Below are 115,343 nucleotides of genomic sequence, written 5' to 3'. Positions count from 1 at the left end.
AAATTTTGCTTTAAATTCTTCAAAAGTTCCGAAAGAAGACTCAATTGCAGCTAACAAATCACCTGTTGGTAATCCGCCACCATCCGGGCTCATTACAGTCCAGAATAAATTGTGGTTGTAAAAACCTCCACCATTGTTACGAACTGCAGCGTTTGATTTATCTAAGTTGATTAAGATGTTTTCGATTGTTTTTCCTTCTAAATCTGTTCCTGCAATTGCAGCGTTAAGATTTGTTGTGTATGCATTATGATGTTTTGAATGGTGAATTTCCATTGTACGGGCATCAATATGTGGTTCTAATGCATCATATGCATAAGGTAATTGTGGTAATTCAAAAGCCATGATATTATGATTTTATGGTTTATAATAATTTATCCCAAATTTAAACATTTAACTTTGGAATAGAAAATACTATTTCGTTATAATTTGATTTAATTAATTGATAATCTGACTTTTTAAGCCTTAAATAGCTGTAAATCTTTATTTTCCATTAAAAGTGGTCATTGTATTTTCTAATCCGGCGGTTCCGAATGACCTGATAATTTCTGAAGCAACTTCTAAACGTTCCGGGAGTTTTGCTTTTTCTTCTTCGTCCCAATCCCCCAAAACGTAATCTACCTGCTGTCCTTTTTTAAACTGATCGCTGATCCCAAATCTAAAACGGGTGTATTGCTGTGTGTTTAAAACGAGATTGATGTTCTTCAATCCGTTATGGCCTCCGTCACTTCCCTTTGGTTTGATTCTGATGGTTCCGAAAGACAGGTTTAAATCGTCTGTAATGACAAGAATATTCTCCAGAGGAATGTTTTCCTTATCCATCCAGTATTTAACCGCTTTACCGCTTAAATTCATGTAGGTGTTTGGTTTAAGCAGTAAAAAGGTTCTTCCTTTAAATTTATATTCGGCCAAAGCACCCAATTTTACGGTGTCAAAAGAAAGGCTTTCTTTTCTGGCTAAAAAATCCAGGACTTTAAATCCTATGTTATGTCTTGTATTTACGTATTCGGATCCTATGTTTCCTAGTCCTACGATTAAATATTTTTTCATATAATCTGTGTTCTCTTCTTTTTGTATTGATGAAAACAGTTTTGTTATCCATTTTATCATGTTTGCAAAAATAGGACTAATTAGATAATATGGCAATTAGATGATTGGATAATTATTTGCTGATCTTCATTTAACCGCAAAGTATGCCGGAGTTTTATGAAAGTTCGAAAAGGTTTCATGCAGATTTGGCTGATGGAGCAGATTTTTTTTTTACATTTTGTCAGGCTGAGCGAACTTAAAAGGCCTGTAATTAGAAAATATGGCAATTAGAAAATTTTTGTCATTAACCGCGAAGAGCGCAAAGGTTTACGCAAGGCTCTCAAAGAAAAAAGGTTTCTCGCAGATCTGGCTGATTGAGCAGATTTTTTTTTTGCTCCATTTTTGTATGACTGAGCTTAGTCGAAGTTCCGTAAGTGACCCGAAAATCTACAGTGGAAATACTGTGCTGAACTTCGACTACGCTCAGTCGGACATATTGTAGACTTGCCCTCCTTTGTCCCTTTGAACCTTTGCAACTTTGATCCTCTTTTACTTATAAAAACAAAATTTCTTGCTAGCCCTGACAGCAGCGGTATCCTTTTGCTGGCTTCTTTAGTCAGGAAAAGATATAGAGGATGGCAGGATCGTCAGGTCTTGAAAAACCTTGAAGTTTCTGCTTCTAAAATTTAATAATTAAAAATGTGCCCACTATATAATTTGTTTGAACCTGTAAGATTGATAAAAAATACTCTCGCAGATTTGGCTGATTGAGCAGATTTTTATTGCTCCATTTTGTCTCAGCCTGAAATACTGCAGACTTATCCTTCTTTGTCACTTTGAACCTTTGCAACTTTTAACCTCTTCTATTTAAAACAAAAAAAAAGCACCAATCTTTCGATTGATGCTTTTTGTATAGATTTGAAAAAAATTATTTTTTCTTTCCTTTTGCAGGCGCTTTTGCAGCTTTTGCAGCCTCCTGAGCAGCTTTCATAGCAGCACGAGAGATTCTTACCTGAGCTACAACAGTATTTTCCGGGTGCATTACTTTGTATTCCGGAGAACCAACTTTAGTAACGTATAATTTGTTACCCATTTCAAGTGGAGTAATATCAGCTTCAACAAAATCAGGAAGATCTTTAGGTAAAGCTTTTACTTTTAATTTACGAGTGTTCAAACGTAAAACACCACCTGCAAGAACACCTTTAGATGTACCCACAACTTTTACAGGAACTTCCATAGTGATTTCTTTGTCATCAAATAACTGAAAGAAGTCAATGTGTAAAATTTTGTCAGACACCGGGTGAACCTGAATATCCTGTAAAATTGCATTGAATGATTTTCCTTTTCCAAGCTCAATCACAACTGTGTGTGCATTTGGAGTGTAAACCAAGTTTTTGAATGCCGCAGCCTCCGCTGAGAAATGTACTGCCTGATTTCCTCCGTATAACACGCAAGGAACCGCTCCAGCATTACGTAAGGCTTTAGTTGACACTTTGCCCACGCTTTCTCTTTCTGATCCTTTAATTGTAATCGATTTCATTGTAAAAAAAATATAGTTATTAATAAATATTCTTGTTGCTTTAAGCTTTAGGCTTTCTTTCGTAATAAATTTATTGACATTTTTTAATGCTTAAAGCTTAAAGCCTATAGCATATTGCCATTTATTACATTATAAATTTTCCACTAATGGAATTGTTGTGGTGTACCATGTGCATAACTTCAGCAAAAAGAGGTGCACAACTCACTACTCTTATTTTCTTTGACTCTCTTTTTAACGGAATAGAATCGGTAACGATCAATTCGCTTAATTTTGAATTTTCAATTTTATCGTAGGCATCACCGGATAAAATAGCGTGTGTACAGATTGCTCTAACGCTTAATGCTCCTTTTTCGATCATCAAATCGGCTGCTTTTGCTAATGTTCCACCCGTATCGATCATGTCGTCTACTAATATTACGTTGCGGCCTTTTACTTCACCAATCAGCTCCATAGTATCGATAACGTTGGCTGCTTTTCTTTGTTTGTAACAGATTACTACATCTGATTCCAGGAACTTAGAGTAAGCATATGCTCTTTTTGAACCTCCCATATCCGGAGATGCAATTGTCAGATTTTCTAATCCTAAACTTTCTACGTAAGGCAAAAAGATGGTAGAGGCAAATAAATGATCTACCGGTTTTTCGAAAAACCCCTGAATTTGATCTGCGTGCAAATCCATTGTCATTACTCTTGTTGCTCCTGCAGCATCTAATAAATTAGCTACTAATTTTGCTCCAATCGGAACTCTAGGTTTGTCTTTTCTGTCCTGTCTTGCCCAACCGAAGTATGGCATAACAGCTGTAATATGTCTTGCTGATGCACGTTTTGCGGCATCAATCATTAATAACAATTCCATCAAATTATCGGCTGTTGGAAATGTGGAGCACACGATAAAAACACGTAATCCTCTGATTGACTCTTCGTAAGACGGTTGAAATTCACCATCACTGTACGTTGACATCGTTACTTTTCCTAACGGAATCCCGTATTGTTCTGCAATTTTTTCTGCAAGATAAACACTTTGTGAACAAGCAAAAATTTTAGCTTCTGGTTCTAGGTGCGACATTATAATTTGTTGTTTTATTCCGCTGCGCTCCATCCATTGGGCTAGATTGTTTAGCCTAACCAGATGATTTGTATTTGCCTCGGATGTAGTTAGTTGTGTGTGCGTCGTTTTAACGAGGTGCAAATTTATAAAATTTATTGGACACTGAAAGGAAAATTTTAAGTATTTTTAGTAGCACATTTAATTTTATTTTTTACATTTGCACCGTGTTAAAGGAATGACGCCATTTATGACTTCATTCTATTGCGTTAAAATAATCAATTTTGATTGTTTTTTCGTCTGCTAAGCCCGGATGGCGGAATTGGTAGACGCGCTGGTCTCAAACACCTGTGGGAAACCGTGCCGGTTCGACTCCGGCTCCGGGTACAAAAACCTCTTCTTAACGGAAGAGGTTTTTTTGGTTTTATACTATTCCGCTATAGCCCAATGTTTCAACCTTGGGGTTCAGATTGTGCAAATTTGAAATGTTAGATATTATTCCTGGCATTGCTTCCAACGGTTGAAACCGTTGGCTATGTCTATAAACCTCGCTTTTTAGCAAAAACATGCTTCAGACCTCACAACACGCCTCATGCAAAACAGGGAAATTGCACGAGTTAGAAATAAAACACAATTGATTTGCTTTTTCATGTAAACTTAAAGCCAGCTGAATCTGGTCAGAATTTGAAATTTTTACTTTAGGCTTAAGCCGAACTTCAACAAAACGTCCGCTTCGGTCAGGAGAAACTTCGAGCGTGGCTTCGGCGTTGTCTGCATATTCGAGAACTTCTATTCCGTTTTGGGAGCAGACATATAAATACGACATCATATGGCAGGAAGCCAAACTGCTCAAAAGCAAATCTTCGGGATTATATAAAGCGGGATCCCCTTTGAAGGCTTTTGCTGCCGAAACATTTAAAACAGGTTTTCCTTCTATTTTAATCTGATGGCTTTTACTGTACAATTTTAAAACTGATTCCTCTTGTTTTTTTGAAGTCCAAATGAGTTCTGCTTTGAATAAATGTTTGAATTTCATGTTTATTTCAATTTTCTGCCATAATTCGATTTATTAATAAAGAAATAAAGCTGTTTATTATGCGTAATCAGGTCTGTTGTATCTTATCGCTTTAATGCAAAATGTCCTGAAAATACAACCTTATTATTTAAGTTGGCTTTAAACCAATAATCATCAGACGGCATTTCTTTTCCGTTATAAAAACCATTCCATCCAAAATCATTTTCAGACAGCTCCGTCAGTAATTTACCATATCGGTCAAATATTGTTATTTTAGAATTTGGAAATTTATGGATGCTTTTTATTTGCCAAAGATCATTATGCCCATCGTTATTTGGCGTAAAGAATTTCGGGTAATCAATCACGGTAACCTCTTTTGAATCACTTCCACAGCCTTCTTTGTCTCTTACATAGGCAACGTAGGTACCGCCGGGAACATTAGAAAAATAATTGCTGTCCTGATAATTGGTCCCGTCTATAGAATATTCAAAATCACCATACCCTTCTGCTATAATTTCAATAAAATTGTCTTCTGACAATTCCTTATATTTTACTTCTTTAATAGTTGGAAGTACTGACCGTATTAATTCAAATTCAAAAGTATTATCACAATAAATGTTGTTTTTAATTGTACCCACCACCAGCTTATACTTTCCTGCGATTACTAAATCAGCTTCATTAGCATTTGAAATAACATTCCCGTCAGGAGATTTCCACACATAGCTATCTAAATCAGCAGCAACACTTATATGCAGCGAAGGTTCCAAATTACATAAAAAGTACGTTTTTTCGATTTTTACAGTTGGTAAATCATTTACAATTAGGTCGAAACTTGTTTCAGCACTACAAAGACTGTTTATTTCGTTGTCTACCCTGACTTTTATAGTTTGGGATTTTGCCTGGGTATTTTGAAATAATGCCGGAAAAGGAGTCGGCAACTGATTTCCGTTACTGTCAAAATACATTATTTTCAGACCGGATTGGTTCCCTGTAATTTCAGTTTCTAAACCGGACATATCAAAAGTGGAAAAACCATTACCTTCATCACAAGCATACTTAGCAGCTGGTTTAGTAATGAGGGTTTGTGAAGTTGTTTTCAAAACTAATGGTGTTTCTTTATAACAGTTAGTCAGACTATTCGTTACCCTAACCGTTATGGTCTCCGTATTAACAGTTGTATTTCTGTAGGGATTGGGCAAAGGAGCCGGTAATGGATTTCCAAGAGCATCAAAGTAAGAAACTTTCATTCCGGTTTGATTTCCTAAAACAGCAGCTTCAACATTTGAAGTATCAAAATATTCTGAAATACCATCCTTGTTGTCATCACAGCCTATTATGTCTTGCAAAAGGTTTGCTTTTGGCAAAGGATTGACAATTAATTTAAAGGTTGTTTCGCCAGAGCAATTTGTATCAGTATTAGTTAGTTTTACTGTAATTATTTCTTCGTTGGCAATTAAATTGGTAATTGCATTTAGCGGAGATTGTATTTGCTCCCCATTTGAACGATAAAATTCAACCTTTTTATTCGTTGCCGTTCCTATAATTGCAGCCACTGTTTGTTGTAAATTAAACACAGTAAAACCATCTGTATCATTATCACATTCTTTTACGTCAGCAACAGCTAACTGCGGTAATGGGTTTATGATTAAATCGAAAGTAGTTTCAGAATAACAGCAAGGATTATCATCATGAGCAACTCTTACCGTTATTGTTTCCCTGTCTTTAACTGTATTTGTAAACGGATTTGGCAATGTGCCATATTTGTTGCCTTTACCGTCGATAAAAGTAACTGTTTTTCCTGTTTGTCCTCCTAACACCTGCTTTGTAGTCGTTGAAGTATCAAAAGAGGTCGAAAATCCGGTGTTCAAATTATTTTCACAAGCATAAATATTATTAATTCCATATGCTTTTGGCGGCTCACTGGATTCAATTTTTTCCGTTAAAACTTCGCGTGTTCCGTCTTTTGCAATAACCGAAGCCGTCACCGCGTATTGGCCATCTGCCGAAAAATCATGAAAAGGCGATAAGTCTGTAGAAGTATTCTTTGCTCCTGAATCCGGATCTCCAAAATTCCATGAAATCGAGGCAACTTTCGACTGATCACTAACACTAAATTCTTTTAAAAATTCAGAACAAATATTGGAAATGTTCATTTCAAAAATATTATTTCTGACCTGATTTACATTTCCTGTTACATTGATATAAAAATTAGCTTGTGGTTTTCCAAAATCAGCAGTCGAAACATATCCGCTTCCAAGATCAGGATATCCTCCTATAGCAGTACAACCCCGTTGCCATGATACATCATCATTTTGTGTTGTACCCGCTATAAAAGCAACGCCGTCTCCGTAAACAATCCCTTTATGAACTTCTACCAAAATTTTTTTCACACCAGCCGGAATTTTGATTGGTTTATCAAAATCTAACTGTACAATCTGGGAATTCTCATCAATATTGGCTCTAAGCTCTTGCTCCTGACTGCTTCCTATTAATTTTTTCTCAGAAAAAGAACAAGGAAAATTATCATCTATCTCATAGATATTAAAACCAACTTTAGCCGAATAACCCGTTTTATTTATTCCAACCTGCCCCGAATTAATTACAAATTCTTCATTGCCTGATATGCCAAAGTCTTTTAAGTTAAAAGCTCTTGCCCAATAAATATCATTCCATTTGCATGAATGTATACCGGTATCAATTAATTCATCATTGAGGTTATGCGATAATCTGGTAACAGGTCCTAAACTTTTTGTATTGAATACTTCACCTGTAACATTGATGTAAAAATTTGCATTTGGAACAGGAATAGTTAAATCTGTGGTAAGCGACAGACCATGCTCTAAATCGCAACCTAAATACCAGGATTCTCCATTGTCTTGTGCAGTACCTGCTATATAAATTTCTCCTGACTTCGGATTATAAATATCCCTGATCTTATGTACTGTAACCATAATTCTTTTAGTTCCGGCCGGAACAATTATTGGTTCATCAAAATCAAACTGAAAAATTTGCGGAGTACCATTAATAACTGTTGTTGGGTTAAAACTGCGACTTCCAAGTACTGTTCTTGGAAATGAAGAATAAAAGAAAACAGGAAAGTTGTCATCGATACTATAAACCGAAAAATATAAATTTGAACCTTCGTCAGATTTGCTAATTCCGATCTGTCCTGATTTAATCAAAAATTGTTCATTTGGCGCTATGCCAAAATCTGATAATGTAAATATCCGTGACCAGGCTTCATCTCTGTCACAAGTATACATATCCGTCTTAACAAGTGTTGTTCCAACGTTATGAGTTAAAGTTATTTGGGCATTTATGTAGTGAAAAGAGAGAAAAATAAGAAGTAAAACTGCTTTTTTAAATCTGTTTTTTTGAGTTATGACCATTCTTATTTATGTGTTTTTCAGCTGCGTTTATTTTTAAATTTTCGGATATTATCAAAATCAAACTTTCCGGTAATCAGCGTCAAATATAAGAATGAAACAGTACAAATCCAGTTTAAAATAAAAAAACCTCGCAAGCATAACTTACGAGGTTTTTCAGAGAATTGAACTAGTAAACAAATCCTAAAACTATTTTTGTACAGAAAATTTAAAAGTAGTTTTAGTTTTATAATTTTCCCCGGGATTTAAAACCGTTGTCGGGAAGTTTTTCTGGTTTGGGGAATCCGGGTAATGTTCTGTTTCCAGACAAAGTCCGGTTCGGTGTGCGTATGTACCACCGTTACGTGTTGGTAACGTTCCGTCAAGAAAGTTCCCGGAGTAAAACTGAATTCCGGGTTCGTCGGTTGTCATTTCCAGCACTCTTCCGCTTGCGGCATGATATACTTTTGCAATAATGGTTTTTCCTTTTTCAGGATTATTCAGTACCCAGCAATGATCGTATCCTTTGCCTCTTTCTAATTGCTCGTTTTTAGCTGCGATGTCTTTTCCAATTAATTTTGGTGTTCTGAAATCGAAAGGCGTATTGGCAACATCTTCTAATTTTCCTGTCGGAATAAGTGTTGCATCCACCGGAACTAATTTATCTGCATTCAAAGTCAATTCGTGATCTAAGATTGTTTTCGAAAAATCTCCCGATAAATTGAAATACGAATGCTGCGTCAGATTCACCACTGTTTTCTTGTCTGTTGTTGCTTCATAAAGCACTTCTAACTGATTGTCACTGGTCAAAGTATACGTTACAAAAACCTGTAAGTTTCCGGGATACCCTTCTTCTTTATCTTTACTCAGGTAGGATAATTTTAAAGAAGCCGTTTCGCCGGATTTTACCTCATCGGCTTTCCAGACAACGTTGAAGAATCCCTGCGGTCCACCGTGCAAAGCATTTGATGCATTGTTTATTGCTAACTGATATTCTTTTTCATCTAAAGTGAATTTCCCTTTCGCAATTCGGTTTCCGTATCTTCCAATCAAAGCTCCAAAAAACGGATTTTCTTTTTCGTATTGTGCCAAAGAACTGAATCCTGTTACTACATTTTCAGAAACACCGTCTTTATCAGGCACTTTTAAATCTGTAATCCTGCCGCCAAAAGTGATGATATCAACTTCCATCCCATTTTGGTTTTTCAATTTATAGCTGTCAACTTTTTCTCCTTTTGCAGTTGTTCCGTAAGCCGATTTTTCTATAGTAACGGCATCCTTTTTATCAGAAGCAACCGTTTCAGTATCTGCTTTTTTATCGCTTTTGCACTGAACTGAAACTGCAGCCAAACTCAAAAGGCTTATACCCAAAATGCAACGTTTTAATACATTCATAAATGATATTTTTTAATTGGTGTAAAATGTTAGATGTTAAAAGTTAAAAGTACAAAAAACTCTGAACCTTTGTCACTTTGAACCTTTGCCGCTTAAAAATTACAATCCATGCTGAAACAAATGATAATAAGCCTCATTGGCATTAATCTTATCTTTAAAGTCTCTTACGGTAGTTCTTTCATCAATAACCAACAATTCGATTCCGGCAATATCCGCAAAATCTTCCATGTATTCTGTGGTGATCGCCTGGCTGTAAACGGTATGATGTGCTCCTCCGGCTAAAATCCAGGCTGTTGCCGCGATGTCAAGGTTTGGTTTACAATCCCATAAAACTCTGGCCACCGGTAATTTTGGCAATTCTGCCATTGGTTTAACCGCTACGACTTCGTTAACAATCAGACGGAAACGATTTCCCATATCTACTAGAGAAACATTGATGGCTTCCCCGGCAGGTGAATTAAATACCAGACGCGCCGGATCTTCTTTTCCGCCAATGCCTAATGGGTGCACCTCACAAGAAGGTTTTGCATCAGCAATTGACGGACAAATTTCCAGCATATGAGATCCTAAAACATAGGATTTTTGTGGTGTAAAATGATACGTATAATCTTCCATGAAAGAAGTTCCGCCTTCCAACCCCACATTCATGACTTTCAAAGCTCTGACCATTGCGGCGGTTTTCCAGTCGCCTTCGCCACCAAAACCGTATCCGTCTGCCATTAATCTTTGTGTGGCAATTCCGGGTAATTGTTTCCAGGCACCCAGATTTTCGAAGGTATCGGTAAAGGCTCCAAAACCTCCTTCTTTAAGGAAAGCTCTTAGCCCTAATTCTATTTTTGCGGCTTCAGCCAAAGAGCTTCTTTGTGCACCGCCTTGCTTTAAAGAATCCGTTAAAGCATAAGAGGATTCGTAAACGGCTAACAAATCGTTCAATTGCTGCTCCGTAACTTTGTCAATATATTTCGTAACATCTGAAGAATCATATCCGTTAACCGACATTCCAAAACGAATCTGGGCTTCGACTTTATCGCCTTCCGTAACGGCAACTTCACGCATATTGTCTCCAATACGGGCTACTTTTAGGTTCTGAAGTTCATCCCATCCTAAAGCTACTCTTGTCCAAACCCCTAATTTGTTTAAAACTCGGTCGTCTTCCCAGTGTCCCACAACCACTTTACGTTTTTTACGCATTCTGGACATGATGAATCCAAATTCACGATCTCCGTGTGCCGACTGGTTCAGGTTCATGAAATCCATGTCGATACTTCCCCACGGAATTTCTGCGTTGTATTGTGTGTGTAAATGGCATAATGGTTTTTTAAGGATATTCAACCCGCCAATCCACATTTTTGCCGGAGAAAAAGTGTGCATCCAGGCAATAATACCGATACAGTTTTTAGCCGAATTTGCCGCCAAACAAACATTTAAAATTTGCGCAGGGGATTTTACTACCTCTTTATAAACTATCTTTACCGGAATATGAGACGATCCGTCTAATCCTTTTGCGATTAGCTGCGAATGCTCCGCCACTTTTCTCAGTGTTTCTTCACCGTATAACTCCTGGCTTCCTACTACAAACCATACTTCTTTTTGAGAGATATCAATCATGTCTTTTATTTTGTTTCAAGTTTTCTTTGTTTCAAGTTTCAAGTTTTGAATCGTGGAAAATCTTTGTTATCTATTGTTTTGTTATTTTTCGTTTCAGGTTTCAGGTTTCAGGTTTCAGGTTTTCTTTGCGGTTCCAATAACCTGAAACAAAAAAAACCTGAAACCTGAAACAACTTTACTGTCCGTAATACGAATCTTTTCCGTGTTTACGGTTGTAATGTTTCTTTATGAGCGAATCCTTCAGTCTTGGTGCGTTTGGATTTATTTGTAAAGTAAGGTAGGCCATTTCGGCTACGACTTCCAGAACCTTACTGTTGTAGACTGCTTTTGCTGCACTTTTTCCCCAGGCGAATGGACCGTGATTGCCGATCAGAATCATTTCTACTTCTTCGTACGAAAGATTTTTTTCCTTGAAACAATCCAGAATCTGGATTCCGGTATTGTGTTCGTAGTTTCCTTCAATCAGGGAATCGGCCATTGGAGGAGCGCACGGAATATCAGCCGTTAAATAGTCAGCATGGGTCGTTCCGAAAATCGGAATATCCTGTTGTGCCTGCGCCCAGGCCACCGAATAGGTTGCATGCGTATGAGCCACGCCACCAATATTTGGCCAGTTTTTGTATAAATACGCATGGGTTTTAGTGTCAGAGGACGGACGCATTGTTCCTTCAATAATGTTATTGTCAAAATCGACAATCACAATATCTTCCGGTTTTAAATCTTCGTAAGGAACGCCGCTCGGTTTAATGGCAAAAACGCCATTTTCCCTATCCACAGCGCTTACATTTCCAAAGGTATACACCACCAGATTCAATGCATTTAACTGCATGTTGGCTTCGTAACATTCCTGTTTTAAATCTTTATATCGTGAACTCATGTTGGGATAATTTAATCGTTGGATCTTCAAAAGCACTTAATTGATCGTAACCAATCAGTAATTTGTGATACGCTGCGACCTGGTCTAACTGAGGGAAATATTCCCCGTCAAAATCGCTTCCTATTTTTTGACTGGCTTCAATTACGTTTGGATAAATTCCGGCTGCTACTGCTGCATAAATCGCTGCTCCTAAAGCCGGAGTCTGGTCTGAGGCTGCAATTTTGATTGGCTTGTTTAAAACATTGGCCAAAGTCTGCATGATAAAAGGAGATTTTCTGGCAACGCCTCCAATTCCGATAACGCTGTCGATTTTTACGCCTTCTTCTTCAAAACGATCTACAATTTTCTTCGCTCCAAAACAAATGGCGTTGACCAGTGCTTTGAAAATATGCGGTGCTTTTGTTCCTAATGATAAATTTGAAATGGCGCTTTTTAGTTCCTGATTGGCATCCGGGGTTCTTCTTCCATTGATCCAGTCTAAGGCGATTGGAAGAGTTTCGGAAACCGGGATTTTCTCTGCCTCTCTGGTCAGTTCAACAATTAATTTATCGCTGAATTCTTCTCTTAATTGTTCTTTTTGTTCGTCATTTAAAACTGTCGAAGCCGTCAGTAAATGATCGGTCGGCCAAAGCAACAATTCTTTGTACCAGGCCAGTAAATCGCCAAAAGCAGATTGCCCCGCCTCTAAACCGATAAAGCCCGGAATTACAGATCCGTCTACCTGTCCGCAGATGCCGCGAACGGTTTTGGTTCCTACTTCATCATAAGAACCCACCAGAATATCGCAGGTGGAAGTTCCCATAACGCGGACTAAAGTGTTTTCTCCAATTTTTGCGCCAACTGCTCCGGAATGTGCATCGAATGTTCCCACAGCTACCACTGTATCCGTCGAAAGTCCTAAACGATCTGCCCATTCTTTGCTCAATTTTCCGGCAACCAGATCAGAAGTATAGGTTTCATCATATAAATTGCCGCGAAGTGTGGCCAGATACGGATGTAATTTTTCTAAAAATTCTACCGGAGGCAAGCCATTCCAGTCGGCGTGCCACATGGCTTTATGACCTGCTGCACAACGGCTTCTTTTGAAGGATTTTAAATCTTTATCCTCAATTAATAAATAGGTCATTAGATCACAGTGTTCCATCCAGGTATGTGCCGCATTTTTTACCGCTTCATCTTCCCTTGCAATGTGCAGGATTTTTGCCCAGAACCATTCTGATGAATAAATTCCTCCCACATATTTCGTAACATCTTCTCCCCCCCAGCTTACGGCCAGTTCGTTGATTTCATTGGCTTCATTTATGGCTGTGTGATCTTTCCACAACACCATCATCGCATTCGGATTTTCTTCAAAACCTTTTGTCAGCGCCAACGGAATTCCTTCTTTGGTAACCGGTACAGGAGAAGAACCTGTCGTATCAATACAGATGCCGCGCACTAACGAAGGATCTACTTTACTTTCTTTCACAACCGTCTGAATTGTATTTTCCAAACCTTCAATATGATCCAGAGGATGCTGACGAAACTGATTGACAGCTGCGTCGCAATATTGTTTGTTTTTCCATCTTTTATAATGAGAAACACTGGATGCCAGCTCCTGTCCATTTTCAGTGTCAATCAGCACCGCCCGAACAGAATCTGTTCCGTAGTCCAATCCTATTACGTAATTTTTCATTCGAACTTTATTTTTAAGATTGACAAATATAAAAATAATTAATTTATAAGTGTATAAAAAACACTTAATAAAAACAAGCCGCTTGATTTTTACAAATAATGCATCAAAACAGGCATTTAAACTCCAAACAAAAAATAAACGTTGGTTTTAAATTTATTCCGTTGCGATTATTTCACGTTTATTTTCCTTCGACGACTATTACGGAGAATGGCGGAATCGTAATTTCGAGTTTACCTTTCTTGTTTTCAAAGTCTTTAAAGGCAACCGGGACAATTTTACCGGGATTTTCGAATGAATTATAGTCCTGTATTTTTTTAGATGTTATGATTTTTCCTGAAAAGTTTTTAACGCCCAGCTCTGTTGTGTCTATCTCCACTTTATTGCTGTTTTTTGAATCGATGTTGACCAGTGAAATATGAACCAGGCCGTTTTTATCTTTAGAAGCTGAAGCCGAAATCGCAGGAAGTGTTTCCCCGTTATAGGAATACAGCGGTGACTGGAAATTTATTGGCAATAATTTCGCATCCTGATGTACGCTGTACAATTGCATGACATGGTAGGTGGGTGTTAAAATCATTTTTGCTTTATCGGTCAGGATTACAGCCTGCAATACATTGACACATTGGGCTAAATTGGCCATACGGACCCTGTCGGCATGGTTGTTAAAAATATTCAGTGTGGCACCGGCCAGCACTGCATCTCTCAGGGTGTTTTGCTGATACAAAAAGCCCGGGTTTGTTCCTTTTTCAACATCATACCAGCCTCCCCATTCATCCACAATCATGGCCACTTTTTTCTTCGGATCGTATTTATCCATTATGGCGGAATGTTTGGTAACGAGTTCTTCCATCTTCAGCGCTTCTTTCATTGTTTTGAAATACTGTTCTTCGGTATAGTCGACAGCATCTCCTTTTTTATCCCAGTTGATTACGGAATAATGATGCACGCCAATTCCGCCCAGAAGATTCAGGGGAATATTTTTCATTAACGTTTCTGTCCAGTTATAATCGGAGCTATTCGATCCTGATGCAATACGGATCAGCCCTTCTTTATTGCCCCAATCTGACATAAAAGTGGCATATTTTCGATATTCTCCGGCATAATAATCCGCTGTCATATTTCCTCCGCAGCCCCAGGCTTCATTTCCAATTCCCCAATAGGTAACTTTCCACGGTTCTGTTCTTCCGTTTTTTTTACGCAAATCACTCATCGGACTTTTACCTGCAAAGTTGGTATACTGAATCCAGTCTGATAATTCCTGAACCGTTCCGCTTCCCACATTTCCGGATAGATAAGGTTCTGCTCCCAGTAATTCACACATGTTTAAAAAATCATGGGTCCCAAAACTGTTATCCTCGGTTACGCCACCCCACCACTGGTTGACAATTGTGGTTCTTTGCTCTTTTGGACCAATGCCGTCCTTCCAGTGATACGTATCGGCAAAACAGCCTCCGGGCCATCGCAGATTTGGGATTTTCAGGTCTTTTAAGGCTTTAATAATATCGTTTCTGACTCCTTTTGTGTTTGGGATTTTCGAAGTATCGCCTACAAAAAATCCACCATAAACAGAACGTCCCAGATGTTCTGCAAAGTGACCGTAAATGTTTCTATTGATCGTTGGCGCATCCGAAGCGCTTTTTACGGAAATTATTGTCGTTTCTTTTTGAGCAAAAGTAGCCTGACTGCAGAAAGTAAAAATACAGGAGATTAAAAAAGAGTTTTTCATAGTATTTATTTTAAGAATTGGTGGTTTTCTATTTTGATAATCTGCTTATGCTTTCAATCCGGAAAACGAATTTTACACAACATTAGATCGAATTTTTTCCCTTTAAAAAGCTGGAAAAAAGCACTTCAAAACAACAATTAAGTGTTGATTTGACATTTGTAAATATAGTTAAAATAATAACTAATGGTCAGTTTAACCATTAATAAAAACATATTTCGCAAAATATTTGGTTAAAATTTTAAAAATGGTTTTAACTTAAATTATCATCAAATAGATAACTTTGCACTAAATTTGACCGCGGGAAGAGAAAAGCAACATCTGATTTTCATCCTGAACAATTAAAAAAGCAAAGCATCTATTTTTGAGTATATTTATTAAGTGTAAAATCAACATTAATAAATTATGAAACATAGGTGGAAGTTTATATATTTACCAATAAATAACAGAATATGCTAAACAGTTATAGCTCTGCTGACAAAGCTTTATTAGCAGTAGATTGTATCATTTTTGGATTCGACCATGAGGGGTTGAAAATACTTTTAATCAAAAGGGACTTTGAGCCCGAGAAAGGAAAATGGTCTCTGATGGGCGGTTTTTTAAAACGCGATGAAATATTGGACCGTGCGGCTATCCGAATATTAAATACCTACACCGGTCTTCATGATATTTATATGGAACAGCTTTATGCGTATAGCGAAATAGACCGTGATCCTGTGGAGCGTACGATCTCTGTTTCGTATTATGCCCTGATTAATATTGAAAATCATAATGCAGAACTGATCCAGAATTATCATGCAAAATGGTTTAGTATCAATGAGATGCCAAAATTAATTTTTGACCACGACGAAATGGTTCAACATGCCATAAGAAGACTGCGATACAGAACTTCCATCAAACCAATTGGATTTGAATTGCTGCCTGAAAAGTTTACCATGCGTCAGCTACTGGAACTTTATGAAGCTATTCTGAGCAAGGAACTGGATAAAAGAAATTTTATCAGTAAAATTAACTCTCTTGAAATCTTAAATAAGTTAGAAGAAAAAGATATGGGTTCTTCCCGTAAAGGTTCGTATTTGTATACTTTCAATAAAGAAAAATACGAAGAAAAACTATTGAATGACTTTGTGCTGAATTTGTAAATTCTACCAAATAAAAGCCGAAAACAAACCCTGAAAGCCCGAAACTTTCAGGGTTTGTTTTTTAAATAATGAGGCTGCTGCAGCGTTACAAAGAATTCCGCATAATCAAGGATGATTTATTCTCGATTTGTTCTTTGTTTCCTTTCAGAACCATTTCGGCCAAAATTTTTCCCATGGCTTCAAAATGGGTTGAAATTGTAGTAATTCCGTTTGCGACAATTTTTTTCAGCGGTGTTTCATTATAGGAAATAATACCAAAATCGCTGCCCAATTTTAAGCTTTGTTTTCCCGCACTTTCGATTACTTTTACCAGATCCCGGTCATTCGGAATAATATAAAGGTCTCCGGTTGTGATTTCTCTTCCGGTAAATTCGGTGATGATTTCGTATTCAAAATGATAGGCGGTACAAAAATCCTCAAAGCCCAGTTTCATGCCCAGAGGTTCCCTGAATCCCGGGAAAATCAAAATCAGTTTTTTGTATTTATTCAATCTTGATTTCGCTTTATACAATCCTTCAAAGATATCTTTTTGGTGATTTTGATAAATGGCCGGGTACAATTTCAGGTTTTGATTGGTCTGATCCAGTATGATTACCTCATTTACTGGTAGGGTTTTTACAGAATCTACTATATCGTTTAAGTTCGTCGGCATAATAATGTATTTGGTGTAATTTCCGTTGCTGTCATTTATTAGTTTTTGAAATACTCTGACATTAAAATGATGAAAGAAAATATCGACCTGGACATTCTTTCCAATGTTTTTCAGGAACGAATTGTAAATGTCTTCCTTAAAAATATTCAATTCGTCAAAAAGCAAAAAAATCCTGTGTTTTAGGGTAGTCTCGACGCTTTTTACATAATAGCCTTTGCCCGGAATAGCATAAATAATCCCTCTTTTTTTGAGTTCATCATAAGCCTGTAAAACCGTATCGCGCGATAATGAAAAAGCCAGGCAAACTTTATTGACGGAGGGCAGCCTGTCTCCTTTTTTTAATTTTTCCTCTTCAATAGCTTTCTCAATTGAAAGAATTATCTGTTTATATTTTGGAAGCCCCAAATTGTTTTGTACAGAAATTACGTTCATAAAAATAGTTTTTGGGCACAAGATACAAAAAACTGGTAGGTACTGGTATGTGTTTTTTTGAAATGTTTCTATTTTTGGATTTCATTATTGGTAAAAATAATATGAAAATAAAACATATATCTCATTTTCAGAATCTATCCGATTACAAATTGTTTGGTTTAATGCCTGACAACGAAGAAATCTATTCTTTTGAATTGACCAACAAAAACGGAATGAAAGCGCGGCTTATCAATTATGGAGCAACGGTAACTTCTTTGCTGGTTCCGCTTTCAAATGGTACGCTGAAGGATGTTGTTTTAGGTTTTGACGATCTGAAGTCTTATCTGGAATCCTATAGTTTACCAAGCGCTCCTTATTTTGGTACCACTGTTGGCCGTTATGCCGGAAGGATCCACAATGCTTCTTTTGTGATCAATGGAAGTACATTTCAACTACCGGCCAATAATAATGGCAACGCGCTGCATGGCGGTAATTTTGGTTTTGGAAGAAAAGTATGGAATGTCGCTAATGTAACTTCCGGTGAGAATCCTTCGATTACTTTTGGTCTTCTAAGTGACGATTCCGACGAAAATTTCCCCGGAGAAATGCATGTCTACCTGACATATACCTTAACGGAAGAAAACGAATTAAAACTGGAATATAAAGCAACCACAACCGAAGACACCGTTATAAACCTGACGCATCATAGTTATTTCAACCTCAACGGTCATGATTCGAATGTTTTAGATCAGGAAATGTTTATCAAATCGGTCAAAATGCTGGAAACGGATGAGAATAATATTCCAACAGGCAATTTAACGGATCTCACAGGCCATGCCTTTGACTTCAGAACATCCAAAAAATGCCCTTTCCCGATTGATCATTCTTTTGTAGTGAATTCGAAAACTGAAGTTATTGCCAAATTAATCAGCTTAAAAAACAATTTACAAATGAGCGTTTACACCGATCAGCCGAGTGTTCATATCTATGTGGGCGGGAATTGTTTTGGCCAGCTGAAAGGAAAACAAAATGCAGCCTATCATACGTCAAGCGGAATCTGTTTTGAAACACAAAATTTTCCGGACGCACCGAATCATAAAAATTTCCCGAATTCAATCCTCAAGAAAGGACAAGAATACCGTCAGAAAACGGTTTACCGATTTGAAAATATAAACTAAGTTTTTAAAATATAACTACACAACAACACTTTACAATTACAAGATAATGAATGACATTTTAATACAGGATACAACGGCATTTTTTGAGAAATCATTTGGTTCTTCTCCTCAAAAAACTGTGCTTTCTCCCGGAAGAATAAACATTATTGGAGAACATATCGATTATAATGACGGCTATGTGTTACCGGCAGCCATTGACAAAGTAATCTGCTTTGCTTTTGAGAAAAACAACTCTAAAAAATCTAAAATAATCGCCATTGATTTAAATGAAGAATTCGAGGTCGACCTGACGCAGGAAGTTCAATTAAGTGATGTGGTCTGGACGAATTATATTCTTGGTGTAATAAAACAACTCCAAGATAATGGTTTTTCTTTTGAAGGCTTTAATTGTGTTTTCAGCAGTAATATTCCGGTTGGTTCGGGATTGTCTTCTTCTGCGGCTTTAGAATGCGGGATGCTTTTTGGTATTGCAGCACTTTTCGACCTTACGATCGCAAAAAAGGATATTGCCCTGATGGGGCAAAAAGCCGAGCACTGGGTAGGCATTAATTGCGGCATTATGGACCAGTTTTCAAGCGTTCACGGAATTGAAGACAAAGTGATTAAATTAGATTGTAATACGTTAGAATTTGAATATCATGATGCTAATTTCAAGGATTATTCGCTGATCTTAATGGACAGCAATGTAAAACATTCGCTTTTCACTTCTGAATACAATACCAGAAGATTGGAGTGTGAAGAAGGTTTGTTGATTATAAAAAATCATTTTCCGGAAATAAAAAGTTTTAGGGATTGTACGGAAGAACAGCTATTGAGCATCGAGGATAAAATGAATCCGACGGTCTTTAAAAGGGTTCATTATGTTGTAAAAGAAATTAATCGTGTCATAAAAGCTTGTGAGGCCTTAGACAACGGGAATATTGAACTTCTGGGAGCGTTACTTTTTGAGACGCATTACGGCTTATCACAGGAATATGCCGTAAGTTGTGCGGAACTGGATATGCTTGTTGATACGGCAAAAGAAGACGATTCTGTAATTGGTTCCCGGCTGATGGGAGGTGGTTTTGGTGGCTGTACCATAAATTTAATTAAAAAAGGTTGCGAAAATGAGGTTAAACGTAAGTTTTCAAATCTTTATTTAGATACATTTGGGATTGAATTAAAATTTTATGATGTAAAAATCTCAAACGGAACAACACTACTTTAATACCACTAGCAGTACAATGAAAAATTTTGACATTACCGAAGATCCGCACAGACGTTTCAATCCGCTAATCAACGAATGGGTTTTAGTATCACCTCATCGTGCAAAACGTCCATGGCAGGGACAAAACGAAACAATTTCAACCGAAGCTTTGCCTCAATATGACCCCACTTGCTACCTCTGTCCGGGGAATGTTCGTGCCAATGGAGTCAGCAATCCCAAATACGATGGCAGTTTTGTATTTGAGAATGATTTTGCCGCAATGAAGCAGGATGAAATCATGTTTGAAGAAGATATCAAACATACTTTTTTTAAAGCACAACCCGAACGCGGAATCTCGCGGGTGGTTTGTTTTTCACCTAACCATGATCTTACCTTACCGGAAATGACTATTGACGGAATTGAAAATATCATTAAGACCTGGCAAAAAGAATATACTGATTTAGGAAATATCAAATACATCAATCACGTTCAGATTTTCGAAAATAAAGGAAGTGTAATGGGCTGCAGCAACCCGCATCCACACGGGCAAATCTGGGCACAGTCCTCCTTACCGACGCAGGTAGAAAAAACGCAAAAAAACCTAAAGGCTTATTTTGACAAAAATGGCAGGACGATGCTGGCCGATTACTTGCAGGCAGAGCTAAGATCAGGGGAACGCGTTGTAATCGAAAATGATCATTTTGTAGCACTGGTTCCTTTTTGGGCAACCTGGCCTTATGAGACAATGATTATCAGCAAACGAACTTTTGGAAAAATCAACGATTTTACTGCTGATGAAACTACTTCTTTTGCTACAATCCTAAAACAGCTGACTTCTAAGTACGATAACTTGTTCAATACTTCTTTCCCCTATTCATCAGGAATTCACCAGGCTCCGACAGATGGCCTGGAACATGCGGAATGGCATTTTCACATGCATTTTTATCCCCCTTTATTGCGATCTGCAACGGTTAAGAAATTTATGGTTGGATATGAAATGCTGGGAGAATCACAAAGGGATATTACTCCCGAAAAAAGTGCAGAAGCTTTAAGGCAATTGTCAGAGGTGCATTATAAAAGCAAAGCTTAAGTGAACTAAAAATTACATTTAATGAAATAATGCAGTTATAAATGTTAAAAACACATTTGTGTTTGGTGTGGAACTGGATTTTTATCCTATTTTTGACTTTGGCTTCATTTTTCATAAAAAAAAACAGAATAAAAACATATATTTTATTTTAAGACGGATTAAACAATAAACAAACAATCACCTTTACTAATTTTAAACTATTACTAACAATGAACCAGAACCTCGCTTTCGCAGATTATGCGGTTTTTATTATTTATTTCATCGTAGTTTCGGTCTACGGTTATACTGTTTACCGTAAACGTAAACAAGACGAACAGGATGCCAAAGCTTACTTTTTGGCTGAAGGGAATTTAACCTGGTGGGCTATTGGAGCTTCTTTAATTGCTTCCAATATTTCTGCTGAGCAATTCATCGGAATGAGTGGGGAAGGTTTCTTTTTAGGAATTGCAGTTGCTGCCTACGAATGGCTGGCTGCTGTTGCTTTAATTATTGTAGCGGTTTGGTTTATTCCGGTCTATCTTAAGAATAAGATTTACACAATGCCTCAGTTCTTAAAAACGCGTTACAACGAATCGACCGCCTTAATTATGGCCGTTTTCTGGTTGTTTTTATACGTTTTTGTAAACTTAACTTCTATTTTATATTTAGGGGCGGTTGCGATTAACGGACTTGCGGGCGGAGAGTATCTGCATGTAATTATGATTGGATTGGCTGTGTTTGCGCTGTTCATCTCTTTAGGAGGGATGAAGGTTGTAGCGTACACAGACGTTATTCAGGTAGCTGTTTTAATTATTGGTGGTTTGGTAACCTCTTATATTGCATTAACAACGGTTGGACAATATTTTGGTGTTGGCGAAAATGCTATTGCCGGTTTCAAAGTTTTAATGAGAGAAGCTCCGGAGCATTTCAAAATGATTATTCCAAAACCAACAGCAACTTCTTCCCAGCTTGATATTGATAAATATTTGACGTTCCCGGGGCTGATGTCTTACCTTGCCGGTATCTGGATCATCAACTTAAACTATTGGGGATGTAACCAATACATTACACAAAGAGCTTTGGGTGCCGATTTACAAACAGCGCGTACCGGTATTTTATTCGCAGGGATGCTAAAATTATTAATGCCTTTAATCGTAATGTTGCCTGGTATTGCTGCTTATGTTTTATATCAAAACGGACATTTACCACAATTAGTGGGAGGAAAAGACGGTGCTTATTCTGCCGTATTAACATTCTTACCAACAGGTTTAAAAGGACTTTCTGTAGCGGCGCTGACTGCTGCAATTGTAGCTTCTTTGGCCGGAAAAGTAAACAGTATCTCGACAATCTATACTTTAGATATTCATAAAAAATACATCCAGAAACAAGCCGGCGAAAAACAACAGGTAAACATTGGTAGAATTGCCGTTTTTGCTGCCATGCTTTTAGCTGTTTTATTTACGTGGAATGATATTTTAGGAATTGGCGGAGTGGGTGGATTCACCTACATTCAAAAATATACCGGATTTATCAGCCCGGGAGTTTTTGCCATGTTCTTCCTTGGGATGTTCTGGAAAAGAACTACCGGAACTGCAGCGATTGTGGGTGTAATTTTAGGATTTGTATTATCGGTATTATTCAACGAATATGCTCCTATGCTGTTCGGAAACGAAACGTTATTATACACGGCTTATCCTAACGGAAAAGGTGCTTTCGAAATTCCTTTCCACATCTGTATGGGATTATCATTCTTCTTTACGATGCTGGCCATGATCGGAATCAGTTTTGCAGGACCAAAAGTAAATCCTAAAGCGTTTGAAATAGACTCTGAAATGTTTAAAGTGAAACCACAAACTACGGTTTTAATCGTAATTACATTATTGATTATTGTGGCTTTATATGTTAAATTCTGGTAGTATAATTTATTACTATATTTTTTGAAGAATTAAAAGACTGTCTGCAAACGACAGTCTTTTTTTTATAAATTAATCCTTTGACAAAAAAGTAACAATCTAACTTTCTTTCTATACCATATGACTACACAAAAATTCTGTCTCGCCTTAGACCTGAAAGAGGATGCAAATCTGATTGAGGAATACAAAGAACTTCATAAAAACGTCTGGCCGGAAATTATCGATAGTATTAAAGGTTCCGGGATTTCCGTGCTGGATATTTATTGTACGGGAAACCGGTTGTTTATGATTATTGAAGCCAGTGAAGATTTTACGTTTGAAAAGAAAGCTGCATTGGATGCCGAAAACCCAAAAGTACAGGAATGGGAAGCGTTGATGTGGAAATTCCAGCAAGCCCTGCCCTGGGCAAAACCGGGAGAAAAATGGATTCTGACGGAAAAAATATTTGAACTAAAATAATCACTTTTTTCCTGATAAATTAATGGCAGATAAAATAGCTTTTCATAAAAAAAAATCTAAATTTGAACCCTAATATTTTAACCAATTTTATGAAAAAACTAGTAATTGCATTGTTATTTATCTCTGGCGCAGCATTTGCACAGGACATGGAAGTTGTAAAAGGCGATTTTGCTTTTTTGAAAGATCAGAAAGAAATTAATGTGGTGTTTGATTATAGTAATTTTACTATGATGAAAGAAAAAAAATCTGAAGCTCAGTATGTTGAAGAAAGAACGGCAGATTTAAATACAAAGATCAAAGGAAATGGTGATGCCTGGAAAAAAAGATGGAAGTCTTCCCCGGAATTAATCTGGAGTCCTAAATTTCTTGAATTAGCTAATGTCGTTATGACAAAAGAAAAGAAAGATGTAAATTTTCAGGAAAATCTAACGAGTGCCCGTTATAATTTAATTGTACAGACCGTGTGGATTTATCCGGGCTGGGATGCTGGTATTATGAAACAACCGGCAAAAGTAAGCACAAACCTAAAGTTTGTGGAAACTGCCAATAAATCAAATGTTCTGTTGGAAATTACAAGTGAGGAAGCTCCCGGAGATCAATGGGGAAATAATTACAGTAATGAATCCAGAATTGGGGAAGGATATGCTAAAACCGCAAAATCACTTTCGAAAATGATTCTGAAGAAAGCGTACAAATAAAACCATAAAAAAACCCTAGTTTACACTAGGGTTTTCTTTTTCTTCTTTTTGCATATTTAGTAAATAGGCCATATTTGCGATCACGTGATCATGTTTTTTTACAAACGGATTTTCTTCATTCCATACATACCCTGCCAGAACCGAGCAGATTTTTTCTTTCACATCCGGGTTTTCCGGCTGGTGGAAAAATAACGTCTGAAGGTTTCCGGTGTACCATTCTTTCACGTAAGTGGTAAAAACAGCAATGCCGCGTTTCATGTATCCTGTAAATTCAGTTTCCCAGTCTACTTCAATTCCTTGTGCTTCTTTCAGGTATAATTTTGCTGCGAGCATTCCGGATTCGGTCGCAAAAGCAACTCCTGATGAAAAAACAGGATCTAAGAATTCAGAACTGTTTCCCGTTAAGGCAAAACCATCGCCGTACATTCTTTTTACGGCTCTCGAATAATTCTCCAGCTTCACCGGCTCGAATAAAAACTCGGTTCCTTTGAATCTCTTAATATAATAATCCGATTTCTGAATGGCATTTCGCAAAGCCTCGGCATTGTCTTTATTTTCTGAAAGCGAATTGATAAAATCCGTCGGCCCGACAACACCCAAACTTGTATTTCCATTCGAAAACGGAATCACCCATAACCAGACTTCGGTTTCCAGAATATCAAATGAAATCTGGGTCCCTTCCTCTCCTTCCGGTCTGTTAATGTCTTTTACGTGCGTAAATATCGAAGAATGCGGATCAAGCTTTGACGGCGTATCCAGATCTAAAAGCCTTGGCAAAACACGTCCGTACCCGCTGGAATCGATAATAAAATCGGCGTGAATTTCTTTTAAATTTCCATCCTTATCTTTTACAAGGGTCTTCGATTTTTTTCCTTCAAAAGAAACTTCGAGCACTTCCGATTCAAATTCCAGGTCAATTCCTTTTCTTATGACTTCCTGCGCCATTGTATTGTCAAAATCGGCTCTTGGCACCTGCCAGGTCCAATCCCAGCCTTCACCAAATTTTTTACTGAAATCAAAAACACAAATCTCTTCTCCCCGGATAAAACGGGCACCTAATTTCTTTTCAAAATTCATGGCGTCAAGACTCTCAAAAAGCTCGGCCTCCGCAAAATGGTCCATAACTCTTGGGATGAGGCTTTCGCCGACCACAAGTCTTGGGAATTTTGTTTTTTCCACCACTTTTATCTTAACGTTATTTTTATGAAGATACGATGCCGAAACGCATCCAGAAGGTCCTGCGCCTATGATTAAAACATCTACAAACTCCTTTGTCATATTAGAAATGTTATGATTTATTTAACTTACATTTGCCATCATCAAAATAACTACATTTATTTTGATAAATAAAATTAAATTAGCACAACCAAAAACGATTTAATGAATACAATTAATGAATATTTAAGTTTAGCAGAATTCGAGTCTATTATCTTTGGAAATAACAAAGTTGTTGTTAGCGATATTGTTTTAAACAGAGTAAATGAAAGCTTTAATTTTTTAAAGGAATTTTCAGGAAATAAAGTAATATACGGCGTAAATACGGGCTTTGGACCAATGGCGCAATACCGGATTAAAGAATCTGACCAGATTCAGCTGCAATATAATTTAATCAGAAGCCACTCCTCAGGAACAGGAAAACCTTTGAGCCCTGTCTGTGCCAAAGCAGCCATCCTCGCGCGACTAAATACGCTTTCTTTAGGAAATTCAGGCGTTCACCCGTCAGTAATTCATTTAATGGCCGAGCTGATCAACAGAGATATTACCCCTTTAATTTTCGAACACGGTGGTGTGGGGGCCAGCGGAGACTTAGTACAATTGTCACATCTTGCTTTAGTTTTAATCGGCGAAGGTGAAGTTTTTTATAAAGGAGACCGAAGACCAACTCCGGAAGTTTTTGAAATTGAAGGCTTAAAACCTATTCAGGTAGAAATCAGGGAAGGACTTGCATTAATCAACGGAACTTCGGTTATGACTGGAATTGGAGTGGTAAATGTACATCATGCCAATAAATTATTAGACTGGTCGTTAAAGTGTTCCTGTGCCATAAACGAATTGGTTCAGGCGTATGACGATCACTTTTCTGAAGAACTAAACCAAACCAAACGTCATAAAGGACAACAGGAAGTTGCTGCCAGAATGAGACAAAATCTTTCGGACAGTACTTTGATCCGTAAAAGAGAAGATCACTTATATTCAGGAGAAAATACCGAAGAAATTTTTAAGGAAAAAGTTCAGGAATATTATTCACTGCGTTGCGTACCTCAGATTTTAGGTCCGGTTTTAGAAACCATCAATAATGTGGCTTCGATTCTGGAGGATGAATTTAACTCCGCAAACGACAATCCGATTATCGACGTCAAAAACAGACATGTCTATCACGGAGGTAACTTTCATGGCGATTATATTTCGCTTGAAATGGATAAATTAAAAATCGTTATCACCAAATTAACGATGCTGGCAGAACGTCAGTTGAATTATTTATTAAATTCAAAAATCAACGAAATCCTTCCTCCATTCGTAAATTTGGGAACATTAGGATTTAATTTCGGAATGCAGGGTGTTCAGTTTACTGCTACCTCAACTACTGCCGAAAGCCAGATGTTGTCTAACCCAATGTATGTGCACAGTATTCCAAACAACAATGACAATCAGGATATTGTAAGTATGGGAACAAATGCTGCCGTGATTACCTCAAAAGTAATCGAAAATGCATTTGAAGTACTGGCAATCGAAATGATTACAATCGTTCAGGCCATTGATTATTTAGATCAGAAAGATAAAATTTCATCTGTCACCAAAAAATGGTACGATGATGTTCGAAATATAATTCCAATATTTAAGCAGGATCAGGTGATGTATCCTTTTGTTCAAAACGTAAAAGACTACCTCATAAACAGTTAAACCACATATTTCTATTATTAATCTTGAATCTTAAACCCATGAAAAAAACTTTTCTTTTTTTATTGTTATTATTTATTCAGTTTGTTAATAGCCAGGAATTGGCTTTGGTGAAAAAAAATGGTAAAATTGGATATCTCTCCAAGGATGGAAGCTTTAAAATCGAGCCTCAGTACAAAGCTGCCAAAAGTTTTTCCGAAGGTCTGGCGGCTGTAGAAGACAATGGAAAATGGGGGTTTATTGACACCAAGGGAAGCTGGGTAATTCCTGCAGCTTTTGATGATACCAAAGATTTTAACAGCGGAATTGCAATTGTAAAAAAAGGTAAGGATTGGGTCTATATCAACAAAAAAGGTGAAATTCAAAAAGCACCTGCAACAGAAAAACTATTTGATTTTAATAATGGGCTTGCTTTTATCAGACAAGCAGATAAAGTGGGATTAATCAATTCCGGAATGACCGTTGTTTTAGAACCCAAATACGACCAGATCAAACCTTTTGAAAATGGTTTTGCAAGAGTGGAACTGAATAAAAAATGGGGAATTATAAGTGCTAATGGCAAAGAAGCTGTTGAACCTGCTTATGACGAAATAGGCAATTATTTTAAAAATACAACCTGGGCCCGAAAAGATAAAACGTTTGGAATCGTAAGTGGCGGAAAGTTTATTGCGGTAGAAGGTGCTGAAAAAATCTGGGATTTTGAAACACAGGATTTAACCTATGCGAAAAAGAACGGGAAAATCGGATTCATTGACTTAAAAGGAAACTGGGTAATTCTGCCTATTTATGATAAAGCAAAAGCGTTCTCAAAAAATTTAGCTCCTGTTTGTGTGGGGTCAAAATGGGGATACATCAACCCAAAAGCAGAATTCATTATTCCGCCAACCTATAGTGATGCGGAAGTTTTCAGTTCAAACGGACTGGCTCCTGTAAAAGAAAAAAACTGGGGATTCATCAATGAAAGCGGAAAACTCGTAATTCCTACCCAATATGCTATTACTTCAAACGGATTCGTAATTGCTTTGTTTGTACAACAGGACAAAGGATTTATCGATGGTTTGGCAAGAGTAAAAAACGAAGGAAAATGGGGATTTCTTAAACCCGACGGAACCGTATTAGGCAATCAATGGTTTGAAAACGCTGAGCTATTTTCAAGAGGAACAGAAAAAAACAACACTACTGAAGTGGCTGCCGAGAAGCCAAAAGCGGAAACAAAAGCCGCGACAAAACCGGCAACCAAAAAGAAAAAATAAATTTACCTAAATGACATCGCCACTATAAAATTGTGTAAGCAAAACCAATAAAAAGCGATACCATTTATGACCTATAAAAAATAAATTCTACATAAATGAAATCGCCACTAAAAAATTGCGTAAGCAAAACCAATAAAAAGCGATACCATTTATGACCTATAAAAAATAAATTCTACATAAATGAAATGTGTATTAGTAACAGGTGGTTCCAGAGGAATTGGAAGTGCTGTTTGTAAAAAATTAGCCGTTGAAGCCAATTACCATATTTTGATTAATTATCATTCTAACAAAACTGCTGCAGAAGAAACACTTCAGGAAATACAAAAATTGGGGGCAACCGGAGAAATTTTAGGCTTCGATGTTTCTAATTTTGAAGAAGTACAAAAAGTTTTAACCAAATGGCAGGAGGCAAATCCGGAGGCCATTGTTGAAGCTATCGTAAACAACGCCGGAATTACAAAAGACGGTCTTTTTATGTGGATGACTCCCGACGACTGGAACGGGGTTGTCAATACAAGTTTAAACGGATTTTTTAATGTCACGCAGTTTTTCATCCAGAAAATGCTGCGCAACAAATATGGCCGAATCGTCAATATGGTTTCTGTTTCCGGAGTAAAAGGAACAGCAGGACAAACCAATTATTCGGCTGCAAAAGGAGCAATTGTTGCAGCTACCAAAGCTTTGGCCCAGGAAGTTGCCAAAAGGAACATTACAGTAAATGCAGTAGCACCCGGTTTTATCAGAACAGATATGACCAGTGCCTTAGATGAAAAAGAATTATTAAAACTAATTCCGGTCAATCGTTTTGGAGAAGCCGAAGAAGTTGCCGATTTGGTAAGCTTTTTGATTTCAAAGAAAGCAAGTTACATTACAGGAGAAATTATCAATATAAACGGAGGAATATATTCATAACAATACCTATGTTTGCGAGGTTGTTTTTAAGTTTTTTTCTCTAACGCTGAAAATTGCAAAAACAGGACTAGATTTAAAAAACAGAGACTTCGTTTATATGTGTTCAATAAAATTACAGTAACGGATAAAAAATTACTTTGAAAGACGATGAATAAGAGAGTAGTAATTACTGGGATGGGAATTTATTCCTGTATCGGAACTTCTTTAGATGAAGTAAAGGAGTCCTTATACAACGGAAAATCCGGCATTCAGTTTGACGCTGAAAGAAAGGAATTTGGTTTTCAGTCTGCCTTAACGGGCATGGTTCCTAAAACGGACCTGAAAAATTTACTGTCACGCAGACAACGCATGAGCATCGGTGAAGAAACCGAATATGCCTATATGGCAACTATCGAGGCCCTGAAAAATGCTAATATCGACGATGCCTTTTTTGACACCCGAGAAGTAGGTATCATGTACGGAAATGACAGCGTTTCTAAAGCTATTATTGATGCTACAGACATTGTTCGAGAGAAAAAAGACACGGCCCTCATTGGTTCCGGAGCTATTTTTAAATCGATGAATTCTACGGTAACCATGAATTTGTCCACGATCTTCAAGCTTAGGGGAATCAATCTTACGATAAGTGCCGCCTGTGCAAGTGGTTCACACTCCATTGGACTGGCCTATTTTTTAATCAAAAGCGGTTTTCAGGATATTATTATTTGCGGTGGCGCACAGGAAATCAACAAATATGCCATGAGTAGTTTTGATGGTTTAGGCGTTTTTTCAAACAGGGAAAATGAGCCGGAAAAAGCCTCAAGACCTTTTGATGCAGACCGCGACGGGTTAATTCCGAGTGGTGGCGGTGCCACGTTAATCCTCGAGAGTTACGAATCAGCAATCGCACGAGGCGCTACTATTATTGCAGAAGTGGCGGGTTATGGATTTTCTTCCAACGGAGGTCATATTTCGACTCCAAATGTAGAAGGGCCGGCGACTGCTATGCAAAGAGCCCTTGACGACGCAAAATTAAAAGCATCAGATATTGACTACATAAATGCGCATGCCACTTCAACTCCGGTTGGTGATGGTAACGAAGCCAAAGCCATCTTTGAAGTTTTTGGTGAGAAAAATCCTTACGTAAGTTCTACCAAATCAATGACAGGTCACGAATGCTGGATGGCCGGGGCGAGTGAGGTAATCTACTCTATTATAATGATGCAGCACGATTTTATTGCGCCAAACATCAATTTGGAAAATCCCGATGAAGATGCTTCAAAATTAAATTTAGTTAAAACTACGTTAAACAAAAAATTTGACATATTTTTGTCCAATTCCTTCGGGTTTGGAGGAACCAACTCGGCGTTGGTAGTTAAAAAGTTTAATTGAGTGATGAATAAAGAAGAAATAATAGAAAGAATTAATAGTTTTTTGGTTGAGGAATTTGAGGTTGACGGAGACGAAATTGAACCAAACGCTAATTTAAAAGACACATTAGGTTTAGATAGTTTAGATTATGTAGACTTAGTTGTTTCTATTGAATCTAACTTTGGAGTAAAACTGGTAGAAGTGGATTTTGTTGGAATTGCTTCTTTTCAGAATTTTTATGACCTGATTGAAACGAAACTAAAAGCCAAAGCTGTTTAATGAGCAAATGGGATGGTAAATCAAAAGGTACCGTTTTAGGCTATAGGATATTTGTTTTTTTAATACAGAAAATGGGTATTCGGTCTGCTTACGGCCTTTTATACTTTGTCGCATCTTATTATTTCCTTTTCCTGAAAAAAAGCAACAGTGCTATTTTCTACTATTTTAATCAAAGATTAGAATTTTCCCGTTTTAAATCCCGAAAAATGGTTTTCAGAAGTTATTATACTTTTGGACAAACCATCATTGATAAAATCTCCATTTCGGCAGGAATGCGAAATAAATTCACCTATGAATTTGACGGAATCGAGGTTTTAAAAAATCTTTTGGCAGCAAAAAAAGGCGGCGTACTGATCAGTGCACACGTTGGGAATTTTGAAATCGCCGAGCATTTTTTAGGCGACATTAATCTTGATTTCAGTATTAATCTTGTCACTACGGATTTAGAGCATTCTGCCATTAAAAATTATCTGGAAAGTCTTGCCCAGAAACCTTCCGTAAAATTTATCATCATCAAAGACGATCTGTCTCATATTTTTGAGATCAATGCCGCTCTTGCAAACAACGAGCTGGTTTGTTTTACAGGCGATCGCTATTTTGAAGGAACGAAATCCCTTTCCGAAGAAATGCTGGGCCAGGAAGCCCATTTTCCTGCCGGTCCCTTTTTGATCGCTTCCCGTTTAAAAGTCCCTGTTGTTTTCGTTTATGTTATGAAAGAGCACAATTTGCATTACCATTTATATGCAAGGGAAGCTACTGTAAAACATCGCGACGAAAAGGGTTTATTGAAAGAATATGTCCAAAGTGTTGAAACCATTCTGCAGAAATACCCTTTGCAATGGTTCAATTATTTTGATTTTTGGAATCAGCTGAAAAAATAAAGATAAAATAAACCATCCCACTGCTTTTGATAGGCATTCTTTTATACTTTTAGGAAATCTTAAAACAAGGCATGAAAGAATACGACACGATTATCATTGGTTCAGGAGTTGGAGGTTTAGCAACAGGTATTTGTCTCGCAAGAGCCGGACAAAAAATTTTAATTCTGGAGCAGCATTATGTTCCCGGAGGCTGGAGCCACAGTTTTACCCTAAACGGACAGCGTTTTAGTCCTGGCGTACATTATGTCGGACTTCTTGAAGAAGGTTCTTCTACCAATGAACTGTATCGCGGTTTGGGAATTGCCAATGATCTGGTTTTTTTCCGAATGAATAAAAAGGCCTACGAACATTGCCTAATTGGCGATCAGTCTTTCGACCTTCCGGCCGGAATCGATAACCTTAAAAAAACACTTTCTGACCATTTTCCTGCTGAAGAAAAAAACATCCATGAATATCTTTCGTTAGTCAAAAAAGTAAGTTACGAGCTTCAGTTAATTCCAAAATTAAAAGGCTGGTGGCAAAAAATAACGGTGCCTTTCCGAACCAAACATTTTGGAAAATTTGCTTTGTTCCCCTTAAAAAAAGTAGTGGCATGGCATGTTAAGGATCCGATGCTGAAAGCCGTTCTTAACGTTCAGTGTGGCGATCACGGGCTTCCGCCTAACAAAGCCTGCTTCCCGGTACATTGTTCGGTAATGAGCCATTATTTTGATGGTGGTTATTATCCAATGGGTGGCGGCGGCGGTATCGTAAAAGCGATGACCAACGGCATAAAAAGACATGGAGGCGAAGTTCGCGTACAGCAAAACGTGCATAAAATTATTATCGAAAATAAAAAAGCCATTGGCATCGAATTTGAAAATGGCGAAAAAATATTAGCCAAAAATATTGTTTCGAATGCCGATCCATCGATTACGTATTTAAACCTGATCGGAAAAGAACACCTGAGCAGCTCCCTGATTAAGAAACTTCAAAAAACAAAATACTCGGTTACTTCATTGATTCTATTTCTGACATTAGACATCGATGTTACCCAGTTTAAAATTGATTCCGGAAACATCTGGATGATGAAAGATGAAAATGACGATGACAATTTTGAAGATTTAATGAACAATGATATTGCAGAAGGCGATTTGTTTCCTGCCGTTTTTATAAGCTGTACCACACTTAAGGATCCGGCAAGCTTTAATGGAAGATACCATAATTTCGAAATTGTTACTTATGTCAATTATGAACATTTGGATGATTTTAACGGCCTGGAAGATTACCATAATGACGCGTATAAAATCTTCAAGGAAAAAGTGACCAATAAACTGATGAACAATGTCGAGAAAATAATCCCAAATGCCAAACAGCATATTATTCAGGCTGAATTGGGAACGCCAAAGACCAATGAATTTTATATTAATTCGACGAAAGGGAATGTATACGGAACCGAAAAAACACTTAATCAGGTGGGACCTTTTGCTTATAAAAACAAAACCGAGATCGACAATTTATTTCTTTGCGGAGCCTGTACGCTTTCACACGGTGTAACCGGAGCCACCTATTCCGGTATTGCCGCAGCAGCATTAATTTTAGACTGTACTTCTGATGATTTGTTAATTGAAGATCCTGATCAGAAAATACGAATTTATGATGCTGAAGATGCTTCCACATGGCCGGAATGGGTGCATACCAAACGGTCGGACAAAATCAGGAAATTCATTCCGAAAAATTAACTACTTTTGCGATAACCAAAGCCAAAAACAGAAATGAAAAATGTTCTTGTCATTTATTATTCCCAATCGGGACAGCTGGAATCGATTGCGCAAAATATTGCAAAACCATTCCTGAACTCAGAAGAGATCAAAGTAACTTTTCATGAAATACAATTAGAGAAACCATTTCCTTTTCCATGGGATAAAACTTCTTTTTTTGATGCTTTCCCCGAAACTTTTCTTCAGATACCAACGGAATTAAAACCCGTTCCGGAAGAAATTTTAAATACAAAATATGATTTAATACTGTTTCATTATCAGGTGTGGTACCTGTCACCTTCTATTCCCATCAATTCATTTCTGAAAAGTGAGTCAGGCAAAAAAATACTGAATAATACTCCTGTCATCACCATCAGCGGTTCCAGGAATATGTGGATTATGGCGCAGGAAAAAGTTAAGATTTTGCTACGCGAAGCTAACGCAAAATTAGTTGGAAACGTAGCCCTGGTAGACCGTGTTGGAAATCTGATAAGCGTGATTACCATTGTAGAATGGATGTTCTCCGGAGTCAAGAAAAAATATTTGGGCATTTTTCCGTTACCGGGAGTTTCAGATAAAGATATTCAGGAATCCGATAAGTTTGGGGAAGTGATACTTTCTCATTTTAATCAGCATACACCAGAAGAATTACAGCCGGAATTAGTTGCCATTGGAGGAGTAAAAATTAGCCCGTATCTTGTAACCGTAGATAAAACGGCGAACAAAATTTTCAATAAATGGTCAAACCTGATTTATAAAAATCAAAAAAACAGAAAAAAGCTGCTTAAACTATTTTATGTTTATTTATTCCTCGCGATATGGTTAATCTCACCAATAGTATATATATTGCACCTTATTACCTATCCCCTTAAGTTAAAAAAAATAAAAAAAGAAACTCAATATTATCAGGGAGTTTAGTAGACGATTAGATTATGTTTGAAGTATATATTACCAAAGCTGCAAAATATTTGCCAAATGAAGCTGTTTCTAATGAAGAAATGGAAGATTATTTAGGACTGATCAATGATGCCGCTTCTAAAGCAAGACGCATTATTTTACGCAATAATAAAATTACAAGTCGTTATTACGCCATAGATAAAACGGGAAAAAGCACACACAACAATGCCGAATTAACCCGAAATGCTGTTGTGCAGTTGTTTGATGAAAACTTTACGGCACAAGACCTTGAAGTACTTTCCTGCGGAACCTCAACACCTGATGTTTTCCTGCCTTCGCATGCTGCGATGGTTCATGGATTACTAAAAAATAAATCAGTAGAATTAAATTCATCCACCGGTGTTTGCTGTGCCGGAATGAATTCCTTAAAATTTGGTTTCCTTTCCGTAAGATCAGGAAATTCCAAAAATGCAATCTGCACAGGGTCTGAAAGAGTTTCGACCTGGCTGAATGCCCAAATGTACAATCACGAAGCCGCTAATCTGAAAAGCCTGGAAGAGCAGCCTATCATTGCGTTCAAAAAAGATTTTTTACGCTGGATGTTATCTGACGGAGCCGGAGCTTTTTTACTGGAAAACGAACCAAAAGGGCCAATTTCCCTAAAAATCGAATGGATGGAAGCTTTTTCGTATGCGTACGAACTGGAAACCTGCATGTATGCCGGAGGGGATAAATTAGAGAATGGCGAAATCAAAGCATGGAGCGATTATGCCCCGGAGGAATGGCTGAAGGAATCTGTTTTTGCCATCAAACAGGATGTGAAATTACTGGACGAATTTATTCTTTCCAAAGGTGCCGAAAGCATGCGAGATGCTATGGGTAAAAACAATATTACAGCCGATCAGGTAGATTATTTTATTCCTCACGTTTCGTCTAACTTTTTTGTGGAAGGATTAAAAAAAGGACTGACGGAGAAAGGAATCGGAATGACCGATGATAAATGGTTCATGAATCTTTCGAGAGTTGGAAATGTAGGTTCTGCCTCTATTTATTTAGCTTTGGAAGAATTAATGAATTCCGGCAATTTGAAAAAAGGAGATCGTATCCTTTTATCAGTTCCCGAAAGCGGAAGATTTTCTTTCGCCTATGCGTATTTAACCGTTTGCTAATGGAAACCACTTTAGTGTTAGAAAAAGAAGCTGTCGAGAATTTACTGCCACAAAAGTTTCCTTTTGTAATGGTAGATAAAATGTATTCGTTTACCGAAAACTCGCTGGTTTCCGGACTGAAGATTAAAGACGATAATATATTTTATGACGATAATTTTTTCCTGGAAGCAGGCTTAATTGAGCACATGGCCCAGTCGGTAGCTTTACATACCGGGTATGAGTTTTTTTTAAAAAATGAAAAAGCCCCAACAGGTTATATCGGTTCCATAAAAGAAATTGAAATTAAGAAGCTGCCTAAAATAAACGATACGATACAGTCTACGGTAACCATTATACAGGAATTTGCCGGAATCACTTTGGTCGATATCGTAACGACTTTGAACAATGAAGAAATCGCTAACGGACAAATGAAAACCGTTTTAGCTAAATAATAATACTTGTATGAGAACCGCTGTTGACATCCAGAATTATTTACCGCACCGGCCACCTTTGCTCATGGTCGACTTAATTCTGAATGTAGATGCCAGTTTTGTAGAAACCGTGTTTTTGATACGAGAAGACAATATTTTTGTCAGCAACGGTGTTTTTATCGAAGCCGGTCTCATAGAAAATACCGCACAAACCTGTTCTGCCATTGTCGGAAAAAAATATTTTTTTGACGAGAATGGTTCAGAAAATGAAAACATAAACGTAATTGGTTTTATCAGTGCCATAAAAAACCTGAAAATACACCAACTGCCAAAAGCTTACGATACCATTATTACGCGGGCAAACCTGGTTTCAAAATTTGAAGGCGACGATTATACCTTATGCACCATGAGCTGCGAAAGCTTACTGGGAGATAAAAAACTTTTAGAATGCGAAATTAATTTGTTCATTCAAAAAACAATTTCGACTGTAGTATCCTAATTTCAATCGAAAACTAAACGGTCATGGAAAAAGAAAAAGTACCACAAGACACAAGCAACTTAACCAAAAACAATGTCAAAGAGCTTTTGTATGCCACCGATGAAAACGGTGATTACACCACAACTTTAAGTACCGGTTGGGAACCCAAAACAATCGCACTTTCAAATTCCATAGATGATATTAATGAAAGGATTGCCGAAGCAAAAAGACAGGTGGAAACCGGCGAAGCAAGTCCGATTTGTTATTATATGGAACGCAACAAAATGGATTTGACCATTTTGGCAAGTTATGTTGGAATGTGGAAATGGCGCGTAAAAAGACATTTTAAGCCAGCCGTTTTTGCCAAATTAAACGATACCATTTTACAGAAATATGCCGACGCTTTTGAAATTTCAGTAGCTGAACTAAAAAATATTAAAAAAGACTAATGCAGACTAATTTCACACATCATCAATCTGCCCATTGCGAGAATGGAGTAGCTTCGAATTTGTTAAAAAACAGCGGACTGAACATCAGTGAACCGATGGTTTTTGGGATTGGTTCCGGGCTTTTTTTCGTGTACCTGCCTTTTATAAAAGTAAATCACGCCCCGGCAATTAGTTACAGAACGCTGCCCGGTCAGATTTTTAATAAAGTGGCAAGCCGTTTAAACCTTAAAATAAAAAGACAAAAATTCTCTTCTGCAGCAAAAGCAAATGCAGCATTAGATGCGAATTTAAAAAACAATATCCCAACAGGATTACAAGTTGGCGTGTATCACCTGAGTTATTTTCCGGATGAGTACCGCTTTCATTTTAACGCTCACAATCTGGTCGTTTACGGCAAAACCGATACCGATTATTTAGTAAGCGATCCTGTAATGGAAACGGTGACTACTTTAACACATGACGAATTAGACAAGGTACGTTTTGCCAAAGGTGCTTTTGCGCCACGCGGACAAATGTACTATCCGATTCAGGTTCCAAAAGATGTCGATTTAAAAAGTGCTATCATCAAAGGAATCAAAAATACCTGTCGCGATATGCTGGCTCCAATGCCAATTGTGGGGGTACGCGGAATTAAATTTGTTTCCAGACAAATCAGGAAATGGCCTGTAAAACACGGCACCAAAAAAGCCAATCATTACCTGGCGCAAATGGTTCGCATGCAGGAAGAAATAGGTACCGGAGGCGGTGGTTTCCGTTTTATTTATGCTGCTTTTTTACAGGAAGCTTCAGTAATTCTGAACAATGAAGAATTGAAAGTGCTTTCAAAGGAAATGACCCAAATTGGCGATTCATGGCGTGATTTTGCCGTGGAAGCTTCCCGTATTTATAAAAATAGAAGTGCCAAGGAAGATGCCTACAATACTATTGCCGATGAACTTCTGGACATTGCCAACAGAGAAGAAATCTTTTTCAAAAAACTAAAAAAAGCCATTAGCTAAACATATTTTGCAGCCCATTATAAAAATAGAATCCCTCTCGAAAAAGTACAAAGATGCAGATCTGTATTCTTTGAACGACTTTTCGTTGAACATATACGAAGGCCAGATTTTCGGATTATTAGGTCCGAACGGTGCCGGAAAAACAACTTTGATTTCCATGCTTTGCGGATTGGTAAAACCTACCTCAGGGTATTTTTCCATAAATGATCTGAACTACACAGACCATTCTTCAAAAATTAAAAAAATTATTGGTGTTGTACCACAGGAATATGCTTTATATCCAACCTTAACCGCCAGGGAAAACCTGCACTATTTTGGAAGCATGTACGGCCTGAAAGGTTCGTATCTGAAAGATAAAGTAGTCGAAACGTTAGATCTTCTGGGGCTTTTGAAATTCGCAGACAAACGCATCGAAACTTTTTCGGGCGGAATGAAACGAAGAGTCAACCTGATTGCCGGAATCCTGCACAATCCGAAAGTTTTGTTTCTCGATGAACCAACGGTAGGTGTTGACGTTCACTCCAAAAATGCGATTATAGATTATTTGAAATTATTAAACGAACAAGGAACTACTATTATATATACTTCACACCATCTGGCCGAAGCCGAAGATTTCTGTACCAACATCGCCATTCTCGACCAGGGCAGCATTTATGCGCAAGGCACTCCTTCGGGTTTGATTGCTTCTACTGCTGAAGCCGGAAATCTCGAAGACGTTTTTATTTCACTAACCGGTAAAAACTTAAGAGATGGTATATAAAATCTGGATGTCGGTTGTAAAAGAATTTTTACTGCTTAAACGCGATTTAGGCGGTTTGATTATTTTGTTTATCATGCCGCTGGTGCTTGTCATCACGGTAACTCTAATACAGGACAGTACATTCAAAACCATTAGCGATACCAAAATTCCGATTTTACTCGTTGACAATGATAAAGGTTCGGTCTCTAAAACTGTTTTTGATAATCTCGAAAAAAGCAATTTGTTTAGCGTGGTCACTCAGATTGACAATAAAGCCATTACGGAAGAAGTTGCCAAAGAAGCCGTTTACAAAGGAAAATTTCAATTGGCGATTGTAATTCCGAAAAATCTGAGTGTTGATTTACAGGCCAAAATTGATCAGAACGTAGCCAAAATTGTCAGCAGTATGGGGTTAACCGACAGCACGGCAACGGCAGCACCTTCTGAAATAATCAAAGAAAAAGAAGTGAAATTGTATTTTGATCCGGCGGTTCAGATGAGTTTCAAAAATGCGGTCATGAATGCTATTGATAAAATGATTTCGCAAATCGAAACCAAATCCATTTATACCACTTTTCAGAATCAGTTAGGAGAAGGTACCGCTTCATTCGAACAAAAGAGCTTTATTACGTTCAAAGAAATCATCCCGAGAATAAACAACAAAGAAATTCGTCCGAATTCCGTGCAGCATAACGTTCCGGCCTGGACGCTTTTTGCTATATTTTTTATTGTAATTCCGTTGTCTATCAATATCGTAAAAGAAAAATCACAAGGTACCTTCGTACGATTGTTAACCAATCCGGTTTCTAACCTGATTGTCATCATCGGAAAAACCATTACGTATTCTGCAATCTGTATGATTCAGTTTTATATGATGGTTGCGGTTGCAATTTTTCTGTTTCCGCATATTGGCCTGCCTCCTTTAAATATCGAAGGACATTTGTTTTTAATGAGTGTCGTGGCGTTGTTTTCCGGATTTGCCGCAATCGGATTCGGAATTTTATTGGGAACTGTTGCCAGCACGCAAGAACAATCTGCGCCGTTTGGTGCCACGAGTGTGCTCATTTTGGCGGCCGTTGGCGGTGTCTGGGTGCCTGTTTTTGCTATGCCAAAAATTATGCAGATCATAGCCAAATCGTCTCCAATGAACTGGGGACTGGAAGCATTTTACGATGTGCTGTTGCGCAACGTTAGTTTATTAGAAATTATTCCGAAAATAAGTTTATTGTTTTTATTTTTTATCATCACCACCTCCATCGCATTATTTTATGACAAAAAGAAAAGAACAGTTTAACGAAGCCACTGACCTGACGGTAACACACGAAATCAGAATTCGTTTTAACGAAACTGATCCGCTTGGCATTGTCTGGCATGGAAATTACATTACCTATTTTGAGGATGGACGGGAAGCGTTTGGCCGACAACACGGACTTACCTACCTGGATATTGGCAATACGGGTTACACGACCCCGATTGTAAAATCAAAATGTGAACATAAATTATCACTCCGTTACGGCGATGTGGTCACGATAGAAACCACAGTAGTAGATACGCCTGCGGCCAAAATGATTTACCGTTTTAAAATAATAGATGCAAAAGGCGAAGTAGCCTGTACCGGCGAAACCGTGCAGGTCTTTTTAGACGGTGAAGGAAATTTAATGCTGACCAATCCTCCTTTCTACGAAGAGTGGAAAAGAAAAGTAGGCTTATTAAAGTAAAACACGAATTTCACGAATTAGCACAAATTAAAAAAATAAAATAATCGGTGTAAATCCGCTTAATCTGCAAAATCCGTGTGCAGTTTTGCATTACAAAAATTAGAAATGAAAGAAGTATTTATCACCGAAACCAATTGTATAACGCCTTTAGGATTTGATGTCAAATCGAATACCGAAGCGATTCTTCGTGGTGATTCCGGTATTCAGCTGCATGAAGATCTTTCTTTGATGCCGATGCCGTTTTATGCTTCCGTTATCAATACTGAAAAACTAAACCGTGCTTTCGAGAAAATCAGTACTGACAAAAAATATTCCCGTCTGGAGAAAATGATGATTCTGGCTTTAGAACCGATCATCAAAAATTCAGGAATTGAATTAAATTCGAAAACAGCCTTTATACTTTCGACTACAAAAGGAAATGTTACGGCATTAAAAGAGGATTCAGAAGAAAGTTTCAATAATGCCCATTTAGATGTACTGGCAAAAAATGTTTCGGATTTCTTCGGATTTCAGACGCAGCCCATTGTGGTTTCGAATGCCTGTGTTTCCGGAATTTTAGCCGTCTCCGTAGCCAAAAGATTAATTCAGTCGGAGTTGTATGACAACGCTTTTGTCATTGCCGGCGATGAAGTTTCGGAGTTTGTTTTATCCGGATTTAATGCGTTCCAGGCCATGAGTGATTTGCCTTGCAAACCGTATTCTAAAAACAGAACCGGTGTAAGTTTAGGCGAAGCAACGGCTGCAGTTTTAGTTTCAGCAGCTGCCACAAATGCAAAAGTAAAAGTGATTGGAGACAGTTCGATAAATGATGCCAATCATATTTCAGGACCGTCAAGAACGGGTGAAGGTTTGTACCGAAGTATTCAGAATGCGTTGAAAGAAGCGCAGATTGAAGTGGATAAAATCGATTATATCTCAGCACACGGAACCGCCACTCCATTCAACGACGAAATGGAAGCCATTGCCCTAAATCGTTTGGGTTTGCAAAACGTTCCTATAAACAGTCTGAAAGGATTTTATGGTCATACCTTAGGTGCTTCGGGATTGTTGGAAACCGTAATTTCAATTGAATCTGCCAATCAGAATCTGCTTTTTGAATCGAAAGGATTTGATGAAATTGGGGTTAGTGAAACTATAAATGTTATTGACAAGAATGAAGAAAGAAATATTGATTATTTCCTGAAAACAGCTTCGGGATTTGGGGGTTGTAATACGGCTGTGGTTTTTGAAAAAGTGAAACACGAATTGCACTAATTTTCACAGATTATAGTAGTGTAATTTAAAACCATAATCAATCCCTTTAAATTTGTGGAATTAGTGTTAAATTAAAACAATGACTCAAAAAACCAACATACAATCCTATATCACCATCCAAAACAACGAAATTGTTTTGAACGGAACTTCGGTATTCAAAATCGAACCCACCGATTTTGCGGATTTCTCGAAACAAGCCTATCGTAATTTTGACGTGCAATACCCGAAGTTTTTCAAAATGGATGCTTTGAGCAAACTGGCTTTTCTTGGAGCTGAATTGCTTTTGAGTCCCATAACTTCGGGGGAACAGGAAAATAATATTGCTTTGGTTCTGGCCAATAAATCCTCGAGTTTAGATACCGATGTAAAATATCAGGAATCTATTTCCGACCAGGAAAACTACTTTCCGAGTCCGGCAGTTTTCGTTTATACGCTGCCAAATATTTGTCTGGGCGAAATAAGTATCCGCCATCAGCTGAAAAGTGAAAATTCTTTCTTTATATTTGATGCCTTTAACACTGAATTTATGTCTAATTATTCTAATATTCTTCTGAATTCGAATAAGGCAGACGTGGTTCTTTGCGGTTGGGTAGAATTTTTTAATGACGATTACAAAGCGTTTCTTTGCACCATCAGTAAAGAAGAAAGCACTAAATATACAAACGAAACTATCAATACATTATACAATCAATAATCATGGAAGCATTAAAACTGGAATTAAAAAATAAAATCATTACAACGTTAAACCTTGAAGATATCGCTGTGGAAGATATTGCAGATACTGACGCTTTATTTGGAGATGGTTTAGGTTTGGACTCGATTGATGCCCTTGAATTAATCGTGATTTTAGATAAAGACTACGGAATTAAACTGGTAGACCCGAAAGAAGGCAAAACCATTTTCCAATCGATCGAATCTATGGCGGCTTACATCAGCGCTAACAGAACAAAATAAGACTCAATTAGACTTGCTTAGATTTTTAGACTTCTTAGAAAAGAAAGTCTAAAAATCTATGTAATCCAACAATCTAAGAAGTCTAAAAATCTAACAATCAAAGAAGTCTAATAATGAAAGGTGTTGCAATAACAGGAATGGGAATTATCTCTTCGATTGGAAATTCAGTTGAGGAAAATTTAGATTCATTATTACATGAAAATCGTGCCATTACCCGTGTCCAGAATATTACAACGATTCATGCCGACATCAATAAGGTAGGGGAAATCAAAAAAACCAATCCGGAACTGATTGCCGAATTGGATCTTCCGGCCGATAATAATTTCTCAAGAACGGCTATGATTGGCACTTTTGCAGCAAAACAGGCTGTCGAAAATGCCGGGATTACAGCTATAAATGAATTCAGGACCGGACTCATTTCGGCTACAAGTGTGGGCGGAATGGATATGACGGAGAAATATTATTATGATTATTTCGAAAAACCGGAACTTGTAAAATATATTAGCTGCCATGACGGTGGTGATGTTGCCGATAAAATCGCTTCAGAGTTAGGTTTAAAAGGAATGGTAACGACAATCAGTACCGCTTGTTCATCGGCTGCGAACTCCATTATGCTGGGTGCGCGATTGATAAAAAGCGGAAAACTGGACCGTGTTATTGTGGGCGGTGCCGATGCTTTGGCAAAATTCACCATCAACGGATTTAAGACTTTAATGATTTTATCAGACGATTATAACCAGCCTTTTGATAACAACCGTAAAGGTTTGAACCTGGGAGAAGCTGCAGCCTATCTGGTTTTGGAATCCGATGAAATTGTAAAAAAACAAAACAAAAAAGTCCTCGCCAGAGTTTCGGGTTACGGAAACGCAAACGATGCTTTTCATCAGACTGCTTCCTCAGAAAATGGGGACGGTGCTTATCTGGCGATGAAAAAAGCTTTTGAAGTTTCGGGTTTGAAACCTTCTGAAATAGATTACATCAACGTACATGGAACGGCAACTCCAAACAATGACTTGTCTGAAGGAAGAGCGATACTCCGCATTTACGGAGAGGAAAAAGTCCCTGATTTTAGTTCAACAAAACCTTTTACGGGACATACACTGGCAGCAGCAGCGGCCATTGAAGCGGTTTACAGTGTTCTGGCCATTCAGAACAATGTGGTGTATCCAAATATGAATTTCAAAACTCCCATGGAAGAATTTGATTTGCAGCCACAAACTTCCTTAAAAAATAAAAACATCGATCACGTTTTATCTAATTCTTTCGGATTTGGAGGAAACTGTTCTACCCTTATATTTTCAAAAAGCGAATGAAAAAAACATATATAAATGGAGTAGGCTGTATTTCGACTCAAAAAACATTTGATACTGTTTTTTTGGAAGATGCCGTATACAATCAGAATGACAACATTCTTAGTGTGGTCTCCCCTGTTTACAAAGATTTTATTGCTCCGGCAGCGGCCCGAAGAATGGCCAAAGGAGTAAAAAACGGAATCGTAGCTTCGGCATTGGCGATGAAAGACGCGCAGGCCGAAAATGTAGACGCCATCATTACCGGAACAGGATTAGGCTGTATTGAGGATTCTGAAAAATTCCTGAAAAACATTCTGGATAATAATGAAGAATTTTTAACCCCAACCGCATTTATTCAATCCACGCACAATACCGTTGGAGCTCAGATTGCGCTAACCATGCAGTGTAAAGGGTATAATTTTACCTACGTAAATGGTGTGGTTTCTTTTGAGTCTGCACTTCTGGATGCTAAAATGCAACTTGAGGAAAACGAAGCCAGTTCGATTTTAGTAGGCGGCGTAGATGAGAATGGTGATTATACCATGGAACTTTTTAAATTGGCACAACGTGTTAAACAGGAAAGTGAGCAGCCGTTTCATCTTTTAACTCCAAAAACAATTGGAGCCGTTCACGGTGAAGGAGCCAGTTTTTTTGTTTTGGAAAATGAAAAAAAAGACACTACTTACGCCGAAATTCTGGATGTTGAAATCATAAACACTTTACAAGAAAACGAAATTGAAACGCACATAACTGCTTTCTTAAAATCTAACGGTCTTCAAGTTTCAGACGTTGATGCTATCGTTTTGGGTTTTAACGGCGATGTAAAATTCGATTCGTATTACAGAACACTATCCGAAAATACTTTTTCAGATACCCCTCAGTTGTATTACAAGCACTTGTGTGGTGAATACGATACGGCTTCAGCTTTTGGATTATGGATGGCCTCAAAAGTTATAAAACTGCAGGAAATTCCGGAAATTGTAAAGGTAAATTCAGTTAAAAGAACCGCTTACAACACGGTCGTATTATATAATCAGCTGAGCGGAAAAAATCATAGTTTTACGTTACTGTCAAAATGATAACGCATAAAAACATTTCAATATTTTTTGTCTTTTTATTGCTGGCACTGGTTCTTTTGAACTTTTATGCTTCAATTAGCTGGATATGGTTTATCGTGATTGTTTTACTTTGGCTCGGAATCAATGCTGTTGGTTCTGCCCGAATTTCTTCTGATTATCATGTAAAAGCTTTCTGCAGTAATCCATCCGAAAAGGAAAAAAAAATAGCCCTTACTTTTGACGACGGACCGGGTCCTTTTACGGTGGAAGTTTTAGAATTGCTGAAAAAATACAATGCAAATGCTACTTTTTTCTGCATTGGAAAAAACATTGAAAACCATCCTGAAATCGTAAAACAAATTATTGAAGAAGGTCATTTAGTTGGAAATCATTCTTACAGTCATTCGAAATTTTTTGATTTCTATAATGCTGCAGCAATCACGAAAGAACTTCAAAAAACAGATTCTCTCTTAGAAAAATTTACTCCGGGAAAAGTAAAGTTTTTTCGTCCTCCCTATGGCGTAACCACACCTTCCATCCGAAGGGCTTTAAAAATTACCGGACATCAGGTGATTGGCTGGAATATCAGATCGCTTGATGGCGGAACAAAAGATCAGGATTTAATTTTCAATCGTATTATAAAACGTATTTCTCCCGGCGGAATCGTACTTTTGCATGATACGGCTTTACACTCTGTTTTGGTACTGGAACGGTTTTTGCAATTTTTACAGCAAAACAATTACAAAGTAATTTCGACCGGAGAACTTTTGAACCTTAAAGCGTATGAAAGCGTCGTGAATGCTCGTTAATCAAAAGTAAAGCAGAATGGCGATTCCATGTTTCTTTAACACAAATACTAAATACACATGAAAACTAAAATATACCTCTTCCTTTTATTGTTGACCGTTGGCAATGCCGCATTCGCCCAGGAACAAAAAATGTCTGATGCAGAAATTGCTGCTTTTAAGCAAGACGTCAATGTGGTATCGAAAAAAATCAAAACCCTGAGTACCGATTTTGTACAGTACAAACACCTGGATTTTTTATCGAAGGATATTGAAACTTCCGGAAAAATGATTTTTAAGGAACCGAATATGCTGCAGTGGCAATACAAAAAACCATACAATTACAGTATTGTTTTCAAAAATGGTAAAATCCTGATCAACGACGAAGGAAAGAAAAGTGCCGTTGATATTGGAAACAGCAAAATTTTTGGCCGCATCAATAAATTGATTGTGGGCAGCGTAAGCGGAAATATGTTTGATGATAAAGAGTTTACGATTTCTTATTTCAAAGTGAAAGGACAAAATCTTGCCAAATTCATTCCGAAAGATGCCACCCTTAAAAAATACATCAAGCAAATTGAACTGACTTTCGATAAAGAAGAAGCCACCGTGGTTCAGGTAAAATTACTGGAATCCTCTGAAGATTATACCCGAATTGTACTTAAAAATAAAGTGATCAATGCAAAAATCGACGATTCAGTATTTACTAATTAATTGCGTACTCGCAATTGTTTTAATTTCCTGTGGCCCGGTCACAAAAAATTATTCGCCTAAAAAATTAGACAAGACGTCTTACGAAGCTCCGTATTTTTCAAATCCCAAAACCGATTATGTTTATAAAACGAATATTACGGTTTACGGAAATGAAATGTCCGGAATTTTTATTGCCAAAAAAATAAACGACAGTATACACCGCGTTGTTTTCACTACTGAATTTGGGAACAAATTACTGGATTTTGAAATTTCCGATAAGAGTTTTAAAGTCAATTCGATTGTTTCAGAGTTAGATCGAAAAATCCTCATTAATACTTTAAGAGACGATTTCCGATTGTTGCTGAAAAAGGAATATTTAATTCAGGAACAGTTTGAAAATGAATCTGATAACATCTACAAATCGGCTGACGGTAATCGGGATAATTATTTGTTCCTGTCCAAAAAAGACCAGAAATTAGAGAAAGTAATTCATGCCTCTAAAACAAAAGAAAAAATAACACTCACATTTAGTTCAGAAAACAATATTTTTGCCGAGAAAATTGAGATTATTCATCAGAATATTAAATTGAAGATTGAATTCAATTATTTTAAATCAGAATAAAAATTTAAACAAATCATAAACTTTAAATCAAACCAAAATGAAAAAATTAACCGTAATTGCTTTTGTTTTATTTACAGGTCTTATCACATCAAATGCGCAGGTAACTGTGAGCCCGGGACTTCGAGGAGGTTTAAACCTTTCGAGTTTATCCAATATTGATGATAATGGTTTAAAATCCGATTTTTATGTTGGTGGTTTAGTCGATATAAAATTCAACAGGTTTTTTACGCTTCAGCCTGAACTGACGTACTCGAGACAAGGTTCTGAAGGAAGATATTATGATTATCAGACCCCGGATTATGGGATTCCTGTAAAATACGAATTAAATTATCTTACGGCTGGTGCTGTTGCTAAATTTCATTTCGGTGGAAAAGGGTTTCACATTTTGGCGGGACCATCGGCTGATTTTAAAATAAGTGATAATTTTGACCAATATGGTTTCAATCCAATCGATTTCGACTTTTCGGTAGTTGCCGGATTAGGATACACCTTACCAAACGGATTAACTTTTGAAGCAAGATTTAAACAGGGATTGATTGATATTTATGGTTACGACGGTCTTGATTACGATGATAACGGAGATTATTATTATGATGATGTCATCTTAAATCAGGTCTTCCAGATTGGTATCAGCTATACATTTAAAACGAAATAAAACATTTTGAGTCCGAAAAAATTATTCATTGCGCTCTTCATTTTTGCTTTGCAGCAAACGCATGCCCAATTTTCTTTTAAACCCGGTTTGAGAGGGGGTTTTACCTTTTCGACTATTTCAGAAACGCATTCTCATTACAAACCCAGTTTTTATGTTGGTGGGTTTGGAGAACTAAATATTAAAAAACATTATGCGCTGCAGCCTGAAATTACCTATTCCAGACAAGGCTCTGAGAATGTCACCCGAAATTATTTTGACGATAATACCGGAATAGAAAGAACAGAACGCCGCGATTTACAACTCGACTATTTATCCTTTGCCGTTATTAATAAATTTACATTTGGACCAGGTCTTCAAATACAATTCGGACCCGCTTTGGATATCCTGGTAGATGATAATTTAGCCCGCAGGAAAACGTACAATGATTTAGCCTTTATTACAGGTATTGCTTATAAGTTATCTTCAAATCTAACCATTGAAGCCCGGATTAAAAAAGGCTTGCTTGACGTATTAGATAGTGATTATTACCACAATGACCGTAATGATGATTATTTTTTTGGAGATTATAACACCAATGTCAATTTTCAAGCAGGAATTTCTTATTCTTTTGAAGCAAAAAAATAAAAATAAGCGCCGCATATACATTCGGAAAAAAATAAAATTATGGTTTTAAAAGACTTTTACAAAGTACTTTCAGAAGAAAAAACAGGAGATGCTAAATATAATATTCGTATATTAGTTAATGCCAATCATGAGGTTTTTAAAGGTCATTTTCCGGGAAATCCTATTATGCCGGGTGTTTGCATGATTCAGATTATTAAAGAACTGACAGAATCTGTTACTAAAAGTACCCTGATGATTCAGACACTTACAAATGTAAAATTCATGGCGCTCATTAATCCTGAAACGTCACCCGAATTACGCCTGGAACTTGAAATTGTAATTACTGAAGATGATTTGGTTAAGGTGAAAAACACAACTTACTTTAACGACACCGTTGCTTTAAAATTAAGCAATGTGTATAAAAAACTATAATTATGAAATTACTATTGTCATTAGTTCTATGGATAAATTTTGCCGGAACACCGGATTTGGCTTCGATTCGAAAAATGTATTCCGATGTTGCAAAATCAGAAGCAAACGCTAAGGAATTTACAGCCAAACTTTCAGGCGTTTCAAACAACGATGAAAAAATATTAGTCGCTTACAAAGCGGCTTCCATTGTGCTGGAATCTAAATTTGAAAGCATAATCGGAAGCAAAATCTCACGCTTTAAAGAAGGTGCAAAACTTCTGGAAGCTACTTTAAAAAGTGATCCGGATAATATCGAAATCAGAATGATCCGTCTGAGTATCCAGGAAGATGTTCCCGGAATTACAGGTTATAAAAAAAATATTAAAGAAGATAAAAAATTTATCACAGCACATTATGCCGAGCAAAATGGCGCTTTGAAAGATTATCTAAAAGACTTTGTCCTTCAATCGAAAAGTTTCTCCGAAAAAGAGAAGCAGTTCGTGAAGTAGGCGAAGAAACCAAACGCAATGAAACCTTCATTACTACAACAAGAAGTCCTTCAGAATGTTAATTTTTGTGTGATTGTGCCAACGTACAATAATCACAAAACTTTAAAAAAAGTGCTGGATTCTATTTTAGATTTCACTCCAAATGTCATTGTAGTCAATGATGGATCGACCGATGAAACAAGCGAGATTTTAAAACAGTATTCGCAGTTCACCCAAATTCATCACACCAGAAATTCCGGGAAAGGAATGGCGTTGCGAAATGGTTTCAAAAAAGCAATTCAAATGAATTTTGAATATGCCATTACGATCGATTCAGACGGACAGCATTTTGCCTCCGATATTCCGAATTTTATCGCTGAGATTCAAAATCAACCGAATTCTTTATTGATCGGAAGCCGAAACATGACACAGGAAAATGTGCCTAAAAAAAGTAGTTTTGGTAATAAATTTTCCAATTTCTGGTTTTGGTTTGAAACCGGAATTAGACTTGACGACACCCAATCGGGTTTCCGGTTGTACCCGCTGCAGCTGATCCCACAAAAATATTACACCAATAAATTCGAATTTGAAATTGAGATAATCGTACGTTCTGCCTGGAAAGGGATTGTGGTAAAAAATATTCCGATCCGGATTTTATACGACCCTGCCGAAAGGGTTTCGCATTTTCGTCCGTTTAAAGATTTTACCCGAATCAGTATCCTGAATACCGTTTTGGTCATCAATACGCTGCTGTACATTAAACCCAGGGATTTTTTCAGAAGAGCAAAAAAAAAAGGCTTTAAAAAATTTTTCCTCGAAGACATTTTAGAAAGCAGTGATTCTGATTTCAAAAAATCTGCCTCCATTGCGTTAGGAATTTTCATCGGAATATCTCCGTTTTGGGGATTTCAAACCGTTCTGCTTTTTACTTTCGCCGCTTTATTCAGGCTCAATAAAGTTATAGCTTATCTGGCTTCAAATGTCAGCTTTCCCCCGTTTATCCCTTTTGTTATCTATGGTTCTTTAAAAATGGGAAGCTATTTTGTATCAAACGAAGTTCCATTAATTTTAGATAGTTCCATCACGTTCGACGATATTCAGAGAAATGCAACGCAATATATCGTGGGAAGTCTTATTTTAGCATCCGTTTTAGCGCTATCAGCCGGTGTGTTAAGTTATTTACTTTTAACGGCTTTTAGTTCTAAGAAAAAATTACAATAATTACTTTTTTGCCACAGATTAAGGGGTTAAAAATGATTTTATAATCGGTGTCGGATTGCCGTGAATTTCACAAATCAGCACAAATTAATTCGTGAAAATTCATGAAATTCGTGGCGAAAAACAATAATAAAAAATTATGCATCATTATTTCTACGCTATTCATTTATTTGTAAATCGAAGAAAATCGCTGGCGGTTTTATTGGCAGTTGCGATGCTTTTTTTATTTGGATTTTTTGCTTCCCGGATAAAATTCGAAGAAGATATTACCAAACTTATCCCAACAAACGACAAATCAGATGTGACGGCAAAAGTGCTGAAACAACTTAATTTTGCGGATAAAATTACCGTTATTTTCAAACTGGATAAAAACGGAACGGAAGAAGATCTAAAAGAAATGGCCACTGCATTTTCAGACAGTGTTGCTGTATCCTGCAAACCTTATATAACCGGAATCCAGGGAAAAATAGAAGAAGAAAACATTCAGGAAACGATTGATTTTGTTTATGGCAACCTGCCTTTGTTTCTCGAAAATAAAGATTATGCCGCTATTCAGGATAAACTGCAAAAAGACAGTATTGCGGCAACGGTTCAGGGAAATTATAAATCGATTATTTCGCCATCCGGATTTGTAACCAAAGATTTTATCCTTCAGGATCCTTTAGGAATTTCTTTTATTGCCTTAAAAAAATTACAGCAGCTGAATGTCGGTGATGATTTTACGCTCGACAATGGTTTTGTAATGACCAGGGACAAAAAGAAATTATTGCTTTTTATTACATCCAGTCTCCCGTCAAGCGAAACTGAAAAAAATACTCTTTTTGCGGCTAAGCTTCAGTCGATTCAGGAGAATCTGAATCAGAAATTCAAAACCAAAACCTCCATAAGTTATTTTGGTTCCGCCCTGATTGCGGTTGCCAATGCGAATCAGATTAAAAGTGATATTATCCTGACAACATCCATCGCGATGTTTACGCTGATGCTGATTTTGATTTTATTTTACAGAAAAATATTAATCCCGTTAATCATTTTTCTTCCCACCGTTTTTGGCGCTTTGTTTGCCGTTGCCTTTTTATATTTTGTAAAAGAACAAATCTCAGCAATTTCACTGGGAATCGGTTCTATTTTATTGGGAATTACAATTGATTATTCCATTCATATCCTGACGCATTACAAACACAACAGCGATGTAAAAACTTTGTATAAAGACATTACCATGCCGGTGATCATGAGCAGTTCTACTACTGCGGTTGCCTTTTTATGCCTGCTTTTTGTAAAATCCGATGCATTAAATGACTTAGGAATTTTTGCTGCCGTAATCGTTATGGCTTCCGCTTTTTTCTCTCTTTTGATTGTGCCTCATTTATACAAACCAAAAGAAAATAATTTCGACCATAAGAAAAATGTGATCGACAGACTGGCGCATTTTTCGTTCCATAATAATAAAGTCCTGATCGGGCTTTGCATCCTCATCACAATTGTTTGCTTTTTTACGTATAATAATGTCGGCTTCAACAATGATTTATCACAATTGAATTTTGTTCCGAAAGAAATAAAAGCTGCCGAAAAAGATCTTGAAGAAAGCACCAGTTTAACATCCAAAACTATTTATGTTGCTTCGTACGGAAAAACGATGGAAGAAGTGCTGCAAAATAACAGCCGCCTTTTTGCTGATTTATCGAAAGAAAAGCAACAACAGAAAATATTAAATTTCAGCTCCGTTGGCGGAATCATGCTTTCGCAAAAAGAACAACAGCAGAAAATTGACCGGTGGAATTCCTTTTGGGATTCGAATAAAAAGCAGCTTCTAAAATCACAGCTGATTTCTGACGGCCTGAAATTAGGTTTTAAACCCACGACTTATTCCCGCTTTTTTGATCATTTGAATACCGATTTCAAACCCATTTCAGCAGCTGAATATCTAAAAATTCAGGCTCTGCAATTGCATGAATTTGTCACCGAAAAAAATGGTTTTTTTACCATTTCAACTCTGGTAAAAGTAGCACCCGCACAACGTGATGCATTTGTAAAATCGGCTGAAACCAAAAAGAATCTGATTGCCATTGACCGTCAGCAGATGAATGAAACTTTTTTCAGCACTTTAAAAACGGACTTTAATTCGCTTGTCAATTATTCTTTTGTGGCTGTAATCCTGATTTTGTTTTTCTTTTTCAGGAGAATCGAACTGGTCATTGTAAGCTGTATCCCGATTGCTTTAACCGGAATTGTAACGGCAGGAATTATGGGCATTTTTGGTATTCAGATGAATATTTTCAGTATGATTGTCTGCACGCTTATTTTTGGCCACGGTGTGGATTTCAGTATTTTTATGACAAGCGCCCTTCAGAAAGAATACACCAACGGAAAAAACGAAATTGCAATTTACAGAACGTCCATTATTCTGGCCGTAATTACTACTATTTTAGGAATTGGTGCCATGATTTTTGCACAGCATCCTGCCCTTAGATCGATCTCTTCGGTTTCATTGATCGGGGTTTTTGCCGCGCTTATTATTACTTTTATTTTCTATCCGATCCTGTTCAAAGTATTTATCTCCAACCGGTCAAAAAAAGGAAATGCCCCTTTTGAATTGCGAAGCCTGATTCACGGAATAATATCATTTGCGTATTACGGACTTGGCGGTATTGTAATGTCGGTTTTCAGTATGACGCTCATGCCAATTCTTCCAATTAGGGAAAAACCAAAAATGAAAGCATTCCGATATGCGATTTCAAAATTCATGAAATCGGTCCTGTATTCAAGTCCGCTTTTACACAAGAAAATCATTAATAAGTATAACGAAAATTTCGAAAAACCGGCCATTATCATTGCCAACCATTCGTCCTTTATCGACATTCTGGCGATGGGAATGTTAAGCCCGAAGATTATATTTTTAGTCAATGACTGGGTGTACAACTCTCCTATTTTTGGCGGAACCGTTAGAAAAGCGGGTTTTTATCCGGTTTCAGAAGGTCTCGAAGGCGGTGTGGAACATTTGCGCCAAAAAGTAAATGAAGGATATTCATTAATGATTTTTCCGGAGGGAACACGCTCCGAAAGCAATCAGATCAAGCGTTTTCATAAAGGTGCCTTTTATCTTGCCGAAGAATTTAATTTAGACATTCTTCCCGTCCTGATCCATGGTGCTTCAGAGGCCATTCCGAAAGGCGATTTTGTCATTCATCACAGTTATCTTACACTTTCAATTTTAGAAAGAATTACACCCGAAAATCTTTCTTTCGGGAAAAATTATGCCGAAAGAACGAAACAGATAGGTGCTTTTTTCAGGGATCAGTTTAGCCTTCTCCGTCAGGAACTGGAAGGTCCTGAATATTGGAAAAAAATGCTTCTTCACAGTTATGATTACAAAGAAACCGAAATCATTAAAAGCGTTAAAAATAATCTGAAAACTCATTTAGAAACCTATCATCAGCTTAACAGGCATCTTTCGGCGAAAGCCAGAATATTACATTTGTCTGATGATTACGGGCAACTGGATGTTTTACTCGCTTTGCAGGAACCACAGCGAAAAATAGATGCTTTTCATTATGACGAAGAAAAATCAGCCGTGGCCAAAACCAATTATATCGTTACAAAAAGAAAAATTTCTTATCTGGAAAATATTGAAACCGCATTCGAAAATCAATATGAGGCTGTTTTAATTTCGAATGAAAATTATAAAAATGAGGCTGACAAAATTATTTGCCTTACTTCAACGGTAATTTTAATGGATAGTTCCCGTTTAAAAGACACTTTCACTAACTTTGGTTTTCATTCGGTTTTGGATGAAGGCGGGCTAATTATATTAAAGAAAAACTAGAATGAAAGAACATTACGATGTAGTGATTGTAGGTAGCGGTTTAGGCGGTTTAGTGTCGTCTATTATTCTGGCTAAAGAAGGCTATAGCGTTTGTGTACTTGAAAAAAACAATCAGTATGGCGGGAATCTGCAGACTTTTGTTCGCGACAAAACCATTTTTGATACCGGAATTCATTATATCGGAGGATTAAACGAAGGACAAAACCTGTATAAATATTTCAAATACCTTGGAATAATAGATCATTTGAATCTGAAAAAATTAGATGAAAATGGTTTCGATATGATCTCTTTTGAAGATGATACAACCGAATATCCCCATGCACAGGGCTATGATAATTTTGTAAAACAATTAGAAAATTATTTCCCGGAAGAAAAAACAAATCTTGAAGCGTATTGCCAGAAAATAAGAACGATCTGCGATTCATTTCCGCTTTATAATTTAGAATGGGAAGGTAAATATGACAATGCTATTTTAGAATTAAATGCGAAAACAACTATTGACGAATTTACAAAAAACGAAAAACTAAGGGCGGTTCTTGGAGGTTCCAATTTTTTATATGCCGGAATTGCCGACAAATCCCCTTTTTATGTTCATGCCCTTTCTGTAAATTCTTACATTCAAAGTTCATGGCGTTGCATCAATGGCGGAAGTCAGATTACAAAACAACTCCTGAAGCAGCTCAAAAAACACGGAGGCGAATTCTACAAACATAAAGAAGTAACTCATTTTCCTGTGGAAAACAACAAAGTCACTTCTGTAAAAATGAAAGACGGAACGCAGGTTTCCGGCACTTATTTTATTTCGAATATCGAACCGAAAACCACTTTGAAAATGGTTGGCGAAGAAAATTTCAGGAAATCTTTCTACAGCCGCATTCAGAGTCTGGAAGGCGTAATTTCTGCTTTTAGTCTTTATATTGTTTTTAAACCTCAATCCTTCAGATACATCAACCATAATTATTATCATTTTAAAAAGAGTACCGAGGTCTGGACTTCCCATGAATACAATGAAGATACCTGGCCAAAAGCCTATATGGCGTCGATGAATGCTTCTAAAAAAGAAGAAGAATGGGCAGAAGGAATGACTTTCATTACCTACATGAAGTTTGACGATGTACTGACGTGGAGCGACACATACAATACCGCGGCTGAAAAAAATGAGAGAGGAGAAAGTTATGAGGAATTTAAGTCCCGGAAAGCTGCTAAATTTTTGGATGAAATTGAAATAAAATTTCCGGGAATCAAAGCGTGTATCCGTTCCGTGCATACTTCAACACCGCTTTCTTACAGAGATTATATTGGTGGTGACAGCGGTAATATGTACGGTTATGTAAAGGATTCCAACAATCCGATGAAAACACTGATTGCCTCCAAAACCAAATTAGATAACCTTTACCTTACCGGGCAAAGCATCAATATGCATGGCGTTTTGGGCGTAACAATCGGAGCTGTCGTAACCTGCTCGGAAATTATCGGAAAAGAATATCTTGTAAACAAAATCAATCAGGCATCTGAATAATTAGCACTATGAACACCCGGATCCATCTACTTTTCTTTATTGGTTTATTAGGAGTACTGGTTTCCTGTGGTATCTCCAAATCAAAAAAGCATTTGCCCGATATTGCGCATTACGAAGCCGCAAAACCAATTGTTACAAAAGTATCCGACAGTATTTTTCTCTCGGGTAAAAATTCACTTTTAAAAAACAAACAAGGTCTCTGGGAATTATATGTTGAAGGCAATCCGCTGGAAATTGGCCTTACAACCGGAGCGCTTTCCGATTCTCTTTTAAAAAAACAGGAGCAGATTTTTTTCTCCCGGATTGAAGATTTTGTTCCTTCAAAATTCCGGCAAAGGCTGCTTCGTAATTTTCTGCAATGGTACAACAGAAAATTATACCAGAATGTACCCACCGAATATCAAACGGAGATTTACGGTGTTTCCCAGTATGCTTCCCATAATTTTGACAACTTAGCGCCACAATACCAACGTAATTTGTATTTGCATGCCGCGCATGATATTGGCCATGCTTTGCAGGACCTGGCTTTGGTGGGCTGTTCTTCTTTTGCTACCTGGGGTGAAAAATCGGAAGATGGCAATTTAATTCTTGGCCGCAATTTTGATTTTTATGTGAATGATGCTTTCGCCGAAAATAAAATAGTAGCATTTATAAATCCGAAGGAAGGGCATCCTTTTATGATGGTAACCTGGCCGGGCATGATCGGCGCTGTTTCCGGAATGAATAAAGAAGGCCTGACCGTGACCATAAATGCCGGGAAATCCAAAATTCCAATAACGGCCAAAACACCTATTTCTATCCTGACGAGAGAGATTTTGCAGCATGCCGCAAATATTGATGAAGCCATTGCTATTGCCAAAAAAAGAAAAGTGTTTGTCTCAGAGTCTATCATGGTAGGGAGTGCTCAGGACAACAAAGCTGTTTTGATCGAGGTCTCTCCGGAAAAAATGGATGTTTTTGATGTGCCAAACACTAATCAGTTAATTTGTTCAAACCATTTTCAGAGTGATACTTTTAAAAATGATGAAAGAAACCAAATGCAGATTGCCAATAGCCATTCGAAATATCGTTTTGACAGAATGCAGGAACTTATTGCAGAAAGCCCGAAAATAAATCCCGAAATTGCATCACAAATTCTAAGAAACAGAGACGGTTTACACAATATAGCCCTGGGTTATGGCAACGAAAAGGCTTTAAATCAACTGATGGCGCATCACGGAATTATATTTAAACCCCAAGAAAAAATGGTCTGGGTTTCTGCAAATCCGTATCAGATGGGGGAATTTGTCTGTTATAATCTGGACTCCGTTTTTAACGAAAGAAAAAACGGGGCTGTTCTTTCTTTTGAAGAAGAAAAACAAAACATTGCCAAAGATCCTTTTTTGGAAACCGCTGCTTTTAAAAACTATCAGAAATTCAGAATTGAAGATCATAAAATAGATTCGTACCTGAGAAATAAAAAAGAAATCCCTTTTGATTTTATCCGGAATTACCAATCTTTAAACCCTGATTATTGGGTTGTATATTATAAAGCAGGATTGTATTTTTACCAAAAGAAATACTTCCGGCTGGCTCAGGAAAATTTTGAAAAAGCATTAACCAAAGAAATTACAACTGTTCCTGATAAAGAAGCAATTGAAAAATATTTAAAAAAAATCAGAAGAAAATGAAAATGATTCCATCAATTGAAAAGGATTCTTTAGAACAGATTAAAAATTTTCAGGAGCAGAAATTAGCGGAACTTTTAACGTATATCAGTCACAATTCCCCTTTTTACAAAAGACTTTTCGCAGGGCAGAATATTGATATTTCAAAAATAAAAACTTTAGAAGATTTACAACATTTGCCTGTCACAACAAAAGAAGATTTACAGCAGTACAACGATGATTTTTTATGCGTACCCCAACATAAAATTATAGATTATGCCTCTACTTCAGGAACTTTGGGAGATCCTGTTACTTTTGGTCTGACCGATTCTGACCTGGACCGACTGGCATATAATGAAGCCATTTCGTTTGCCTGTGCCGGAATTGAAGAGGGTGACGTGGTGCAATTAATGACGACAATCGACCGAAAATTTATGGCCGGCCTGGCGTATTTTTTAGGCTTGCGAAAATTAAAAGTAGGCGTGATTCGCGTTGGGGCCGGAATTCCCGAATTACAGTGGGATTCGATTTTAAAATACAAACCCTCCTATTTAATTACGGTTCCTTCTTTTTTGCTGAAGTTAATTGAATATGCCGAAGCGCACGGAATTGATTATAATAATTCAAGCATAAAAGGCGCCATCTGTATTGGGGAATCACTCAGAAATCAGGATTTTTCGATGAATATTTTATCCAGTAAAATCACTGAAAAGTGGAATATCAAGTTGTTTTCGACTTATGCTTCTACCGAAATGAGTACGGCTTTTACAGAATGCGAACATGGCGTTGGCGGTCATCACCATCCGGAACTAATCATTGTTGAAGTACTCGACGAAAATAATATTCCTGTGAAAGAAGGTGAAATTGGCGAATTGACTTTTACCACTTTAGGTATTGAAGCCATGCCATTATTGCGTTTTAAAACAGGCGATATTGTGCAGTTGCATAACGATCCTTGTGCCTGCGGAAGAAATACGCTGCGCGTTGGTCCCGTTGTCGGTCGTAAAAAGCAAATGATAAAATACAAAGGAACAACACTTTATCCGCCTGCCATGAACGACGTTTTAAGCGGTTTTGACAATATCGAAAATCATATTATTGAAATTTCCACCAACGATTTAGGAACCGATGAAATTCTGATCAAAATTGCCGTAAAAAATCAAACTCCTGAATTTTTACAGGAAATCAAAGATCACTTCAGGGCCAAATTAAGAGTAACGCCAAAGATAGAATTCGCTGCAAAAGAAACTTTAAATCCTATGGTTTTTAATCCGATGAGCCGAAAACCAATTCGCTTTTTTGATTACAGAGTTTAGGAGAAGGGACCAAGTTGCAGAGGTTCAGAGGAATAAAGATTCTTAAAAGCCTGGCATAAAACCTTTGAACCTTTGTCGCTCTGAACCTTTGAACCTCAATTTGGTACAAATTGAACTAAATGTTGTAATTTTGCACAAAATATTGAAGATGGTCAAGATTGGCAACATAGAATTACCCGAATTTCCTTTACTACTCGCTCCGATGGAAGATGTGAGCGATCCGCCGTTTCGCAGATTATGCAAAACCCATGGCGCTGACTTAATGTATTCTGAATTTATTTCGTCGGAAGGATTGATTCGTGATGCGATCAAAAGTCGAATGAAGCTGGATATTTTTGATTACGAACGTCCGGTTGGAATCCAGATTTTTGGCGGTGATGAAGAAGCGATGGCACTTTCGTCTAAAATCGTTACAACTGTAAAACCTGATTTAGTGGATATCAATTTTGGATGCCCGGTAAAAAAAGTCGTTTGCAAAGGTGCCGGTGCAGGAGTTTTGAAAGATGTGGATTTGATGGTTCGTTTAACAAAAGCGGTTATCAGAAGCACTGATTTGCCGGTTACGGTAAAAACACGTCTGGGCTGGGACGATAACTCTATTAATATTGATGAAGTTGCCGAAAGGTTACAGGATATTGGTGTTCAGGCCTTAACAATTCACGCCAGAACCCGCGCGCAAATGTACAAAGGCCACGCCGATTGGTCGCATATTGCAAGAGTAAAAAACAACCCAAGAATTACAATGCCTATTTTTGGAAATGGCGATATCGACAGCCCTGAAAAAGCATTAAAATATAAAAATGAATACGGTATTGACGGAATCATGATTGGCCGTGCCGCTATTGGGTATCCGTGGATTTTTAACGAAATTAAACACTATTTTAAGACCGGTGAGCATTTAGCTGCCCCAACAGTTGGTGATCGTGTAGAAGCCGCCAGAAATCATTTGCAATGGTCTATGGACTGGAAAGGCGAACGCTTAGGTATTGTAGAAATGCGCCGTCATTATACCAACTATTTCAAAGGAATTCATTCGTTTAAAGAATACAAACAAAAACTGGTTACCACTGACGAACCTGAAATTTTATTCGCGATTATGGATGAAATAAAAGAGGTTTATGCCGGATACGAGTTTGTGTAAAAAATAAGTTTAACCGCAAGGAACGCTAAGATTTATATCCTGGCAGTAGGATAAAAATGCAAAGTTCGCAAAACTATAATTGATATAGCCTTGCGAACTTTTCGCTTATACAGATTTCTGTAAATAAAAAAACCTGGCGTTCCTTGCGGTTAAATATAGTATAGGATTTACTTTATGGATTCCAAAATATGGGCTGCAATTTCATTTTGGCCGCTTTCACTGGTCAGATACACCCTGTCCTTATTGTTGGACAAAAAGCCCATTTCCAAAGTTATGGCGGGACAATTAGAATTTTTAAGCATATAAAAAGGAGCTTCCGTTACTTTTAGTTTCAAAAGATTTTCTCCTGAAATTCCATTAATGATCTTCTCTGCATTTTCTTTCGACTTTTCGTAAAATTCTTTTTTGGAAGAGATATAGGCTTCAGCTCCATTACTTTCCTCGTTTTTTGAAGAGTTAACATGTAAAGAGATTAACAGATCCGGCTTCAGGTTATTGATAATTGAAACCCTTTCGCTTAGTTCCATAAAATGATCTCCTTCGCGAAGCAGCACAATTTCAATATTGCTGTCTTTATTGAGTGCTTTGACTTTCTTCGCAATAGTTTCGGAAATAGTCTTTTCCTGGAATCCATACATTGTTGCTCCGAAATCATGGCCACCATGACCTGCGTCGATTACAATCACTTTTTTTTCTTCTAATGGTCTAAAGGCAAAAAGCCCCAATAATAAAACAGTACTAAGAATTCCCAGAACTTTGATATTGGTTTTCATATTTATTTATGTTTTGGTTCGTTAATTTCAACGAAAATACTACAGAAATATTGTACAAAAATTATTTTAGACCTGAGTCCGTTTCCACTTTCCTCTTTTGTAAAAGAAAATCCCCGCCAATGTTATTGCGGTTTCAGCAACGGGGATCGCAATAAAAACACCTGTTGGTCCCATCTGAAAATGTTTGGCCAACATAAAAGCCAACGGAATCTGAAACAACCAAAAGCCGAAGAAGTTAATTCCGGTTGGCGTCCAGGTATCTCCTGCCCCGTTGAAGGTATTGATCAAAACCATTCCGATTCCGTAGAAAACAAAACCAATACTCATAATCTGTAAGGCTTCAACAGCAATGGTTTTCACCATTTCATCATTGGTAAAAAAGGAAATGATATATTTTCCGAAACATAAAGTTATGACCATAATCGTTGCCATAAAAATTACATTGTATCTGGCGGTGGTATAAACCGATTTTTCTGCACGATCAATTCTTTTCGCACCTAAATTTTGTCCCACCAAAGTTGCAGCGGCATTGCTTAGTCCCCAGGCCGGAAGTATAAAAAACATCATGATTCTGAGTGCTGTCTGGTATCCCGCTGATCCATGATCGCCTCCTGTTGTTGCCACCAATTGCGCCAGGAAAATCCAGCTGCAGGATGCGATTACGAATTGTAAAACTCCCGGAGCGGCAATTTTTATCAGTGCTTTTATTTGTTTAAAATCGGGAATGAAATATGATGCAATAATTTTTAAAGCGCCTTTCCCAAAAAACAAATGATACAATTGATATAAAACTCCAATGCTTCGTCCTAAGGTAGTGGCAATGGCGGCGCCTGTTAATCCGAAAGCCGGTACAGGACCAAGACCGTTAATCAATACCGGACATAGAATAATATTACAAATATTCGCTAACCACAGACTTTTCATGGCAATAGCAGCATTTCCGGCTCCACGAAAAATCCCGTTGATCAGAAATAGAAGCATGATACACAAACTTCCGCCAATCATAATCTGTGTAAATCGGTAACCGTGTTCTGCAGCATCCGCAGATGCACCCATCAACAGCAGAATATCTTTGGCATAAATAAACCCCAGTATACTCATTACACTATTGATTACAAAAGCTATAATGATGGCCTGCATACCAGCCTTTGCGGCAGCAATCGGGTTTTTCTCCCCAATTCGTCTTGCTACAACGGCTGTTGCTGCCATACTGATACCAATAGCAACTGAGTACACAATTGTAATAACGGATTCTGTTAAACCAACTGTTTGTATCGCAAAACTGCTGTGCTCCAAATGTCCGACAAAATATAAATCGACCAGTGCAAACACCGATTCCATCATCATTTCCAAAACCATGGGAATGGCCAGGAGAATGACTGCTTTCTTAATGCTGCCGGTGGTATAATCAAAAGATTCGTCTCCTTTGATAGCTAGTTTTAAAGTGGTGAAAATTTTAGAAAATAAACTCTTTTGTATTGTTGTTTCTGTCATGATATAATTAGGATAAATGATAAAATTAGCCCAGATATAATAGATCTGAACTGAAGAAAAAAAAACGTAAGTATCCTAATTATTCGAAAAATAAAATAGGATTAGGCAGAAACAATCATAGACATGAATTTTTGAGAGGATAAATATAGGTAATTATTTTATATGGACGATTACTAATCCAATAGCTTTTTACTCACACGGCTACTGGCAATTAAAGAAGCCACAAAGCCAAGAGAAACAATAGTTCCCATCACAATAAGAACATTTTCTAACGTAAAAACGACAGGATATGCCAAAGTCGGCGTAATCATAATCAACTCGTATTTCTGTTGCAGCAGTACTAAAATAATCCCCAGAACAAGACCGATAATACCCCCGAAAACACTTAGTAAAGTTCCCTGAAGCAAAAATATCTTTCTCAGATTATTGATTTCTGTTCCCAAATTAAAAAGGGTTTTCAGATTTCCTTTTTTATCCAGAATCATCATGATCAAAGCACCGATCAGATTAAAAAGCGCGACGATAATTACCAGGGTAAAAATCAGGTAAACGGCTATGTTTTCGGTGTTGAGCATTTTATACAAAGACTCGTTGAGTTGTGCCCTGTTTTTTAAAGTGATCTTATTTTGAAAAATATTTTCTAATTTGGATTTGATGGCAGTTTCATCTGCATTCTCTTTCAGATTAAATTCAATTCCCGAAATCTGGTTGGGTTTGTAAAGCAATAATTCCTGTGCCAGTCCCAAATCAGTGAACACGTACTTTGAATCGAGATCTTCACTGATCGAATAAATTCCGACCGGTAAAACATCTGTTTTATTAAATGCTTCTTCGGGATTTTCAAAGGCTCCTTTTCCGGGTTTAGGGGCAAGGATCTGCAATGGATTTTCAAAATCAAGCAATCCCATAGAAAAATCCCTGGCGATTCCATAACCAACAACAACCTGATAACTGTCCGGTTTCAGCCATTGTCCGTTGAACAATTTCCTTTTGATGTCATTTACGACTACATAATTACTGTCAACTCCTTTGATGTACGTTACTTGTTGTTTGTCTTTAAAAATAAACAAAACACGTTCCTCGATAATTTTAGTATACGAAGCAACACCATCAACTTTCTTAATCTGGCTTTCCTGACCGGGTGTCAGCAAAAATGATTTTCCATAGGTACTGGTCATTTTTAAATCCGGGTCGATTTCATTTGTAAACGAAAGGCTAAACACTTTTAGTCCGCTAAAAACAGACAATACTACAAACAAAGCCATTGTACCAACGATAATTCCCATGCTGGCAATACGGTTGATAATATTTATAGCATTGTTTTTACTTCTGCTAAAAATGTAACGTTTGGCTATGTAAAGCGGAAAATTCAATTTATGACTTTCTTCTTTTGTCTAAAAGATCACGATTTTCGATAGGGTTTTCTCTGTTAGATAATGCGTTATCAATTTTCTCGATATAATCTAAAGAGTCGTCAATAAAGAATACCAGGTTTGGTACACGACGCAATTGCAAACGCACACGTTGAGATAAATCGTGTTTGATTAAAGTAGTATTCGATTTAATTCCTTCTAAAGTTTCCTTGGCTTTCTCCTGAGGAAAGATGCTTAAATATACTGTTGCCACTGATAAATCTGAAGTCACACTAACTTTGGATACCGAAATTACTAAATTATTAATTCCATTCTTTCGCACTTCACCTTGCAAAATATCAACCAAATCTTTTTGGATGACACCGCCTATTTTTTTCTGTCTATTTGTTTCCATACTGCAAAAATACTATTTTAAATTTCAATCAATACAATTTCAAATAAACAATAGAATGATTTTTGCATTCTTCTTTATTACAATTTCGATTTTAATTCGTTTTTCGATAAAATACCAAAGCAGCTTCTTTATGACCAGCGAAAAGCCTACCGTTTTGCAGGTGACAAAAATCATGTTTTATATAGGAAATATTTTACATATTTGACGCCAACAAAACAACTTTTAATTATGAAAAAAAGAGAACCGATCAGTCATATAATGACTACAAGTGTCGTTACCGTAAATCAAAATGATGAGCTCAAAGAAGTAGTCGAAAAACTAAAATCAAACTCGATTCGACACATTCCTGTTGTGAATGGTAACGAAGTTGTTGGTATTATAAGTCGTTCTGACATAAACAGATTAACCTTTGGCGCCTTGTTTGAGGGGCAGCAAGGGGCCGATGAAGCAATTCTTGAAATGCTTTCCATCGCACAAATAATGACTCACAAACCTAAAACAGTTTCGCCTGAAACCTGTATCAGGAATTTAGTTGAAATTTTTGCAAAAGAAGAGTTTCACGCCTTACCTGTGGTGGATAAAGGAATACTAAAAGGTATTGTGACCACAACTGATGTCATGCGGTATTTTTTAGAGCAATATGATTAAAAAATTTGACAAAAAAAAGGAGCTTCATTGAGCTCCTTTTTTTTATCTGTTTTGTAACCATCCTTCCGGATTGTTATTGGATGTATTCTGAAGAATCAAAAACTTAATAATTGTTTTCCCTGTGTCTCCACTGGTTCTGACTTTTCCGATACTTTGTTTGACATTTACCTTATCTCCTTTATTTACAAATACCTGACTCAGATTTTGATACACTGTAAAATAGTCTCCGTGTTGTATCATAACGGCTCTGTTTATTGGAGATAAAACCATAATACTGGAAACTTCTCCTTCAAATACCGCACGGGCATTTGCGCCTTGTTCGGTCGTGATCTCTACTCCTGAATTATGAACCGTTAATGATGGATACAGCGGGTGAGGCTGGTCTCCATAACCCAGTGAAATAAATCCTTTTTCTACCGGCCATGGTAATTTCCCACGATTTGCTTTAAAGTCTGCCGCCAAAATTTTTCCTTCCGGCGTTAATGCAATTTTAGAAGAGGAAACAGGTGCATTGGATGGTGCCGATCCCGGATTGTCTTTTGCTTTTTCAAGAGCTGCCTTTCTATTGGCCTCAGCAATAGCTTCACGAATCAAACGATCAATTTGTCGGTCAATTCTTTTGGCCTCCTGCTGTTTGCTTCTTGTGTCTGCAATAATTTTATTTTTATCTTTTTTAATGGAGTTTACCAGTTTTTGCTGTTCTTTTTTCTCAACTTCCAGGGCCAGTCGCTCTTTCTGATTTTCAGCAATAATTTTCTTTTTGTCCTGTCTCTGACCATTCAGCTTTGCATTGAAGTCTACTAATTGCGCCGTTTTAGACTGAATTTCCAATCCCTGGTTTTTTCTGAAATTCGTATATTGTTTTAAATATTGTGCTCTCTTATAGGCTTGTAAAAAACTCTCCGAAGATAAAATAAACATCGCCCTGCTTTGCTCAGAACGGCTTTTATAAGATTTGAGGATCATTTTAGCATAATCTTCCTTTAGTACTGTCAGTTCTCTTTTTAATTTATTAACCTTCATCTGATTAATATACATATCATTGCTCAGCAATTTTTCCTGCTTTGCTGTCGTATTGATCAGTTTTTCTTTCAGTTTAATTTTATTTGCCTGAATTAAAAATACATTTACCGCTGATTTTTCTTTTTTCTTTACGGATTGCAGCATTTTTTCGTTGTCTCTAATTTCCTGCTGAATCTGAGCTTTTCGCTGTTCAAGTTTTTCTTGTTGCGAATCTTGTGCCCACATTAGTGTAGTGGCGCATATAAAAATTAGGCTTAGGAGAAATTTTGGCATGTTTCTGTTTTCTTTTTGCAAATTTACTTAATTATAACCTTTTTATAGTCACTTGGTACGCTATAAGGAAAAGAAAGTTCTTCGTTGAATGTAATGTTGTTGTAATTTAAGTTTATATCTGTTTTTCCTTTTGGCTGAACCGCATTAATTTCGATTGCTGTTGGAATTATTCCCTGGTCAAACGTTTTTGCATCAGAATATCTGATCTCTAACATTCGGTTTTCCGAAGGTTGTGAAATTTGTTCTTTTTGAAGCAAATATTTTTCCGGTTCCAAAAAGAACGTTTTTTTAATATTTTTTTCCTTCTCATCCTCCAGACGGAAAAGATTTTCTACAATAGCCTGTGTATATTTTCCTTTTCTCAGGTCGTCTAAAGCTTCTCCGATCAATAAATTCTGCACTTTGCTGTAATCCAACTCTGTTCCCAGCCATTTGCTCAGGCTTGTAAAATCACCTTCATAGTACGTACTGTTTATTTTTTCATAATAACTTACAGCTGATGGTGTAATCAAGGCTTTGGCCATTGTAATTCCAAGAAAACGAACACTGATTAAAATCTGCTTGTCTTTTTCGATTTTAATTTCAGCAGAAACATTTTGGCTTTGCTTCTCATCAACATACCTGGCACTTGCTTTTATGTATAATGTCTTGAAATCTAACTTATTGTCATAATGTTTTTCAATTGCTTTTTTGTCTGTTTTTGCCTCGACAACTTCGGTCGTATTGTTTTGTACGGCAACCGCTTTGGATTTACAGGAAACCACAAAAACGGACACCAATAGTATGGCTATATATTTTTTCATCTACTTAGTTTTTTATTTTTTTTTCTTTAATACTTCATTTGCCTTCAAAAAGTATTCCTCTTTTTTCTTAGCATCTCCCAGCCCATTATAAGCCTCTCCTAACTGAATATTAAAATTTGCTTCCAGTTTTACATCATCAACGACATAATCAAGTCCCATTTCCAAAACGGTTTTTGCATTCTTAAATTGTTTCATTTGATTATTTCCTAAACCGGCATAGTAATAAAACTGTGGCTGACTCGGATAAACTTCAATCATGTACATGGCTCTTTTTGTCAAAGGCTCAAATTGTTTTGCCTGCGTGTAAGCTTCAAGCAAAAGCAAATTGGTTTCCCGATCTGTATCTGAATTCGATTTCAGCTCTTTTTCATAATACTTAATCGCGTTTTCAAATTGGTTTTTACTGTGATAAAATTTTCCGATTTCTTTTGCAACGTCAATTTCTTTATCATTGTCAAAATAAGAAATTGCTTTTTCCAGATCCGGAGCATACTGTGGATTTTTATTCACATAGATCAAAAACTCATTTAAGGTACGATGTTTTATTTTGGAATCAATTTTGGAACTTGACAAAATTACATTCATCGCCTTAATCGCTTTATCGGCCTGATTGGCATCTATATATCCTTTGAACAGACTCACTTGTGCCCATTCAGAAGTTGGAATTTCTTTGGCTAACTGCTTTGCAACATCTAAGGCTTTCTCCGTTTCCTCTCCTTTCGAATATAGAAAAATCAGGTTTATATAATTTGATTCTTCTTTCGGATTCTTTTTGATCTCACTGATCAGGTTACCAATCTCGGCATTCTGATATTTCCCCTGAGATAAAATCTGGTTTTTATAGATTTCACGATCCGATGATTTTCCAAACTTATCGTTCATTTCATTAATAGCAACCAGTGCTTTATCAAATTGATTGGTGATCATATACAACGTAATCAGATCATCTTTGTACTCTTCATCAAAAACAATAATTTTCTGAATGGTTTCAATGGCCAAAGGATAGTTTTTGGTCTCAAAACTTACATCATAAATTCCCGACCAGAACCATTTGTTTTTCGGATCGAGCTGAGTGGCTTTTTCGAAGGAATCCTGTGCGTTTCTATATTGTTTTAAAGCCAGATAATTTTTGCCTAATTCGAAATAAGCAACCGCATCATTCGGTTTTAGTTTAATACATTTCTCTAATGAAACAATAGCTTTGTCGTAATTTTCAATTCCTTTTTGCTTTAATGATTCGTAAAAAGAATCCTGGTACTGATCGGTAGCCATAGCAATATCTTCCGGTTCGATCTGAGCCATAACTGAAGCTGTATTGCCTAATAAAGCAAAAAATAAAATTACTAAAAACCCTTTTTTCATCCTTTTTTATAATTCTATTTCTAATTAAAAAATCCCGGAACTATTCCAAAACAGAATAATCACCAATGCTGATACTGGTAAACTTACCATCGTAACTAACGTGATTTCCTATCATAGCATTGTCTAAGTTAGCATTTTTAATTTGGGAATAGGTCTGCACTAAGCTATTTTTAACAGTACTGTCACTAACATGGCATCCCTTTCCTAAAGAAACATTTGGGCCTACGGTTGCATTTTTCAACACTACGTTTTCGCCGATATAACAAGGCGGAATGATTGTTGAATTTTCTAATACTACATTATAATCTACTAAATGCTCGCCGTCATTATGTAAAAATCCCAGCATTCTTGTATTCGTTTCAACGGTTACATCTTTGTTTCCGCAGTCCATCCATTCATCAACACTTCCGGTTTTAAAAACTTTTCCGTTGGCCATCATTGCCTTAATTCCGTCATTAATTTGATATTCTCCTCCATTTTGGATGTTATTATCCAAAACATTCTGCAACTCTTTTTTCAAATCACCAACTTCCTTAAAGTAATAAATACCAATAACTGCTAAATCACTTACAAACTCTTTTGGTTTTTCAACCAGTTCTATGATTTCATTATTCGTATTCAATTTTACAACTCCAAAAGCTTCCGGTTGTTCTACTTGTTTTACCCAAATTACAGCATCTGCCTGTGGATCTAATTCAAAATCTGCTCTGATTAAAGTATCGGCATACGCAATTACAGCTGGTCCTGAAAGGGATTCTTTGGCACACATGATAGCGTGTCCGGTTCCTAAAGGTAAATCCTGACGGTAAATAGATGCTTTTGCCCCTAAGCTTCCGGCTAGTTCTTCTAAACTGGCCACAAGATCATCTCCAAAAAAAGCCGGATCGCCCAATATAAATGCAACCTCTTCAATAGGTTCTTTTAATATTTCAGCAATATCTTCAACCAAACGATGTACAATTGATTTTCCTGCAACAGGAATTAATGGTTTGGGAACAGTTAAAGTATGTGGTCTAAGCCGCGATCCGCGACCTGCCATTGGAACGATTATTTTCATTTGTCTTTATTTTTTATGGGAAGATTTAAAAATCTTCAATTGGTTTGGTCTGTTGTAAAGTTTGTGACTGAAAGCTGGGACTGCAGACTATTTTACGCCCGTGCTTCCAAAACCACCTTCGCCTCTGGAAGTTACTGAAAGCTCTTCAACTTCAATCCACTCCGCTCTTTCATGTCTGGCAATAATCAATTGTGCAATTCTTTCTCCGTTTTCAATTACAAAAACTTCATTTGATAAATTTACTAAAATTACGCCTATTTCGCCTCTGTAATCAGCATCTACAGTTCCGGGTGAATTTAAAACCGTAACCCCTTTTTTGGCTGCAAGGCCGCTTCTTGGTCTCACCTGTGCTTCGTATCCGATTGGTAATTCAATAAAAAGTCCCGTTTTTACAATAGTTCTTTCCAATGGTTTTAATGTTATTGATTCATTCAGATTAGCACGTAAATCCATTCCCGCCGAAGCAATTGTTTCATAGTTCGGAAGGTCGTGCTGTGATTTATTGATTATTTGTATTTTCATTTTTTATTTAAAATCTTAAAAACAAAATTGGTTTTGCACCAATCTTATTTCCTATTTATAATTCCTTTGATGGTGTCTTTTTCGTTGTGGTACACAAAGTAAATAAAGACTAAAAGTAACGGGATTCCAACATAATATTTTTCCCTGAATCCGTAAAAAGAGATAGCAGAAAACAGAATTGAAATGCCCAGATAAGCGCCAATTTTTTTCATATCATATGGTATCGGATAATATTTGTTTCCTAAAACATAGGATATCAGCATCATGGATCCATAAGCAGAAATTGTAGCGATTGCCGATCCGTAATAACTGTATTTTGGAATCAGCAAGTAATTCAAAACCAATGTTACAATAGCTCCGACAATAGATATGTACGCTCCGATTTTAGTCTGATCTGTAAGTTTATACCAAACCGATAAGTTATTGTAAATTCCCAAAAAGAAATTGGCCAGTATAATGAGAGGAACTACTTTCATGGCTTCCCAGTAGGATTTATTATCCAGTAAAAGAAACTTTAAAAAGTCTGCAAATACGATAACTCCCAATAAAATCAGGGAACCAAAAATGACAAAATATTTCGTGATAACGGCATATGTCTGAGGGGCATTTGCATTTTTGGAATGACTAAAAAAGAAAGGTTCAATGCCCAGTCTGAAAGCCGTTGCAAACAAAACCATAAATAAACCTAATTTATAACAGGCCGAATAAGCCCCAACCTCAGATTTCGCTAAGTTTTCGGGCAACAGATAACCAAGTAAAATTTTATCAAAATGTTCGTTAACGGCGAAAGCAAGTCCTGCGACCAGAATTGGCAAACCGTATTTCATCATTTTTTTCCAAAGAACCGGATCAAATTTTCGTCCAAGCGAAAGATAATTTGGCGATAAAACCACGAAGGTGGCTAAACTGGCCAGTAAATTAGCAATGAAAATATAAGCAATCTGAAAGTTCTCTACATATAAGTTATCCCACACAGAATTAGGATGAGAGGCTGCCAGTTTTGGTAAGTATATTAAAAAGAAAAAATTCAGTACCATATTAATTACCACATTTCCAATTTTAATGGCGGCATACACCATTGGCCTCTGATTGGCCCTTAACTTAGAAAATGGCACTAAAACCAATGCATCCAAAACTAAAATCCATACAGAATAGGTAATATATTGGGTGTCAACTTCGGCCCAGTTGGCCAGCGTATTTCTGAAAATTAAGGCTGCGAACAAAAATCCTATTGAGGACCAGAAAATAGATATGGTAGAAGTTGCGATGACATTTTTCTTATCTTCTTCAGCGCTGTAAAACCTAAAAAAAGCAGTTTCCATTCCGTACGAAAGTACCACATTAAAGAACACCATCCAGGACAAAACGATGGAAACTTCTCCATACTCTGCTGTTGGTAAAATACCCGTGTACAATCTCACTAACAAAAAACTTAGCATTCGCGGCAAAACCGTCGCTAGTCCGTAAATAGCAGTTTGTTTAAATAGATTTTTATATAATCCCAAAATATGTTTGTAATAAAGTTTGTGAAACAAAAATAACCATTTCTTTGGTTAATTATTGTATTTGTTGATTCAATAAAAACGTAAAGATAATTTATACTGTTAATTTTTTTTCATCTAAGATTTTAACAAAATGAAATCCCTTTGGGCCATATCCCTGGTTATAATAAAATCGATGTGCCGGAAAATTTCCCGTGAAGGCGTCCAATACGATGCTGCTGCAATTTAAACCTATTGCTTTTTGTTCGATATAATCGGTCAGTAACTTTCCTATTCCCTTTGATCGCTGATTTGGGTTTACAACAAAATTGTCAATTTCCAGATATTTACCGGTCCATAATTTAGTAGCTGACCAGCAGCCTGTTATTCCTACACAGGTTTCACCTTCAAAAACCCCAATCTGAATATAATTACGCGGCACCATCTCGGAAAGGTAGGCTTCGTATTTTTCAAGAGAGAGATTTGGATAAAGAAATCTCATGGTTTCGATCTGGAGAAGCATTTCCGGAATAGTAGTTAGTTCTAGTATTTGTAAGTTCATGATTTTAAAAATTAATCACCAAAAATACTCAATTTTTTTCATGCTGATTATAAAACTAAAAGCTCCATATGTGAAATATATAAATATTTGCTAAAAATTATGTAAGTTATTTTGACTCTTTCCTTCTTAAATTTGCTTCACAGGGATTGAGAAAGCTAAATACAACCCTTATAAAAAAGGAAGCACTGGGACTGATAAAGCTTGTTTGTTCCCATAAAAGACAAAGCACAAGGGATTGATTCTGCTGAAATGTAACCCTAAAAAAACAGAGCATTGGGACTGATAAAGCTAGTTTGTTCCCATAAAAGACAAAGCACAAGGGATTGATTCTGCTGAAATGTAACCCTTAAAAAAACAGAGCATTGGGACTGATAAAGCTAGTTTGTTCCCATGAAAGACAAAGCGTTGCAGGATGTTCTATATTCTGCCAATAAATTTTAAAATGGTATTGATTCTCGGTTTTTGAATGAATCGGGAATTACCATTTTAAAAATCTAAAAAATCTAAGAAACTATTATAAGTAAAAAAGGGTCAACAATTGTTGACCCTTTTTTGTTTCTTAAATTTATTAAACTAATATTTTATTTCTATCTCTTTTAATTCTGGAATATCCTCTTCTATAAGTGTTTTAAAAGTCTTGTTACTGATTTTTTTTAATTTAACAATTCGATTTGCCTGATTTTGAATGCATTTTTCAAATATGTTTCGGACTGTTCTTGCATTACCAAAACTATCATCTTTCTTTTCCAATAGTAAATTAAAAATATCTATAAGTTTTTCTTTCGCTTCCTCAGAAACAGTGAAATCTGATTTAACGCAAAATGATTCAAAAATTTGAAATAATTCAGTTGAATTAAAATGATCAAAATAAAAATATCTATTAAAACGAGAACGTAATCCTGGATTTGATTCTATAAAATTTTTCATTGGTTCAGTGTATCCGGCAACCACTACAGCCAAATCTTCCCGATTATCCTCCATCCTTTTTAGTAACGTATTTACTGCTTCAGTACCATAATCATTACCAAATGCATTTTGAGTTAACGCATAAGCTTCATCAACAAATAAAACTCCACCAAGACTTGACTGTACTGCACTATCAACTTTTGCAGCAGTCTGGCCTACATACCCTGCTACCAAACCTTCTCTATCTGTCTCATACATCTGGCCTTTAGATAAAAACCCTAAATGTTTAAAAATTCTGCTTAAAAGTCTGGCTACAGATGTTTTTCCTGTACCTGGCGGACCCAGAAAAACTGTATGCAAAGTTATTTCGACATTTTTTAGTCCCTGCTGAGAACGCTTTTTTTGTACTTCAAGCAAATTAATAAGTTCCGAAACATCTCTTTTTACTTCGGCTAAACCAACTAATTCGTTTAGTTCTTTAAGTACTATTTCCAGTGTATCTTCTTCAGCAATAGTGTTTGATTTTTTTTTATCGGTATTTGATTTTTTTAAATTTAAACCTAAATAATTGCTGAAAACTAGTGTGTTTTCAAACTTTTTATCAAATGCAAAATGAATGAAATTTTGATATTTCAATAAGATTTCTTCTAGTTTAATATGTTTTTTTTCAGACAATACTTCCGGTAATAAACACTGGTTTTGCTGTGCATTTGAGGACTTTATTCTATTTTCTTCTTTTATTTTTAAAAGAAGGTTTTTAAAATCGACTGTAGAAACGAGTTGATTCAGTTCGTTTATGGAATTTTCATTCGCAAAATGTTTGTTTCGTAAAGCATCGTAATAATAGGCCAGAACAAACTGTGATTTTGCACTTTTTTCCTCCGGTTGTTTGTCATAAAGATCAATAATATCCGAAAGAAAAAAATGTTCTGCTTTAAACAATAAACCTTTAGAAAAAACAGGATTTACGCCTTCATTCAATTTATGAATAAAATTCATATCTTGATTTAAGGTGCTGCAAATTTGAAGAATACTTGCCGTTTCCTTTTGTAGATCACTAATAAATGAAGCCGTAAAAACGGCCTCATTAGAATTTATATTTGTTTCTAGATATCTTTTTAGAGATAAAAATGAATCTTCCAGAATTGATATTGGATTGTTTTTTTTTGACATATACTAATTTAAGAAATCATCATTTGATGAATAATCTCTTTTGATAATTTTTGATGATCATCACAATAATCTTTCCAGGACAATCCCATGTCTCTTAGATCATATTTTGCCACAATTGTTCCGTAGTTTTCTTTTTTTCCGTTAACGGTTGGATGCCCAATAACATAAATGATTTGAGCCAGCTCAATTGCTAATTCTATATCATGTGTAGAAAAAATAACCGTATTATAGTCTGAAGTGTTACTCAATAATTCAAAAGATTTTTTTACTTCTGCAATATTTCCGACATCTAATCCTGAAAAAGGCTCATCTAAAACAATAAACTGATCCGATGAAAACAATTGTTCTATAATTGCTGTTCTTTGTCTTTGTCCACCGGAAAGTTCATTAGGATATTTGTCTGCACAATTTTCTAATCCCCATTCTTTTAAGTATTCATTTATTTTAGCATCCTTTTCAGTATTAGAAAGTGTGGTTTTTCTTAACGAAAATTTCAATGCCTGTGTTACCGTTTTGTGTCTGAACAAAGTATATTTCTGATCTACAAAACCAATATCACCCTCGTTCACCGATTTAGCAGCATTAGGTTCTTTATTTTCAAAATTCCTAATTAATATTTTACCCGAATGCAACGGAATTAATCCTGTCAATGCTTTAAAAAAAGTTGATTTTCCTCTACCCGATCTTCCCACAAAAGCAATCACTTGCCCTGTATAATCTACTCCATCCCGAACTACATCTTTTTCTATAAGGCTAATATCTTTTATAATAACGTTACCATCATAGGCAACACTAAGATTTTCTACATACAAAAGCGTCTCTTTATATTCGTGTTTCATGATTATATTTTTGAATATCTAAATAGTGCTTTTCTTAAATAATTTATTCCTGCATCTAAGCCTAGCCCTATTAATAAAATGATGATTTGAAGTGCAATAATTCGTCCTGTATTCATAAATTTATCAGAGTTTTTTATCAAAAACCCTAATCCTCCAGAAGCAACAACAATTGATTCTACTGTAACAAGCATCATCCAGGTAATTGCAAGATTTTGTCTGATCACATCAATTACATAATCTATTCTTCCTAAAATAATAACCTGCCACAGCACTTCCCATCGCGTACATTTAAGCATTTTGGCATGATCAAATTCTTCTTCCGGAATATCTTTAATAACGGCAATCAAGGATGTCGTTAAAAATGTAGTTAAGAAAATTACTAAAATCCAAACCTGCATTGTTCGGGCTTCATGAATTACCATTGTGATGTAAAATGAAAGTCCGGTAAAAGGTAAAAATCTAAATTTTGTTATAAATTCAGAAATTGATTTTAACAATGGGATTGGCCATGCATAAGCAAAGAACAAAGAAATTATCGTGGCTAAAAAAATAGAGATAAAACATAATTTCAATGAATTGAAAATATGTACCACCAAACCTTCTTTATACAAATCTGTAAAACCAGTTAAAACCTGAGCAGGAGATGGAAAAAGATGCTTTTCACCAGCTGTTGTGGCAAACCAAATAACAATCAAAAGGACCAGCCACCCTATTAAAATAAGTGTTTTGTTGAGTTTTGATATTTTTTCAAAGGGAGTTAAAATTTTTATCATATCCAGAATAAAGGCTACCTGTAAAGATAGCCTTTTGTATTTGTTTTTATTTTAAGAAAGTGATAACCACACGTCTGTTTGATGCTTTCCCTGAAGCAGAGTTATTGTCTGCTATAGGATCATTTTGACCTTTTCCGTCAATTAATTGAAAACGATTTGCAGGAATACCTTTTTGTTTTAGATAATCTACAACTGCTTGTGCTCTACTTTTTGACAAAGCTAAATTAGCATTTGGATTTCCAACATTATCAGTATGTCCAACAACAGTTAATTTTGTATTCTCAGCCTGAACTAAAAGGTTGTAAATTTTTTCTACTTCTTTACTTGATGAATTTGAAATTTCAGCACTTCCGGTATTAAAATTAATTTTCCACTCTCCGGAAGCTACAACCTCTTTTGCCTCATTACTATAATCTGCTTTATCTGCAGAAGTTGATTCGATGTCATTGATGTTTTTCAGAAAAAACAAATTCACTGCCTGATCGTAAGGAACAACCGCTCCAACATTTTCATTAAATCCAAACGGATTCAATTCCGTTAAATATCCTGAAACCTGATTGTAAACAGATTTGTATCTGTTTACACCATCAGATAGACCAAAATATTGCATCGCATCAGCATAATTAAATACTTTTGAACCACCCATATTATAAGTCAATCCAGCTTTTGTTCCTTGTTGTCCTTTAAACATTTTGTACCAATAGTCAGCTGTTTCAATTTTATACGTATCAGCAACTGCCTGAGAAGCTCTTACTTTCCAATCTTCATAATTTTTCATTTGATTTGAAGCCGTCAGTGCCGATTTCAAAATATTAGAAACTATATCAGGATTTTTCACTGCCCATTCTTTCACACCTATAAGAGCTGTTGGCATTTGGTTATTGAATTCTTTTGTAGAAACAATATCAACAAAACCATTCAGTTTATCAAATACGGTTTTATCTCCAGGTGTCCAGGTCGCGCATCCATCGATTTTTCTATTAACTGATTTTCCTGTTAACTTACCGTTTACTACTTCTTTTAAAGTAACTGTCCAGCCTGTTGTTTGAGATTTGATCAATTCTTCAGCCGATTTAATGTAATCGTCATTTTCTGATGGATAAATATTTACCGCTTCCGCATCGTAAGTTGTTGGATCCGGATTTACTTTTAATCCGTTTGCAAAACAATAATTTACAGTTGTAACCCAGTCACCATCTCCAAGAACGGCAGATATAACAGCCCCTTTCATAGATTTTGGATCTGACTTCCAACTTGGAGGCCCGATTAATTTATCTTCACCGTAACTCATACCCACAACGCCCATAACTTGTAAGTGGTACTTATCTTTTCCGTATTTTTCGTCTAATGACTTTTGCACAGAACTAATATAAAATGGTGCGCCATCACCCATAATCATAACTGCAAAAATACTTTTATCTGAAGAAGGAAAATCTTCACCCTTATCAAATTCTTCAATAAATTTCATTTGCATGTTACGCAATTCCGAAAGCCAGTCCTGACGAATAATTTCAAGATTTACTCCGTTTTTTTCCATTAATGACCCCTTTGTTGTTTTTGGGCCACCATTAGAAACAATAATTCCAGACTGAGCATTCCAGGCATAACCTCCAATTCTTACTAAAGGTTTATTTGAAACTTCTGATGATATTTCTGTTGACGGAAGTTCAATTTTTGCAGCATTGGTAACGTTATTAACATCTGTTTGATTCAGCTCTATTCCGTTTAGCTGCTTTGAAACTGCCGTTTTAATTCCAGGAGATAAATAGTAAACTCCCCCTAAAATTGCACCAATTCCTGCAATAACAATTATTAATTCAGAAAACGTAGTTAACTTTTCTGTTCTTAAAATTTTTCCCATTTTTATATAAAAATTAAATTTATTGTGTTAAAAAATATCCCCAAAACCACCACCGGATAATTTATCTTCCTTGGTCATTTTATAATTTGGATTTGTATATTTTGTTGAATCCGGAATGGTATTATCCCCTGTTTTAATTTCATCTGCTAATGAATCTAATCTTGAATACAGTTCATCATTATCAACAGAATATTTAGATGTTAAGGCATCAATATCAATTAAATTTTCAGAAGTTTTAGCAATATCCTGAGCAATAGTAGAAGTTACCACTTCTAAAGCGTATTCTAATTCCCAATCTTTAGTAAACAACATTGCGCTTTTAGCGCTTTCTGTAGCTTCTTTAGCGTTTTTGGCAAATTCATATTCTTTTTGAAGCATCTTTACCGTAACATCAAAATCTGCAATTTTAATATCAATAGCCGTTCCTGCTAAAGTAAGTTTACGATCCATTTTTCCTAAAACGTTGGCACGAATACCATACTTTTGAATAAAACTTTTGCTTTGCTCATATTGTGTCGAAACTCTTTGGGAGTCACTCAGTTTTCTTGCTAATTCACTTTGCAGCGCTACATATTCATCAGTATCTTTTGCAGCAGCTCCATTTTGCCTAACCATTTCATCCATAGCTGATTTCAATTTTTCAGACTGACGCTGTAGACTCAAAACCTCTTCCTGAAATGATTTCGCCTCTTTTTCAGACTTGTTGGCTTCAATTTCCATTTCATTCTTAAGACCTTTTAGCTTTGCTTTTGTGTTCTTAAAAACTTCACGGTTTTTAATCATTTTTTGTTTTTGCTCCTCTAATTCATTAAAAGGATTACTCTGAATTAATGCTTTATGAAGGTTCTTTGTCGTAAAACGAAGTGCTTTCATTATTACAGGGGCCATCATAACTAAAAATACTAAAAATACTCCTGTAGCTGATAAGGCAATCGCCTGTCCCAGCATTGTAAATAATGGCGGAATAATGTAAGTCCAGATTAAATACCCGCCAACTCCTAATAAACCAATTGCCAAAGCCAGAAACAATGATTTTTCTCCTTTTTTAAGTGCTCCGGATTTTAAAGCAATTTCTCCTTTAGACTCATCAAAATGCTTAAGTATCGGCAGTGTTAAAAGTGTACTTCTTTCTTGTTCGTATTTATCCATTATTACAAATATTGATTAATTCCTGTTATTACAGTATTGATTGAGTTTAAGATTTTTTGTTTAGCTAGATCGTTAGCATCCATTTTTAACTGAATTTCCGAAAGCTGTTCCATATTTACCGGATCAATCTTTTGAATTTCGATTTTTTTAGCTTCCAACTCCTTTTGAAGTTCAATAATTTTGGTTTCCAGGTCAGAAATACTTTTAGCTAAATTATATTTTTCTTTGGTTATAGTATTATCTAAATCTGCTTTTTTAGTTTTACCAATCGTATCATATTTTGCATATACTTTCTCGATCTCTGTAATATAGTAGCTGCCTTTTTGTAAAAGAAATTCTTTTGTTAAATCAGGCTTAATAGTTTTACCCATAGTAAAAGCCATCTGATAACTCTGCGGATTTGTTACTCCCACAGCAAGAACAGACTTATAAAGTTCGAAAAAATCAAAACCAGGCTCATTTAACGATTCAAAGCCTTTGTCATAAACTTCAAAAATTTCATTTAAAAAGGGATTTGTCAACGAATTTGTCGGAAATGATTCTGTACTTTGATTTGGAAATTTGTTACCAGAGCTTGGTGAAACGGGAGTCGATGGTTGAGTTGCAACTTTTCCTTCTGAGGTATCAGTTTCTTCATTAATAAAGAGACTCTTCCAATTAAAACTTTCTTTTGCCATTGTTTTTAGTTAATCTATTTTTAATAACTTTTCGGTTGTTAAATGTTATACGTAGAAAGCGTTAAAAAGTTACTAATTTTAAAAGTATAAATATATACTTTTTTACAATTAAAACGTAACTGATTTATAATGAGCTCCGTTTCTTGCCATTTAACTTTTACAAAATGGAACTAAATTAATTGTTGAAACAACTCAGCTACTAAATGACAAAAAAAAATTAAAATAATTTTCCTTATAATTCAATGTCCATATCTTAATTCTTTCCTGATTTCTAACTTTTAATTTGACCTATATATTTTAAAAAAAACAGATCTCAAATGTACTCAAAAAATGTCTTTTTTTTAAGCAATATTCGAAAGTATTTGTAAGTTATTTCTTTTATTTTAAGATTAACTGTAATGTTTAACTAAACGTTGTTTGATATAACAAAAAAAGAGCCGACAATTAATTGTCGGCTCTTTTTTATATGTTTTAAAAATTATCCGTTCAAAGCTTCTGCTCCACCAACAATCTCTAAGATTTCGTTTGTAATAGCTGCCTGACGTGCTTTATTGTAAGTCAATTTCAATTGGTTTCTCAATTCAGTTGCGTTGTCAGTTGCTTTATGCATTGCTGTCATACGCGCTCCGTGTTCTGAAGCAAATGAATCGCGAATTCCTTTATATAATTGTGTTTTTAATGATTTAGGAATCAAAGTCAATACAATTTCTTCTTTTGAAGGCTCAAAAATATAATCGGCTGCAGCAACCGGAACTTCCGTTTTAATTGGAGCCAATGGTAAAAACTGTTCTACCTGAACGATTTGAGTAGCAGCATTTTTAAACTGATTGTAAATCAATTCAATTCTATCGTACTCTCCGGAAAGGAATTTTTCAGTTAATTTTTCTGCAATTGAAGCTACATTATCAAAAGTCAAATGATCAAAAATTGCATTATGATGACCGTGAATTGTATGTGTTTTAGCCAGAACGTCGTTTCCTTTTTTACCTATTGGAAAAATATCAACTTGTTTTCCTTCATAAAACAAACTACGATTTTTAGCTTCTTTAATAATATTAGTATTAAATGCTCCACACAAACCTCTGTTTGAAGTTATAGCAACAAGCAATACTTTTTTTACTTCACGTTGTGTTGTGTAATCACCTCCAACTTCACCATCAAGAGAAGCAGAAAGGTTTTGCAACAGCTCTGTTAATTTCTCGGCATAAGGGCGCATTGCAGTGATTGCATCTTGTGCTTTCTTAAGCTTTGCAGCAGAAACCATTTTCATAGCCGATGTAATCTGCATCGTCGATGAAACGGAAGTAATTCTATTACGGATTTCCTTTAAATTTGCCATTTGTTAATTAAAAAATGTGACAATTTGAAAATTAGATAATTAGAAAGTCTCCTAAGATATTTTCTAATTATCTAATTAACGAATTATCTAATTAGATATATTTTGCTGAAATTTCTTTTGCTGCTTTTTCAATAACATCAGTAATGTTATCATCTAACTTACCAGCTTTCAACGCGTTAAGCGTATCTTTATGTTTGCTGTTTAAGTAAGCCAAGAAATCAGCTTCGAATTCTTTTACTTTATTTACAGGAACGTTTCTCAATAAGTTTTTAGAACCTGCGTAAATAATAGCTACCTGATTTTCTACTGTATAAGGATCGTTCAATCCTTGTTTAAGAATTTCAACGTTTCTTTTACCTTTTTCAATTACATTTAAAGTAACAGAATCTAAGTCAGAACCAAATTTAGCGAAAGCTTCCAATTCACGGAACTGAGCCTGGTCTAATTTTAAAGTCCCGGAAACTTTTTTCATTGATTTAATCTGAGCATTACCTCCAACACGAGATACAGAGATACCTACGTTGATGGCAGGACGAACTCCGGAGTTGAACAAATCTCCATCTAGGAAAATCTGACCATCTGTAATCGAAATTACGTTTGTTGGAATATAGGCAGAAACGTCACCAGCCTGAGTTTCGATAATTGGCAATGCAGTTAATGAACCACCACCTTTTACGATAGACTTGATAGAATCTGGTAAATCGTTCATGTTTTTAGCAATTCCGTCATCAGCAATTACTTTACAGGCACGCTCCAATAAACGGGAGTGTAGGTAGAAAACGTCTCCAGGATATGCCTCACGTCCCGGTGGTCTTCTTAATAAAAGAGAAACCTCACGGTAAGCAACAGCTTGTTTAGATAAATCATCATACACAATAAGTGCAGGACGACCTGAATCTCTAAAGTATTCTCCAATTGCAGCACCTGCGAAAGGAGCATAAACTTGCATTGGAGCAGGGTCAGAAGCATTAGCTGCCACAATAACAGTATAAGCCATTGCACCTTTTTCTTCTAACATTTTAGCGATTCCTGCTACAGTTGAAGCTTTTTGCCCAATTGCAACATATATACAGAATACAGGTTTTCCTGCATCGTAAAATTCTTTTTGATTTAAGATGGTATCCAGACAAACAGTTGATTTACCTGTCTGACGGTCACCAATTACAAGCTCACGTTGTCCACGACCAACCGGGATCATAGCATCAACTGCTTTTACTCCTGTTTGTAATGGTTCAGTAACTGGCTGACGGAAGATAACACCAGGTGCTTTTCTTTCTAAAGGCATTTCGTATAAGTCTCCGCCGATTGGTCCTTTTCCATCAATTGGAAAACCAAGAGTGTTTACTACACGTCCTACCATTTGCTCACCTACTTTAAGAGAAGCAATACGTTGTGTTCTTTTTGCTGTTGATCCTTCTTTGATTCCTGTTGATGGCCCTAAAAGTACCACACCAACATTGTCTTCTTCAAGGTTCAATACAATAGCTTCAAGTCCGTTATCAAATTCAACTAACTCACCATATTGTACATTCGATAGCCCGTAAATACGAGCAATACCATCTCCAACTTGAAGTACTGTTCCTACTTCCTCCAGCGTAGCACCAGATTCAAAACCTTCTACTTGCTTTCTTAATATTGCTGAAATTTCAGCAGGTTTGATTTCCGCCATCTTAATTTATAATTTAGACACTTTTATGTGTGATAAAACTAATTACTTAACTCTCTTTTTAATACTTGTAATCTGTTTGCAACAGAAGCATTGTATTGTTGATCCCCTATTCTTAAAATAAATCCTCCAATAATTGCCGGATCAACTATATTTTCTATTGTTATTTTCTTATCTGATAATGTTGCTACTTTTGCTAAAACTTTAGCTTCTAAAGCTGCATCCATAGGAATAGCTGTTGTAACTTTTGCTACTTCAACACCATTACTTTCGTCAAATACTCTGCTGTATTCTACTGCAATTGCATCCAGAATTTCGAATCTTTTGTTTTCAAATAATAAATGAAACAACCCTTTAGTTACTCCATTTACCTCTGCAAAAACTTCTAAAAGAGCACTTTCCTTAACTTCAACCTTTGTAGTTGGGTTTTGGATAAATGCACTTAATTCTAAATTGCTTTCAATTGTTGAGGCAATTGACTTCATATCGTTGTTTACAGCTTCGGCAACCCCCTTAGAGTTTGCTAAGTCCAGAATTGCTTTTGCATAACGAATTGCTGCTCTTGTACTTGCCATAATCTTAGTTTAACTTTACATCACCTAACATTTTCTCTACTAATTTAGTCTGAGATTCTTTGTTAGATAATTCTTCTTTCAACAATTTTTCAGCAATGCTTAATGATAAAGTTGAAACTTGTGATTTCAATTCAGCCATTGCAGCATTTTTTTCGCTTTCGATAGCAGCTTTAGCCTGCTCAATCATTTTTTGACCTTGAGCTTGTGCTTCGTTTTTAGAATCAGCGATCATTTTCTCTTTCATTTCGCGAGCTTCTTTCAACATCGCGTCACGTTCTGCACGGGCCTCATTCAAAATTCTTAAATTGTCAGCCTGCAGGTTTTGCATTTCCTGTCTTGCACTTTCAGCAGAAAGCAATGCATCCTTAATACCTTGTTCTCTGTCATTAACTGCATCAAGAATTGGTTTCCAGGCGAATTTTTTTAACAAAAATATCAATCCAACAAATATTAATACTTGCCAAAAGAACAAACCGAACTCGAACTGATTTATTAACTTATCCATTATATATAATTATAAATTTTAAATTATGTCTTTTTAAATTACTCTTTGAAAAGCAATTTTAATGTTTTAATTTTTAAAACAATAGTTACAACCAACCGTTGCAACTATTGTTTTTTTTGTGTTTTAATTAAGCAGCAAATAATGCAGCGAAACCAATACCTTCAATAAGTGCAGCTGCGATAAGCATAGCTGTTTGGATTTTTCCTGAAGCTTCTGGCTGACGTGCAATAGCGTCCATTGCTGAACCACCAATTCTACCAATACCTAATGCAGCTCCGATTACGATTAATCCTGCTCCTATGAAATTTAAACCGTTCATATGTATATATATTAAAAATTAAACATTCAAATTGATTTTAGATTTTGACTATAGATTTCAGATTATTCGAATCTTCAATCTAAATTCTTAAATCTAAATTTTAATGGTGAGCTTCCTCATGATGATGCTCTTCTACTGCTGAACCAAAGTAAAGCGCAGACAGCATCGTAAAAATATAAGCTTGTAAAAATGCTACTAAAATTTCAAGAATAGAAAGCACAAATGATAATCCAAAAGATAAACTGCTTCCAATCCAGCTTTTAAAGATAAACATTAATCCGATGATACTCATTAAAACTATGTGACCTGCAAAGATATTTGCATACAAACGAATCATTAATGAAAATGGCTTGATAAAAACTCCCAGCAATTCAATTGGAGCTAAAATGATTCTCATTGGTTTTGGCACACCTGGCATCCAGAAAATGTGACCCCAATAATTTTTGTTTGCTGAAAGATTTGTGATTAGGAAAGTAATCAATGCTAAAGCAAATGTAATTGTTAAGTTACCTGTAGCATTAATTCCCAGTGGAGTTAAACCTAAAATATTTAAAAACAAAACAAAGAAGAAAATAGTCAATAAATAACTCATGTATTTCTTATAATGTTTTTCACCAATATTTGGAATCGCAACCTCATCACGAATATAAACTACCAATGGTTCGAAGATTCTTCCAACACCAGAAGCAATTCCTCCGTTCTTAGCATATGATTTTGCTAAAGCTGAAAACAGTAAGAACATTAATAATGCAGCTGCAAAAATTGAAACTACTGTTTTAGTAATAGAAAAATCTATAGGACGAACATTTGTAGGGTGTCCGGTTTTTTCATTTTCAGTAATTTCTCCGGAAGCGTCTGTTCTGTAAATTTTTCCGTCATGATGATTAATTGCATAATAACTTCCATTTGATTCAGCAACAGCATGACCATGGTTAAATTTTGCAGAAGAGAAAATGTGCAATCCATTATCCCATAAAATTACAGGCAATGGAAATCCATAATATTTACCTGTCTCATCATCCTGAGTCAATGTAAAATCATGAGAATCTAAAACGTGGTGCCCAATAAAACCTTTAATTTTAGATTTTATATCTGTTGGCTCTGCATGATGGCCTTCCGGAGCAGCTTCATGAGCTACTTCAGTTTGAGTATGTACAGCGTCTTTTTCGGAATTAGCAAAGCTTATTACCGGAAGACAAGCTACTAAAGCTACAAGAATAAATCTGAGTGGTTTGTTTGGAATCACCATATCTGTTAAAAATCTTATTTTTTACGTTTCTAAAATTTGGTGCAAAGGTACATTTTTTATTAATATTCAAAAGGATATGAAAAATTATTTTTTAACGTTGTTTTACAGAATCGTTATTTTAATGCTTTTCATTTAGTAATCGGATAGTTAAAAGCGTTTCAAATATCAAAAATAAAATAAATGTTATAAAAAAATTCATTTTTTCAATTGCCATGTTTTGCAGCTTATCTATTAGTATAGGTCTCAAAACAAAATACAAAAAAAACATTTGAATAAAAGTTCCTCCCATAAAAAGCATTCCGATATTATCAAAATGGGTTGTTTTAAACTTTAACAGGATCATGAACAAAACAGTTGTAAATGCAAAAAAAATCAAATACAAAAATTCTATTGTATAGTGAAAGTTTTGATCCTGAATTCCAAAAATTAAAAACACGGCTTTATGCACGATATAAGCCCCTACAGTAAGAAATAATAAATGTAGAATGGTTTTGTGATTCTTTAAAAGCATTTCAAATAATTTTATGCAAAGATGCAACATTTATTTAAAGCTGTTTTTAAAAGAAATTACTTTGTTTTATTGATTTCGTTAACCTGGCGGAATACATTATATAAAGCTAACGCGACACCTACCATGATAAGAATCTTGTTGTAATATATTTTAGGGTTTGGATGATTCTCATCTAACCAGTTTCCCAAATAGGAAAACAAGAAAATGATAACTCCCATTTGTATGGGAATATTGATAAGTGCGATCCATTTATTCCTCTGCTTTTTGTTCGGCTCTTTTTCCATCTTTTGCGGCAACTTCTTTAGTATTTGTTAACATGGTACAAGTAGCTGTAAAATCGGCTCCTGGTTCAATAGATAATTTTCCGACAGCAACCTCTCCATGAATATGTGCTGTCGCTTTTATATTAAGTACTTCCAAAACTTTTATTTTCCCCTGAAAAACGCCTTCAATGTCAGCATTATTACAAACAATTTCGCCTTTTATAACACCCGATATTCCAATAACCAATTTTCCCTGAGACGTAAAATTTCCTATTAGTTCGCCGTCTAATCTAAAATCTGCTTTTGAAACTATATCGCCAATAATTGACGTGCCTTCTACAATTCTATTGGTTTTTCCTAAAAGTTCGGTTCCGTTTTTTTTGGCTTTATCAAACATTGTATTATGGATTTTTCGGAGCTAAATAAGCTTCAAGATTCTTTTTAATTTGAATAATTTTATAGTTGTCACTTGAAATAATAATAGCCGGATTTGCGATTTTATACTTTTTATCATCCCTGAAAACACCTGCAAGATCATTAGCATACGCTTCGGACTTCATACCATGAATAACTACAAATTTTTGGGTTTTATTGTATTTGTCCACAGAAGTTGTAAGTCTCTCATAATTTTCAACTAACAGAAACACCTTTAATGCTTCTTCAATTTTTTGAAGCGATTTAGCATCGTCCTTCGAAATTAAATATAAAATTTTCCAGTTTTTACCATCAACTGCTGTAAAATCAAGTTTTTCCAGACCCGGAATTTGTTTCTCTAAAGTTTCTCTCGCATTTTGACCTTCCACGCTGTTCGGATAATTATCTGCCACGGTTTCCAATCCTTTTTTGTAAGCGGCCAAACCGTTTACTTTTCCAAGGGTATTCGCTTTCAGTAATTCATATTTGGAAACGATCTCGTCTCCGGAATATTGATTGATTAAGTTATCGATATTATCAAGCACCACATCAAATTGTTCTTCCTGAAAAAGTTTATACCATTTTTTATATTCTTTTTCGGGTGAAGCTAAATCTTCATTATTGGTATTGTTTAAAATCTGGGCATACCTCGAATTTGGATAGTTTGCCGTAATATTTGTTTTTATGGCCTGCGCTTTTGCCGGATCTGTAATTTCGTAAATCTTATACAAATTATACATTGCCGGTAAAATTAATTTTTCCTCCGGATTGTTTTTTAATAATTGCTCCAGCTTGTCGCTTGCCAATTTGTTTTCTTTGAATTTTTCTTTATAAATGAGCCCTAACTGATAGTAGGCAAAATTGCGTTCCTTGCCAATACTGTCCATTGCAGGTTGTGTTGTCGGAAGCTGTTTTTCATAAAATGCTGTGGTGTATTTTTCTATGACTATAGAATCTTTCACTGTGTTTACAGAATCGTTATCCATCTCTGCGGCTTCTTTTAACAGTGCATCATCATTTGCCGCTTTTGCGGAAGCCATTCTCCAGTAACCTCCTAAAATTCTGTTCCCCCACGCCTTTTTAAATTGCAGTTTACCGTAGGCTACTGTTGTTGGATTATAGAAATAAAAGGTACTACTTGCCGTCTCGTTTCCGGATGGCGGATTAAAAGCTCCAATTCCGGGTGGGCTGACTCCGGGTTGCGATTGCGGATTTACAGCTGTTGGTCCGCTATCTTCTTTGGTATTGCGTTCAATATTGGCCAGTTTTTCTTTTTCCTTTTCTTCGAGAATACGTCTGGCTTCATCTTTTTTCTTAAGCTCGGCAATATAATTTTCGAAATAAATTTTTCTGTCGGGGGCAGGCAAACCATACACCATTATGATACTGTCATTTCGTTTTGCAATTCCTTCGTATTTAATAACGTCGTCCAGGTTTTTTCTGTTTTTTTCTATAAAAGTAAACTCCCTGCTTTTCGGATCTAATTTTACCAGTGTGCTGTCGTAGTATTTGGCAGCCATTGTATAGTCTGTATTCTTAAAATACATATTCCCAATATTCCGATAAGCGGAAGCTACCAAATAGTTGTCTTTAGATTTTCTGCCTAAGGATTTATTGTAGAATTTTAACGCATTTTCCTGTTCTTTCTTTTTATCATAAAAAACACCCATTTCATAAAACAGGACATCATAATAGGGTCTGTTCTCACGATCTGCGGTCAGTTTATTATAGGTTTTCAGGAATATGGTATCATTGCCGTTTTCATAGTCATACAACTGGGCTTTTTTTGCGTAAGCATGCATCATGTATTTACGATCTGCTTTCCGATTCATATCGATAACTCCGTCGTAGTAATAAATGGCACTGTCTTTTTTTCCTTCTTCCTGATACATTTGTCCCAAAATGAAACGGTAACGGGCTTTGTCTTCGTTTATCCTGCTAAATTCTTCGGCGATTTTAAGTTTGGTAACGGCACTGTCTTTTTCTTCTAAATTTAAGAACGCTTCTGCCAGTAAAGCATTCGCATCTGAGAAAGTCTGTTTGTCTAAATCTGTATTTTTTAATAAGAGCTTGATGTTTTTAATTACAATTCCATCATTTCCCAAACGCATATTGGTTTTTTCGCGCCAGATCTTTGCGGTATAAATATTACTGCTGTTTGGATATTTGTACAAAATATAATTGAAAGCTTCCAAAGCCGGAATAAAACGCTGGTCATAATACCGGGCTTTCCCCAGCATCAGATAGGCTTCGTCCATTTGTGAATTTTTTTCCCTGCCGCCAATGTTCATGGAATGCTTCTGAATGGCTTTTGTGGCTTTTGTTTCCGCTTTTTCAAAATCAGGATTTTTAGCCTTGTTTTCATCGGCAAAACCTTCTTCAACCTGCATTTTTTCGATCGGCAGCATTTTCCAGAAATTATCCTGATTATTGCCCTGAATAGATTTTAAACCCTTGTCAAGACCAATGCCTCCATTGTACAAAATGTTATATTTTGTACTTAAAGCATGTGAATTCCGCGACAAAAAAGTGTTTTTTTTGGTAGAACACGCTATCAAAAAGAAGAAAAACACCAGGAAAAAACTATATGTAAGAGTATTCTTTTTCAATAGAAAAGAGTTTAAATCATTTAACTTCTAAAAACGATTTTTAGTATAATGACTTGTAAAAATACGCTTCTTTTTGTAATATGGAAACTTATACTGCAAAAAACAATTCCAGCTCCTGTAAGGTTTCTTTTGATGTTTGAATATCTTTTACAATTTCTCCTTTATTCAGGGCTACAATTCGGTCACAAACCTCTACCGTATGCTGTAAATCATGACTTGAAACCAGAACGGTTACGTTTGGATCTTCTGCCAGTTCCCTGATGATTTTTTTTAACCTGCTTACGGTTGTCGGGTCTAAATTAGCAAAAGGTTCATCCAGAATAATTAGCTCAGGATTACCAATAAGGGTCGCAATTATACCGACTTTCTTCTGATTTCCTTTTGACAAATCACGCAGGTATTTTTTGTTTTTCAGGATTTCTCCATTAAAAAATTCCTCATGTCTGGCCAGTAAAGCATCAACGTCCGCTTTGTTCTGATGGCGTAAATCACCAATAAAATAGAAATATTCTTCGGGAGTTAAATAGCCGATCAGGAAACTTTCATCTAAAAAAGAACCGGTAAAGGATTTCCAGTTTTCATTTGTATTCACCTGAATGTCATTGCTTTTTATATGTCCTGTTGAAGGCTGGATCAGGTCTAACAATAAACTGAAAAAAGTTGTTTTTCCGGCTCCGTTATTCCCCACTAATCCGAAACTTTGTCCTTTTGGGATTTCAAGATTATCAATATTTAAGACTGTAGTTCCGTTATATTTTTTTGAAAGTTGACTTACTTGTATCATTGTAATTTTAGATTTTAGATTGTTGATTTTAGATTAAAAATCTGTTTTTGTTGTGTTTTTGGTAAAAATTATCCCATTATCAAATTGGTAAATTCCCTAATTTTAGCTCTTCTGTTTGTAGGCACTTATCGTACTGTATTTTTCAATTTTGTATCTTTTTTCAATTAATGAAAAGACCTTATTCCTTAAAATGAAACCTAAAAATCCGGCTCCTGCAACTAACGATAATCCCAGCGTTTTATCGCCTAGATAAAGTCCGATACCATACAATGCCAGGGGCAGTAATAATTTTGGTAAAGTCAATAACATTGCATTGACGTTGAAAGCTTTTTTATCACCGAAAGCCCCTCCTGCATTACTTAAATCAATCGGAGTTTTGGTAAATGCTCCGCCTAAAAGTACCAGATGTGAGTTAACTCCAATGTTATAAATCGCCCCGACCACAATAGTCAAGTACACTTCCCAGCCATAAAAAAGATAAAAGGATGCCAAAATCGTAGAAATAAAAGTCGCAATAACAACCAGCCACCACTTTGAAGTAATGTACCCGCGATACGGTATGTTCTGGGTCATCATCAATTGATAATAGGAACTGTCCCAGCTAGGTACAAATTGTCCGAAAACAAACAGGAATCCACCCGAAACGAATATTCCGGCAAAAATATGCATCACCGCAGGCTGATGTGAATTTCCAAAAAAGATAAGACCGTAAAACAAAAAGAGCACACTCATGAGAATGGTAGTTTTTGATCTTTTGTTTCTTTTAATCAGTTTAATGTCATTTTTAAGAAAGGTGCCCAGGGTTCCGAACTGGTTGAGCCAGGAAAGGTTTTCAGTTGTCGCGATATCTTCTTTTTTAGAAAGTCCGGCATCTAAATATAAATTGTTTTTAAAATATTTAAATGTAAAGGCATACAATCCAATTAAGACTACAACAGGGATAAAAACAAGACATTTGATGTTGTAAAGGCTTTGAAAGAAGGGTGTCGTAAAAGTGGTTACATCAAATACCTTATAATATTGTGCCGCACCCAAAGCCAGAATGATTGCGATAAAAACAATAAATAACTTATCGATGTTACTCAAAATAATGTTTAAAAAATTGTTGATATAGACCATTGATAAAATAGCTAAATGCCAACAAATAATTCCCACAATATCGTATCCCTCTATAGCCAATACAATCGAGAAAGGGAGAAAGAAAAAAGCATGCACCCAATTGAAAAAAGATAAAGCTGTCTTACCGAGCGAAAAATGAACGATTGTTGGTTTTTTGAAAGGCAGAACCAATAGCGGTTTTATGTTCAGTACGGGAATAGCCTGCATCAATAAGCGAATAACGAGATCGAACAGAAAATAATAAATCAGAAATTGATTGACCGTTTGTAAAGGTTCTAAGTTCATCTTTTTCAGGATATAAAATGCTCCTACACCCATTCCGATAAAAATAATAGAAAAATAAATCATCAAAAACCCTATCAGAATTTTCATTGCCAGATTTGTGCCAAACGAGGCAGATCTGGTAAAGGCTTTCCATTCGAGGTACATAAATTTTTTAATCATGGTTCTTTGGTTTTCAGTTTTATAGTAAGAGATCAAATGTAAGTAAACGTTACAAAAAAAGTTAAAAAAAATAATTAAGTGAACGTCAATTAGCTCTTCTTTGCTACTTTTGCAGAAAATATAACATCATGCCTTCATTCTTAAAACTCATAATTAAAGAGGTTAGACGTGAAACTGCCGATGCGGTTTCTGTGCTTTTTAATGTTCCCGAAGAACTAAAACCGGACTATAAATTTATTGCCGGACAATATATAAATCTAAAACTAACTCTTGACAATCAGGAAATTAGACGTGCTTACTCTATTTGTTCCGCTCCGGAAAGCGGTGAATTGAGAATTGCTGTAAAAGCCGTTAAAAATGGTTTATTCTCGCAATTTGCAAATACAAAACTAAAAGCCGGAGACGTTCTTGAAGTAGGTCATCCGGAAGGGAAATTTACCTTTGAACCGGATGCTGAAAGACAAAAAAATTATGCTGCTTTTGTAGCAGGAAGCGGAATCACCCCTGTTCTTTCCATAATCAAATCGGTTTTGAAAAGTGAACCAAAAAGTTCATTTGTACTGGTTTACGGAAACAGAACTCCGGAAGAAACGATTTTTCACCAGGAATTACACGATCTGCAGTTACAATATGTAGGACGTTTATTTGTGCATTATGTATTCAGTCAGGCCAAAGCCGAAAATGCTTTGTTTGGCAGAATCGAAAAATCGGCTGTGAATTTTGTACTGAATAACAAACACAAAGAATTACAGTTTGACAAGTTCTTCTTATGTGGTCCCGAAGAAATGATCGATACTGTGTCCGGAATTCTGAAAGAGAAAAACATAAAAGAATCGGCTATTAAATTTGAACTTTTTACCTCTTCCTCACAGGAAAATCAAATCAGTACTTCATTAGAAGGCCATACAAAAATTACGGTTTTAGTGGATGATGATGAAGTTACTTTTGAAATGTCTCAAAAGCAAACGATTCTTGACGCAGCCTTAAAACAAGGTATTGATGCTCCCTATTCCTGCCAGGGCGGAATTTGCAGCAGCTGTCTGGCCCGCGTCACAACCGGAACTGCCGAAATGACTAAAAACTCCATCTTAACCGACAGAGAAATTGCTTCCGGATTAGTTTTAACCTGCCAGGCGCATCCAACCTCAGATACTATTTATGTAGATTTTGATGACGTTTAGTTGTTGAAATTCCAAAATAAAAAAAATCCAAATTCCAACTTAGATTGGGATTTGGATTTTTTTTATTGGAATTTAAAGTAAATTTTGAATCTTCTTCACTATTTTCTTGGGAGAAATTGTTCTCATTGCTTCTTCATACCCTTCTGTTACTTTATTTCCATAAACAGAGGTGGGTAGTTTTGGATACACATTTCTATCTGAAACCAAAGCATTTTCAGGATTTTGATTAAAGGGTAAAAATCCGGCGTAAGGATGCGTGGCACCCCAAAGTGTAATTACTTTAACACCCAGCATTGCAGCAATGTGAGCATTTCCGGAATCCATGGAAAGCATTACCTGGAGATTGCTGATCAGTTTTAATTCCTGTTGGAATTTAATTTTCCCCGCAACATTTATTACATTTTTAAACGGCTCCGAAAACGAATCCAGGATTTCAATTTCTTTTTTTCCTCCTCCGAAAAGCAAAATGGTGTGATCTTTGTTTTCGGCCAGTTTTGCAATTACTTCCTGCATTAAATCTAAAGGATATACTTTAGAATCATATTGCGCAAAGGGCGCAATTCCGATTAGTTTTTGATAGTTTTCTCCAACTACATCCGTTATTTCTGCGCTTAAAACTGCTTTTTTTGGAAATTCAGGATGCGATAAATTTACAGGAAAACCAATTTCTTCAAATACTTTTGCATGCCTTTCGAACATGGTTGGCAATTGTTTGAAAATTTTATTTTCTGCACGGGTTAGTTCTTTTTTTCCTTCACGGCCTTTATCCACTGTGGCTCTTTTTTTTCCGCTTAAGGCGAAAAGCAAACTCACTACTTTAGATCTCAGGACATTGTGTAAATCCGCAAAAGCATCGACTTTGAGTTTTTTTATGTCCCTGAATAATCTCAAAAGTCCGAAAAAACCTTTGTGACGCTTTTTTTCATCAAAAGCAAAAAACTCAAGATTTGGTATTCCTTCAAAAAAAGGTTTAAAAAAAGGACGTGAAATTACGGTAAGTTTCACCGTTGGATACTGTTTTACAAAAGCGCGTAAAACAGGAACCGTCATGGCGACATCTCCCATTGCGGAAAGTCTCATGACGGCTATATGTTGAATCGTCTTAGGCAATTTTGCTGTCAAACTATTTTTTGTTTTGGTATAAAACAGGGTTCAATTCATCATCATTGTACATTTTCATTTGTTTGTACACTTTCATGAATTTATCTCCATTTTCAATATCAGCAAGCAAGTCATCAATTGCGGTAGACAAATCACTTCTTTGCTCTAAAAGGATATTTAATTTTTCCTGACATTTATCTCTATGTTCTTGTGAGGCCTCTGCACGGGTGGCTTCTTCATGCATGTGATAAATTTTTAAAGCCAGAATAGACAATCTGTCAAAAGCCCAGGCCGGACTTTCAGAATTGATTTTTGCACCATCTTTTACTTTTACATCACTGTATTTTTGCAGGAAGTAACTGTCGATATATTCTACCATATCTGTACGTTCCTGATTGGAGGCATCAATTCTTCTTTTAAGCGTTAAAGCGGCTACCGGATCAATCTGCGGGTCACGGATAATATCTTCAAAATGCCATTGAACAGTGTCAATCCAGTTTTTTAAATACAATAAATGTTCAAATTTATCTTTTGGAAAAGGGTTGCTTATAGGTTGATCAACATTATCAAACTGATGATAATCTTTGATGCTTTGTTCGAAAACCGAATATGCTAATTTTGAAAACATGTCTTTATTTTTTAGAGATACAAAGATACTTTTTATACTTTTATAGTGCGAAAAAAACGTTTAATTTTTCGTTATTAATAAAGATTACTCCCAAACAATTCTAAAAATTCAATATGAAAATTCATTATATCTCTGAAGACAACAGTGTGCTCAACCATTTTTTAGGTCAGATTCGAAATATAAATGTTCAGAACGACAGTATGCGTTTCCGAAGAAATATAGAACGGATTGGCGAAATAATGGCTTATGAACTGAGCAAAAACTTATCGTATAAAAATGTTGAAATTCAGACGCCGCTGGGCATCAAGAAAACAACCGAAATAAGTGAAGATTTGGTTTTATGTTCTATTCTGCGAGCCGGATTACCACTGCATAATGGGTTTTTAAATTATTTTGATCATGCAGAAAACAGCTTTGTTTCGGCTTGCAGGCATCATCCGAATAATGATGATTCGTTTGAAATTCTGGTTGAATATCAGGCGCTTTCGAACCTGAACAATAAAACGGTTTTGCTTCTTGATCCCATGCTGGCAACGGGTCAGTCTATTGTTGCTGTTCACGAAAAACTGATTGAAAATGCAACGCCAAACGAAATTCATATTGTGGTCGTTATTGCCGCACCGGAGGGAATTGCTCATCTCGAAAAGCACCTTCCCGAAAATTGTCATTTATGGGTTGCTTCTTTAGACGAAAAACTTAATGAGAAGAATTACATTGTTCCGGGCCTTGGAGATGCAGGTGATCTTGCTTACGGAAGTAAATTATAGCTGTGAGAAAAAGGTAAATAAACTACATGCAATCAGTACATAAAATACAATTTCGTTGTTTAATTTTTGCTGCATATATTCTATATGGCTTGATGCCATAATGGTTAATGGTGCGATACTAAACAGTAATAAATCATTGCTTTTATTCGGTGAAACAATAAAAACAATAACGGCAATAAAAAAACAGGCAACCACTTTTTTGTAGGAGGAATGAACAATTTGCGGCCTGTTTGAAAAAGTACTTAAGATTGAAAATACAAAAAACAAAGCAATCGCTGTATATATGGAAAGGGCTCCATTCTCGTAATTGTTCTTAAAATAATCCAGCCTAAAATCGACTACTGCACGTTTCTCAAAAAATTCAATGGCATCAATATGGAAAATTAAGGATATTAATAAAAAGATCACAGCAACGGCCAGAAGGGCGATAAACGGCAGGACCCAGTTCCTGTAATCGCGGGAAACGTGAAAAATAATGGATATAAAAACCAATATCAGGAAAAGGATGCACCAAAATTGAAATAAAGAAGCTACTAAAATCCAAAAAGAAGCGTCGAATATTTTTTCCTTTGAGGCTTTGAGAGACTGTAAGGAAATCAGTCGTCGAAGTGCCAGTAAAAGAAAAAAGTTAGCATATATTACATTCGGATCATTGAATATCGTGGGAAAAAACAATAAAAACAATAAGTAGAAAAAGATCGTATAACCATTGTCTTTGCTGAGTCCGTTCTTTTTTACGATGAAATTAATCAGGAAAAAAGAAGCGAAAACAAAACACAAAAGACTAATTTTCTGAAACGCCAAAAATGAAGAACTCATCCATGATGGTTCCTGAATTTGAAAGAGAAAAAAGAAAACCAGTATTAAAATTACAACCAATGAATAATTTAATGGTGTAGATTTTTTAAAAACACTTGTTATCATAAGGATATTTTATACTTTTGTGATTGTAAATATAATACTTGTTTAAAAGGAAAACCAACAAGTTGAAAAAAGATTCTATCAATTGAATTTTATCTTCAATGCGTTACAAAACAATAAATAACATATAATTTTATAAATTATGACAGCTTTTTTTGAAGGAATACAATACTTATTTGTTAACATTTTATTTGCTCCACTTGACTTTTTACGTCATTTAGAACTAGTTACCTGGTTTGGTGCAAACACAATTAACTGGATATTCATGATTATTTGTTCTGCAGCAATCGTATATTGGATTAAACAATTACGCATTTTTGATGCTGCAGGAACAGAAAACCAAGATACTACGGCGCACTCTTTTTTAAAGTAAGTCGAAGCCAATATCTTTTCTAAAATACATCTTATCAAAATTTAGTTTATCTATGTTTTGGTAAGATTTTTTTATGGCTTGTTGAAAGTCGTCTCCGTAGGATGTTATGGTTAATACACGGCCTCCGTTGCTTAAAACATTTCCGTCTTCTAATTTTGTACCCGCGTGGAAAACAATAGAATCTGTAATGTTTTCTAAACCTGAAATTACTTTTCCTTTTTCGAAATCTTCCGGATATCCGCCTGAAACCACCATAATTGTTGTGGCGCTTCTCGGATCAACTTCTAATTCGAAAGTATCTAATTTCTGATCTGCAACAGCCTGAAACAATTCTACTAAATCAGATTTTAACCTTGGTACAACAACTTCGGTTTCCGGATCACCCATTCTTACATTGTATTCAATAACGATTGGCTCATTTTTTACATTGATCAGACCAATAAATACAAATCCTTTATATTCGATGCCGTCTTTCTGAAAACCTTCGATTGTTGGTTTTACGATGCGTGTTTCGATTTTTTCCATTAAAACAGCATCCACGTAAGGAACCGGGGAAACAGCTCCCATTCCGCCTGTATTTAGTCCTGTGTCGCCTTCACCAATTCTTTTGTAATCTTTGGCGGTTGGTAGAATCTTATAGCTTTTCCCGTCCGTCAATACAAAACAGCTTAATTCGATTCCGTCCAGAAACTCTTCGATTACTACTTTTGAACTCGCTGCGCCAAACTTTTGGTGTACCAGCATATTTCGTAATTCTGTTTTAGCTTCTTCAAGGTCCTGAATAATCAGCACTCCTTTTCCGGCTGCCAGACCATCTGCTTTTAAAACATACGGCGGCTGCAGCGTTTCTAAAAAGTCACATCCTTTTTCAACTGTTTCAGCAGTAAAGCTGTCATAAGCAGCAGTTGGAATGTTATGTTTCATCAGGAATTCTTTTGCGAATTCTTTGCTTCCTTCTAATTGTGCTCCTAATTTAGACGGCCCAATAACCGGAATATCTTTTAAACTTTCGTCGTTTTTAAAATAATCGTAAATACCTTTTACCAATGGATCTTCCGGTCCAACGACAACCATTTTTACATTTTCTTTTAATACAAATGCTTTTATCGCATCAAAATCGGTTGGAGACATTGCAACATTGGTGGCAATACCGGCAGTCCCTGCATTTCCTGGTGCAACAAAAAGTTTTTCGCAAAGCGGACTCTGAATCATTTTCCATGCAAATGCATGCTCTCTTCCGCCTGATCCCAATAATAAAATTGTCATGTGTTGTTGTATTTAGTTGTGGTGCAAAAATAATTGCTTTTGTACGTAAAAAATAATTAAATCTTAAAAAGTTCTCGATTCTGCACCGATACTAATTGTAGAATATTATTTTTGATGAAAATTATCCCTCAAATGATTTCTCTTTTCGACATTTCGCTTCAATTGAATGGTTTTCCAATACAGAAAGCAAAAGCTGATCTGGCAGCCATTACGCGTCTTTCGGAAGAAGAGTTTTTAAAATTTCTTGAAAGACAAAAACACGAAATTGTTCATTTTCATTTGCACAACAATCCCTTTTATAACGAATTAACGGGAAGTAAAATTGTTCAGCAATGGGAAGACCTGCCTGTTTTAAACAAACAAAACCTCCAAAAGCCATTGCAGGAGCGGCTTTCAAAAGGATACACCTCAAAAAATGTCTACGTCAACAAAACTTCCGGATCAAGCGGAACGCCTTTTGTTTTTGCGAAAGATAAATATTCACACGCCTTAACCTGGGCTTCGAATATTATGCGTTTTGGCTGGTTTGGAATTGATTTCAATCATTCCTATCAGGCACGCTTTTACGGTATTCCAATGGATTTTTTCGGGTATCACAAAGAACGTTTTAAAGATTTTTTAGGTGGCCGTTTTCGATTCCCGGTTTTCGATTTATCAGACGAAGTTCTGGAAAAGTTTCTGCAGAAATTCAAAACAAAAAGATTCGATTACCTCAACGGATACACGAGTTCGATTGTTTTATTTGCTAAGTTTTTAGAGCAAAAAAATATTGTTTTAAAAGAAATATGTCCCACCCTGAAAGCTTGTTTTGTGACTTCGGAAATGCTTTTTGAATCAGATAAAAAACTCCTGGAAAAACAATTCGGGATTCCCATTATCAATGAATACGGGGCTTCGGAACTGGATTTAATCGCTTTCGAAAATCCTAAAGGCGAATGGCAGGTGAATTCGGAAACCCTTTTTGTTGAAATTTTAGATGAAAACGATCTGGTGCTGCCGTACGGAAAAGAAGGCCGGATTGTGATTACTTCTTTATTCAACAAGGCAAATCCATTTATCCGGTATGACATTGGCGACATTGGGATTTTAGATGAAAAAAGCACGCTTCAGAAACCAATCCTGAAAAAACTTACCGGAAGAACCAATGATGTTGCCCTTTTACCAAGCGGAAAAAAATCGCCCGGACTGACTTTCTATTACGTTACCAAAAGTATTATTGAAGATGATGGGAATGTAAAAGAATTTATCATTAAACAAACTCAATTGGATACATTTGAAATTGAATATGTGAGTGCTAAAGAGCTGGATTCTAATCAAATTCAAAAAATAAACGAAGCGATTGCCTTGTATCTTGAACCTGATTTAAACTTTATTTTTACCCGAAAAATGGTTTTGGAAAGAAGCAATCGAGGAAAATTAAAGCAATTTAAATCTTATTTATAATATAAATAAAATCTTACATTTGTTTTTTATTTAAAACTTATGGACGATCAAATTTTACTTACCGAAGAAACAATTTCTGATAAAATATACTTTATACGCAATCAAAAAGTAATGCTTGACAGTGATCTGGCAATGCTTTATGGGGTTGAAACTAAAAGATTAAACGAGCAGGTTAAAAGAAATTTGTCCCGATTTCCTGAAGATTTTATGTTTCAACTCACTGAAAATGAATATGATTCTTTAAGGTCGCAAATTGCGACCTTAAAGAAAGGACGTGGTACACATCAAAAATACTTACCGTTTGTTTTTACGGAACATGGAATTTTAATGTTGTCAAGTGTATTGAAAAGCGACAAAGCCATTCAGACGAATATTCAGATTATGCGGATTTTCACGAAAGTGAGACAAATGCTTCTGGACACCACAGAAATCAAAGTAGACATTCTCCAGATTCAAAAGAAACTGGAAAATCACGATAAAAATATCGAATTGGTTTTTTCTTATTTAGATGAGCTGACCGATAAAAAGGAAAACGAAAGTGAAAGAGTCAAAATCGGATATAAGAAATAATTTAAATCTTTTTTATATATCCCGGTTTTATAAACAGCTGTGTGATTAAAAAACGAATCATCAGCAAACCAGCAGACACAAAATTATAACCGTGGAAATCCCGATAAACGCCAAAGTTGTGTTTAATCAATTTGAATTTTGATGACGAAATGGAATCTTTTCTGATTCTGTAAAAGGCTAAAGGCTCGGGAACGGGTTTCGTTGTTTTAATCTGTTTTAAAATCGTAAGCCACAATCGCCAGTCCTGTCTCTTTTGAGATGCCGGTAAAATAATTTTACCGAAATAGCCGGCATCGTAAATTGCGGTTAGATTCCCTACGTAATTGCAAAAAAACAGTTGTTTGTACGTCAGGTCTAATGGTGCTTCTACCCTTCTGTTTAAATCTTTCCCTTCTTCATCAATACACTCATAAAAACTAAAGGTAAACGGTAAATTATTTGCTTTTAGAAACTGTATTTGCTTTTCCAGTTTTTCAGGAAACCACAGATCATCGGCATCGAGATAGGCAATGTATTTTCCTGTTGCTTTTTCTAAAGCTACGTTTCTGGCAAAACCATTTCCGGAATTTTTCGACAATTTAAACAGTTTTATTCTATCGTCTTCTTTGGCATATCTCTCAATTATGGCAACAGTCTGATCTGTTGAAGCATCATCTATCAGAATCATTTCCCAGTTTTTATACGTTTGTTCCTGAACCGATTGTAAAGTCGATTCGATAAACTTCTCCGTATTATAAGTTGGGATGATAATTGAAACTAATTCGTTCATTGATGATAATTGCTTTGAAAAATTTCTGCTTTCACTAAAAATAATCAGCCCGGATTTGATTGCGAAATCCGAGCTGTGAAAGGTTATTATTTTATATAACTTGAAAAGTCTTTGTGTTCTTCTTTTGAAAGTTCTTCTTTAGAAAGTGACCTGAAATAATCGTACGTGATTTTCATTCCTTCGGCACGATTTACTTTTGCCTCCCAGCCTAATAATTCTTTTGCTTTTGTAGTATCGGGCTGACGCTGTAAAGGATCGTTTACCGGTAAGGGATGATAGACTACCTTTTGATTGGTTCCGGTCAGTTTTATGATTTCCTCTGCAAAATCCTTAATGGTGATTTCGTCCGGGTTTCCAATATTTACAGGATACACATAATCGGAGTGCAACAATCTGAAAATACCTTCTACCTGATCATCAACATAACAAAAGGAACGTGTCTGCATTCCGTCACCAAAAATGGTCAAATCTTCACCACGCAATGCCTGGCCAATAAATGCAGGAATAACACGCCCGTCGTTTAATCGCATTCTTGGTCCGTAGGTATTAAAAATACGGACAATTCTGGTTTCTACTCCGTGAAAAGTATGGTAGGCCATCGTGATCGATTCCTGAAAGCGTTTTGCTTCGTCATAAACACCACGCGGACCAATTGTGTTTACATTTCCGTAATATTCCTCTGTTTGCGGATGCACCAACGGATCTCCGTACACTTCAGAGGTAGAAGCAATGAGGATTCTGGCATTTTTAACACGTGCCAGACCTAATAAATTATGTGTTCCCAGTGATCCCACTTTTAAAGTCTGAATTGGTATCTTCAGATAATCAATAGGGCTTGCCGGTGAAGCAAAATGCAAGATATAATCTAAATCACCAGGGACATGCACAAACTTTGTAATATCATGGTGGTAAAATTCGAAGTTTTCCAATTTGAATAAATGCTCAATATTTTTAAGATCTCCGGTGATCAGATTATCCATCCCAATAACATAATAGCCTTCCCTGATGAATCGGTCACACAAATGCGATCCCAAAAATCCTGCTGCTCCGGTAATAAGTATTCTTTTCATAGTAATTATTTATACTTCGCAAATGTAACTGATTTGAAAATTATAAAAACTATTCTGAAAAAAAACTGTGTGAAATTAATTAATGTTACTACATCCAGATTTGAAAAGTAAAATCATATTCTACTTTATTCACGGAATAATGAGTTATAAAAAAAAATTAAAATCTTTTCATATTCAATTTCTTTTTAAGCGAAAAATGTATGATTCATGGGGTAAAACTCTTTTAGACATAAACAAAGTATCCCCAGTTATTTTTATTGAAAAGAAATTTAAATCCCCTTCAATAGTAAATTTTGAACAGTCTTCATCTAAAGTATATCTACTCATTTTTTCATCAACTGTAAGCGTTCCATTTTCATTGAAAACCCAAGTTTCAGATTTATCTTTTGAGTCAATTCCGAAAGGAAGTTGCATATAATATGTCTTCCATTTTCCGTAAATTTCTTTGCAGTCATTCGTCTTTTCCTGGCAGTAGAAATGAACGCTGCTTAATAAAAAGAATACGGATATTATTCTGGGTATAAAATTTTTCATTCTGCTTTATTATTTATTTTAACTTCTAATAAATCTATTTTTTATGCTGTTCAAAAATAGTATCTCTTTATTTGGTCTCTATAAATAAATTCTAAATCATTAATTTTTTCTAAAATATTATGATTCATCTCAAATGTCTTTTTGGCATTTTTTGAAAACTCATGGTATGCATTTTCATCATTTAGCAACGTTATGATTTTTTCACAAAAGTTCATGGTGTTATTATCTTTCACGGTATACCCGTTAAAATCATCTTTAATCAAGTCTTTGTTTCCATCACAGTCCGAAACTACACCCGGTATCGATAAAGCTAAACTTTCAATTATGGCATAAGGCAATCCTTCATATCTGGCTGCAGACAAATATAATTTTGATTTACTAATTATATTTAAAACATCTTCACGTGAAGTCCAGTTTAAAAGCGTTACGTTCTCTGTTAAATCTAACTTAGCAATTAATTCCTGTACTTCTTCTAACTGGTCTGCATGGTGTCCGACTCCCAATAATACCAGATGCATTTTTTGCGTTTTATTGATTTCATATAAAACACGAATTAACTCCTCTATGTTTTTTTGATAACAGGGTCTGCCAACGGTACAAAGATACTCGTCCGGCCATGTTTTTGGTATCGAAAGTTCTGATATATTTTTAATTGGCTCAATTGCATTATTAAAAAGCAGCGTTTTTGCTACCGGAAAACCAACATCTTTTGTGGCTCTGTTTAATTCTGACTCCGAAGAGGCGAGTAAAACTGAATTTCCTTTTGAAAGTATTTTTTCGACAGTCAGAAAAACAAATCTTTTTACTTTGCTGTCTGCACTCAGGTACGAAAATGCCTGGGGCGTATGAAGTACTTTTATGCCGGTTAAAAATCCAACAACTCTTCCGATTACTCCTCCTTTTGTACTATGAGAATGAATAAGATCCGGTTTTTCTTTTCTAATGATTCTTAAAGCTCTTACAATGGCGAGATAATCATTTTTCAATGATATTGATCTGTATATCGGAAGGGTATAATCGACAATACTTGTAGCGTTTTTATCTCTGAATTGTTCTTTTATGTCCGTATCCCCATGAATCACAAAACATTCAAAATGTGAAGGGTCAAGATTTTGAAGTATCTGTCGTAATGAAACATCAACACCGCCTACGGAATGAAGAATATGGGCAACTTTAATTTTATGCATTACTAACTTTCTTTTGGGGAACCAAATTTAGAATAAATATCGCGAACAAATAACATCCAAACTGTCTATAAAATATGTTTTCTACAAAAAAGAATAATAAAAATGATATTGCAATTGCAATTGCAAAAAAGTTTGATTTTGCTTCATAAAACAATTTTATGAAAAAGCTTACAAACAGTACGAGGCCCAAAAGACCACCAATTAGATAAAAATCTATAAACTGATTGTGTGAGTTGAATTTCTCCGAAAGAAAATATTCTTTTTTCGATTGGTTTTCTATTGTGGTGGCATAACAATCCAGGAAATTATTTGTGATGGTCTCGTATCCGCTGAATCCCGATAATAGAAGAAAGTCCTTTTTTGCTGTCATCTTATTGGCGCAATTCCAAATCACAATTCTTGGTTCATAATCTGATGCTACTTTTAGAGATTCTTCTATATTGTTTTTGATAAAAAATCTTTCGGATATGTTTTTGTTCGTCATCACAATAATTCCAAATAAAACGATGATCGATGCTGTAAACAGTATTTTTTTATACCATTGAACTTTGTAGTAAAAAAGAAAATAAACAACAGCAATGCAAAATATTGTAATAATGGAAATTCTGGCAGAAATCAATATAATAAACAGCAGTAGTACTATGGCGTTTAGTATGTAAATCCATTTTTGTTTTATGCTCACAACTGCTTTTTCTACTGACAATAGAAATCCTAAAACGGCAACAAAACCAATATAGGGGCGCTCCAGAAGTAATAAATTATTAACCTCAGCGGTATTTGCAAATGGTAATGTATGGTTCTTATAAAAAAACATTCCGATCAAAAAGAGAGAGCTAACAATACAGGCATTTATTCCCAAAAGGATGAAAAACTTAAACCTTTCAATATCTGTAATTTTACGTAAGATAAGTGAAAACCAAAAAAGCAACAGCATACCCTTGTAAACTTTCAGATCATATACGATACTGCCATAAATAAGGGATTTAAAAAAGAGATATAACAGTAATACAAATAAAATAGTTCCGGCAGAAAATGTCTTTTTATAGTCTTTTAGGTTGAGATCCTTCAGATATAAAAGGGATAAAAGCACCAATAGAATATTGGGCAGTGCTTTTGAAAAAAACAGCGTCAGAATCAAGATATAAATGAGATAGTCAAAAGCATTCTGTTTAATTACATTCTTCATTTTCTAATTTTTTTTACAGCCAAAATCAAATTGTAAGGAAGGAACAAGAGTACATAATTTCTAAGCAATCCGTAAATTGGATAGAAACCAAAATAGAAGTGTTTTTTTATAATTGTAATTCTGCTTCTCACCTGCTGTTTTCTTCTTTTTAATGAAATCCCGTTGGCATTGATTTCAATTTGTGTTAGATACTCTTTAATATTTGCCATTTTGTATTTCCGGGAAATCGTAAAGAAAAAAGCATAATCTTCTGCGAATTTATGGTTTAAAGGATATAAACCAACATTATCCAAAATTTCAGAACAAAACATCACGGCAGGATGAATCAGCATCGAATTCAAATACATTTTGTTTTTTATATTCCTGTCATTTAAGGGCAAATTAATCGAATATAAAAAATGATTATCTGTGTCGACTGCCAACACATTTGATCCCACAATTTTTATTTCCGGGTTTTCTTCCAGAAATGCTTTTTGAACAGCGAACCTCTTTCCAAGACAGCTGTCTCCACAATCTAATCTTGCGATGTATTTGTATTTTTTTTCAATACTAGTTTTTAATCCTGAATTTAAAGCCGTTTCAATTCCTTTATTATTTTCTAAATATTCGAATAGTACCGTTCCTTTCGCTTTAAAATTTGACCGCACGATATCTTCGTCAAATTTATCCGAAATACTTCCGTCATCAACAATTATGACATCAATTTCTTCGTCCGGATCGATAGAACGCAATGATTGGAGTAATCCTTCAGAATTATTATAATATGGGATTAGAAGGACAGCATTATTGTTCATTTTTCAATGCTTTTAGTTTATACCTTAATTGAATTAAAATAGCAAGACATAACCAGACAACGTACATTCGGAACGTATCAATCTGAAGCCAGTTTATGTATAATCCTATTAGTGTAATGAGAATAATTATAGTCAGGATTTTTTCTTCATTCTGGGTATTTTTCATAATAATTATTGTTTCTCTCAGAGAAAAATAAAGCAACAGAAGAAATAGCATAAAACCAACAAATCCTGTTTCTGCCAGTAATCTTGTATATAAATTATACCCGGGAGGAAAAGTTTTTTCTTTCTTGTTTTTGTAATACAATTTAAACTCATAATTGTTTTTTGTTGCCCAACCCGGATAATGGGTCCTGTTGTGATAGGCTTGTTGCCCAAATCCAACTCCTGCGACTGGGTTTTCCTTAAAAACCTGTATCGACGCATACTGTATTCCAAATCTGGACTGATTGGAAACACTTTTAGTCAGATTGTTTTTAAAGTCTAATGATTCCATTTTAGCCGCAACGGACTTTATTACTTTTTCCCCGTTAAAAGCTAAAAGCACAGCAAAAATTACAGCAAAACCAATTAATGCTTTTTTTATATATGTCTTAAATCGAATGTCTTTGTATAAAAAAATTGCAAAAATCAGCAACTGAAAAAATATTACAATTAATCCTGTCCTTGATCCCGAAAAGTAGGTCAGGAGTAATACTGCAATGGCAGGTAAAAATTTGGTTGGTTTTTTGTTTGTCAAAATATAGCTAAACATCCAGCCGGCAATACTTATTAAGTAAATGGCAAGAAAAGGAGGCTCGTAGGAAACAGAAGAAATCCTTCCTTCAGGATGAAGATGTACTTCTGAAAAAGGAAAATAATCAAACAGATTTAAGACCGGATAAAAGATTCTAAACCCAAAAACAATTACCAAAGTTTCGAGAAAACCATATACGGAAGCAATAATTAAAGAGTATAAAAAAACTTTTCTGATCTTGAAAAGCATTTCCTTTACTTCCATTTTTGCTAAAACATTTATATATAAAATCAGGAATATGAAACTTGAAATAATTAATGCAAAATACTGTCTTATAAAGCGGTTTATTCCGGTGGTGTGTTTAAAATAATTAGTACTTATTGTATCCAGGTTTACTATAAATGTTATGATACACCACGCCAAAAACAACATCACACACTGAAAAATTATGTTTTTATAAGGGATCATAATTTTTTTAGAATAAAAGGTATCTGCTGCTAAAAATAAAAATCCACCAAATAAAAAGAGCGCTCCCGATTCGCTTTTAAATTCACCAAGGGCAGAAATACCCTCGTATTCATTAAAAGGAAAGAAGAACAAACCTAAAAAAAATAAAATTGTATAAATTTTTTGAAGCACTTAGTTGTTTTTGGTTAATTTATTTAATTTTCTAATCGTTTCAGAAATCATTGGATGATACCCCACCCGAATACTCAGCATTAAAAAAAACAGCAGCATCGGAGATTTTTTAATTATTACTTTTAAAACTATTTTCTCATATATTCCTTTGTCAGCGATTACTTCGTGCTGGTATTTTTTGGCTATTTCATAAACTTTAGCATGAAATACCATTTGTTTTACATATTTAAATTTCGCTTTGAAAGAAATTTTAGTTACCCCACATTTATAGACCAGGTAAAACACCCTCTGAATGAATCGTACGGCTTTTAATTCCTCTATTTTGCTATCCGTAAGGGTAAGATTATATTCTTTTTTATAATCAAAATAATATTTTTCAAGCGCTTTAGAGAAATAATCATTTTCTATCGTTAATCTGGATTTGCTGGTCGCAACTTCCCGGTAATAATATCCTGCGTAATCTATAAATAAAACGTTCTCCGCTTTATTGAAGGCCTGTATATTAAACATATTATCTTCTTCAATAACTCTGTTTTTAGGAAAATGTATGTTATTCAGCTCCACAAAACTTCTTTTATAAATTTTATTCCAAACGGCAAATAAATCCTCGGTTCTTAATAGATTCGGAATTATTTCAGCCTGAATAAATGGCTGCCCGTAAAGAACACCTGCATCAAAAACCGGATCTTTAATAATGTATTTTCCGTCTCTTCCTAAGATGGTTTTGGAAACGACAATATCCAAATTATTTTTTTGAGCTGTTTCATACAAACGCTCAAACATATCCTCTTTTACAAAATCATCATTGTCTAAAAACCCGATATATTCTCCTTTTGCCACTGCAATTCCGGCATTTCTTGCCTCGCTGATCCCTTTATTAATCTGGTTAATTATTATAATTCTACCGTCTTTTTTTTGGTATTCCTCAATAATGCCCAGACCATTGTCTGTAGATCCATCGTTGACAAAAATAAATTCGCATGCGATTAACGTCTGATTTAGGAGCGATTTTAGGCAATCTTGCAAAAACGCTTCCCCATTATAAACGGGAATGATTACACTGACTTTAATTGAATTCATTTTTTGTATCTCTTTTCGGCTATCCTGTCAATCTCTCTTTTTGCAAAATACCACATTCCTATAACTATTACAATCTGAGTGATAATGAGTGTAATGGCTGTTCCTAACTCTTTATAATAATAAGTAAGCAATACATTAATCCCCAAATTTAGAATTGTAGCGTACAATATCACGCGGAAATATAAATTATCTTTTCCTAAATTTAAAAGGATTTGTTTTCCGTACATGGAGTCTAAAAAGGAAAGCAATGGTATGAGTATTAAAATTTTAAAGAGAAGTACAGCCGGAACCATTTCAGCTCCGTAGATTATTTTTATAATTTGTGCTGCAAAAAAGAAACATATGACAATAAGTACAGAAAATAAAAAAGCACCATACCTCGTGATTTTTTGAATTTTTTGAATCGTACTGTATTTATCCACGCTCATCTCTTTGGAGAGGTAGGGGAAAAGCGTATTTGAAATTGGTGTCTGCAAATTTCCTATAGCTCGTGCCAATTTTTCAGCTGCTGAAAAAAATCCTACCGCCTGATTTCCTGCAATAATTCCTAAAATTAAGGTATTGGTATTGGTAAATAAAGAGATTTTTAATTCTGATAAAAAAACATATTTGCCCTTATTTAATTGTTCTCTTATTTTTTTGAAAGATTGAACCTGGAACCTGATATTGAAATCTTTCCGGAGATAAAACAATGAAAAAATTCCCGCAGAAATAAAGCCCAATGCATTAAAAACCGGAACAAGATAATAATCGGACTTGTGTTTTATAAATATAAAAAGCGCAATTGTAAAAGTGATTTTCGTTATTAAATTCAGATACGTAATATATTTCATTTTTTGAATTCCCTGAAAGTACCAAACCGGAAAAATCGCCTGACCAAGAATAGAGCCAAATGAAAATAAATACACGATCCAGTAGGTCCTGAAAATTTCAAAAGCAAAAACAATTCCCATCATCAGGATAAAACTCAATACTATCAAAAGCAATTTGGCTGACATAATCTGGTTGAAAATTTCATTTTGCTTTTCCACATTATCCATTACCATTGAAACATCTCTTGTGCCGGTGGCATTAAAGCCGTAGTCGGTAATAATTTGAAAATAAGTGATAAAGGCAAATGAAAAAGATAATAAACCAAAATATTCAACTCCGAGGACTCTTATTAGATAAGGAAGTGTAATTAATGGTAAAATTAAATTAAGACCTTGCAGTACGGAAAGATAAACAAAATTTGAAGCTAAAATTTTGTGTTTTTTATATTGTTGAAATATATCAAAAAGTTTTAGCTTCAAAATTTTAATTTAGGTTATAAAAAAAGGCTATGATCAGATGAAATAGCCTTAATAATTGATTAGGAAGAATTTACATTTTAGCGCCTCTGACTTTTTCCAGTTCAGGATAAATTGCCGGCTTAGTTAAGAAATACGGATCATAGCTTTCACCTTCCTTAACAAATGTTGCTGTTCCTGTTGCGTCATCAAACTTTATAAATTCGTTTGGTGTGAAATATTTTGATAAATCTTTTTGCTCTATTTTAAACGTTCTTCCTTCAAAACTTAATGTTACAGAATTGATTTTAACAGGCTCCTGATCTTTTTTGGAACTGATATCAAAACGAATATCATTTGGTAAAATTCCCTCAGGAACACTAAAGATTATCGTTTGTGGTTCATCTTTTCCCTTTACTCCGTAATAAACGGTATTTTTATCATCAAAAAAAGAAATGGAAGGATCTTTATAAAAAAGTATTAATTCATCATCTTTTTTGATGTCTAAATCTACAATTACATCAAATGTATTTGCTTTAACTTCTTCTACAGTTTTCTCTTCCTCTTTGTTTTTACAGGATATTAAAGAAACTATAACTAATAAATTTAAAAGAATTAATTTTGTTTTCATTTGTAATTTTTTTGGCAAAAATATATTTTTTTTAATATTAAATTATAAAAATGTTTATATAATTCATTGTTAGTAAATTTGAAAAAAAACAATTGTTCCTTTTATTAAATAATTTACTGTTTTTCAATTAGTTATACTTTGTTACTAATTTAAAGTACCTGAAACTTTTTTACGCTGCTGTCCTTTATAAAAAGAATTAAAAGCATTCAAAAATACAAATAGCAAAACAAATACAAGCGGCAGTAAAAGTTTTAAATTTCCATTGACAAATTTAGGGGCTTCAATATTCATCGTGACACTGCTTTCCTTAATAATTTTATCAAATCCAATTAACTCAATTCTATGGGTTCCCTGCTCACTCAACAACACGTCTTTGGTTTTTATGATGTCATTGAGCTGAGAATTTTCATTGTTGTACAATAATTTATCACTTCTGTTCGAATATTTAGTCGCACTTGAAAAATTACTCAAAACACCGTCAATCTGATTAATTATGGAATCGTTCTGTCTAATTTTTGAAATTGTATTGGTATAAACCTGCTTTTGAATTTTTTTGAAATAATCCGAATTATTCAAATAGGCAAACAATGGTGCTATAAGTTTTTCTTCAGAGGCTTTTTTCTTCGTATAAATAATTATTTTCTGAAAAGGGTAATTTTTACTTGTTGTACTCTCTTCAATAACTTTGTTGACATCCCCGTCTTCGGCTAATAACTTGAGGAGCTCGAAATTTTCCGGTTTATTCTTAACAAAATTATAGACGTCCGTAATGGGTTTTATTTTTATTTCATTCAGGTTTTTAGGCTCTTTAATCCCTACAATTTCTTTCAGAAAAACAGTATCCCCGGATATAATTTTTGATTCCAGTAAATCAATTTTCGAATATAAATAATCAACACTTCCGAAATTGGGCGTTACGATGATTTCATTACTGTATGCTTTTTTAGTATCGAAATACAACCCAACAGCAAACCCGGCCACTATTAAAATTAAAACAATAATCCAGTTTCGGACAAAAAACTGAATCCCGTTGAAAACAAAAGTTTTAACCGATTCAAAAAAGCCGCCGATTCTTTTTGAAATCTGTGCTAAATCAATTTCCTGATTATCATTGCTTTGTGGTACATTTGTACTCATTTATAAGGTTCTATTTTAGGTTGAATATTTGTTCTAAAATTTTGATGGTAATCAAATACGTTGGTTTTACACCTGTTGTACCCAATCCGCCTGAAGCGAGTGTACTTCCTGTTTCCAATGGATTATCTGAGGCATAATAGGCGTATCGTACCTTCACATCATGCGGTACGCTTTTTCTGATTTTCGAGGCCGACTGTATCGCTTTCTGGTAATACGAACCTTCCATCTCAAGTCCAATTACGCCCCAGGTCGATTCGTGAAAGAACTTCAGTAAATCCCTGTTTTGCAATGATGTTCCTAAAACAGTAACCATGGCGCCTTCAAAAACGGCAATGTCATTTCCTTCAAACATGGCTCCTGTCAATTCATTTTCGAAGAAATAATTATCGGCGGTTCCTTCATTTATATGGGCAGTCGGGATCATGATGTCTCCTTTTCCTCCCTCTAAAATTCCGGCTTTACCCATGATCGATACCGATTTTACTTCTAATAACGTATCTTTTTTATACGGTTTCAGAAGCTCATCAATGGTTTCATATGCCTGTTCTCCAAAAGCATAGTCCATTACAATAATAACCGGTTTTTCGTCTGTTTTTGTTTTAGGAAAAGCTGTTTTGGCCCAGTCAATTTTAGCCGTATCAAAAATCTGAACGTCAATATTTGTTCCTGATGTATCCGGTAACGAAATCATTCCGTTTTTCAGGGCAAGTTCTTCTACGAGATTCCTTGTTTCTTTTGCACCTGACTTACTTAATTCCTCATAGATGAAAAAATCGGATTTGTCCTTAAATTTTGTCTTCAGCAACGGAGTCGCAAAAATTGAATTCATTACACTGTGCATATTGGCACTGATCACGTGAATCGGTCTTTTTAAAAGGCTGTTTGCCTTCAAAACTTCCTTGATATTGGTAGCCCAGATTTCTCCGTGAATATGGTGTCCTAAGCGTTCTCTTAAAACCGGACTAAAAGTAATGGTTCGTTTATTATTCTCAATCACTTCTTCAATTGCTAATTTTCCCAGCCAGTAGATGACATGCAGGAAACGGTCCGGAGCTTCATCAGAACCGAAAGTGTCATAAATGTCCAAAACTTCCTCAAAAGTTCTTGCCAGAATATTTGCTACGTGTGAAATTGCTTTTTCTTTTTCGATCAAAGACAATTTTTTGGTTTGCATAACCGCCTGCTCCAGCTTCATCCAGTCGCGGGAAACTTCACCGCCGTCATCTAATAATACCCTGTTTTTTATTTTATGGGATTCTATGAAGATAAAAGTCAAGTGCGTTAAAATATCATAAATATCTGATCGGCCTCTGGTGATTTCAACATTCATCTGCTCCTCATCAATCCGGTAACAATTTCGTCGTCTTTTTGGAGGAACGATGGCCTCAAAATGCGATTTGGAATATCCTTCGTCTGAAGTCAGGTTAATAAAGCGGCATTGCTCAATTCCTATCGGTAAACGCTCTATAACGTATAAAAGTCCGTTTAGCTCTACTTTTTCTTCTCCAATGTTTCCATAGATTTCAGGGCGTAATGCCAATAAAGATTCACGTAAACTATCGCCTGAAACTCCCATTGGTTTGTAAAAACCACGGTTGAATAAGTGGCGCATTGTAATGTACATTTTTTCAATCGCCGCAGAGGATTCCTGCGCTCTTGATCTTGATATATGTTTGGTTTCTTTCATGCTTTGTTATTTTCGAACTTACAAATGTAAGTTGTTTTCTATTTTAAATTATCTGCAATATCCCTATTATTTGACAATCTCGGAATTTTATTCTGGCCGCCCAATTTTCCCTGTGATTTCATGTATTCCTGAAATCCGTTTTTGGAAACTTTGGTAACGACCACTTTTCGCAAAACGTTTCCTGTGATTAAATCGTCATAATAAATATTTTGTTTGCGCATGGCGCTGTCAATTGCTTCAGCAAAAACGTCCATATCTTCAGGTTCGTTTTCAAATTCTACCAACCATTCGTGATAAGGCAATCCGGTCGATGGCGTAATTTGGGGTGCAACGGTAAATTCGTTAATTACAATTTCGGTCCCCTGTGTTGCTTCTTTCATCGCATTTTCTACTTCACTTGCGATAACATGCTCGCCAAAAGCGGAAATATAATGTTTGATTCGCCCCGAAACGATTACACGATGCGGAAATAACGAAGTAAACTGAACGGTATCGCCAATATTATAACGCCAGAGTCCGGCATTTGTGGAAATGATCAACGCATAATTAACACCCGTTTCTACTTCTCCAATCGTATAGCTTTTTGGGTTTTCCGTAAAAAATTCGTCTGCTTTTATAAACTCATAAAAAATTCCGGAATTCAATAACAACAGCATTCCTTTTGATTTTTGAGAATCCTGATACGCAAAAAATCCTTCTGAAGCCGGAAACAACTCAATGCTGTCTACTTTTCTGCCAATCATGCTTTCGAACTTCGCGCGGTAAGGTTCATAATTAACGCCTCCGTAAATAAACAGGTTAAAATTTTTGAATAACTCCCCTATTTTTTTGCCACCGCTTTTTTCCTGCAAACGCTCAAAATACATTTGCACCCAGGAAGGAATCCCCGAAATAATGGTCATGTTTTGGTCAATCGTTTCCCCGACAATGGCATTAACTTTAGTATCCCAGTCTTCAATACAATTGGTTTCTAAAGACGGCATTCGGTTTTTTTGCAAATACTTCGGAACAAAATGCGCTGCTATCCCGGATAATCTTCCAAATTTAATTCCGTACTTTTCAGTTAAAATGGGACTTCCCTGCAGGAAAATCATTTTCCCGTCCACAAAATCAGCCTTTCCGGTTTCATGTATATAATGTAAAATGGCATTTCTGGAAGCTTCAATATGATACGGCATTGACTCTTTCGTCAAAGGAATATATTTGGCTCCCGAAGTGGTTCCCGAAGTTTTGGCAAAATAAAGCGGTTTGCCTTTCCAGAGAATATCTTTTTCTCCCGTTCTCACCTTATCTATATAAGGTTTCAGGTCTTCATAATCCCTTACAGGAACATTTTTTATAAAATCGTGAACCGTTTTTATGGTATCAAAATGATGATCCGCACCAAAAGCAGTGTCTCTTGCATCCTTTATTAAACTTTTAAATACGGCTTGCTGGGTTTCAACCGGTTTATTGGCCCAGGCCTGGGTTTTATAATATATTTTGCTTGCAAATAATTTTGCCGCTATTGCTTTAATTGACATTTTTATCGATCTTATTTTTTGTCACTTTTGTTTTTATTCTGGTCTTTTTCTCCCGATTCTTTTTCTGTTTTCGCTACTTCTTCCCGCAATTTAATTTCTTCCTCAGAAGCTTTCATGTCAAGATCAGGCGTTTCTTCTGTTTCAGACAGAATAGAATCTTTATTAAATTTCGCATACTCCAGTTCACCTCTTAAAACTTTCTGGATTCCTTTTATATAAAGTTCATTTTTCTTTAAGGCCCTTTCCAGTGAATCCGATTTTATAGCTAATTCGGTTGCATTTTTCTTCAGTTGAGAAGAAGAATATCCGGGAATAAATTCCCGCAAAGAGGTAAAAGCAATAATAAAGGTGGTGATTAAAATTAAAAATATTCCGCCAAGCGAAAAAATGACAAAGACGTTCATCAGGGTCAGTTTGAACGAAAAAATCTCTTCAAAGGTATCTACATTCAAAATTACCAATCGGTTTTTGACGAATAATTTTTTCCTGAAATTAAATTTCTTCTTAGCCATCTTTGGTTGTTTACACGAGCAAATATAAGAATTAATCACTGTGTTGATGCGTATCAAAATTAAGCGAATGTTCTTAAATTATAATTTTAAAGAATATTTAACGCTATTAAAACCAAATATTTTAAACCAAACACTCTTGTTCTTCGTATATTCTATATACATTTGCGGTACAATTAGAAAACAATTTGCTTAGGCATTAAATATACAAACCATGGGAAGATTAGGTCTTACAGAAATCCTCGTAATAGTAGGTATCGTGATATTACTTTTTGGAGGTAAAAAAATTCCGGAATTAATGAAAGGTTTAGGAAGCGGAATTAAGGAATTTAAAAATGCTGCTAAAGATGATCAATCAGCTCCTGCAGTTAAAAAAGAAGAAGAAACTAAATAAGAAATCATTTCTTATGACAGATCCCAAATTACATTTGTAGTTTGGGATTTTTTTTATATCTAAAAATTCTTACTTTTAGAGTCCCAAATTTAATCAATAATAATTATGAAAAATCTACTTCTGATTAGTATTGCTTTGTTGTGTCTCGAAAGTTATGCACAAAAGCAATCTTTTCCTGCCAATTTTGTATTCAACAATGGCAGTATGGCTTCGACCAGAAATAGCCAGGATGCGTTAAACAATTACAATCTCTGGAAAGAGAATTTTGCTGAAGCCTGTTCTAATGAACGGTACAGAATAAAATTTGACAATACTTCTGAAACTGTCTCTGAAGGAATCGGATACGGAATGCTGCTTTCTGCCTATGCAGCCGACAAAACATTATTTGACGGTCTTTGGCTTTACTATAAAGACAATGTTAATGCGAATGGCGTGATGAACTGGAAAATCAACGGCTGTTCCGGAATTAACGGTGCCAATGGCGCAACCGATGCCGAACTGGATGCTGCCTTTGCCCTGATTGTCGCAGACTACCAATGGGGAAGCACAGGAAATATTAATTATAAAAATGATGCCAAAACATTAATTGCCGCCATCAAAACCCATGAAGTTGAAGCGAATACTTTTGTACTAAAACCCGGAGATCAGTTCGGCGGAAGCCAGATTACAAACCCTTCTTATTTCTCACCTGCCTATTACAGAGCTTTTGGAAATTTTACGAATGACAGCACTTTTTGGAATGCCGTTGCAGCAAAATCATACACGGTGATCAACAATAATTTAACCCAAAACAATGCCGCCGGTGCTCTCGTTTCCGACTGGTGCCAGGCGTCCGGAGCCTATTCTTCTGAAGCATCCGGATATAAAAACGGAGGGAAAACCTATAATTACGATGCTGCCAGAACGCCCTGGCGTATTGCGGTTGATTATGTCTGGTACGGCACTGCTGATGCAAAAACCTACGCCAAAAAATCATCCGATTTTGTACGGGTAAATCTTGGAGGTTCCGGCAATATAAAAGATGGTTATAACCAGGATGGCAGTGTAACCGGGCAATGGCATAATGCTACTTTCGTTGGTGCTTTTGCCTGTGCTGCAATGGCAGGGGAAAATCAGGCCCATTTAGACGCTTCTTATAACGATTTAAATGCATTAAACGAACCTAAGAATTATTTTAACCAAACACTAAAAACGCTCTACATGTTCCTATTGACGGGTAATTTCTATTTGCCTCAAAATGCTACTTTATCTAACAATGATTTCGAATTAGAAAAAGCAACAGTAACTTTATATCCGAATCCAAGTAGTGACAAGTTTACGGTTTTTGCGCCCGCAAAATCAATAATAGCCGTAATCTCCCCACAGGGAAAAGTTATTTCAGAGCTGA

At 35.8% G+C, this 115,343-nt stretch carries 108 protein-coding genes and 1 tRNA gene (2 of these 109 running past the window's edge); 50 read left to right on the top strand and 59 right to left on the bottom strand.

The window, feature by feature from the left end; translation table 11 throughout:
• From D0817_RS09555 to D0817_RS09540, 4 genes are all read right to left on the bottom strand, one after another.
• Positions 1-342, bottom strand: partial view of a superoxide dismutase gene (locus tag D0817_RS09555; RefSeq protein WP_127338173.1) — the 5' portion only. 270 nt of this gene lie to the left of the window's left edge; 342 of the gene's 612 nt are visible here — the first part of the coding sequence; its start codon is at positions 340-342; its stop codon lies off the left edge, out of view.
• A 138-nt stretch (positions 343-480) separates the two neighbouring features.
• Positions 481-1,107: an aminoacyl-tRNA hydrolase gene (gene pth / locus D0817_RS09550; protein WP_127338172.1), complete on the bottom strand. Its 627-nt coding sequence runs from the start codon at positions 1,105-1,107 to the stop codon at positions 481-483.
• A gap of 847 nt (positions 1,108-1,954) precedes the next feature.
• Entirely contained in the window at positions 1,955-2,566 is a 612-nt protein-coding gene (locus D0817_RS09545) for a 50S ribosomal protein L25/general stress protein Ctc (protein WP_127338171.1), read from the bottom strand.
• 124 nt (positions 2,567-2,690) lie between these two features.
• Positions 2,691-3,632 carry a ribose-phosphate pyrophosphokinase gene (locus tag D0817_RS09540; protein ID WP_127338170.1) on the bottom strand — a complete coding sequence of 314 codons (942 nt, stop codon included), beginning with the start codon at positions 3,630-3,632 and terminating at the stop codon, positions 2,691-2,693.
• Between the two features lie 286 nt (positions 3,633-3,918).
• On the opposite strand from D0817_RS09540, the gene D0817_RS09535 reads away from it, so the two are divergent.
• A tRNA-Leu gene (locus D0817_RS09535) sits at positions 3,919-3,998 on the top strand.
• 184 nt (positions 3,999-4,182) lie between these two features.
• Here the strand turns inward: D0817_RS09535 and D0817_RS09530 are convergent.
• The 7 genes from D0817_RS09530 to D0817_RS09500 all read right to left on the bottom strand — a co-directional run bounded on the left by D0817_RS09530 (position 4,183) and on the right by D0817_RS09500 (position 15,272).
• Positions 4,183-4,647: an OsmC family protein gene (locus tag D0817_RS09530; RefSeq protein ID WP_127338169.1), complete on the bottom strand. Its 465-nt coding sequence runs from the start codon at positions 4,645-4,647 to the stop codon at positions 4,183-4,185.
• Positions 4,648-4,730: 83 nt separating this feature from the next.
• Positions 4,731-8,015: a T9SS type B sorting domain-containing protein gene (locus D0817_RS09525; protein WP_238160847.1), complete on the bottom strand. Its 3,285-nt coding sequence runs from the start codon at positions 8,013-8,015 to the stop codon at positions 4,731-4,733.
• 186 nt (positions 8,016-8,201) lie between these two features.
• Complete coding sequence (locus tag D0817_RS09520) at positions 8,202-9,386, bottom strand: aldose epimerase family protein (RefSeq protein WP_127338167.1); 1,185 nt, start codon at positions 9,384-9,386, stop codon at positions 8,202-8,204.
• Between the two features lie 99 nt (positions 9,387-9,485).
• Positions 9,486-10,994, bottom strand: coding sequence for an L-arabinose isomerase (gene araA / locus D0817_RS09515; protein WP_127338166.1), 1,509 nt, complete (start codon positions 10,992-10,994; stop codon positions 9,486-9,488).
• A gap of 175 nt (positions 10,995-11,169) precedes the next feature.
• The gene (locus D0817_RS09510; RefSeq protein WP_127338165.1) at positions 11,170-11,871 is read right to left on the bottom strand and encodes an L-ribulose-5-phosphate 4-epimerase; all 702 of its coding nucleotides are present in this window, start codon (positions 11,869-11,871) and stop codon (positions 11,170-11,172) included.
• Positions 11,855-13,546, bottom strand: a complete 1,692-nt coding sequence (locus D0817_RS09505) for a ribulokinase (protein WP_127338164.1) — start codon at positions 13,544-13,546, stop codon at positions 11,855-11,857. Before D0817_RS09505 ends, D0817_RS09510 begins: the two co-directional genes overlap by 17 nt.
• 178 nt (positions 13,547-13,724) lie before the next feature.
• Complete coding sequence (locus D0817_RS09500; protein ID WP_127338163.1) at positions 13,725-15,272, bottom strand: alpha-N-arabinofuranosidase; 1,548 nt, start codon at positions 15,270-15,272, stop codon at positions 13,725-13,727.
• A gap of 449 nt (positions 15,273-15,721) precedes the next feature.
• On the opposite strand from D0817_RS09500, the gene D0817_RS09495 reads away from it, so the two are divergent.
• Entirely contained in the window at positions 15,722-16,411 is a 690-nt protein-coding gene (locus D0817_RS09495; protein WP_127338162.1) for an NUDIX hydrolase, read from the top strand.
• A gap of 85 nt (positions 16,412-16,496) precedes the next feature.
• Here the strand turns inward: D0817_RS09495 and D0817_RS09490 are convergent, their stop codons facing one another.
• Positions 16,497-17,495, bottom strand: a complete 999-nt coding sequence (locus D0817_RS09490; protein WP_127338161.1) for a GntR family transcriptional regulator — start codon at positions 17,493-17,495, stop codon at positions 16,497-16,499.
• A 101-nt stretch (positions 17,496-17,596) separates the two neighbouring features.
• Here D0817_RS09490 and D0817_RS09485 point away from each other — a divergent pair, with 101 nt between their 5' ends.
• From D0817_RS09485 to D0817_RS09460, 6 genes are all read left to right on the top strand, one after another.
• Entirely contained in the window at positions 17,597-18,652 is a 1,056-nt protein-coding gene (locus tag D0817_RS09485; protein WP_127338160.1) for an aldose epimerase family protein, read from the top strand.
• 46 nt (positions 18,653-18,698) lie between these two features.
• Complete coding sequence (gene galK, locus D0817_RS09480) at positions 18,699-19,859, top strand: galactokinase (protein ID WP_127338159.1); 1,161 nt, start codon at positions 18,699-18,701, stop codon at positions 19,857-19,859.
• A gap of 16 nt (positions 19,860-19,875) precedes the next feature.
• Positions 19,876-20,928, top strand: a complete 1,053-nt coding sequence (locus tag D0817_RS09475) for a UDP-glucose--hexose-1-phosphate uridylyltransferase (RefSeq protein WP_127338158.1) — start codon at positions 19,876-19,878, stop codon at positions 20,926-20,928.
• Between the two features lie 209 nt (positions 20,929-21,137).
• On the top strand, positions 21,138-22,823 hold the full coding sequence (locus D0817_RS09470) for a sodium/sugar symporter (protein WP_127338157.1): 1,686 nt from the start codon (positions 21,138-21,140) through the stop codon (positions 22,821-22,823).
• 117 nt (positions 22,824-22,940) lie between these two features.
• On the top strand, positions 22,941-23,279 hold the full coding sequence (locus tag D0817_RS09465) for an L-rhamnose mutarotase (protein ID WP_127338156.1): 339 nt from the start codon (positions 22,941-22,943) through the stop codon (positions 23,277-23,279).
• A gap of 89 nt (positions 23,280-23,368) precedes the next feature.
• Complete coding sequence (locus D0817_RS09460; RefSeq protein ID WP_127338155.1) at positions 23,369-23,977, top strand: hypothetical protein; 609 nt, start codon at positions 23,369-23,371, stop codon at positions 23,975-23,977.
• Positions 23,978-23,992: 15 nt separating this feature from the next.
• Here the strand turns inward: D0817_RS09460 and D0817_RS09455 are convergent, their stop codons facing one another.
• Entirely contained in the window at positions 23,993-25,255 is a 1,263-nt protein-coding gene (locus D0817_RS09455; RefSeq protein ID WP_127338154.1) for an NAD(P)/FAD-dependent oxidoreductase, read from the bottom strand.
• Positions 25,256-25,357: 102 nt separating this feature from the next.
• Here D0817_RS09455 and flxA point away from each other — a divergent pair, with 102 nt between their 5' ends.
• From flxA to dusB, 34 genes are all read left to right on the top strand, one after another.
• A complete protein-coding gene (flxA, locus tag D0817_RS09450; RefSeq protein ID WP_127338153.1) occupies positions 25,358-26,878 on the top strand; it encodes a flexirubin biosynthesis tyrosine ammonia-lyase FlxA in 1,521 nt (506 codons plus the stop codon).
• 38 nt (positions 26,879-26,916) lie between these two features.
• Positions 26,917-28,128, top strand: coding sequence for a WG repeat-containing protein (locus D0817_RS09445; protein ID WP_127338152.1), 1,212 nt, complete (start codon positions 26,917-26,919; stop codon positions 28,126-28,128).
• A 180-nt stretch (positions 28,129-28,308) separates the two neighbouring features.
• Complete coding sequence (gene flxB / locus D0817_RS09440; RefSeq protein ID WP_127338151.1) at positions 28,309-29,040, top strand: flexirubin biosynthesis SDR family reductase FlxB; 732 nt, start codon at positions 28,309-28,311, stop codon at positions 29,038-29,040.
• Between the two features lie 147 nt (positions 29,041-29,187).
• Positions 29,188-30,411 carry a beta-ketoacyl-[acyl-carrier-protein] synthase family protein gene (locus D0817_RS09435; RefSeq protein ID WP_127338150.1) on the top strand — a complete coding sequence of 408 codons (1,224 nt, stop codon included), beginning with the start codon at positions 29,188-29,190 and terminating at the stop codon, positions 30,409-30,411.
• A gap of 3 nt (positions 30,412-30,414) precedes the next feature.
• Positions 30,415-30,669, top strand: a complete 255-nt coding sequence (locus D0817_RS09430) for an acyl carrier protein (RefSeq protein WP_127338291.1) — start codon at positions 30,415-30,417, stop codon at positions 30,667-30,669.
• On the top strand, positions 30,669-31,550 hold the full coding sequence (locus D0817_RS09425; protein WP_127338149.1) for a lysophospholipid acyltransferase family protein: 882 nt from the start codon (positions 30,669-30,671) through the stop codon (positions 31,548-31,550). The genes D0817_RS09430 and D0817_RS09425 overlap by 1 nt, the downstream gene beginning before the upstream one ends.
• 71 nt (positions 31,551-31,621) lie before the next feature.
• Positions 31,622-33,271, top strand: coding sequence for a phytoene desaturase family protein (locus D0817_RS09420; RefSeq protein WP_127338148.1), 1,650 nt, complete (start codon positions 31,622-31,624; stop codon positions 33,269-33,271).
• 33 nt (positions 33,272-33,304) lie between these two features.
• Positions 33,305-34,207 carry a dialkylrecorsinol condensing enzyme DarA gene (locus D0817_RS09415; RefSeq protein WP_127338147.1) on the top strand — a complete coding sequence of 301 codons (903 nt, stop codon included), beginning with the start codon at positions 33,305-33,307 and terminating at the stop codon, positions 34,205-34,207.
• A 14-nt stretch (positions 34,208-34,221) separates the two neighbouring features.
• The gene (gene darB, locus D0817_RS09410) at positions 34,222-35,355 is read left to right on the top strand and encodes a dialkylresorcinol biosynthesis protein DarB (RefSeq protein ID WP_127338146.1); all 1,134 of its coding nucleotides are present in this window, start codon (positions 34,222-34,224) and stop codon (positions 35,353-35,355) included.
• A complete protein-coding gene (locus D0817_RS09405; RefSeq protein ID WP_127338145.1) occupies positions 35,355-35,786 on the top strand; it encodes a hotdog family protein in 432 nt (143 codons plus the stop codon). Before darB ends, D0817_RS09405 begins: the two co-directional genes overlap by 1 nt.
• 10 nt (positions 35,787-35,796) lie before the next feature.
• Positions 35,797-36,264: a hotdog family protein gene (locus D0817_RS09400; protein WP_127338144.1), complete on the top strand. Its 468-nt coding sequence runs from the start codon at positions 35,797-35,799 to the stop codon at positions 36,262-36,264.
• Between the two features lie 23 nt (positions 36,265-36,287).
• Complete coding sequence (DarG, locus tag D0817_RS09395) at positions 36,288-36,692, top strand: flexirubin biosynthesis protein DarG (RefSeq protein ID WP_127338143.1); 405 nt, start codon at positions 36,288-36,290, stop codon at positions 36,690-36,692.
• Complete coding sequence (gene darH / locus D0817_RS09390) at positions 36,692-37,690, top strand: BtrH-related acyltransferase DarH (RefSeq protein WP_127338142.1); 999 nt, start codon at positions 36,692-36,694, stop codon at positions 37,688-37,690. Before DarG ends, darH begins: the two co-directional genes overlap by 1 nt.
• A 7-nt stretch (positions 37,691-37,697) precedes the next feature.
• Complete coding sequence (locus D0817_RS09385; RefSeq protein WP_127338141.1) at positions 37,698-38,450, top strand: ABC transporter ATP-binding protein; 753 nt, start codon at positions 37,698-37,700, stop codon at positions 38,448-38,450.
• On the top strand, positions 38,440-39,723 hold the full coding sequence (locus D0817_RS09380) for an ABC transporter permease (protein WP_167470935.1): 1,284 nt from the start codon (positions 38,440-38,442) through the stop codon (positions 39,721-39,723). Before D0817_RS09385 ends, D0817_RS09380 begins: the two co-directional genes overlap by 11 nt.
• Complete coding sequence (locus tag D0817_RS09375) at positions 39,698-40,147, top strand: acyl-CoA thioesterase (protein ID WP_127338140.1); 450 nt, start codon at positions 39,698-39,700, stop codon at positions 40,145-40,147. The genes D0817_RS09380 and D0817_RS09375 overlap by 26 nt, the downstream gene beginning before the upstream one ends.
• Positions 40,148-40,252: 105 nt before the next feature.
• Positions 40,253-41,401 (top strand): beta-ketoacyl-[acyl-carrier-protein] synthase family protein, encoded by a 1,149-nt coding sequence (locus D0817_RS09370; protein WP_127338139.1) that lies wholly within the window; start codon positions 40,253-40,255, stop codon positions 41,399-41,401.
• Between the two features lie 79 nt (positions 41,402-41,480).
• Positions 41,481-42,095: a beta-ketoacyl-[acyl-carrier-protein] synthase family protein gene (locus D0817_RS09365; protein ID WP_127338138.1), complete on the top strand. Its 615-nt coding sequence runs from the start codon at positions 41,481-41,483 to the stop codon at positions 42,093-42,095.
• A gap of 2 nt (positions 42,096-42,097) precedes the next feature.
• Positions 42,098-42,355 (top strand): phosphopantetheine-binding protein, encoded by a 258-nt coding sequence (locus tag D0817_RS09360; protein ID WP_127338137.1) that lies wholly within the window; start codon positions 42,098-42,100, stop codon positions 42,353-42,355.
• Between the two features lie 113 nt (positions 42,356-42,468).
• Positions 42,469-43,668: a beta-ketoacyl-[acyl-carrier-protein] synthase family protein gene (locus D0817_RS09355; RefSeq protein ID WP_127338136.1), complete on the top strand. Its 1,200-nt coding sequence runs from the start codon at positions 42,469-42,471 to the stop codon at positions 43,666-43,668.
• A complete protein-coding gene (locus D0817_RS09350) occupies positions 43,665-44,726 on the top strand; it encodes a beta-ketoacyl synthase N-terminal-like domain-containing protein (protein WP_127338135.1) in 1,062 nt (353 codons plus the stop codon). The genes D0817_RS09355 and D0817_RS09350 overlap by 4 nt, the downstream gene beginning before the upstream one ends.
• The gene (locus D0817_RS09345) at positions 44,723-45,514 is read left to right on the top strand and encodes a polysaccharide deacetylase family protein (protein ID WP_127338134.1); all 792 of its coding nucleotides are present in this window, start codon (positions 44,723-44,725) and stop codon (positions 45,512-45,514) included. Before D0817_RS09350 ends, D0817_RS09345 begins: the two co-directional genes overlap by 4 nt.
• Positions 45,515-45,571: 57 nt before the next feature.
• A complete protein-coding gene (gene lolA2 / locus D0817_RS09340; protein WP_127338133.1) occupies positions 45,572-46,204 on the top strand; it encodes a flexirubin biosynthesis/transport protein LolA2 in 633 nt (210 codons plus the stop codon).
• Positions 46,170-46,805: a flexirubin biosynthesis protein LolB2 gene (lolB2, locus tag D0817_RS09335; protein WP_127338132.1), complete on the top strand. Its 636-nt coding sequence runs from the start codon at positions 46,170-46,172 to the stop codon at positions 46,803-46,805. Before lolA2 ends, lolB2 begins: the two co-directional genes overlap by 35 nt.
• Before the next feature lie 37 nt (positions 46,806-46,842).
• Complete coding sequence (locus tag D0817_RS09330) at positions 46,843-47,460, top strand: porin family protein (RefSeq protein ID WP_127338131.1); 618 nt, start codon at positions 46,843-46,845, stop codon at positions 47,458-47,460.
• Between the two features lie 6 nt (positions 47,461-47,466).
• Positions 47,467-48,084 (top strand): outer membrane beta-barrel protein, encoded by a 618-nt coding sequence (locus tag D0817_RS09325; protein ID WP_127338130.1) that lies wholly within the window; start codon positions 47,467-47,469, stop codon positions 48,082-48,084.
• Between the two features lie 39 nt (positions 48,085-48,123).
• A complete protein-coding gene (locus D0817_RS09320) occupies positions 48,124-48,495 on the top strand; it encodes an ApeI family dehydratase (RefSeq protein WP_127338129.1) in 372 nt (123 codons plus the stop codon).
• A 2-nt stretch (positions 48,496-48,497) separates the two neighbouring features.
• Positions 48,498-48,983: a hypothetical protein gene (locus D0817_RS09315; RefSeq protein WP_127338128.1), complete on the top strand. Its 486-nt coding sequence runs from the start codon at positions 48,498-48,500 to the stop codon at positions 48,981-48,983.
• A gap of 18 nt (positions 48,984-49,001) precedes the next feature.
• Positions 49,002-50,183 carry a DUF2062 domain-containing protein gene (locus D0817_RS09310; protein WP_127338127.1) on the top strand — a complete coding sequence of 394 codons (1,182 nt, stop codon included), beginning with the start codon at positions 49,002-49,004 and terminating at the stop codon, positions 50,181-50,183.
• A gap of 136 nt (positions 50,184-50,319) precedes the next feature.
• Positions 50,320-54,000 carry an MMPL family transporter gene (locus tag D0817_RS09305; protein ID WP_127338126.1) on the top strand — a complete coding sequence of 1,227 codons (3,681 nt, stop codon included), beginning with the start codon at positions 50,320-50,322 and terminating at the stop codon, positions 53,998-54,000.
• Between the two features lies 1 nt (position 54,001).
• Positions 54,002-55,519, top strand: a complete 1,518-nt coding sequence (locus D0817_RS09300) for a phytoene desaturase family protein (protein ID WP_127338125.1) — start codon at positions 54,002-54,004, stop codon at positions 55,517-55,519.
• Between the two features lie 8 nt (positions 55,520-55,527).
• The gene (locus tag D0817_RS09295; protein ID WP_127338124.1) at positions 55,528-57,189 is read left to right on the top strand and encodes a C45 family autoproteolytic acyltransferase/hydrolase; all 1,662 of its coding nucleotides are present in this window, start codon (positions 55,528-55,530) and stop codon (positions 57,187-57,189) included.
• A 2-nt stretch (positions 57,190-57,191) separates the two neighbouring features.
• Entirely contained in the window at positions 57,192-58,481 is a 1,290-nt protein-coding gene (flxY, locus tag D0817_RS09290; RefSeq protein ID WP_127338289.1) for a flexirubin biosynthesis putative acyl-CoA ligase FlxY, read from the top strand.
• Between the two features lie 148 nt (positions 58,482-58,629).
• On the top strand, positions 58,630-59,622 hold the full coding sequence (dusB, locus tag D0817_RS09285) for a tRNA dihydrouridine synthase DusB (protein ID WP_127338123.1): 993 nt from the start codon (positions 58,630-58,632) through the stop codon (positions 59,620-59,622).
• A 167-nt stretch (positions 59,623-59,789) separates the two neighbouring features.
• Here the strand turns inward: dusB and D0817_RS09280 are convergent, their stop codons facing one another.
• From D0817_RS09280 to rbfA, 4 genes are all read right to left on the bottom strand, one after another.
• Positions 59,790-60,395: an N-acetylmuramoyl-L-alanine amidase family protein gene (locus tag D0817_RS09280; protein ID WP_127338122.1), complete on the bottom strand. Its 606-nt coding sequence runs from the start codon at positions 60,393-60,395 to the stop codon at positions 59,790-59,792.
• Positions 60,396-60,461: 66 nt separating this feature from the next.
• Positions 60,462-61,889: an MATE family efflux transporter gene (locus D0817_RS09275; RefSeq protein ID WP_127338121.1), complete on the bottom strand. Its 1,428-nt coding sequence runs from the start codon at positions 61,887-61,889 to the stop codon at positions 60,462-60,464.
• A 173-nt stretch (positions 61,890-62,062) separates the two neighbouring features.
• A complete protein-coding gene (locus D0817_RS09270; RefSeq protein ID WP_127338120.1) occupies positions 62,063-63,262 on the bottom strand; it encodes an ABC transporter permease in 1,200 nt (399 codons plus the stop codon).
• A 1-nt stretch (position 63,263) separates the two neighbouring features.
• Positions 63,264-63,656 carry a 30S ribosome-binding factor RbfA gene (rbfA, locus tag D0817_RS09265; RefSeq protein WP_127338119.1) on the bottom strand — a complete coding sequence of 131 codons (393 nt, stop codon included), beginning with the start codon at positions 63,654-63,656 and terminating at the stop codon, positions 63,264-63,266.
• 228 nt (positions 63,657-63,884) lie between these two features.
• Here rbfA and D0817_RS09260 point away from each other — a divergent pair, with 228 nt between their 5' ends.
• Positions 63,885-64,304: a CBS domain-containing protein gene (locus tag D0817_RS09260; RefSeq protein ID WP_127338118.1), complete on the top strand. Its 420-nt coding sequence runs from the start codon at positions 63,885-63,887 to the stop codon at positions 64,302-64,304.
• A 42-nt stretch (positions 64,305-64,346) separates the two neighbouring features.
• On the opposite strand, the gene D0817_RS09255 is transcribed toward D0817_RS09260, so the two are convergent.
• The 24 genes from D0817_RS09255 to D0817_RS09135 all read right to left on the bottom strand — a co-directional run bounded on the left by D0817_RS09255 (position 64,347) and on the right by D0817_RS09135 (position 90,562).
• On the bottom strand, positions 64,347-65,600 hold the full coding sequence (locus tag D0817_RS09255; RefSeq protein WP_127338117.1) for a murein hydrolase activator EnvC family protein: 1,254 nt from the start codon (positions 65,598-65,600) through the stop codon (positions 64,347-64,349).
• A 23-nt stretch (positions 65,601-65,623) separates the two neighbouring features.
• A complete protein-coding gene (gene lolB1 / locus D0817_RS09250) occupies positions 65,624-66,403 on the bottom strand; it encodes a lipoprotein insertase outer membrane protein LolB1 (RefSeq protein ID WP_127338116.1) in 780 nt (259 codons plus the stop codon).
• A 12-nt stretch (positions 66,404-66,415) separates the two neighbouring features.
• Positions 66,416-67,765: a tetratricopeptide repeat protein gene (locus D0817_RS09245; protein WP_127338115.1), complete on the bottom strand. Its 1,350-nt coding sequence runs from the start codon at positions 67,763-67,765 to the stop codon at positions 66,416-66,418.
• 40 nt (positions 67,766-67,805) lie between these two features.
• Positions 67,806-68,822, bottom strand: coding sequence for a sugar phosphate nucleotidyltransferase (locus D0817_RS09240; protein WP_127338114.1), 1,017 nt, complete (start codon positions 68,820-68,822; stop codon positions 67,806-67,808).
• Between the two features lie 87 nt (positions 68,823-68,909).
• Positions 68,910-69,344, bottom strand: coding sequence for a dUTP diphosphatase (gene dut, locus D0817_RS09235; protein WP_127338113.1), 435 nt, complete (start codon positions 69,342-69,344; stop codon positions 68,910-68,912).
• A 44-nt stretch (positions 69,345-69,388) separates the two neighbouring features.
• Entirely contained in the window at positions 69,389-70,849 is a 1,461-nt protein-coding gene (locus tag D0817_RS09230) for a lipopolysaccharide biosynthesis protein (protein WP_127338288.1), read from the bottom strand.
• Between the two features lie 91 nt (positions 70,850-70,940).
• Entirely contained in the window at positions 70,941-71,387 is a 447-nt protein-coding gene (locus D0817_RS09225; RefSeq protein WP_127338112.1) for a GNAT family N-acetyltransferase, read from the bottom strand.
• 573 nt (positions 71,388-71,960) lie between these two features.
• On the bottom strand, positions 71,961-73,466 hold the full coding sequence (locus D0817_RS09220; protein ID WP_127338111.1) for an AAA family ATPase: 1,506 nt from the start codon (positions 73,464-73,466) through the stop codon (positions 71,961-71,963).
• Between the two features lie 8 nt (positions 73,467-73,474).
• The gene (locus tag D0817_RS09215; RefSeq protein ID WP_127338110.1) at positions 73,475-74,305 is read right to left on the bottom strand and encodes an ATP-binding cassette domain-containing protein; all 831 of its coding nucleotides are present in this window, start codon (positions 74,303-74,305) and stop codon (positions 73,475-73,477) included.
• Positions 74,306-74,307: 2 nt separating this feature from the next.
• The gene (locus D0817_RS09210) at positions 74,308-75,078 is read right to left on the bottom strand and encodes an ABC transporter permease (RefSeq protein ID WP_127338109.1); all 771 of its coding nucleotides are present in this window, start codon (positions 75,076-75,078) and stop codon (positions 74,308-74,310) included.
• Between the two features lie 46 nt (positions 75,079-75,124).
• Complete coding sequence (locus tag D0817_RS09205) at positions 75,125-76,939, bottom strand: OmpA family protein (RefSeq protein WP_127338108.1); 1,815 nt, start codon at positions 76,937-76,939, stop codon at positions 75,125-75,127.
• 27 nt (positions 76,940-76,966) lie between these two features.
• Positions 76,967-78,088 carry an MFS transporter gene (locus D0817_RS09200; RefSeq protein WP_127338107.1) on the bottom strand — a complete coding sequence of 374 codons (1,122 nt, stop codon included), beginning with the start codon at positions 78,086-78,088 and terminating at the stop codon, positions 76,967-76,969.
• A gap of 2 nt (positions 78,089-78,090) precedes the next feature.
• Complete coding sequence (locus D0817_RS09195; RefSeq protein WP_127338106.1) at positions 78,091-78,765, bottom strand: hypothetical protein; 675 nt, start codon at positions 78,763-78,765, stop codon at positions 78,091-78,093.
• 478 nt (positions 78,766-79,243) lie between these two features.
• A complete protein-coding gene (gene atpG / locus D0817_RS09190; protein WP_127338105.1) occupies positions 79,244-80,104 on the bottom strand; it encodes an ATP synthase F1 subunit gamma in 861 nt (286 codons plus the stop codon).
• Positions 80,105-80,195: 91 nt separating this feature from the next.
• A complete protein-coding gene (atpA, locus tag D0817_RS09185) occupies positions 80,196-81,773 on the bottom strand; it encodes a F0F1 ATP synthase subunit alpha (protein ID WP_127338104.1) in 1,578 nt (525 codons plus the stop codon).
• Positions 81,774-81,811: 38 nt separating this feature from the next.
• Positions 81,812-82,345 carry an ATP synthase F1 subunit delta gene (gene atpH / locus D0817_RS09180; protein ID WP_127338103.1) on the bottom strand — a complete coding sequence of 178 codons (534 nt, stop codon included), beginning with the start codon at positions 82,343-82,345 and terminating at the stop codon, positions 81,812-81,814.
• A gap of 4 nt (positions 82,346-82,349) precedes the next feature.
• A complete protein-coding gene (locus tag D0817_RS09175) occupies positions 82,350-82,850 on the bottom strand; it encodes a F0F1 ATP synthase subunit B (protein WP_127338102.1) in 501 nt (166 codons plus the stop codon).
• 127 nt (positions 82,851-82,977) lie between these two features.
• Entirely contained in the window at positions 82,978-83,169 is a 192-nt protein-coding gene (gene atpE / locus D0817_RS09170) for an ATP synthase F0 subunit C (protein ID WP_053472986.1), read from the bottom strand.
• A gap of 100 nt (positions 83,170-83,269) precedes the next feature.
• Positions 83,270-84,418, bottom strand: coding sequence for a F0F1 ATP synthase subunit A (gene atpB / locus D0817_RS09165; RefSeq protein WP_127338101.1), 1,149 nt, complete (start codon positions 84,416-84,418; stop codon positions 83,270-83,272).
• Positions 84,419-84,985: 567 nt separating this feature from the next.
• Positions 84,986-85,213: an AtpZ/AtpI family protein gene (locus tag D0817_RS09155; RefSeq protein WP_127338099.1), complete on the bottom strand. Its 228-nt coding sequence runs from the start codon at positions 85,211-85,213 to the stop codon at positions 84,986-84,988.
• Complete coding sequence (locus D0817_RS09150; protein ID WP_127338098.1) at positions 85,179-85,589, bottom strand: bactofilin family protein; 411 nt, start codon at positions 85,587-85,589, stop codon at positions 85,179-85,181. The genes D0817_RS09155 and D0817_RS09150 overlap by 35 nt, the downstream gene beginning before the upstream one ends.
• Positions 85,590-85,593: 4 nt before the next feature.
• The gene (porW, locus tag D0817_RS09145; RefSeq protein WP_127338097.1) at positions 85,594-88,215 is read right to left on the bottom strand and encodes a type IX secretion system periplasmic lipoprotein PorW/SprE; all 2,622 of its coding nucleotides are present in this window, start codon (positions 88,213-88,215) and stop codon (positions 85,594-85,596) included.
• A gap of 88 nt (positions 88,216-88,303) precedes the next feature.
• A complete protein-coding gene (locus D0817_RS09140) occupies positions 88,304-88,999 on the bottom strand; it encodes an ABC transporter ATP-binding protein (RefSeq protein ID WP_127338096.1) in 696 nt (231 codons plus the stop codon).
• Between the two features lie 102 nt (positions 89,000-89,101).
• Positions 89,102-90,562: a DUF5687 family protein gene (locus D0817_RS09135; RefSeq protein ID WP_127338095.1), complete on the bottom strand. Its 1,461-nt coding sequence runs from the start codon at positions 90,560-90,562 to the stop codon at positions 89,102-89,104.
• Positions 90,563-90,690: 128 nt separating this feature from the next.
• On the opposite strand from D0817_RS09135, the gene D0817_RS09130 reads away from it, so the two are divergent.
• Positions 90,691-91,743, top strand: coding sequence for a ferredoxin--NADP reductase (locus tag D0817_RS09130; RefSeq protein ID WP_127338094.1), 1,053 nt, complete (start codon positions 90,691-90,693; stop codon positions 91,741-91,743).
• A 72-nt stretch (positions 91,744-91,815) separates the two neighbouring features.
• Here D0817_RS09130 and D0817_RS09125 read toward each other — a convergent pair whose 3' ends face one another.
• Together D0817_RS09125 and D0817_RS09120 are read right to left on the bottom strand one after the other, a co-directional pair.
• Entirely contained in the window at positions 91,816-92,823 is a 1,008-nt protein-coding gene (locus tag D0817_RS09125) for a glycosyltransferase family 9 protein (RefSeq protein WP_127338093.1), read from the bottom strand.
• A gap of 43 nt (positions 92,824-92,866) precedes the next feature.
• Entirely contained in the window at positions 92,867-93,472 is a 606-nt protein-coding gene (locus tag D0817_RS09120; RefSeq protein ID WP_127338092.1) for a DUF4254 domain-containing protein, read from the bottom strand.
• Between the two features lie 113 nt (positions 93,473-93,585).
• On the opposite strand from D0817_RS09120, the gene upp reads away from it, so the two are divergent.
• Positions 93,586-94,239: a uracil phosphoribosyltransferase gene (gene upp / locus D0817_RS09115; RefSeq protein ID WP_127338091.1), complete on the top strand. Its 654-nt coding sequence runs from the start codon at positions 93,586-93,588 to the stop codon at positions 94,237-94,239.
• On the opposite strand, the gene D0817_RS09110 is transcribed toward upp, so the two are convergent.
• Entirely contained in the window at positions 94,234-95,163 is a 930-nt protein-coding gene (locus D0817_RS09110; protein WP_127338090.1) for a DUF6427 family protein, read from the bottom strand. The two genes, upp and D0817_RS09110, sit on opposite strands and share 6 nt — an antisense overlap.
• 139 nt (positions 95,164-95,302) lie before the next feature.
• On the opposite strand from D0817_RS09110, the gene D0817_RS09105 reads away from it, so the two are divergent.
• Positions 95,303-95,533 (top strand): DUF6341 family protein, encoded by a 231-nt coding sequence (locus tag D0817_RS09105; protein WP_127338089.1) that lies wholly within the window; start codon positions 95,303-95,305, stop codon positions 95,531-95,533.
• Here D0817_RS09105 and purD read toward each other — a convergent pair.
• Positions 95,525-96,799, bottom strand: a complete 1,275-nt coding sequence (purD, locus tag D0817_RS09100; RefSeq protein WP_127338088.1) for a phosphoribosylamine--glycine ligase — start codon at positions 96,797-96,799, stop codon at positions 95,525-95,527. The genes D0817_RS09105 and purD overlap by 9 nt on opposite strands.
• A 132-nt stretch (positions 96,800-96,931) precedes the next feature.
• Between purD and D0817_RS09095 the strand changes: the two genes are divergently transcribed.
• Both D0817_RS09095 and D0817_RS09090 read left to right on the top strand, forming a co-directional pair.
• A complete protein-coding gene (locus tag D0817_RS09095) occupies positions 96,932-98,242 on the top strand; it encodes a phenylacetate--CoA ligase family protein (RefSeq protein WP_127338287.1) in 1,311 nt (436 codons plus the stop codon).
• Positions 98,243-98,281: 39 nt separating this feature from the next.
• Complete coding sequence (locus tag D0817_RS09090) at positions 98,282-98,812, top strand: ORF6N domain-containing protein (RefSeq protein WP_127338087.1); 531 nt, start codon at positions 98,282-98,284, stop codon at positions 98,810-98,812.
• A 1-nt stretch (position 98,813) separates the two neighbouring features.
• On the opposite strand, the gene D0817_RS09085 is transcribed toward D0817_RS09090, so the two are convergent.
• The 14 genes from D0817_RS09085 to D0817_RS09020 form a co-directional block, all read right to left on the bottom strand.
• A complete protein-coding gene (locus D0817_RS09085) occupies positions 98,814-99,581 on the bottom strand; it encodes a glycosyltransferase family 2 protein (RefSeq protein ID WP_127338086.1) in 768 nt (255 codons plus the stop codon).
• A gap of 86 nt (positions 99,582-99,667) precedes the next feature.
• Positions 99,668-100,651 (bottom strand): UDP-glucuronic acid decarboxylase family protein, encoded by a 984-nt coding sequence (locus tag D0817_RS09080; RefSeq protein ID WP_127338085.1) that lies wholly within the window; start codon positions 100,649-100,651, stop codon positions 99,668-99,670.
• Between the two features lie 174 nt (positions 100,652-100,825).
• Positions 100,826-101,185: a hypothetical protein gene (locus tag D0817_RS09075; RefSeq protein WP_127338084.1), complete on the bottom strand. Its 360-nt coding sequence runs from the start codon at positions 101,183-101,185 to the stop codon at positions 100,826-100,828.
• A gap of 50 nt (positions 101,186-101,235) precedes the next feature.
• A complete protein-coding gene (locus tag D0817_RS09070; RefSeq protein ID WP_127338083.1) occupies positions 101,236-102,372 on the bottom strand; it encodes a glycosyltransferase in 1,137 nt (378 codons plus the stop codon).
• Positions 102,365-103,558 (bottom strand): O-antigen ligase family protein, encoded by a 1,194-nt coding sequence (locus D0817_RS09065; RefSeq protein WP_127338082.1) that lies wholly within the window; start codon positions 103,556-103,558, stop codon positions 102,365-102,367. Before D0817_RS09065 ends, D0817_RS09070 begins: the two co-directional genes overlap by 8 nt.
• Positions 103,555-104,352 (bottom strand): glycosyltransferase, encoded by a 798-nt coding sequence (locus tag D0817_RS09060; protein WP_127338081.1) that lies wholly within the window; start codon positions 104,350-104,352, stop codon positions 103,555-103,557. Before D0817_RS09060 ends, D0817_RS09065 begins: the two co-directional genes overlap by 4 nt.
• Entirely contained in the window at positions 104,342-105,352 is a 1,011-nt protein-coding gene (locus D0817_RS09055; protein ID WP_161568422.1) for an O-antigen ligase family protein, read from the bottom strand. The genes D0817_RS09060 and D0817_RS09055 overlap by 11 nt, the downstream gene beginning before the upstream one ends.
• A gap of 375 nt (positions 105,353-105,727) precedes the next feature.
• A complete protein-coding gene (locus tag D0817_RS09050) occupies positions 105,728-106,807 on the bottom strand; it encodes a glycosyltransferase (protein ID WP_127338079.1) in 1,080 nt (359 codons plus the stop codon).
• On the bottom strand, positions 106,804-108,099 hold the full coding sequence (locus D0817_RS09045) for a flippase (protein WP_127338078.1): 1,296 nt from the start codon (positions 108,097-108,099) through the stop codon (positions 106,804-106,806). Before D0817_RS09045 ends, D0817_RS09050 begins: the two co-directional genes overlap by 4 nt.
• A 70-nt stretch (positions 108,100-108,169) precedes the next feature.
• Complete coding sequence (locus tag D0817_RS09040) at positions 108,170-108,706, bottom strand: hypothetical protein (protein WP_127338077.1); 537 nt, start codon at positions 108,704-108,706, stop codon at positions 108,170-108,172.
• A 144-nt stretch (positions 108,707-108,850) separates the two neighbouring features.
• Complete coding sequence (locus D0817_RS09035; protein WP_127338076.1) at positions 108,851-109,843, bottom strand: hypothetical protein; 993 nt, start codon at positions 109,841-109,843, stop codon at positions 108,851-108,853.
• A gap of 10 nt (positions 109,844-109,853) precedes the next feature.
• Positions 109,854-111,530: a DUF6909 family protein gene (locus D0817_RS09030; RefSeq protein WP_127338075.1), complete on the bottom strand. Its 1,677-nt coding sequence runs from the start codon at positions 111,528-111,530 to the stop codon at positions 109,854-109,856.
• A 38-nt stretch (positions 111,531-111,568) separates the two neighbouring features.
• Positions 111,569-113,053 (bottom strand): GH3 auxin-responsive promoter family protein, encoded by a 1,485-nt coding sequence (locus D0817_RS09025; RefSeq protein ID WP_127338074.1) that lies wholly within the window; start codon positions 113,051-113,053, stop codon positions 111,569-111,571.
• Between the two features lie 11 nt (positions 113,054-113,064).
• Entirely contained in the window at positions 113,065-113,565 is a 501-nt protein-coding gene (locus D0817_RS09020) for a peptidase (protein WP_127338073.1), read from the bottom strand.
• 211 nt (positions 113,566-113,776) lie between these two features.
• Between D0817_RS09020 and D0817_RS09015 the strand changes: the two genes are divergently transcribed.
• Together D0817_RS09015 and D0817_RS09010 are read left to right on the top strand one after the other, a co-directional pair.
• Entirely contained in the window at positions 113,777-113,956 is a 180-nt protein-coding gene (locus D0817_RS09015) for a Sec-independent protein translocase subunit TatA/TatB (protein ID WP_127338072.1), read from the top strand.
• 105 nt (positions 113,957-114,061) lie between these two features.
• Positions 114,062-115,343, top strand: partial view of a glycosyl hydrolase family 8 gene (locus tag D0817_RS09010; RefSeq protein ID WP_127338071.1) — the 5' portion only. 113 nt of this gene lie beyond the right edge of the window; the window shows 1,282 of its 1,395 coding nt (coding positions 1-1,282); the start codon lies at positions 114,062-114,064; its stop codon lies beyond the right edge, outside the window.

Source organism: Flavobacterium cupreum, from assembly GCF_003996965.1.
In the GTDB taxonomy this organism is placed as follows: domain Bacteria; phylum Bacteroidota; class Bacteroidia; order Flavobacteriales; family Flavobacteriaceae; genus Flavobacterium; species Flavobacterium cupreum.
The sequence above is the reverse complement of the archived record's forward strand: the minus strand, read 5'-3'. Positions and strand labels throughout refer to the sequence as shown.

Excerpts from the sequence above, each read along its gene's own strand:
- D0817_RS09490 (WP_127338161.1), bottom strand. The coding sequence starts at position 17,495 with ATGAACGTAATTTCTGTACAAAACAATTTGGGGCTTCCAAAATATAAA.
- D0817_RS09505 (WP_127338164.1), bottom strand. The coding sequence starts at position 13,546 with ATGAAAAATTACGTAATAGGATTGGACTACGGAACAGATTCTGTTCGG.
- lolB1 (WP_127338116.1), bottom strand. The coding sequence starts at position 66,403 with ATGAAAAAATATATAGCCATACTATTGGTGTCCGTTTTTGTGGTTTCC.
- D0817_RS09470 (WP_127338157.1), top strand. The coding sequence starts at position 21,138 with ATGAACCAGAACCTCGCTTTCGCAGATTATGCGGTTTTTATTATTTAT.
- darB (WP_127338146.1), top strand. The coding sequence starts at position 34,222 with ATGTTTGAAGTATATATTACCAAAGCTGCAAAATATTTGCCAAATGAA.
- D0817_RS09315 (WP_127338128.1), top strand. The coding sequence starts at position 48,498 with ATGAAATTACTATTGTCATTAGTTCTATGGATAAATTTTGCCGGAACA.
- D0817_RS09430 (WP_127338291.1), top strand. The coding sequence starts at position 30,415 with ATGAATAAAGAAGAAATAATAGAAAGAATTAATAGTTTTTTGGTTGAG.
- D0817_RS09305 (WP_127338126.1), top strand. The coding sequence starts at position 50,320 with ATGCATCATTATTTCTACGCTATTCATTTATTTGTAAATCGAAGAAAA.
- flxA (WP_127338153.1), top strand. The coding sequence starts at position 25,358 with ATGAATACAATTAATGAATATTTAAGTTTAGCAGAATTCGAGTCTATT.
- D0817_RS09455 (WP_127338154.1), bottom strand. The coding sequence starts at position 25,255 with ATGACAAAGGAGTTTGTAGATGTTTTAATCATAGGCGCAGGACCTTCT.
- D0817_RS09155 (WP_127338099.1), bottom strand. The coding sequence starts at position 85,213 with ATGGAAAAAGAGCCGAACAAAAAGCAGAGGAATAAATGGATCGCACTT.
- D0817_RS09065 (WP_127338082.1), bottom strand. The coding sequence starts at position 103,558 with ATGAAGAATGTAATTAAACAGAATGCTTTTGACTATCTCATTTATATC.
- D0817_RS09140 (WP_127338096.1), bottom strand. The coding sequence starts at position 88,999 with ATGATACAAGTAAGTCAACTTTCAAAAAAATATAACGGAACTACAGTC.
- D0817_RS09125 (WP_127338093.1), bottom strand. The coding sequence starts at position 92,823 with ATGAGACTTTCCGCAATGGGAGATGTCGCCATGACGGTTCCTGTTTTA.
- araA (WP_127338166.1), bottom strand. The coding sequence starts at position 10,994 with ATGATTGATATCTCTCAAAAAGAAGTATGGTTTGTAGTAGGAAGCCAG.
- D0817_RS09280 (WP_127338122.1), bottom strand. The coding sequence starts at position 60,395 with ATGAAAACCAATATCAAAGTTCTGGGAATTCTTAGTACTGTTTTATTA.
- D0817_RS09545 (WP_127338171.1), bottom strand. The coding sequence starts at position 2,566 with ATGAAATCGATTACAATTAAAGGATCAGAAAGAGAAAGCGTGGGCAAA.
- D0817_RS09050 (WP_127338079.1), bottom strand. The coding sequence starts at position 106,807 with ATGAATTCAATTAAAGTCAGTGTAATCATTCCCGTTTATAATGGGGAA.
- D0817_RS09330 (WP_127338131.1), top strand. The coding sequence starts at position 46,843 with ATGAAAAAATTAACCGTAATTGCTTTTGTTTTATTTACAGGTCTTATC.
- D0817_RS09130 (WP_127338094.1), top strand. The coding sequence starts at position 90,691 with ATGCCTTCATTCTTAAAACTCATAATTAAAGAGGTTAGACGTGAAACT.
- D0817_RS09060 (WP_127338081.1), bottom strand. The coding sequence starts at position 104,352 with ATGAACAATAATGCTGTCCTTCTAATCCCATATTATAATAATTCTGAA.
- D0817_RS09210 (WP_127338109.1), bottom strand. The coding sequence starts at position 75,078 with ATGATAAAAATTTTAACTCCCTTTGAAAAAATATCAAAACTCAACAAA.
- DarG (WP_127338143.1), top strand. The coding sequence starts at position 36,288 with ATGGAAAAAGAAAAAGTACCACAAGACACAAGCAACTTAACCAAAAAC.
- D0817_RS09530 (WP_127338169.1), bottom strand. The coding sequence starts at position 4,647 with ATGAAATTCAAACATTTATTCAAAGCAGAACTCATTTGGACTTCAAAA.
- D0817_RS09300 (WP_127338125.1), top strand. The coding sequence starts at position 54,002 with ATGAAAGAACATTACGATGTAGTGATTGTAGGTAGCGGTTTAGGCGGT.
- D0817_RS09080 (WP_127338085.1), bottom strand. The coding sequence starts at position 100,651 with ATGAAAAGAATACTTATTACCGGAGCAGCAGGATTTTTGGGATCGCAT.
- D0817_RS09380 (WP_167470935.1), top strand. The coding sequence starts at position 38,440 with ATGGTATATAAAATCTGGATGTCGGTTGTAAAAGAATTTTTACTGCTT.
- D0817_RS09040 (WP_127338077.1), bottom strand. The coding sequence starts at position 108,706 with ATGAAAACAAAATTAATTCTTTTAAATTTATTAGTTATAGTTTCTTTA.
- D0817_RS09370 (WP_127338139.1), top strand. The coding sequence starts at position 40,253 with ATGAAAGAAGTATTTATCACCGAAACCAATTGTATAACGCCTTTAGGA.
- atpE (WP_053472986.1), bottom strand. The coding sequence starts at position 83,169 with ATGAACGGTTTAAATTTCATAGGAGCAGGATTAATCGTAATCGGAGCT.
- D0817_RS09320 (WP_127338129.1), top strand. The coding sequence starts at position 48,124 with ATGGTTTTAAAAGACTTTTACAAAGTACTTTCAGAAGAAAAAACAGGA.
- D0817_RS09025 (WP_127338074.1), bottom strand. The coding sequence starts at position 113,053 with ATGTCAATTAAAGCAATAGCGGCAAAATTATTTGCAAGCAAAATATAT.
- atpA (WP_127338104.1), bottom strand. The coding sequence starts at position 81,773 with ATGGCGGAAATCAAACCTGCTGAAATTTCAGCAATATTAAGAAAGCAA.
- lolB2 (WP_127338132.1), top strand. The coding sequence starts at position 46,170 with ATGCAAAAATCGACGATTCAGTATTTACTAATTAATTGCGTACTCGCA.
- upp (WP_127338091.1), top strand. The coding sequence starts at position 93,586 with ATGAAAATTCATTATATCTCTGAAGACAACAGTGTGCTCAACCATTTT.
- D0817_RS09195 (WP_127338106.1), bottom strand. The coding sequence starts at position 78,765 with ATGGCAAAAGAAAGTTTTAATTGGAAGAGTCTCTTTATTAATGAAGAA.
- D0817_RS09255 (WP_127338117.1), bottom strand. The coding sequence starts at position 65,600 with ATGCCAAAATTTCTCCTAAGCCTAATTTTTATATGCGCCACTACACTA.
- D0817_RS09110 (WP_127338090.1), bottom strand. The coding sequence starts at position 95,163 with ATGATAACAAGTGTTTTTAAAAAATCTACACCATTAAATTATTCATTG.
- D0817_RS09245 (WP_127338115.1), bottom strand. The coding sequence starts at position 67,765 with ATGAAAAAAGGGTTTTTAGTAATTTTATTTTTTGCTTTATTAGGCAAT.
- D0817_RS09175 (WP_127338102.1), bottom strand. The coding sequence starts at position 82,850 with ATGGATAAGTTAATAAATCAGTTCGAGTTCGGTTTGTTCTTTTGGCAA.
- D0817_RS09445 (WP_127338152.1), top strand. The coding sequence starts at position 26,917 with ATGAAAAAAACTTTTCTTTTTTTATTGTTATTATTTATTCAGTTTGTT.
- lolA2 (WP_127338133.1), top strand. The coding sequence starts at position 45,572 with ATGAAAACTAAAATATACCTCTTCCTTTTATTGTTGACCGTTGGCAAT.
- D0817_RS09495 (WP_127338162.1), top strand. The coding sequence starts at position 15,722 with ATGCTAAACAGTTATAGCTCTGCTGACAAAGCTTTATTAGCAGTAGAT.
- darH (WP_127338142.1), top strand. The coding sequence starts at position 36,692 with ATGCAGACTAATTTCACACATCATCAATCTGCCCATTGCGAGAATGGA.
- D0817_RS09360 (WP_127338137.1), top strand. The coding sequence starts at position 42,098 with ATGGAAGCATTAAAACTGGAATTAAAAAATAAAATCATTACAACGTTA.
- atpG (WP_127338105.1), bottom strand. The coding sequence starts at position 80,104 with ATGGCAAATTTAAAGGAAATCCGTAATAGAATTACTTCCGTTTCATCG.
- D0817_RS09070 (WP_127338083.1), bottom strand. The coding sequence starts at position 102,372 with ATGCATAAAATTAAAGTTGCCCATATTCTTCATTCCGTAGGCGGTGTT.
- D0817_RS09275 (WP_127338121.1), bottom strand. The coding sequence starts at position 61,889 with ATGACAGAAACAACAATACAAAAGAGTTTATTTTCTAAAATTTTCACC.
- D0817_RS09220 (WP_127338111.1), bottom strand. The coding sequence starts at position 73,466 with ATGTCAAAAAAAAACAATCCAATATCAATTCTGGAAGATTCATTTTTA.
- D0817_RS09355 (WP_127338136.1), top strand. The coding sequence starts at position 42,469 with ATGAAAGGTGTTGCAATAACAGGAATGGGAATTATCTCTTCGATTGGA.
- D0817_RS09150 (WP_127338098.1), bottom strand. The coding sequence starts at position 85,589 with ATGTTTGATAAAGCCAAAAAAAACGGAACCGAACTTTTAGGAAAAACC.
- D0817_RS09400 (WP_127338144.1), top strand. The coding sequence starts at position 35,797 with ATGAGAACCGCTGTTGACATCCAGAATTATTTACCGCACCGGCCACCT.
- D0817_RS09510 (WP_127338165.1), bottom strand. The coding sequence starts at position 11,871 with ATGAGTTCACGATATAAAGATTTAAAACAGGAATGTTACGAAGCCAAC.
- D0817_RS09500 (WP_127338163.1), bottom strand. The coding sequence starts at position 15,272 with ATGAAAAACTCTTTTTTAATCTCCTGTATTTTTACTTTCTGCAGTCAG.
- D0817_RS09215 (WP_127338110.1), bottom strand. The coding sequence starts at position 74,305 with ATGAAACACGAATATAAAGAGACGCTTTTGTATGTAGAAAATCTTAGT.
- flxY (WP_127338289.1), top strand. The coding sequence starts at position 57,192 with ATGATTCCATCAATTGAAAAGGATTCTTTAGAACAGATTAAAAATTTT.
- D0817_RS09375 (WP_127338140.1), top strand. The coding sequence starts at position 39,698 with ATGACAAAAAGAAAAGAACAGTTTAACGAAGCCACTGACCTGACGGTA.
- D0817_RS09035 (WP_127338076.1), bottom strand. The coding sequence starts at position 109,843 with ATGAGTACAAATGTACCACAAAGCAATGATAATCAGGAAATTGATTTA.
- D0817_RS09085 (WP_127338086.1), bottom strand. The coding sequence starts at position 99,581 with ATGAACGAATTAGTTTCAATTATCATCCCAACTTATAATACGGAGAAG.
- D0817_RS09310 (WP_127338127.1), top strand. The coding sequence starts at position 49,002 with ATGAAACCTTCATTACTACAACAAGAAGTCCTTCAGAATGTTAATTTT.
- D0817_RS09540 (WP_127338170.1), bottom strand. The coding sequence starts at position 3,632 with ATGTCGCACCTAGAACCAGAAGCTAAAATTTTTGCTTGTTCACAAAGT.
- D0817_RS09465 (WP_127338156.1), top strand. The coding sequence starts at position 22,941 with ATGACTACACAAAAATTCTGTCTCGCCTTAGACCTGAAAGAGGATGCA.
- D0817_RS09135 (WP_127338095.1), bottom strand. The coding sequence starts at position 90,562 with ATGATTAAAAAATTTATGTACCTCGAATGGAAAGCCTTTACCAGATCT.
- D0817_RS09015 (WP_127338072.1), top strand. The coding sequence starts at position 113,777 with ATGGGAAGATTAGGTCTTACAGAAATCCTCGTAATAGTAGGTATCGTG.
- D0817_RS09105 (WP_127338089.1), top strand. The coding sequence starts at position 95,303 with ATGACAGCTTTTTTTGAAGGAATACAATACTTATTTGTTAACATTTTA.
- D0817_RS09295 (WP_127338124.1), top strand. The coding sequence starts at position 55,528 with ATGAACACCCGGATCCATCTACTTTTCTTTATTGGTTTATTAGGAGTA.
- D0817_RS09240 (WP_127338114.1), bottom strand. The coding sequence starts at position 68,822 with ATGAAAATAATCGTTCCAATGGCAGGTCGCGGATCGCGGCTTAGACCA.
- dusB (WP_127338123.1), top strand. The coding sequence starts at position 58,630 with ATGGTCAAGATTGGCAACATAGAATTACCCGAATTTCCTTTACTACTC.
- D0817_RS09095 (WP_127338287.1), top strand. The coding sequence starts at position 96,932 with ATGATTTCTCTTTTCGACATTTCGCTTCAATTGAATGGTTTTCCAATA.
- D0817_RS09460 (WP_127338155.1), top strand. The coding sequence starts at position 23,369 with ATGAAAAAACTAGTAATTGCATTGTTATTTATCTCTGGCGCAGCATTT.
- atpH (WP_127338103.1), bottom strand. The coding sequence starts at position 82,345 with ATGGCAAGTACAAGAGCAGCAATTCGTTATGCAAAAGCAATTCTGGAC.
- D0817_RS09200 (WP_127338107.1), bottom strand. The coding sequence starts at position 78,088 with ATGGATAAATACGAACAAGAAAGAAGTACACTTTTAACACTGCCGATA.
- D0817_RS09365 (WP_127338138.1), top strand. The coding sequence starts at position 41,481 with ATGACTCAAAAAACCAACATACAATCCTATATCACCATCCAAAACAAC.
- D0817_RS09030 (WP_127338075.1), bottom strand. The coding sequence starts at position 111,530 with ATGAAAGAAACCAAACATATATCAAGATCAAGAGCGCAGGAATCCTCT.
- D0817_RS09020 (WP_127338073.1), bottom strand. The coding sequence starts at position 113,565 with ATGGCTAAGAAGAAATTTAATTTCAGGAAAAAATTATTCGTCAAAAAC.
- atpB (WP_127338101.1), bottom strand. The coding sequence starts at position 84,418 with ATGGTGATTCCAAACAAACCACTCAGATTTATTCTTGTAGCTTTAGTA.
- D0817_RS09435 (WP_127338150.1), top strand. The coding sequence starts at position 29,188 with ATGAATAAGAGAGTAGTAATTACTGGGATGGGAATTTATTCCTGTATC.
- D0817_RS09475 (WP_127338158.1), top strand. The coding sequence starts at position 19,876 with ATGAAAAATTTTGACATTACCGAAGATCCGCACAGACGTTTCAATCCG.
- D0817_RS09205 (WP_127338108.1), bottom strand. The coding sequence starts at position 76,939 with ATGGGAAAAATTTTAAGAACAGAAAAGTTAACTACGTTTTCTGAATTA.
- D0817_RS09075 (WP_127338084.1), bottom strand. The coding sequence starts at position 101,185 with ATGAAAAATTTTATACCCAGAATAATATCCGTATTCTTTTTATTAAGC.
- D0817_RS09525 (WP_238160847.1), bottom strand. The coding sequence starts at position 8,015 with ATGGTCATAACTCAAAAAAACAGATTTAAAAAAGCAGTTTTACTTCTT.
- purD (WP_127338088.1), bottom strand. The coding sequence starts at position 96,799 with ATGACAATTTTATTATTGGGATCAGGCGGAAGAGAGCATGCATTTGCA.
- D0817_RS09350 (WP_127338135.1), top strand. The coding sequence starts at position 43,665 with ATGAAAAAAACATATATAAATGGAGTAGGCTGTATTTCGACTCAAAAA.
- D0817_RS09520 (WP_127338167.1), bottom strand. The coding sequence starts at position 9,386 with ATGAATGTATTAAAACGTTGCATTTTGGGTATAAGCCTTTTGAGTTTG.
- D0817_RS09260 (WP_127338118.1), top strand. The coding sequence starts at position 63,885 with ATGAAAAAAAGAGAACCGATCAGTCATATAATGACTACAAGTGTCGTT.
- flxB (WP_127338151.1), top strand. The coding sequence starts at position 28,309 with ATGAAATGTGTATTAGTAACAGGTGGTTCCAGAGGAATTGGAAGTGCT.
- D0817_RS09425 (WP_127338149.1), top strand. The coding sequence starts at position 30,669 with ATGAGCAAATGGGATGGTAAATCAAAAGGTACCGTTTTAGGCTATAGG.
- D0817_RS09225 (WP_127338112.1), bottom strand. The coding sequence starts at position 71,387 with ATGAACTTACAAATACTAGAACTAACTACTATTCCGGAAATGCTTCTC.
- D0817_RS09415 (WP_127338147.1), top strand. The coding sequence starts at position 33,305 with ATGAAAAATGTTCTTGTCATTTATTATTCCCAATCGGGACAGCTGGAA.
- D0817_RS09345 (WP_127338134.1), top strand. The coding sequence starts at position 44,723 with ATGATAACGCATAAAAACATTTCAATATTTTTTGTCTTTTTATTGCTG.
- D0817_RS09090 (WP_127338087.1), top strand. The coding sequence starts at position 98,282 with ATGGACGATCAAATTTTACTTACCGAAGAAACAATTTCTGATAAAATA.
- pth (WP_127338172.1), bottom strand. The coding sequence starts at position 1,107 with ATGATAAAATGGATAACAAAACTGTTTTCATCAATACAAAAAGAAGAG.
- D0817_RS09120 (WP_127338092.1), bottom strand. The coding sequence starts at position 93,472 with ATGTTTTCAAAATTAGCATATTCGGTTTTCGAACAAAGCATCAAAGAT.
- galK (WP_127338159.1), top strand. The coding sequence starts at position 18,699 with ATGAATGACATTTTAATACAGGATACAACGGCATTTTTTGAGAAATCA.
- D0817_RS09420 (WP_127338148.1), top strand. The coding sequence starts at position 31,622 with ATGAAAGAATACGACACGATTATCATTGGTTCAGGAGTTGGAGGTTTA.
- rbfA (WP_127338119.1), bottom strand. The coding sequence starts at position 63,656 with ATGGAAACAAATAGACAGAAAAAAATAGGCGGTGTCATCCAAAAAGAT.
- D0817_RS09405 (WP_127338145.1), top strand. The coding sequence starts at position 35,355 with ATGGAAACCACTTTAGTGTTAGAAAAAGAAGCTGTCGAGAATTTACTG.
- D0817_RS09485 (WP_127338160.1), top strand. The coding sequence starts at position 17,597 with ATGAAAATAAAACATATATCTCATTTTCAGAATCTATCCGATTACAAA.
- D0817_RS09055 (WP_161568422.1), bottom strand. The coding sequence starts at position 105,352 with ATGGAAGTAAAGGAAATGCTTTTCAAGATCAGAAAAGTTTTTTTATAC.
- dut (WP_127338113.1), bottom strand. The coding sequence starts at position 69,344 with ATGAAAATACAAATAATCAATAAATCACAGCACGACCTTCCGAACTAT.